The sequence below is a fragment of the Planotetraspora phitsanulokensis genome (assembly GCF_016863295.1).
Classification (GTDB): Bacteria; Actinomycetota; Actinomycetes; order Streptosporangiales; family Streptosporangiaceae; genus Planotetraspora; species Planotetraspora phitsanulokensis.
The window spans coordinates 226,673-339,700 of sequence record NZ_BOOP01000009.1; the positions used below are offsets into that span (position 1 = coordinate 226,673).

At 70.5% G+C, this 113,028-nt stretch carries 108 protein-coding genes, 1 tRNA gene and 1 pseudogene (2 of these 110 only partly in view); 65 read left to right on the forward strand and 45 right to left on the reverse strand.

Annotated elements, in window-relative coordinates:
• A protein-coding gene (locus Pph01_RS12935) for a sensor histidine kinase (RefSeq protein WP_204073301.1) crosses the window boundary here: on the reverse strand, positions 1–800 show its 5' portion. It extends 622 nt beyond the left edge of the window; only the first 800 of its 1,422 coding nucleotides appear in the window; it begins with the start codon at positions 798–800; the stop codon falls past the left edge of the window.
• A 363-nt stretch (positions 801–1,163) separates the two neighbouring features.
• Between Pph01_RS12935 and Pph01_RS12940 the strand changes: the two genes are divergently transcribed.
• The 3 genes from Pph01_RS12940 to Pph01_RS12950 all read left to right on the forward strand — a co-directional run bounded on the left by Pph01_RS12940 (position 1,164) and on the right by Pph01_RS12950 (position 3,894).
• The gene (locus tag Pph01_RS12940) at positions 1,164–1,514 is read left to right on the forward strand and encodes a bifunctional 3-phenylpropionate/cinnamic acid dioxygenase ferredoxin subunit (RefSeq protein WP_204073302.1); all 351 of its coding nucleotides are present in this window, start codon (positions 1,164–1,166) and stop codon (positions 1,512–1,514) included.
• Between the two features lie 7 nt (positions 1,515–1,521).
• Positions 1,522–2,691, forward strand: a complete 1,170-nt coding sequence (locus Pph01_RS12945) for an NAD(P)/FAD-dependent oxidoreductase (protein WP_204073303.1) — start codon at positions 1,522–1,524, stop codon at positions 2,689–2,691.
• 72 nt (positions 2,692–2,763) lie between these two features.
• A complete protein-coding gene (locus tag Pph01_RS12950) occupies positions 2,764–3,894 on the forward strand; it encodes an aromatic ring-hydroxylating oxygenase subunit alpha (protein WP_204073304.1) in 1,131 nt (376 codons plus the stop codon).
• Positions 3,895–3,928: 34 nt separating this feature from the next.
• Here Pph01_RS12950 and Pph01_RS12955 read toward each other — a convergent pair whose 3' ends face one another.
• The gene (locus Pph01_RS12955; RefSeq protein ID WP_204073305.1) at positions 3,929–4,717 is read right to left on the reverse strand and encodes an IclR family transcriptional regulator; all 789 of its coding nucleotides are present in this window, start codon (positions 4,715–4,717) and stop codon (positions 3,929–3,931) included.
• Between the two features lie 98 nt (positions 4,718–4,815).
• On the opposite strand from Pph01_RS12955, the gene betA reads away from it, so the two are divergent.
• From betA to Pph01_RS13000, 9 genes are all read left to right on the forward strand, one after another.
• Positions 4,816–6,450, forward strand: coding sequence for a choline dehydrogenase (gene betA / locus Pph01_RS12960; RefSeq protein WP_204073306.1), 1,635 nt, complete (start codon positions 4,816–4,818; stop codon positions 6,448–6,450).
• The gene (locus Pph01_RS12965) at positions 6,447–7,922 is read left to right on the forward strand and encodes an aldehyde dehydrogenase family protein (protein WP_204073307.1); all 1,476 of its coding nucleotides are present in this window, start codon (positions 6,447–6,449) and stop codon (positions 7,920–7,922) included. Before betA ends, Pph01_RS12965 begins: the two co-directional genes overlap by 4 nt.
• 131 nt (positions 7,923–8,053) lie before the next feature.
• A complete protein-coding gene (locus Pph01_RS12970; protein WP_204073308.1) occupies positions 8,054–9,415 on the forward strand; it encodes a dipeptidase in 1,362 nt (453 codons plus the stop codon).
• Positions 9,416–9,672: 257 nt separating this feature from the next.
• Positions 9,673–12,087: a GcvT family protein gene (locus Pph01_RS12975; protein ID WP_204073309.1), complete on the forward strand. Its 2,415-nt coding sequence runs from the start codon at positions 9,673–9,675 to the stop codon at positions 12,085–12,087.
• Positions 12,088–12,108: 21 nt separating this feature from the next.
• A complete protein-coding gene (glyA, locus tag Pph01_RS12980; RefSeq protein WP_239116648.1) occupies positions 12,109–13,395 on the forward strand; it encodes a serine hydroxymethyltransferase in 1,287 nt (428 codons plus the stop codon).
• Positions 13,392–14,609: a sarcosine oxidase subunit beta family protein gene (locus tag Pph01_RS12985; protein WP_239116649.1), complete on the forward strand. Its 1,218-nt coding sequence runs from the start codon at positions 13,392–13,394 to the stop codon at positions 14,607–14,609. The genes glyA and Pph01_RS12985 overlap by 4 nt, the downstream gene beginning before the upstream one ends.
• A gap of 12 nt (positions 14,610–14,621) precedes the next feature.
• Positions 14,622–14,879: a sarcosine oxidase subunit delta gene (locus Pph01_RS12990; RefSeq protein ID WP_204073311.1), complete on the forward strand. Its 258-nt coding sequence runs from the start codon at positions 14,622–14,624 to the stop codon at positions 14,877–14,879.
• Complete coding sequence (locus Pph01_RS12995; protein WP_373315652.1) at positions 14,876–17,653, forward strand: 2Fe-2S iron-sulfur cluster-binding protein; 2,778 nt, start codon at positions 14,876–14,878, stop codon at positions 17,651–17,653. The genes Pph01_RS12990 and Pph01_RS12995 overlap by 4 nt, the downstream gene beginning before the upstream one ends.
• Positions 17,646–18,209: a sarcosine oxidase subunit gamma gene (locus tag Pph01_RS13000; RefSeq protein WP_204073312.1), complete on the forward strand. Its 564-nt coding sequence runs from the start codon at positions 17,646–17,648 to the stop codon at positions 18,207–18,209. Before Pph01_RS12995 ends, Pph01_RS13000 begins: the two co-directional genes overlap by 8 nt.
• Here the strand turns inward: Pph01_RS13000 and Pph01_RS13005 are convergent.
• Together Pph01_RS13005 and Pph01_RS13010 are read right to left on the reverse strand one after the other, a co-directional pair.
• On the reverse strand, positions 18,196–18,627 hold the full coding sequence (locus Pph01_RS13005) for an SRPBCC family protein (protein ID WP_204073313.1): 432 nt from the start codon (positions 18,625–18,627) through the stop codon (positions 18,196–18,198). The two genes, Pph01_RS13000 and Pph01_RS13005, sit on opposite strands and share 14 nt — an antisense overlap.
• Complete coding sequence (locus tag Pph01_RS13010) at positions 18,617–18,958, reverse strand: ArsR/SmtB family transcription factor (RefSeq protein WP_239116650.1); 342 nt, start codon at positions 18,956–18,958, stop codon at positions 18,617–18,619. The genes Pph01_RS13005 and Pph01_RS13010 overlap by 11 nt, the downstream gene beginning before the upstream one ends.
• 116 nt (positions 18,959–19,074) lie before the next feature.
• Between Pph01_RS13010 and Pph01_RS13015 the strand changes: the two genes are divergently transcribed.
• On the forward strand, positions 19,075–19,785 hold the full coding sequence (locus Pph01_RS13015; RefSeq protein ID WP_204073314.1) for a Mut7-C RNAse domain-containing protein: 711 nt from the start codon (positions 19,075–19,077) through the stop codon (positions 19,783–19,785).
• A gap of 9 nt (positions 19,786–19,794) precedes the next feature.
• Here Pph01_RS13015 and Pph01_RS13020 read toward each other — a convergent pair whose 3' ends face one another.
• Together Pph01_RS13020 and Pph01_RS13025 are read right to left on the reverse strand one after the other, a co-directional pair.
• Positions 19,795–20,808, reverse strand: coding sequence for a cytochrome d ubiquinol oxidase subunit II (locus Pph01_RS13020; RefSeq protein WP_204073315.1), 1,014 nt, complete (start codon positions 20,806–20,808; stop codon positions 19,795–19,797).
• On the reverse strand, positions 20,808–22,154 hold the full coding sequence (locus Pph01_RS13025; RefSeq protein WP_204073316.1) for a cytochrome ubiquinol oxidase subunit I: 1,347 nt from the start codon (positions 22,152–22,154) through the stop codon (positions 20,808–20,810). The genes Pph01_RS13020 and Pph01_RS13025 overlap by 1 nt, the downstream gene beginning before the upstream one ends.
• A 169-nt stretch (positions 22,155–22,323) precedes the next feature.
• On the opposite strand from Pph01_RS13025, the gene Pph01_RS13030 reads away from it, so the two are divergent.
• The 3 genes from Pph01_RS13030 to Pph01_RS13045 all read left to right on the forward strand — a co-directional run bounded on the left by Pph01_RS13030 (position 22,324) and on the right by Pph01_RS13045 (position 24,517).
• Positions 22,324–22,842 (forward strand): DUF6789 family protein, encoded by a 519-nt coding sequence (locus Pph01_RS13030; RefSeq protein ID WP_204073317.1) that lies wholly within the window; start codon positions 22,324–22,326, stop codon positions 22,840–22,842.
• A 54-nt stretch (positions 22,843–22,896) separates the two neighbouring features.
• On the forward strand, positions 22,897–23,295 hold the full coding sequence (locus Pph01_RS13035) for an SRPBCC family protein (RefSeq protein WP_204073318.1): 399 nt from the start codon (positions 22,897–22,899) through the stop codon (positions 23,293–23,295).
• A gap of 223 nt (positions 23,296–23,518) precedes the next feature.
• Complete coding sequence (locus Pph01_RS13045) at positions 23,519–24,517, forward strand: alpha/beta hydrolase (protein WP_204073319.1); 999 nt, start codon at positions 23,519–23,521, stop codon at positions 24,515–24,517.
• A 14-nt stretch (positions 24,518–24,531) separates the two neighbouring features.
• Here Pph01_RS13045 and egtD read toward each other — a convergent pair whose 3' ends face one another.
• Genes egtD through Pph01_RS13065 form a run of 4 tightly spaced genes read right to left on the reverse strand, consistent with a single transcriptional unit; the run spans position 24,532 to position 28,635 of the window.
• Complete coding sequence (gene egtD, locus Pph01_RS13050; protein ID WP_204073320.1) at positions 24,532–25,491, reverse strand: L-histidine N(alpha)-methyltransferase; 960 nt, start codon at positions 25,489–25,491, stop codon at positions 24,532–24,534.
• Positions 25,492–25,501: 10 nt separating this feature from the next.
• A complete protein-coding gene (gene egtC, locus Pph01_RS13055) occupies positions 25,502–26,209 on the reverse strand; it encodes an ergothioneine biosynthesis protein EgtC (RefSeq protein ID WP_204073321.1) in 708 nt (235 codons plus the stop codon).
• On the reverse strand, positions 26,210–27,514 hold the full coding sequence (egtB, locus tag Pph01_RS13060; RefSeq protein ID WP_239116651.1) for an ergothioneine biosynthesis protein EgtB: 1,305 nt from the start codon (positions 27,512–27,514) through the stop codon (positions 26,210–26,212).
• On the reverse strand, positions 27,511–28,635 hold the full coding sequence (locus Pph01_RS13065; RefSeq protein ID WP_204073322.1) for a glutamate-cysteine ligase family protein: 1,125 nt from the start codon (positions 28,633–28,635) through the stop codon (positions 27,511–27,513). Before Pph01_RS13065 ends, egtB begins: the two co-directional genes overlap by 4 nt.
• Before the next feature lie 221 nt (positions 28,636–28,856).
• Here Pph01_RS13065 and dapD point away from each other — a divergent pair, with 221 nt between their 5' ends.
• From dapD to Pph01_RS13095, 6 genes are all read left to right on the forward strand, one after another.
• The gene (gene dapD, locus Pph01_RS13070; protein WP_275412828.1) at positions 28,857–29,816 is read left to right on the forward strand and encodes a 2,3,4,5-tetrahydropyridine-2,6-dicarboxylate N-succinyltransferase; all 960 of its coding nucleotides are present in this window, start codon (positions 28,857–28,859) and stop codon (positions 29,814–29,816) included.
• 81 nt (positions 29,817–29,897) lie between these two features.
• Positions 29,898–30,077, forward strand: a complete 180-nt coding sequence (locus tag Pph01_RS13075) for a hypothetical protein (protein WP_204073324.1) — start codon at positions 29,898–29,900, stop codon at positions 30,075–30,077.
• Positions 30,078–30,188: 111 nt separating this feature from the next.
• Entirely contained in the window at positions 30,189–30,560 is a 372-nt protein-coding gene (locus Pph01_RS13080; RefSeq protein ID WP_204073325.1) for an ArsR/SmtB family transcription factor, read from the forward strand.
• Positions 30,553–31,641, forward strand: a complete 1,089-nt coding sequence (locus Pph01_RS13085; protein WP_239116652.1) for a cation diffusion facilitator family transporter — start codon at positions 30,553–30,555, stop codon at positions 31,639–31,641. The genes Pph01_RS13080 and Pph01_RS13085 overlap by 8 nt, the downstream gene beginning before the upstream one ends.
• Before the next feature lie 197 nt (positions 31,642–31,838).
• Entirely contained in the window at positions 31,839–32,597 is a 759-nt protein-coding gene (locus Pph01_RS13090; RefSeq protein ID WP_204073327.1) for a hypothetical protein, read from the forward strand.
• Positions 32,598–32,886: 289 nt separating this feature from the next.
• Positions 32,887–33,864 (forward strand): malate dehydrogenase, encoded by a 978-nt coding sequence (locus Pph01_RS13095; RefSeq protein ID WP_204073328.1) that lies wholly within the window; start codon positions 32,887–32,889, stop codon positions 33,862–33,864.
• 93 nt (positions 33,865–33,957) lie between these two features.
• Here Pph01_RS13095 and Pph01_RS43680 read toward each other — a convergent pair.
• From Pph01_RS43680 to Pph01_RS13120, 5 genes and pseudogenes are all read right to left on the reverse strand, one after another.
• Positions 33,958–34,530, reverse strand: a pseudogene (locus Pph01_RS43680) (DUF998 domain-containing protein); the annotation flags it as partial.
• 72 nt (positions 34,531–34,602) lie between these two features.
• The gene (locus Pph01_RS13105; RefSeq protein WP_204073329.1) at positions 34,603–36,291 is read right to left on the reverse strand and encodes an alpha-amylase family protein; all 1,689 of its coding nucleotides are present in this window, start codon (positions 36,289–36,291) and stop codon (positions 34,603–34,605) included.
• Positions 36,292–36,425: 134 nt separating this feature from the next.
• Positions 36,426–36,629: a cold-shock protein gene (locus tag Pph01_RS13110; protein ID WP_203881548.1), complete on the reverse strand. Its 204-nt coding sequence runs from the start codon at positions 36,627–36,629 to the stop codon at positions 36,426–36,428.
• A gap of 217 nt (positions 36,630–36,846) precedes the next feature.
• Positions 36,847–37,758: a phosphotransferase enzyme family protein gene (locus tag Pph01_RS13115; RefSeq protein ID WP_204073330.1), complete on the reverse strand. Its 912-nt coding sequence runs from the start codon at positions 37,756–37,758 to the stop codon at positions 36,847–36,849.
• A gap of 7 nt (positions 37,759–37,765) precedes the next feature.
• On the reverse strand, positions 37,766–39,208 hold the full coding sequence (locus tag Pph01_RS13120; RefSeq protein ID WP_204073331.1) for an NsdA family TPR-like regulatory protein: 1,443 nt from the start codon (positions 39,206–39,208) through the stop codon (positions 37,766–37,768).
• Between the two features lie 240 nt (positions 39,209–39,448).
• Here Pph01_RS13120 and Pph01_RS13125 point away from each other — a divergent pair, with 240 nt between their 5' ends.
• Positions 39,449–39,733, forward strand: coding sequence for a hypothetical protein (locus Pph01_RS13125; protein ID WP_204073332.1), 285 nt, complete (start codon positions 39,449–39,451; stop codon positions 39,731–39,733).
• 12 nt (positions 39,734–39,745) lie between these two features.
• Here Pph01_RS13125 and Pph01_RS13130 read toward each other — a convergent pair whose 3' ends face one another.
• Complete coding sequence (locus Pph01_RS13130) at positions 39,746–40,462, reverse strand: DUF427 domain-containing protein (RefSeq protein ID WP_204073333.1); 717 nt, start codon at positions 40,460–40,462, stop codon at positions 39,746–39,748.
• A 134-nt stretch (positions 40,463–40,596) separates the two neighbouring features.
• Between Pph01_RS13130 and cysS the strand changes: the two genes are divergently transcribed.
• A complete protein-coding gene (gene cysS / locus Pph01_RS13135) occupies positions 40,597–41,949 on the forward strand; it encodes a cysteine--tRNA ligase (RefSeq protein ID WP_239116654.1) in 1,353 nt (450 codons plus the stop codon).
• Between the two features lie 54 nt (positions 41,950–42,003).
• Positions 42,004–42,930, forward strand: a complete 927-nt coding sequence (locus tag Pph01_RS13140; RefSeq protein ID WP_204073334.1) for a nucleoside hydrolase — start codon at positions 42,004–42,006, stop codon at positions 42,928–42,930.
• A 98-nt stretch (positions 42,931–43,028) separates the two neighbouring features.
• Here Pph01_RS13140 and Pph01_RS13145 read toward each other — a convergent pair whose 3' ends face one another.
• Positions 43,029–43,646: a TetR/AcrR family transcriptional regulator gene (locus tag Pph01_RS13145; RefSeq protein WP_204073335.1), complete on the reverse strand. Its 618-nt coding sequence runs from the start codon at positions 43,644–43,646 to the stop codon at positions 43,029–43,031.
• A 157-nt stretch (positions 43,647–43,803) separates the two neighbouring features.
• Between Pph01_RS13145 and Pph01_RS13150 the strand changes: the two genes are divergently transcribed.
• The 3 genes from Pph01_RS13150 (at position 43,804) to Pph01_RS13160 (ending at position 46,669) form a co-directional block, all read left to right on the forward strand.
• Positions 43,804–45,354, forward strand: coding sequence for a hypothetical protein (locus Pph01_RS13150; RefSeq protein ID WP_204073336.1), 1,551 nt, complete (start codon positions 43,804–43,806; stop codon positions 45,352–45,354).
• A 10-nt stretch (positions 45,355–45,364) separates the two neighbouring features.
• Positions 45,365–45,925, forward strand: a complete 561-nt coding sequence (locus Pph01_RS13155) for a hypothetical protein (RefSeq protein WP_204073337.1) — start codon at positions 45,365–45,367, stop codon at positions 45,923–45,925.
• A 180-nt stretch (positions 45,926–46,105) separates the two neighbouring features.
• Complete coding sequence (locus tag Pph01_RS13160; protein WP_204073338.1) at positions 46,106–46,669, forward strand: hypothetical protein; 564 nt, start codon at positions 46,106–46,108, stop codon at positions 46,667–46,669.
• A 627-nt stretch (positions 46,670–47,296) separates the two neighbouring features.
• Here Pph01_RS13160 and Pph01_RS13165 read toward each other — a convergent pair.
• A complete protein-coding gene (locus tag Pph01_RS13165; protein ID WP_204073339.1) occupies positions 47,297–48,430 on the reverse strand; it encodes a glycosyltransferase family 4 protein in 1,134 nt (377 codons plus the stop codon).
• A gap of 150 nt (positions 48,431–48,580) precedes the next feature.
• On the opposite strand from Pph01_RS13165, the gene Pph01_RS13170 reads away from it, so the two are divergent.
• The 3 genes from Pph01_RS13170 (at position 48,581) to Pph01_RS13180 (ending at position 54,056) form a co-directional block, all read left to right on the forward strand.
• Positions 48,581–49,378, forward strand: a complete 798-nt coding sequence (locus tag Pph01_RS13170) for a PIG-L deacetylase family protein (RefSeq protein ID WP_239116655.1) — start codon at positions 48,581–48,583, stop codon at positions 49,376–49,378.
• Between the two features lie 85 nt (positions 49,379–49,463).
• Entirely contained in the window at positions 49,464–50,537 is a 1,074-nt protein-coding gene (locus Pph01_RS13175; protein ID WP_204073340.1) for a lysylphosphatidylglycerol synthase domain-containing protein, read from the forward strand.
• Between the two features lie 177 nt (positions 50,538–50,714).
• Positions 50,715–54,056, forward strand: coding sequence for an ATP-binding protein (locus Pph01_RS13180; protein WP_204073341.1), 3,342 nt, complete (start codon positions 50,715–50,717; stop codon positions 54,054–54,056).
• A gap of 62 nt (positions 54,057–54,118) precedes the next feature.
• Here the strand turns inward: Pph01_RS13180 and Pph01_RS13185 are convergent, their stop codons facing one another.
• On the reverse strand, positions 54,119–54,715 hold the full coding sequence (locus Pph01_RS13185; RefSeq protein ID WP_204073342.1) for a hypothetical protein: 597 nt from the start codon (positions 54,713–54,715) through the stop codon (positions 54,119–54,121).
• A 128-nt stretch (positions 54,716–54,843) separates the two neighbouring features.
• Here Pph01_RS13185 and Pph01_RS13190 point away from each other — a divergent pair, with 128 nt between their 5' ends.
• Positions 54,844–55,341, forward strand: coding sequence for a DedA family protein (locus Pph01_RS13190; protein WP_204073343.1), 498 nt, complete (start codon positions 54,844–54,846; stop codon positions 55,339–55,341).
• A gap of 66 nt (positions 55,342–55,407) precedes the next feature.
• On the forward strand, positions 55,408–56,337 hold the full coding sequence (locus Pph01_RS13195; RefSeq protein WP_239116656.1) for a D-alanyl-D-alanine carboxypeptidase family protein: 930 nt from the start codon (positions 55,408–55,410) through the stop codon (positions 56,335–56,337).
• Positions 56,338–56,415: 78 nt separating this feature from the next.
• Here Pph01_RS13195 and Pph01_RS13200 read toward each other — a convergent pair whose 3' ends face one another.
• A complete protein-coding gene (locus tag Pph01_RS13200; protein ID WP_204073344.1) occupies positions 56,416–57,261 on the reverse strand; it encodes a TrmH family RNA methyltransferase in 846 nt (281 codons plus the stop codon).
• A 45-nt stretch (positions 57,262–57,306) separates the two neighbouring features.
• Positions 57,307–57,753 carry a hypothetical protein gene (locus Pph01_RS13205; RefSeq protein ID WP_204073345.1) on the reverse strand — a complete coding sequence of 149 codons (447 nt, stop codon included), beginning with the start codon at positions 57,751–57,753 and terminating at the stop codon, positions 57,307–57,309.
• Between the two features lie 252 nt (positions 57,754–58,005).
• Here Pph01_RS13205 and Pph01_RS13210 point away from each other — a divergent pair, with 252 nt between their 5' ends.
• The 3 genes from Pph01_RS13210 to Pph01_RS13220 all read left to right on the forward strand — a co-directional run bounded on the left by Pph01_RS13210 (position 58,006) and on the right by Pph01_RS13220 (position 62,397).
• A complete protein-coding gene (locus tag Pph01_RS13210; protein WP_204073346.1) occupies positions 58,006–59,796 on the forward strand; it encodes a substrate-binding domain-containing protein in 1,791 nt (596 codons plus the stop codon).
• A 222-nt stretch (positions 59,797–60,018) separates the two neighbouring features.
• Positions 60,019–61,578 carry an RNA polymerase sigma factor gene (locus tag Pph01_RS13215; protein WP_204073347.1) on the forward strand — a complete coding sequence of 520 codons (1,560 nt, stop codon included), beginning with the start codon at positions 60,019–60,021 and terminating at the stop codon, positions 61,576–61,578.
• Positions 61,579–61,980: 402 nt separating this feature from the next.
• The gene (locus tag Pph01_RS13220) at positions 61,981–62,397 is read left to right on the forward strand and encodes a hypothetical protein (protein ID WP_204073348.1); all 417 of its coding nucleotides are present in this window, start codon (positions 61,981–61,983) and stop codon (positions 62,395–62,397) included.
• On the opposite strand, the gene pdxR is transcribed toward Pph01_RS13220, so the two are convergent.
• Positions 62,394–63,791 carry a MocR-like pyridoxine biosynthesis transcription factor PdxR gene (pdxR, locus tag Pph01_RS13225; RefSeq protein ID WP_204073349.1) on the reverse strand — a complete coding sequence of 466 codons (1,398 nt, stop codon included), beginning with the start codon at positions 63,789–63,791 and terminating at the stop codon, positions 62,394–62,396. The genes Pph01_RS13220 and pdxR overlap by 4 nt on opposite strands.
• Before the next feature lie 68 nt (positions 63,792–63,859).
• On the opposite strand from pdxR, the gene Pph01_RS13230 reads away from it, so the two are divergent.
• The 8 genes from Pph01_RS13230 to Pph01_RS13265 all read left to right on the forward strand — a co-directional run bounded on the left by Pph01_RS13230 (position 63,860) and on the right by Pph01_RS13265 (position 71,147).
• Entirely contained in the window at positions 63,860–64,498 is a 639-nt protein-coding gene (locus tag Pph01_RS13230) for a pyridoxamine 5'-phosphate oxidase family protein (RefSeq protein ID WP_204073350.1), read from the forward strand.
• 91 nt (positions 64,499–64,589) lie between these two features.
• Positions 64,590–65,516 (forward strand): serine/threonine-protein kinase, encoded by a 927-nt coding sequence (locus tag Pph01_RS13235; RefSeq protein ID WP_204073351.1) that lies wholly within the window; start codon positions 64,590–64,592, stop codon positions 65,514–65,516.
• Between the two features lie 142 nt (positions 65,517–65,658).
• Positions 65,659–67,431, forward strand: a complete 1,773-nt coding sequence (locus tag Pph01_RS13240) for a protein kinase domain-containing protein (protein ID WP_239116657.1) — start codon at positions 65,659–65,661, stop codon at positions 67,429–67,431.
• A gap of 41 nt (positions 67,432–67,472) precedes the next feature.
• Entirely contained in the window at positions 67,473–68,867 is a 1,395-nt protein-coding gene (locus Pph01_RS13245) for a protein kinase family protein (RefSeq protein WP_204073352.1), read from the forward strand.
• Positions 68,868–68,876: 9 nt separating this feature from the next.
• Positions 68,877–69,947, forward strand: a complete 1,071-nt coding sequence (locus Pph01_RS13250) for a DUF2510 domain-containing protein (RefSeq protein WP_204073353.1) — start codon at positions 68,877–68,879, stop codon at positions 69,945–69,947.
• Positions 69,948–69,968: 21 nt separating this feature from the next.
• Positions 69,969–70,565 carry an oligoribonuclease gene (gene orn / locus Pph01_RS13255; protein WP_204073354.1) on the forward strand — a complete coding sequence of 199 codons (597 nt, stop codon included), beginning with the start codon at positions 69,969–69,971 and terminating at the stop codon, positions 70,563–70,565.
• A 94-nt stretch (positions 70,566–70,659) separates the two neighbouring features.
• Positions 70,660–70,735, forward strand: a tRNA-His gene (locus tag Pph01_RS13260).
• 190 nt (positions 70,736–70,925) lie between these two features.
• Positions 70,926–71,147, forward strand: coding sequence for a helix-turn-helix domain-containing protein (locus Pph01_RS13265; protein WP_203972444.1), 222 nt, complete (start codon positions 70,926–70,928; stop codon positions 71,145–71,147).
• 53 nt (positions 71,148–71,200) lie between these two features.
• On the opposite strand, the gene lat is transcribed toward Pph01_RS13265, so the two are convergent.
• The 3 genes from lat to Pph01_RS13280 all read right to left on the reverse strand — a co-directional run bounded on the left by lat (position 71,201) and on the right by Pph01_RS13280 (position 74,918).
• A complete protein-coding gene (gene lat / locus Pph01_RS13270) occupies positions 71,201–72,487 on the reverse strand; it encodes an L-lysine 6-transaminase (protein ID WP_204073355.1) in 1,287 nt (428 codons plus the stop codon).
• 134 nt (positions 72,488–72,621) lie between these two features.
• On the reverse strand, positions 72,622–73,281 hold the full coding sequence (gene trhA / locus Pph01_RS13275; protein ID WP_239116658.1) for a PAQR family membrane homeostasis protein TrhA: 660 nt from the start codon (positions 73,279–73,281) through the stop codon (positions 72,622–72,624).
• Between the two features lie 47 nt (positions 73,282–73,328).
• Positions 73,329–74,918 carry a penicillin-binding transpeptidase domain-containing protein gene (locus tag Pph01_RS13280; RefSeq protein WP_204073357.1) on the reverse strand — a complete coding sequence of 530 codons (1,590 nt, stop codon included), beginning with the start codon at positions 74,916–74,918 and terminating at the stop codon, positions 73,329–73,331.
• Between the two features lie 45 nt (positions 74,919–74,963).
• On the opposite strand from Pph01_RS13280, the gene Pph01_RS13285 reads away from it, so the two are divergent.
• Positions 74,964–75,836 carry a spermidine synthase gene (locus Pph01_RS13285; RefSeq protein ID WP_239116659.1) on the forward strand — a complete coding sequence of 291 codons (873 nt, stop codon included), beginning with the start codon at positions 74,964–74,966 and terminating at the stop codon, positions 75,834–75,836.
• An 18-nt stretch (positions 75,837–75,854) separates the two neighbouring features.
• Here Pph01_RS13285 and Pph01_RS13290 read toward each other — a convergent pair whose 3' ends face one another.
• Genes Pph01_RS13290 through ngcE form a run of 4 tightly spaced genes read right to left on the reverse strand, consistent with a single transcriptional unit; the run spans position 75,855 to position 79,455 of the window.
• On the reverse strand, positions 75,855–76,112 hold the full coding sequence (locus tag Pph01_RS13290; protein ID WP_204073358.1) for a 4a-hydroxytetrahydrobiopterin dehydratase: 258 nt from the start codon (positions 76,110–76,112) through the stop codon (positions 75,855–75,857).
• Positions 76,113–76,167: 55 nt separating this feature from the next.
• Positions 76,168–77,067, reverse strand: coding sequence for a carbohydrate ABC transporter permease (locus Pph01_RS13295; protein WP_239116660.1), 900 nt, complete (start codon positions 77,065–77,067; stop codon positions 76,168–76,170).
• A 2-nt stretch (positions 77,068–77,069) separates the two neighbouring features.
• Positions 77,070–78,005 carry a carbohydrate ABC transporter permease gene (locus Pph01_RS13300; RefSeq protein WP_204073359.1) on the reverse strand — a complete coding sequence of 312 codons (936 nt, stop codon included), beginning with the start codon at positions 78,003–78,005 and terminating at the stop codon, positions 77,070–77,072.
• 4 nt (positions 78,006–78,009) lie between these two features.
• Positions 78,010–79,455: an N-acetylglucosamine/diacetylchitobiose ABC transporter substrate-binding protein gene (ngcE, locus tag Pph01_RS13305; protein ID WP_204073360.1), complete on the reverse strand. Its 1,446-nt coding sequence runs from the start codon at positions 79,453–79,455 to the stop codon at positions 78,010–78,012.
• A 289-nt stretch (positions 79,456–79,744) separates the two neighbouring features.
• On the opposite strand from ngcE, the gene Pph01_RS13310 reads away from it, so the two are divergent.
• Positions 79,745–80,374 carry a class II aldolase/adducin family protein gene (locus Pph01_RS13310; RefSeq protein WP_204073361.1) on the forward strand — a complete coding sequence of 210 codons (630 nt, stop codon included), beginning with the start codon at positions 79,745–79,747 and terminating at the stop codon, positions 80,372–80,374.
• Between the two features lie 26 nt (positions 80,375–80,400).
• Here the strand turns inward: Pph01_RS13310 and Pph01_RS13315 are convergent, their stop codons facing one another.
• A complete protein-coding gene (locus Pph01_RS13315; protein WP_239116661.1) occupies positions 80,401–81,978 on the reverse strand; it encodes a DUF885 domain-containing protein in 1,578 nt (525 codons plus the stop codon).
• A gap of 55 nt (positions 81,979–82,033) precedes the next feature.
• Between Pph01_RS13315 and Pph01_RS13320 the strand changes: the two genes are divergently transcribed.
• Complete coding sequence (locus Pph01_RS13320; protein ID WP_204073362.1) at positions 82,034–83,278, forward strand: DUF4032 domain-containing protein; 1,245 nt, start codon at positions 82,034–82,036, stop codon at positions 83,276–83,278.
• On the opposite strand, the gene Pph01_RS13325 is transcribed toward Pph01_RS13320, so the two are convergent.
• On the reverse strand, positions 83,250–83,765 hold the full coding sequence (locus Pph01_RS13325) for a 2-thiouracil desulfurase family protein (protein WP_204073363.1): 516 nt from the start codon (positions 83,763–83,765) through the stop codon (positions 83,250–83,252). The two genes, Pph01_RS13320 and Pph01_RS13325, sit on opposite strands and share 29 nt — an antisense overlap.
• Before the next feature lie 287 nt (positions 83,766–84,052).
• Here Pph01_RS13325 and Pph01_RS13330 point away from each other — a divergent pair, with 287 nt between their 5' ends.
• The 7 genes from Pph01_RS13330 (at position 84,053) to Pph01_RS13360 (ending at position 89,952) form a co-directional block, all read left to right on the forward strand.
• Positions 84,053–84,424, forward strand: a complete 372-nt coding sequence (locus Pph01_RS13330; RefSeq protein WP_204073364.1) for a roadblock/LC7 domain-containing protein — start codon at positions 84,053–84,055, stop codon at positions 84,422–84,424.
• A gap of 3 nt (positions 84,425–84,427) precedes the next feature.
• The gene (locus Pph01_RS13335; RefSeq protein ID WP_204073365.1) at positions 84,428–85,240 is read left to right on the forward strand and encodes a hypothetical protein; all 813 of its coding nucleotides are present in this window, start codon (positions 84,428–84,430) and stop codon (positions 85,238–85,240) included.
• Between the two features lie 44 nt (positions 85,241–85,284).
• The gene (locus tag Pph01_RS13340; protein WP_203881589.1) at positions 85,285–85,653 is read left to right on the forward strand and encodes a roadblock/LC7 domain-containing protein; all 369 of its coding nucleotides are present in this window, start codon (positions 85,285–85,287) and stop codon (positions 85,651–85,653) included.
• A 30-nt stretch (positions 85,654–85,683) separates the two neighbouring features.
• Positions 85,684–86,055 (forward strand): hypothetical protein, encoded by a 372-nt coding sequence (locus Pph01_RS13345; protein ID WP_204073366.1) that lies wholly within the window; start codon positions 85,684–85,686, stop codon positions 86,053–86,055.
• A gap of 395 nt (positions 86,056–86,450) precedes the next feature.
• On the forward strand, positions 86,451–87,638 hold the full coding sequence (locus Pph01_RS13350; protein ID WP_204073367.1) for a hypothetical protein: 1,188 nt from the start codon (positions 86,451–86,453) through the stop codon (positions 87,636–87,638).
• An 8-nt stretch (positions 87,639–87,646) separates the two neighbouring features.
• The gene (locus Pph01_RS13355) at positions 87,647–88,456 is read left to right on the forward strand and encodes a hypothetical protein (protein WP_204073368.1); all 810 of its coding nucleotides are present in this window, start codon (positions 87,647–87,649) and stop codon (positions 88,454–88,456) included.
• Positions 88,453–89,952, forward strand: coding sequence for an NADH-quinone oxidoreductase subunit NuoF family protein (locus Pph01_RS13360; protein WP_239116662.1), 1,500 nt, complete (start codon positions 88,453–88,455; stop codon positions 89,950–89,952). The genes Pph01_RS13355 and Pph01_RS13360 overlap by 4 nt, the downstream gene beginning before the upstream one ends.
• 67 nt (positions 89,953–90,019) lie before the next feature.
• Here the strand turns inward: Pph01_RS13360 and Pph01_RS13365 are convergent, their stop codons facing one another.
• Positions 90,020–90,877: an alpha/beta fold hydrolase gene (locus Pph01_RS13365; protein ID WP_204073370.1), complete on the reverse strand. Its 858-nt coding sequence runs from the start codon at positions 90,875–90,877 to the stop codon at positions 90,020–90,022.
• Between the two features lie 92 nt (positions 90,878–90,969).
• On the opposite strand from Pph01_RS13365, the gene Pph01_RS13370 reads away from it, so the two are divergent.
• Positions 90,970–92,388, forward strand: coding sequence for a DHA2 family efflux MFS transporter permease subunit (locus Pph01_RS13370; protein WP_204073371.1), 1,419 nt, complete (start codon positions 90,970–90,972; stop codon positions 92,386–92,388).
• Complete coding sequence (locus Pph01_RS13375; protein WP_204073372.1) at positions 92,385–92,864, forward strand: MarR family winged helix-turn-helix transcriptional regulator; 480 nt, start codon at positions 92,385–92,387, stop codon at positions 92,862–92,864. The genes Pph01_RS13370 and Pph01_RS13375 overlap by 4 nt, the downstream gene beginning before the upstream one ends.
• On the opposite strand, the gene Pph01_RS13380 is transcribed toward Pph01_RS13375, so the two are convergent.
• Together Pph01_RS13380 and Pph01_RS13385 are read right to left on the reverse strand one after the other, a co-directional pair.
• The gene (locus Pph01_RS13380) at positions 92,861–93,331 is read right to left on the reverse strand and encodes a substrate-binding domain-containing protein (RefSeq protein ID WP_204073373.1); all 471 of its coding nucleotides are present in this window, start codon (positions 93,329–93,331) and stop codon (positions 92,861–92,863) included. The two genes, Pph01_RS13375 and Pph01_RS13380, sit on opposite strands and share 4 nt — an antisense overlap.
• A gap of 55 nt (positions 93,332–93,386) precedes the next feature.
• On the reverse strand, positions 93,387–93,815 hold the full coding sequence (locus Pph01_RS13385) for a hypothetical protein (protein WP_204073374.1): 429 nt from the start codon (positions 93,813–93,815) through the stop codon (positions 93,387–93,389).
• A gap of 217 nt (positions 93,816–94,032) precedes the next feature.
• Between Pph01_RS13385 and Pph01_RS13390 the strand changes: the two genes are divergently transcribed.
• On the forward strand, positions 94,033–94,554 hold the full coding sequence (locus Pph01_RS13390) for a Dps family protein (protein WP_204073477.1): 522 nt from the start codon (positions 94,033–94,035) through the stop codon (positions 94,552–94,554).
• A gap of 22 nt (positions 94,555–94,576) precedes the next feature.
• Here the strand turns inward: Pph01_RS13390 and Pph01_RS13395 are convergent, their stop codons facing one another.
• Complete coding sequence (locus Pph01_RS13395) at positions 94,577–95,575, reverse strand: CapA family protein (protein WP_204073375.1); 999 nt, start codon at positions 95,573–95,575, stop codon at positions 94,577–94,579.
• Between the two features lie 64 nt (positions 95,576–95,639).
• The gene (locus Pph01_RS13400; RefSeq protein WP_239116663.1) at positions 95,640–97,649 is read right to left on the reverse strand and encodes a phosphocholine-specific phospholipase C; all 2,010 of its coding nucleotides are present in this window, start codon (positions 97,647–97,649) and stop codon (positions 95,640–95,642) included.
• A gap of 140 nt (positions 97,650–97,789) precedes the next feature.
• Between Pph01_RS13400 and Pph01_RS13405 the strand changes: the two genes are divergently transcribed.
• Positions 97,790–98,227, forward strand: coding sequence for an SRPBCC family protein (locus Pph01_RS13405; RefSeq protein ID WP_204073377.1), 438 nt, complete (start codon positions 97,790–97,792; stop codon positions 98,225–98,227).
• A gap of 32 nt (positions 98,228–98,259) precedes the next feature.
• Here the strand turns inward: Pph01_RS13405 and Pph01_RS13410 are convergent, their stop codons facing one another.
• The 4 genes from Pph01_RS13410 to Pph01_RS13425 all read right to left on the reverse strand — a co-directional run bounded on the left by Pph01_RS13410 (position 98,260) and on the right by Pph01_RS13425 (position 101,427).
• A complete protein-coding gene (locus Pph01_RS13410; RefSeq protein WP_239116664.1) occupies positions 98,260–99,021 on the reverse strand; it encodes a TenA family protein in 762 nt (253 codons plus the stop codon).
• A gap of 212 nt (positions 99,022–99,233) precedes the next feature.
• Positions 99,234–100,172 (reverse strand): NADP-dependent oxidoreductase, encoded by a 939-nt coding sequence (locus Pph01_RS13415; protein WP_308441892.1) that lies wholly within the window; start codon positions 100,170–100,172, stop codon positions 99,234–99,236.
• A 106-nt stretch (positions 100,173–100,278) separates the two neighbouring features.
• Complete coding sequence (locus Pph01_RS13420; RefSeq protein WP_204073379.1) at positions 100,279–100,809, reverse strand: DUF6609 family protein; 531 nt, start codon at positions 100,807–100,809, stop codon at positions 100,279–100,281.
• Between the two features lie 174 nt (positions 100,810–100,983).
• Positions 100,984–101,427, reverse strand: a complete 444-nt coding sequence (locus Pph01_RS13425) for an ATP-binding protein (RefSeq protein ID WP_204073380.1) — start codon at positions 101,425–101,427, stop codon at positions 100,984–100,986.
• Positions 101,428–101,601: 174 nt separating this feature from the next.
• Between Pph01_RS13425 and Pph01_RS13430 the strand changes: the two genes are divergently transcribed.
• A complete protein-coding gene (locus tag Pph01_RS13430) occupies positions 101,602–102,252 on the forward strand; it encodes an SRPBCC family protein (RefSeq protein WP_204073381.1) in 651 nt (216 codons plus the stop codon).
• A 19-nt stretch (positions 102,253–102,271) separates the two neighbouring features.
• Here the strand turns inward: Pph01_RS13430 and Pph01_RS13435 are convergent, their stop codons facing one another.
• Positions 102,272–102,895 (reverse strand): VHL beta domain-containing protein, encoded by a 624-nt coding sequence (locus tag Pph01_RS13435; RefSeq protein ID WP_204073382.1) that lies wholly within the window; start codon positions 102,893–102,895, stop codon positions 102,272–102,274.
• A gap of 171 nt (positions 102,896–103,066) precedes the next feature.
• Between Pph01_RS13435 and Pph01_RS13440 the strand changes: the two genes are divergently transcribed.
• A complete protein-coding gene (locus Pph01_RS13440) occupies positions 103,067–103,549 on the forward strand; it encodes a DnaJ family domain-containing protein (protein ID WP_204073383.1) in 483 nt (160 codons plus the stop codon).
• Positions 103,550–103,824: 275 nt separating this feature from the next.
• Complete coding sequence (locus Pph01_RS13445) at positions 103,825–107,004, forward strand: ATP-binding protein (RefSeq protein ID WP_239116665.1); 3,180 nt, start codon at positions 103,825–103,827, stop codon at positions 107,002–107,004.
• 25 nt (positions 107,005–107,029) lie between these two features.
• On the opposite strand, the gene Pph01_RS13450 is transcribed toward Pph01_RS13445, so the two are convergent.
• From Pph01_RS13450 to Pph01_RS13460, 3 genes are all read right to left on the reverse strand, one after another.
• Entirely contained in the window at positions 107,030–108,184 is a 1,155-nt protein-coding gene (locus Pph01_RS13450; protein WP_204073384.1) for a VanZ family protein, read from the reverse strand.
• A gap of 218 nt (positions 108,185–108,402) precedes the next feature.
• Positions 108,403–109,104 carry a hypothetical protein gene (locus Pph01_RS13455; RefSeq protein WP_204073385.1) on the reverse strand — a complete coding sequence of 234 codons (702 nt, stop codon included), beginning with the start codon at positions 109,102–109,104 and terminating at the stop codon, positions 108,403–108,405.
• A 485-nt stretch (positions 109,105–109,589) separates the two neighbouring features.
• Entirely contained in the window at positions 109,590–110,024 is a 435-nt protein-coding gene (locus tag Pph01_RS13460; RefSeq protein WP_204073386.1) for an ester cyclase, read from the reverse strand.
• A 118-nt stretch (positions 110,025–110,142) separates the two neighbouring features.
• Between Pph01_RS13460 and Pph01_RS13465 the strand changes: the two genes are divergently transcribed.
• From Pph01_RS13465 to Pph01_RS13480, 4 genes are all read left to right on the forward strand, one after another.
• A complete protein-coding gene (locus Pph01_RS13465; RefSeq protein ID WP_204073387.1) occupies positions 110,143–110,880 on the forward strand; it encodes a hypothetical protein in 738 nt (245 codons plus the stop codon).
• Positions 110,881–110,939: 59 nt separating this feature from the next.
• Positions 110,940–111,455 (forward strand): SMI1/KNR4 family protein, encoded by a 516-nt coding sequence (locus tag Pph01_RS13470; protein WP_204073388.1) that lies wholly within the window; start codon positions 110,940–110,942, stop codon positions 111,453–111,455.
• 281 nt (positions 111,456–111,736) lie between these two features.
• Positions 111,737–112,027, forward strand: coding sequence for a hypothetical protein (locus Pph01_RS13475; protein ID WP_204073389.1), 291 nt, complete (start codon positions 111,737–111,739; stop codon positions 112,025–112,027).
• Positions 112,028–112,275: 248 nt separating this feature from the next.
• The gene (locus Pph01_RS13480) at positions 112,276–112,593 is read left to right on the forward strand and encodes a hypothetical protein (protein ID WP_204073390.1); all 318 of its coding nucleotides are present in this window, start codon (positions 112,276–112,278) and stop codon (positions 112,591–112,593) included.
• A 61-nt stretch (positions 112,594–112,654) separates the two neighbouring features.
• On the opposite strand, the gene Pph01_RS13485 is transcribed toward Pph01_RS13480, so the two are convergent.
• Positions 112,655–113,028, reverse strand: partial view of a hypothetical protein gene (locus tag Pph01_RS13485; RefSeq protein WP_204073391.1) — the 3' portion only. Its footprint extends 247 nt past the window's final position; only the last 374 of its 621 coding nucleotides appear in the window; the start codon falls outside the window, past its right edge — the gene reads right to left on this strand; its stop codon occupies positions 112,655–112,657.

The window sequence follows — 113,028 nt, forward strand, 5'->3', positions numbered from 1 at the left end:
CGGGTGCGCAGACCGGTGAGCGGCGTCCTGAGCTCGTGGGAGGTGGTGGAGGCGAACCGGCGTTGCTGTTTCACCGACTCCTCCAGCCGGGCCAGGGTCCGGTTGGCGGTGCGGGCGAGCAGCGCGTACTCGGTGCGGCCGGGCGGCTCGGGCACCCGGAGGCTCAGGTCGCTCGCGGTGATCTCGGCCATGGTCGCGCGGATCGCCGTCACCCGGCCTATGGTGCGCCCCGCCAGCCACCAGTTGCCCCAGCCGATGAGGCCGGCGATCAGCACGATCCCCCCCGCGGTGAGGAACGCCAGGCGGTGCGACGCGAGGATGGCCGGCTCCGCCGTCCCCGCGTAGAGATAGTGCGGCTCACCGTGCCAGATCTCGCGGGTCTCCAGTGGCGCGACCCGCACGGCGGCGAGCATGACACACTCCCCCTGCGCCGAGCACACGATCTGGTTCTGCATCCGGTTGTCGACGGGGGGGCGCGCCGTGCTCAGAGCCGGCCTGCCCGCCGCCGCGGCACTGGCCGCCACGACCCGGCCGTGGGAGTCGACGAGTTGGATCAGGTCGATGCGTGTCTTCGGAACCGGCACCGGCGTGTAGCCGGGCCGTACCGTGCCGAGGTAGTTCCCGGCGGCCCTCTGCGCCTCCTGGAATATCTGGGCCTCGACTCCGTCGACCACCAGGCGGTCGATGCTCGCGCCGATCGCGGTCATGAAGATCAGGGCCAGTCCTGCCACGGCCATGGTGGTGCGGGTGCGGAGCGAATCCGGCAGAAACAGTGCGCGGAGCGAGTCCGGCAGAAGCAATCGTCCGCCTTCCAATGCGGCTCACTCTCTTGGGGCAAATGTCCACGTAAGTCCCAAATAGAAGGTATCTGCGCGGTATCAATGGGCGGCCGATACAAGGGGAAAAGCAGACCGTCCCATTACCTGTGGGGATGGCCACACTTCCGGGGCGCCGTGGCCCCGGGCCGGGACCACGCGAGTGCCGGACGGCCGAGCGCGGGACGAGCCCCGGAGCCGGTCCGAGGCCCCCGCGAACGACTCGCCGTCACCCTGCGCTTACCACGATTTAGCCCGATATGTCGCCTCTTGACATGAGACCTTCGCCCGGTCACGCTGTTGCGCATAGTGCTGCTTGTTCCGTCAGACGAAACTGGGGTTTGCCGCATGATCCCTGCGTGCGCCCTCGCGGCCCTTCCCCGGGGCGAGGCATTCCGGCTCGACACCGTCGAACCGCCGATCGCGGTCTTCCACACCGACGACGGCGAGCTGTACGCCGTCGACGACACGTGCACCCACCAGGACGCCTCACTCGCCGACGGCTGGCTGGAGGGATGCGAGGTGGAATGCCCGCTGCACGCCTCCCGCTTCGACCTCAGGACCGGTGAGGTCGACGCGCCTCCGGCCAAGCTGCCCGTCAGGACGCACGGCGTGGTGGTCGAGGACGGCACCGTCTACGTGGTGCCCTCGGACCTGCCGCCCAACCTGCCGCCAGGGGCCCGCGCGAGGACCGCGTGAGGCCGGAATGAGGTCCGTCGCCGTCGTCGGGGCGTCGCTGGCGGGCCTGTACGCCGCCCGGGCACTGCGTGACCAGGGGTTCGACGGCACGCTCACGATCGTCGGATCCGAGCGTCACCGCCCCTACGACCGGCCTCCGCTGTCCAAGGAGTTCCTCGCGGGCCGGATGACCGAGGCCGACCTCGCCCTCGAGACCGACGACGAGGATCTCGGCGCCGAGTGGCGACTGGGCGTCCGCGCCTCGGGGCTCGACCGCCGCGACCGCCGCGTCCTGCTCGCCGACGGAACCTCGATCACTGCCGACGGCGTCGTCCTGGCGACCGGCGCCACCGCCCGCACCTTGCCTGGCGACTCCCCCGCGCTGGAAGGCGTCCACACCCTCCGCACTCTCGACGACGCGCTGGCGCTGCGCGCGGACCTCGTCCCCGGCCGCCGGCTGGTCGTCATCGGCGCCGGTTTCATCGGGGCCGAGGTCGCCTCGACGGCTCGTGAGCTCGGACTCGGCGTGACCATCGTGGAGACGGCACCCGTACCGCTCGCCCGCGCGCTCGGCGGGGAGATGGGCACCGCGCTCGGCGCGCTCCACGAGGAACGCGGCGTCGGCCTGATCTGCGGCGTCGCCGTACAGGCCCTGACCGGGGGCGACCGCGTCGACGGAGTGCTGCTCGCCGACGGGCGGCGGCTCGACGCGGACGTCGTGCTCGTCGGGATCGGCGCGCGGCCCGAGATCGGATGGCTCGAGGGCAGCGGGGTCGAACTCGGCGACGGCGTGCTGTGCGACTCCGGGGGCGGCACGAGCCTGCCCGGCGTCGTGGCGGTCGGCGACTGCGCGGCCTGGTTCGACCCGGGACTCGGGCACCACCACCGTGTCGAGCACTGGACCGGCGCGGTGCAGCGGCCGGCGGCGACCGCGGCGACGCTCCTGTCCGGCGGGACCGCCCTCGCCCCGGCGCAGCCTCCGCCGTACCTCTGGTCCGACCAGTACGGCAGGCGTATCCAGTTCGCCGGTCACACGCGCCCCGGTGACTCCGTCACCGTCGAGGAGGGCGACGTGGCGGCCCGCAGCTTTCTCGCCGTCTACCGGCGGGAGGACCGGCCCGTCGCGGTGCTCGGGGTGGACCAGGTCCGCCAGTTCACCCGGTGGCGCCGCAGGCTAGGCACCGTCAACACGGGTTGAGGGATAGGGAGTGCAAGTGAACCAGCCATCGGCCACCGCATCCACAGGCACGCGGCCCGTTGAGGAGGCGGCGTGACCACGAGCAGCCTTCCCCAGAGCCTGATCACCACCCTGCCGGGCGGCCACTACACCGACGAGAACGTCTTCGCCCTGGAGCAGGCGCGCGTCTTCGAGTCCATGTGGACGTGCGTCGTGCGGGCGGCCGACCTCGCCAAGCCGGGCGCGTTCAAGACCGTGCAGGTGGGCCGGGAGAGCGTGCTCGTGACGCGGGCGCGCGACAACTCGATCCGCGCGTTCCTCAACGTGTGCCGCCACCGCGGCGCACGGATCAGGACCGAGGAGTCCGGCGAGGTCAAGCGGGCCTTCCAGTGCCCCTACCACGCGTGGACGTACGACCTCGAGGGCAAGCTGATCGCCGCGCCCAACCTCACCAAGATGCCCGACATCGATCGGGTCGAGTACGGCCTGGTCAACGTGCACGTCCGGGAGTGGCTCGGGTACGTCTGGGTGAATCTGTCCGACGAGCCCGTGCCCTTCGAGGAGGAGGTGCAGGGCCAGATCGTGGAGCGGCTCGGCGACCTCGGCTCCATCGAGAACTACGACATCCCGAACCTCGGGCTGGCCCGGCGGACCGTCTACGACGTGAAGTCGAACTGGAAGCTCATCGTCGAGAACTTCATGGAGTGCTACCACTGCGCGACGATCCACCCGGAGCTCACCGAGGTGATCCCGGAGTTCGCCGAAGGACTCGCCACGCAGCTGTCCGTGGGTCACGGGGCCGAGTTCGGCGAAGACGTCGAGGGCTTCACGGTGGACGGCTCGGCCGGCGCCGACCGGATCGACGGAGTGAGCGAGGACCAGGACCGCCGCTACTACGGGCTCACGGTCAGGCCGCTGATGTTCGTCAACCTCGTGCCCGACCACGTGATCCTGCACCGGATGTTCCCGCTCGCGGTGGATCGCACGATCGTCGAGTGCGACTGGCTGTTCCGCAAGGACGTGGTCGACAGCGGCCGCGACCTCGACTCCTCCATCGAGCTCTTCCACCGGGTCAACGTGCAGGACTTCGAGGCCTGTGAGCGGACCCAGCTCGGGATGGGCTCCCGCGCGTACGCCAAGGGCGGGGTGCTCGTGCCGAGCGAGCACCACATCGGCGCCTTCCACGAGTGGGTGCTCGACCGCCTGGGCACGTCGCTCGCCTAGGGAAGTGTCCGGCAACTGTCGCCCGCCGGACGGCTCAGCCGCCGTACCCCATACGGCGGCTGATGTCGTCCGCCCCGGCCATGAGAGTCGGCGCGAGCTCGTGCATCCGCTCCTCGCTGAAGCGGTAGGCCGGGCCCGAGGCGCTGACGGCGGCGACGACCTCGCCGTCATGGGAGCGGATGGGCGCCGCGATGGCGTTCAGCCCGATCTCGTACTCCTCCACGGTCACCGCGTACCCGCGCTCCCTGGCCTCGGCGAGCTCCGCCTTCAGCCTCTCCACCGAGGTGATCGTCCCGTCGGTGTACCTCTCGAGGCCCGCGGCGCCGAGCAGCTCGTCGCGCTGCCGTTCGTCGAGGTGGGCGAGCAGCACCTTGCCGCTGGACGTGGCGTGCAGCGGGGTCAGCTGGCCGACCCAGTTGTGCGCGGTGACAGCGGACGGCCCGCGGACCTGGTCGAGGTTGACCGCGTAGTGGGAGCGGGCGACGGCCAGGTTCACCGTCTCGCCGATCTCGTCGGCGAGACGGCGGCACACCGGACGGCTCTGCTGGGTGAGGTCGAGCCTGCCCGCGACGCCTCCGGCGAGGCGGACGATCCCGAAGCTGAGCCGGTACTTGCCCCGATCCTCGGCCTGCTCGACGAGGCCCCTGGCCTCCAGCGCGCCGAGCAGGCGGAACGCCGTCGACTTGTGGACGTCGATCTCCAGGGCGATCTCGCTCACGCCGGCCTCGCGCCGCCGGGAGAGGATCTCCAGGATGCTGATGGCGCGATCGACGGACTGGACGCCGCCGCCCTCGGCTCGGGCACTGGAAGATTCTTCGGCCATAGCCGGACTGTAGCGCGCGAGCTGGACTCGACAGTCCGCCTGTTGCGAATTACGCACCCCATTGCACAGACCAATATCATCCTGCCCGGGAGGCAGACATGTACGACTTCGTCATAGTCGGCGGCGGATCGGCCGGAAGCGCCTTAGCGAACCGGTTGTCGGCCGACCCGTCGAACCGGGTGCTCGTGCTCGAGGCCGGCAGACCGGACTACCTCTGGGACGTCTTCATCCACATGCCCGCGGCGCTGACGTTCCCCATCGGCAGCCGCTTCTACGACTGGAAGTACGAGTCCGAGCCCGAGCCGCACATGAACGGCCGCCGGATCTACCACGCCAGGGGCAAGGTGCTCGGCGGCTCCAGCAGCATCAACGGGATGATCTTCCAGCGCGGCAACCCGCTCGACTACGAGCGCTGGGCCGCCGACCCCGGCATGGAGACCTGGGACTTCGCCCACTGCCTGCCGTACTTCAAGCGCATGGAGAACTGCCTCGCCGCCGAGCCCGACGACCCGATGCGCGGGCACGACGGCCCGCTGGTGCTCGAGCGCGGGCCGGTGCGCAACCCGCTGTTCTCGGCGTTCTTCGAGGCCGTCCAGGAGGCGGGCTACCCGCTGACCGACGACGTGAACGGCTACCGGCAGGAGGGCTTCGCCCGCTTCGACCGCAACCTCAGGCGAGGACGGCGCCTGTCCGCCGCCCGCGCGTACCTCCACCCGGTGAAGAACCGGCCCAACCTGGAGATCAAGACCAGGGCGTTCGTCACGAAGATCCTCTTCGAGGGGAAGCGGGCGGTCGGCGTCGAGTACAACGGCAAGACCGTCCGGGCCGGCGAGGTGATCCTCTGCGGCGGCGCGATCAACTCGCCCCAGTTGCTCCAACTGTCCGGCGTCGGCAACGCCGCCGAACTGAAGGCGCTCGGCGTGGACGTCGTCCACGACCTGCCGGGCGTCGGGGAGCACCTGCAGGACCACCTGGAGGTCTACATCCAGTACGGCTGCAAGCAGCCCGTCTCGCTGCAGCCGGCGATGAAGCTGCGCAACCGGCCGTGGATCGGGGCGCAGTGGCTGTTCCTGCGCAAGGGCCCGGGGGCGAGCAACCACTTCGAGGCCGGCGGCTTCACCCGGAGCAACGAGGACGTCGACTACCCGAACCTGATGTTCCACTTCCTGCCCGTCGCCGTCCGCTACGACGGCAGCTCTCCCGCGGGCGGTCACGGGTACCAGGTGCACATCGGGCCCATGTACTCCGACGCCCGCGGCTCCGTGAAGATCAAGAGCACCGACCCGCGAGAGCACCCCGCGCTCCGGTTCAACTACCTGTCCACCGACCAGGACCGGCGCGAGTGGATCGAGGCCGTGCGGGTGGCCCGCGACATCCTCAACCAGCCCGCGATGGGCCCCTACAACGCCGGCGAGATCTCCCCCGGCCCCTCAGTCGAGACCGACCAGGAGATCCTCGACTGGGTGGCCAGGGACGGCGAGACCGCCCTTCACCCCTCGTGCACGGCGCGGATGGGTGTCGACGAGCTCTCCGTCGTCGACCCGCTGACCATGCGGGTGCACGGCCTGGAGGGCCTGCGAGTGGTAGACGCCTCGGCCATGCCGTACGTGACGAACGGAAACATCTACGCCCCGGTCATGATGCTGGCCGAGAAGTCGGCCGACCTGATCCTCGGCAACACACCCCTGCCGGCCGAGCCGGTCGAGTTCTACCGCCACCAGAAGGTGAAATGAGCGCGTTGAAGGACCTCTACATCGACGGGACCTGGCGGGAGCCGGTCGCGGGCGGAAGCCGCGAGATCCTGTCGCCGGCCGACGGCGGGCTCGTGACGACGGTCGCGGAGGCGACCCGGGCCGACACCGAGCTGGCCATCGCCGCGGCGCGGGCCGCGTTCGACGAGGGAACGTGGCCGGGGACGCCCGAGCGGGAGCGCGGGGCGCTGCTGCTCCGCGTGGCCGACCTCCTGGAGCGCGACCGCAGGGAGATCGCCACGGCCGAGTCCCTCGACACCGGCAAGCGGCTGGTGGAGAGCGAGTACGACGTCGACGACGTGGTGAAGTGCTTCCGCTACTTCGGCGGCCTCGCCGGGACCGACGCGGGGCGCGTGATCGACACCGGCCGTGACGACGCGATCAGCCAGGTGGTGTACGAGCCGGTCGGCGTGTGCGGGCTCATCACCCCGTGGAACTACCCGCTGCTGCAGACCTCGTGGAAGGTGGCCCCAGCACTGGTCACGGGCAACACCTTCGTCCTGAAGCCGAGCGAGCTCACGCCGTCCACCGCGATCATGCTCATGCGGCTGCTGGAGGAGGCCGGGCTGCCTCCGGGCGTGGCCAACCTCGTGCTCGGCGCGGGCGCCTCGGCGGGCGCGCCGCTGGCCGACCACCCGGACGTCGACATGGTGTCCTTCACCGGCGGGCTGGCCACGGGGCGGACCATCATGGCCTCCGCGGCCACCACGGTGAAGAAGGTCGCCCTCGAGCTCGGCGGCAAGAACCCCAACATCGTCTTCGCCGACGCCGACTTCGAGGCGGCCGTCGACTTCGCGCTCACCGCCGTGTTCCTCCACTCGGGACAGGTCTGCTCGGCGGGCGCGCGCCTGCTCGTCGAGGACTCGCTGCACGACGCGTTCGTCGACGAGGTCGTACGGCGGGCCTCGCGCATCCGTCTCGGCGGGCCGTTCGACCCCGAGGCGGAGACGGGCCCGCTGATCTCCGCCGCCCACCTGGCCAAAGTCGAGGCGTACGTCGCGGCCGGGATCGCCGAGGGCGCGGTGCTGCGGTGCGGAGGGGAGCGGCTGCCCGGGAAGGGCCACTTCTACCCGCCGACCGTGCTGGACGAGTGCCACCGGGAGATGCGGGTGGTCCGGGAGGAGTCGTTCGGGCCGGTCCTGACGGTCGAGCGGTTCAGGGACGAGGACGAGGCGGTCCGGCTGGGCAACGACACCGACTACGGCCTGGCGGGCGCCGTGTGGACCCAGGACGCGGGCAAGGCCGCCCGGGTGGCCCGGCGGCTGCGCCACGGAACCGTGTGGATCAACGACTACCACCCGTACGTGCCGCAGGCGGAATGGGGCGGATTCAAGCAGTCCGGCGTCGGGCGGGAGCTCGGACCGACCGGCCTCAACGAATACCGCGAGCCCAAGCACATCTGGCAGAACATCTCCCCCACCCCCCAGAACTGGTTCACCCCCCCTTCCGCGTGATCATGCACAGGTTCGGCGGCATGCCCGCCGAACCTGTGCAAACGCCGTTCGTGATCAGCACGCGTTCCAAAAGGCCGGCCCGGACCAGGCTCATGCGTCATCGACTCCGGACATGGGCCAAGGTGGTGCCTATGTCTGCTTCCCGCCTTCACGAAACGGTCGCCGCGCTGATGCCCCAGGCCCGCGGCGACCTCGCGGAACTCGTGTCACACCGTTCGATCGCCGAACCGCGGCTGTCCCTGGGGGACGAGTGCGCGGCCGCGGCCCGATGGATCGCCGACGCCCTCACCCGGGACGGCTTCCGTGACGTGGCCCTGCTCGACACGCCGGACGGCACCCAGTCGGTGTACGGCTTCCTGCCGGGTCCCGCGGGGTCGCCGACCGTCCTGCTGTACTCCCACTACGACGTGCAGCCTCCGCTGGAGGAGTCCGCGTGGGTGTCGCCGCCCTTCGAGCTGACCGAACGGGACGGGCGGTGGTACGGCCGCGGCGCCGCCGACTGCAAGGGCGGTCTGATCATGCATCTCACCGCCCTGCGCGCCCTGCGCGACTGCGGCGGCGTACCGGTGAACGTGAAGATCGTCGTAGAGGGATCGGAGGAGCAGGGCACCGGAGGGCTCGAACGCTACGCCGAGGCGCACCCGGAGCTGCTCGCCGCCGACGCCATCCTCGTCGGCGACGCGGGGAACTTCCGCGCGGGGACTCCGACGGTCACCTCGCAGCTTCGCGGCATGACGATGGTGGAGGTCCTGGTCGAGACCCTCAAGGGCGACCTGCACTCCGGCCAGTTCGGCGGCGTGGCGCCCGACGCGCTCGCGGCGCTCATCCGGATGCTCGACTCGTTGTGGGACGGAACCGGCGCGACGGCGATCGAGGGCGTGGGAGCCGACGGCACGTGGGAGGGCATGCAATATCCGGAGGAGCTGTTCCGCGACGACGCCGGGATCCTCGACGGAGTGGGGCTCGTCGGCACCGGCTCGGTCGCCGACAGGCTCTGGGCCCGCCCGTCGGTGGGCGTGATGGGGATCGACTGCCCGCCCGTGGTGGGAGGCTCGCCGACCCTGCACGCCACCGCGCGAGCTCTGCTTGCCCTTCGGATCCCATCGGGAGTCGGCGTCGGGCAGGCCACCGCGGCGCTGACCGCCCACCTCGAGTCCGCCGCCCCCTGGGGTGCCCGGGTCACCGTCACGCCGCGCGGCAACGGCGGGGCGTTCCGCGCCGACACCTCCTCCCCCGCGTACGAGGCCATGGCCGCGGCCATGTTCTCGGCGTACGGCAAGGCGCTGCAGATCGCCGGACATGGAGGCGGCATCCCGTTGTGCAACACCCTCGCCCGGCTGTACCCGAAGGCGGAGATCCTGCTGATCGGGCTCAACGAACCCGAGGCGCGCATTCACGCGGTCAACGAGAGCGTCTCGCCCGACGAGCTGGAGAAGCTCGCTCTCGCCGAAGCGCATTTCCTGGAGAACTACGCCGCCTCGGCCTCGGCTTAGGACGCGCCTCGCCTTCGCATCTCGCGAGCCTCACCACCTGCTTCTCCGGCGTTCTCGCAGTGACAGCGAGTACGCCGGGGAACGCGCCGCACGATGACTGCATGATCACGCACAGGGGGTTGCGCGGGTCATCGGGGCTGCCGCCGAACCTGTGCATGATCCCGCACAGATGTGGTTCTTGACAGGCATATGGGGTGAATAGGACTCTGTTGCGGGACGCGCATGATGTTTCGACATGCGCAACGACGGAGGTGTGTATGGCTGGCCCGCGCGTCGTCATCATCGGAGCCGGAGTCGTCGGGGCCGCTCTCGCCGAAGAGCTCTCCGCCAAGGGATGGACCGAGATCACGGTCGTCGACCAGGGCCCCGTACCCGCGACGGGCGGCTCGTCGTCCCACGCTCCCGGCCTGGTCTTCCAGACGAACTCGTCCAAGACCATGACCGAGATGGCCCGCTACACGGTGGAGAAGCTGAGCGCGCTCGGCTGCTTCCTCCAGGTGGGCGGGCTCGAGGTCGCCACCACGCCCGAGCGCCTCACCGAACTCCATCGCCGCCACGGCTGGGCCACCGCCTGGGGCCTCGACGCACACCTGCTCACCCCCGAGGAGTGCGTGGAACGCCACTCGCTCCTGTCGAAGGACCGGGTGCTCGGCGGGCTGTTCGTCCCCACCGACGGGCTGGCCAAGGCCGTCCGCGCGGTCGAGGTCCAGCTCGAACGGGCCCGTGAGCGCGGCGTCCGCGTCCTCGACCGGCACGAGGTCCTCGACATTCTCAGCGAGGACGGCCGGGTGACCGGCGTCCTGACCGACCAGGGCGAGATCCCCGCCGACATCGCGGTCTGCTGCGCCGGCATCTGGGGGCCCAAGGTGGCCCGCATGGCCGGCATGACGCTCCCCCTCACACCGCTCGCCCACCAGCTCGCCTGGACGGGCCCGGTCAAGGGACTGGACGCGACGCAGGAGGCCGTGCGCCCGATCCTGCGCCACCAGGACGCCGACCTCTACTACCGCGAACGGTTCGACCGGCTGGGCGTCGGCTACTACGGCCACCGTCCCCTGCCGATCACCTCCGACGAGATCCTATCCTTCGACGAGGCGGAGGTCATGCCCTCGGTGCTGACCTTCACCGAGGACGACTTCGCCCCCGCCTGGGACGAGACGCGGTCGCTGCTGCCGGACACCCGCGACGCCCAGGTCGAGGAGGGCATCAACGGGCTGTTCTCCTTCACGACCGACAACATGCCGCTGCTCGGCGAGTCCCCCGACGTCAAGGGCTTCTGGGTGGCCGAGGCCGTGTGGGTGACGCACTCGGCCGGCGTCGGCAGGGCCATGGCCGAGTGGCTGGCCGACGGCCACTGCTCGTCGTTCGACCTGCACGAGTGCGACGTCAACCGGTTCGAGCCCCACCAGCTCGCCCCCGACTACGTCCTGGCCCGCGACTGCCAGAACTACGTCGAGGTCTACGACATCATCCATCCGCTCGAGCCGCCGGCGAACCTCCGGCCGCTGCGGACCAGCCCCTTCCACCCGCGCCAGACAGAGCTCGGCGCGTACTTCCTCGAGGCGACCGGCTGGGAGCGGCCGCAGTGGTACGGCGCCAACGCCGCCCTGGCCGACGGAAGGGACGTCCCCCACCCCGGCGACTGGGCGTCCCGCCACTGGTCGCCGATCGTCGGCGCGGAGGCCCAGGCCTCCCGCGAGACCGTCGCCATGTACGACATGTCGGCGCTCAAGCGCATCGAGGTCAGCGGACCGGGAGCCACGGCCTTCCTCCAGCGGCTGTCGACCGGCGACGTGGACAAGTCCGTCGGCTCGGTGACGTACTGCCTGCTGCTCGACGAGGACGGCGGCATCCGCAGCGACGTCACCATCGCGCGACTGGGGCGCGACCACTACCAGGTGGGCGCCAACGGCAACCTCGACCTGGACTGGTTCCACCGGCACGCCGACCCCACCGTGGTGATCCGCGACATCACGGCGGGCACCTGCTGCATCGGCATCTGGGGTCCCCGCGTCCGCGAGGTGGTCGCCCCGCTCGCCGGACGCGACTTCTCCAAGGACGGCTTCCGCTACTTCCGCGGCAAGAAGGCCTACGTCGGGGCGGTCCCCGTCACGGCCCTGCGGCTGTCCTACATCGGGGAGCTCGGCTGGGAGCTCTACACGACCGCCGACATGGGCGCCAAGCTCTGGGACACCCTGTGGGAGGCCGGGCAGGAGCACGGGATCGTCGCGGGCGGCCGCGGCGCCTTCAACAGCCTCCGGCTGGAGAAGGGCTACCGGTCGTTCGGCACGGACATGACCTACGAGCACGACCCCTACGAGGCCGGCCTGGCGTTCGCCGTCAAGGCCGACAAGGGCGACTTCATCGGCCGCGAGGCCCTGCTCGAACGCCGCCAGGACGTACGGCGGCGCCTGACCTGCCTGACGATCGACGGCCCCGAGGCCGTGGTCATGGGCAAGGAGCCGGTGTACGACGGCGACCGCTGCGTGGGCTACGTCACGAGCGCGGCCTACGGCTACACGATCGGCAAGGGCATCGCCTACGCCTGGCTCCCCGCCGAGCTGGCCACCCCCGGCCAGGTGGTGCACATCGGGTACTTCGACCGGCGGATCGCCGCGGTCGTCGCCGAGGAGCCGCTGTTCGACCCCGCCATGGAACGGCTCCGCGGCTGAATGAACACTGGAGGAGCTGCCGTGAATCCACCCCCGTCGCTGGTCGACGCACCGCTCGCCGAGGCCGACCCCGAGGTCGCGGCGGCGATCGGCGCCGAGTTGCACCGCCAGCAGTCCACGCTCGAGATGATCGCCTCGGAGAACTTCGCCCCGGTGTCGGTCATGCGGGCGCAGGGGTCCGTCCTGACCAACAAGTACGCCGAGGGCTATCCGGGCAGGCGCTACTACGGCGGCTGCGAGAACGTCGACGTCATCGAGACGCTGGCGATCGACCGGGTGAAGTCGCTGTTCGGGGCGGAGGCCGCCAACGTGCAGCCGCACTCGGGCGCTCAGGCGAACGCGGCGGTGATGGCCGCCCTGCTGCAGCCCGGTGACACGATCCTGGGCCTCGACCTCGCGCACGGCGGCCACCTGACGCACGGCATGCGGATCAACTTCTCCGGCCGGCTCTACAACGTGGTCGCCTACCACGTGCGGGAGAGCGACAACCTCGTGGACATGGACGAGGTGGAGCGGCTGGCCAGGGAGCACCGGCCCAAGCTGATCATCGCGGGCTGGTCGGCGTACCCCCGCCACCTCGACTTCGCGGCCTTCCGCCGGATCGCCGACGAGGTCGGGGCGTACCTCATGGTCGACATGGCCCACTTCGCCGGCCTGGTCGCCGCCGGGCTGCACCCCTCCCCCGTGCCGCACGCCCACGTCGTGACGACGACCACGCACAAGACCCTCGGCGGGCCGAGGGGCGGCGTGATCCTGTCCACGGAGGAGCTGGCCAAGAAGATCAACTCGGCGGTGTTCCCCGGCCAGCAGGGCGGCCCGCTCGAGCACGTCATCGCGGCCAAGGCCGTCTCTTTCAAGATCGCGGCGAGCGACTGGTTCGCCGACCGCCAGCGGCGCACCCTCGAAGGGGCGCGCATCCTGGCCGCCCGCCTCCTCGAGCCGGACGCCGCCGCGGCGGGCGTGCGGGTCCTGTCCGGAGGCACGGACGTCCATCTGGTGCTGGTCGACCTGCGCGAGTCCGAGCTGGATGGCAGGCAGGCGGAGGACCGCCTGCACGCGGCCGGGATCACCGTCAACCGCAACGCCGTGCCGTTCGATCCCCGGCCTCCGATGGTCACCTCCGGGCTCAGGATCGGCACCCCCGCGCTGGCGACGCGCGGTTTCCAGACCGCCGACTTCCAGGAGGTCTCGGACGTTATCGCGGCGGCCCTGATCGGCGATGGCGACGAGGCCTCCATCGCCCACCTGCGCGGACGCGTCGAGGTCCTCGCCGCCAAGCACCCGCTCTACGCCGGAGAAGCATCGTGACCCGAGACGTCCCGGAGCACCCCGACTGGTTGTGGAGCAGCCCCGAGCCGAAACGCTCGTACGACGTGGTGATCGTCGGCGGCGGCGGCCACGGGCTGGCGACGGCCTACTACCTGGCCAAGAACCACGGGATCACCGACGTGGCGGTGCTCGAGCGCGGCTGGCTGGCCGGCGGCAACATGGCACGCAACACCACGATCATCAGGTCCAACTACCTGTGGGACGAGAGCGCCGGGATCTACGAGCACGCCCTCAAGCTGTGGGAGGGGCTCGAGGACGACCTCGGATACCCGATCCTGTTCAGCCAGCGCGGCGTGCTCAACCTCGCGCACAGCCTGCAGGACGTCAGGGACAGCGTGCGGCGGGTGCACGCCAACCGCCTCAACGGCGTCGACGCGGAGTGGCTGACGCCTGAGGAGGTCAAGGAGGTCTGCCCGATCGTCAACGTCTCCCCCGACGTGCGCTACCCGGTGCTGGGCGCGACCTACCAGCCGCGCGCGGGCATCGCCAAGCACGACTACGTGGCCTGGGGCTTCGCCCGGGCCGCCGCGGCGATGGGCGTGCACCTGATCGAGAACTGCGAGGTCACCGGGGTCGAGGTGGCCGACGGGCGGGTCCAGGCCGTCCAGACGACCAGGGGGAGGATCGCGGCGGGCACGGTCGCCCTGTCCGCGGCGGGCCACTCCTCCGTCGTCGCGGCGACCGCCGGGGTGGAGCTGCCGGTGCAGACCCATCCGCTCCAGGCGCTCGTGTCGGAACTGCTGGAGCCCGTGCACCCGACGGTGGTCATGTCCAACGCCGTGCACGTCTACGTCAGCCAGGCCCACAAGGGCGAGCTGGTCATGGGCGCGGGCATCGACCCGTACAACTCCTACCGCCAGCGCGGCGCGTTCCACATCATCGAACGGCAGATGTCGGCGGCGCTGGAGCTCTTCCCGATCTTCGCCCGGGCGCACGTCCTGCGCACCTGGGCGGGGATCGTCGACGTCACCCCGGACGCCTCTCCCGTGGTCGGCACGACGCCGGTGGACGGCCTGCTCGTCAACTGCGGCTGGGGAACCGGCGGCTTCAAGGCGACGCCCGGCGTGGGCTGGTGCTACGCGCACACGATCGCCCACGGCGAGCCGCATCCCCTCAACGCCCCCTTCTCGCTCGAACGGTTCACCACCGGCGCGCTCGTGGACGAGCACGGCGCGGCGGCCGTGGCCCACTGAAGGAGATCCCCCATGCTGCTGATCCCCTGTCCGTGGTGCGGCCCGCGCGACGAGGCGGAGTTCCACTACGGCGGGCAGGCGCACGTCGCCTACCCCGAGAACCCCGCGGCGCTCTCCGACGAGGAGTGGGCCCGCTACCTGTTCTTCCGTGACAACCCCAAGGGCCGGTTCGCCGAGCGGTGGAACCACACGGCGGGCTGCCGCCGCTGGTTCAACGCCGTGCGGAACACCGCCACGAACGAGATCGAGGCCCGCGAGGTGACCGCGTGACGTCCCGTCGGATGACCGGGTGGCAGGGGGAGCCGGTCCGGTTCCGCTTCGACGGCCGGGACTACGAGGGGGTCCGCGGCGACACGCTGGCCTCCGCCCTGCTCGCCAACGGAGTGCGCACGGTGGCCGCGAGCCCCGCCCTGGGCCGCCCGCGGGGGATCTACGCCGCCTGGACGGAGGAGCCCAACGCCCTCGTGCGGTACGGCGTGGAGCCGATGGCGCAGGCCACGACGCTCGACCTCGCCGAAGGGCTCGACGCGACGAGCCTGAGGGGCCGGGGACGGCTGAGCGAGGAGCCCGACACGGGCCGCTACGACGCGGTCTACGCGCACTGCGACGTCCTCGTCGTCGGCGCGGGCCCGGCCGGTATCGCGGCGGCGACGGCGGCGGCGGAGACCGGCGCCCGCGTGATCATCGCGGACGACCGGCCGATCGCGGGCGGCAGCCTGCCCGACACCGCCGAGACGGTCGGCGGCGTGCCGGGAGCCGAATGGGCGGCCGCGACGCTCGCGGCGCTCGACGACCGCCCCGACGTCCGGGTGCTGAGCCGCACCAGCGTGTTCGGCTACTACGACGACAACCACCTCGTCGCCGTCGAGCGGCGCGGAGTCGACGCCTACTCGCGCGAGCGCGTGTGGCGCATCAGGGCCCGCCGGGTCGTGCTGGCCACGGGAGCCCACGAACGGCCGATCGCCTTCGCCGGCAACGACCGGCCGGGCGTCATGCTGGCGGCCTCGGCTCGCGCGTACGTCAACCGCCACGGAGTCCTTCCCGGCGAGCGTGCGGTCGTGTTCACCACGAACGACAGCGCCTACGCCGCCGCCCGGGACCTCGCGGCGGCAGGGGTGGAGATCGCCGCGATCGTCGACACCCGGGAGACCGCCGGCCCCGCGCCGGACGGCGCGGAGGTCCTCGCCGGCCACGTGGTCACCGCGGTCGGCGGTGAAGAGGGCGTCACGTCCGTCACCGTCTCGGCCTCGGACCGAGAGGACCGGGACGACCGGGAGATCGAGGCCGACCTGCTGCTCGTCTCGGGCGGCTGGAACCCTCTGGTCCACCTGTTCAGCCAGGCGGGCGGCGAGCTCCGCCACGACGACGGGATCGGCTCGTTCGTGCCCGGGTCCGTACGGCAGGCCGTCGAGGTCGCGGGCGCCGCCCGTGGGGTGTTCACCCTGGCCGGGTGCCTGGAGGACGGCGCCGCCGCCGGAGCGCGGGCCGCCGAGGCCGCCGGGTTCCGCGTGGAGAGCGTCTTCGAGACCCCCGGGACCCCCGCCGAGGAGCCGGCCGCGCCGGCCGGGCACCTGTGGCTCGTGCCCTCCGCGGACTACGGCACGCACTTCGTGGACCTCCAGCGCGACGTCACCGTCGCCGACGTCATGAAGGCGACCGGAGCGGGGCTGCGCTCGGTCGAGCACGTCAAGCGCTACACCACGGCGGGCACGGCGCACGACCAGGGCAAGTTGTCGGGCGTCCTCACCAGTGCGGTCGTCGGGCATGCTCTCGGCCTGCCGCTCGCCGATCTCGGCACCACCACGTTCCGCGCGCCGTACGTGCCGGTCGGCTTCGCCACGCTCGCCGGGCGGGACAGGGGCGCGCTGCACGACCCGGTGCGGACCACGTCGCTGCACGAATGGCACGTGGTCTACGGCGCGCCGTTCGAGAACGTCGGCCAGTGGAAGCGTCCCTGGTACTACCCGCGGGCGGGCGAGGACATGGAGGCCGCCGTCCTGCGCGAGTGCCATGCCGTACGGACGGCCGTGGGCGCGATGGACGCCTCCACCCTCGGCAAGATCGACGTGCAGGGCCCGGACGCGGCGGAGTTCCTCGACCGGATCTACACGAACATGATGAGCACCCTCAAGGTGGGCGCGATCCGCTACGGCGTCATGTGCAGGCCCGACGGGATGGTCTTCGACGACGGCACCGTCATCCGCCTGGCCGACGACCGGTTCCTGGTGACGACGACCACGGGCAACGCGGCGGCCGTGCTCGACTGGATGGAGGAGTGGCTCCAGACCGAATGGCCGCAGCTGCGGGTCTACTGCACGTCGGTCACCGAGCACTGGGCGACCGTGGCCCTCGCGGGTCCCGGCTCCCGTGACGTGCTGGCCGGCCTGGCCCCCGGCCTGGCCGTCGACGCGGCGAGCTTCCCCTTCATGACCTGGCGGGACACCGAGGTGGCCGGGCTGGCCGCGCGGGTCTGCCGGATCAGCTTCTCCGGCGAGCTCGCCTACGAGATCAACGTCAACGCGTGGGACGGCCTCGCCCTGTGGGAGGCGGTCATGGGCACGGGGGTGGTCACGCCGTACGGCACCGAGACCATGCACGTGCTGCGCGCGGAGAAGGGCTACCCGATCGTCGGCCAGGACACCGACGGCACGGTCACCCCGGCCGACCTCGGCATGGACTGGGTGGTGTCGAAGAAGAAGCCCGACTTCATCGGGAAGCGGTCGTTCGCCAGGGCCGACACGAGCCGGCCGGATCGCAAGCACCTGGTCGGCCTGCTCCCCGCGGACGCCGGCCGGCTGCTCCCCGAGGGCGCCCACCTCGTGGAGACGAGCACGCTGCCCGAGCCGCCGGTCCCGACCCTCGGCCACGTGACGTCGAGCTACCGCAGCGCGGTGCTGGACAGCACCTTCGCGCTCGCCCTGGTCAGCGGTGGCCGCGACCGGATGGGCGAGGTGCTCTACGTCCCGCTCGGCGACGAGCAGGTCCCGGTCACCGTCACGTCCCACATCCTCTACGACCCCGAGGGAGCCCGCCGCGATGGCTGAGCGACTGAGCCCGCTGGCCCGGTTCACGCCGGTGTCGAGCGGCGACCTGCGGATCGCCGAGATCCCCTTTCTCACGCAGATCAACCTGAGGGTGGACCCCAAGAGCCGGGCCGCCGCCGACATCGGGCTCGCCCTGGGCGCGCCCCTGCCGACCGAGCCCGGCACCTGCGCGAGCGCGGACGCCGACCTGCTCTGGCTGGGACCCGACGAGTGGCTGGTGGTCGGGGAGCGCGGCCGCGACCTCGAGGGGACGATCCGGGCGGCGGCGGGGACGGCGCACGCGGGGATCACCGACGTGTCGGCCCAGCGCACGGTCGTCGCGGTGGAGGGCCCTCGGTCCCGCGACCTGCTCGCGCACGGCTGCGCGCTCGACCTGCACCCCCGGGTGTTCGGCCCGGGACGCTGCGCGCAGACGATGCTCGCCCGCGCGCAGGTCGTGCTCGCCGCGAGGGACGGCGACGCGTTCCGCGTGTTCGTGCGGTCGTCGTTCGCGGGTTACCTCGCCGACTGGCTCATGGACGCGGCCGGCGAATACCTGGGGGTCACACCGCGCTGAGCGTCTTGAGGAGCGACTGCATCACCGTGGAGCGCCAGCCGCTGCCCATGTTCTTGAACGCGAAGGCCTGATTCGGGTCGTCGAGGTCGAAGCCCGCGTGTTCGACGAACAACCGGGTGCCCTGTCCCTCGGCGACCAGCCTCCAGGTGACCGTGGTGTCCAGCGATCCGCCTCTCCAGCTGATGCGCAGCAGGCGTTCCTCTTCGACGTCGAGCACCTCGCACGAGATCACCCCGTCGAACTCGACCTGCGGGATCGGCCGGGTGGCGAAGGTGAAGCGGTGCCCTGCCACGGGTTTCATGTCACCCGACATCAGCCAGCGCTCCTGCAGAGCGGAATCGGTCAGGGCACGCCACACCTTGGCCGGCGGGTGCGGCAGGAACTCGTCGACCTCGATCGACGCCCGGTCAGTGCTCATGGTCGTCTCCATCCTCATTCAACAGTTCACGCAGCCCGGCGAGCCTGTCCCGCCAGAACCGCTCGTACGGCGAGAGCCACCGCGAGACCTCCATCAGCGGCTCCGCCTCCAGCCGGTAGAGCCGGCGCCGTCCGCTGCGCTCCTCGCTGACCAGCCCGGCGTCGCGCAGCACCCGGAGGTGCTCGGAGACGCTCGGACGGCTCATCTCGAAGTGCGAGGCGAGGTCGTTCACCGACCGCGGCCCGCTCAGCAACAGCGCCGTCAGCTCGCGCCGCACCGGACTGGCGAGAGCGGCGAAGACATCCGCCGTCACGTGCTCGCTTCCCGTCATGAGGCCACAATAGGTAGGAGATCTCCTACGTGTCAACCGTAGGAGATCTCCTACGCGTCATCGGCGCTCGCACCTCGGCCGGGCACCCGTCCTGAGCGTCCCGGCATGATGGAGGCATGGTCAGCGGGGAACTCGACCTGCGCGTCGCGGCGGAACTGTGGCTGTTCCTCCCGCCCCGACGGCGAGGCGCCGTCCTCCGTCTCCCCTACGACGGCACATCGTCGCTCGGGCACGTGGTCGAGTCGGCGGGCATCCCGCTCCCGGAGGTCGGCTCGCTGCTCGCCGGGGGGCGGCCGGTCACGCCGTCGTACCGTCCGGGCCCGGCCGACGTCATCCACGTGCTGGGGGTGCCGCGGCCACAGCGGATCCCGGCTCCCCGGTTCGTCCTCGACGTCCATCTCGGCACTCTCGCCAGACGGCTGCGCCTCGTCGGCGTCGACGTCGCCTACCGCAACGACCTCGGCGACGACGCGTTGATCGCACAGGCGAACGCCGAGTCGAGGGTGCTGCTCACCAAGGATCGCGGGCTGCTTCGCCGCCGGGTCCTGTGGCTCGGCGCCTACGTCCGCGGCGCGCGCCCGGACGATCAGTTCCATGACACGCTCGATCGGTTCGCGCCGCCGCTCGCCCCCTGGACCCGGTGCACGGCGTGCAACGGCCTCCTGTCGCCGGTCGCCAAGGCCGACGTCGAACACGTCCTGCCGCCGGGGACCAGGCGCAGCTACGACGCGTTCGCCCGCTGCCTCGACTGCGGTCACGTCTACTGGCAGGGGGCGCACGGGAACCGGCTGAAGGCGATCGTCGAGGGCGCCTCGCGCGCCGTCTAGCAGACCGCTTCAGTGCGACGCGTCGGCGTCGTACGGCATGCGGCGCTGGAGGAGGAACAGCCAGACGAGGGACGGCAGCACGAGCAGCGCCCCCACCCCGGCCACCACGAGAACGGTCGTGGTCACCACCGGAGCGGCGGCGGCCTCCCGGTAGGTGAGGGCAGGCGGCAACATCGCCGGATACTGGGCCACCGGCCAGCCCCACATGACGGCCGCGACGGCGAGCACGGCCGCCGCCCGTACGAGCAGGTGACGCCGCAGCCAGAGCAGGACGATCGACGCGATCCCGAGCACGGCGCTGAGCACGACCAGGGGCAGCGCCCGGTGAGTGAGGCCGGAGAACAGGCGGGGCGCGTCCCAGTGGAGAACCGCGATGCCGCCGAGCGCGACGGCGCCGGTCACGGCGGCGGCCACGAGGGCCCGCCGGCGAAAGCCCTCCGCCAGTTCCGGCGTCCTGGAGCGCGCGGCGTCGTCGCACAGGTAGATCGCCGCGAGGTAGGCGCAGACCAGGACCGCGAGCACGCCCCCCAGCAGCGAGGTCGGGTTGAGCCAACTCCCCACCACGTCACCGGCCGCGAGTCCCGGCGGGACCCGGGCGGACGCGATTCCCCCGGCGACGGTTCCGAGGAAGAACGGAGTCAGCACGGACGACAGGGCGAAGGCCCCGCCGAACAGGCGTTGCTGCCACAACTCCGTGCTGGCCTTGCGGAAGGCGAAGGCGGCGCCCCTCGCGATGATCCCGAGAGCGGCCAGCGTGAGCGGGATGTAGAGCGTGGACATGACCGAGGCGAAGGCGAGCGGGAAGCCGGTCCACAACACCACGAGAACGAAGATCAGCCAGACGTGGTTGGCCTCCCACACCGGCCCGATCGAGTGCTCGATGAGCCGCCGCTGCGGCATGCCGGACCGGCTGCGCCCGGCGAGCAGGTCCCAGACGCCGCCGCCGAAGTCGGCGCCGCCCAGCAGCGCGTAGACGGTGAGCCCCACCCACATGACGGCCAGGAGGATCTGCGCCGAGTCCATCAGGGCTCCGTTTCCTGCGGGGCGACGTGCCCGGTGCGGGCCACGTGGCGCAGGACGTAGACGACGGCGACGGTGAGGAACGCGTAGACGACGGCGACCACGGCGAAGCCCACCCACAGGCCGGGAGCGGGGTTCACCGCCTCGAAGGTCCGCATCGTGCCGTACACGATCCACGGCTGCCGGCCCACCTCGGTCACGACCCAGCCCATCTCGACCGCGATCACGGCGAGCACTCCCGCGACGGAGGCGATCCGCAGGAACCACGGCGAGGCGGGCAGGTCCCGCCGCCGCCACCAGCTCAGAGCCAGCCAGGCGGACAGGAGCAGCAGCAGCATCCCGATGCCCACCATCGTGTCGAACGCCAGGTGGACGGGACTGATCGGCGGCCGGTCGGCGGGCGCGACCCGGTCCAGCCCCTGGACGACCGTCCCGGGGCTGAAGCCCACGAGCATCGACAGCCCGCTGGGGATCTCGAGCGCGTACCGGAGCCGGCCGTCGATCACCAGCCCGCCGAGATGCAGCGGCGCGTTCGGGCCGGTGGGGAACACCGCCTCGGCGGCGGCGAGCTTGGTGGGCTGGTAGTCCGCGAGGAACCGCGCGGCGTAGTCGCCCGCGAGGACCTGGACCGGCGAGAGCGCCGCCGCCACCGTGAACGGGACCAGGAAGCCGAGCCGGTGGTAGCGGTCACGGCGGCCCCGCAGCAGCGCCACCGCGTAGACCCCGGCGGTGACGAATCCCGACACCATGAAGGCCGCGATGACCATGTGCAGGACCTGCGGGGGCATCGCCGGGTTGAACACCGCCGCCCAGGGGGCGACCCCGGTGACCCGGCCGTTCTCGAGGTCGAAACCACGCGGCTGGTTCATCCACGCGTTGGCGGCCACGACGAACACGGCCGACGCCACTCCCGCGACCATCACGGGAACCCCGCTGAGCAGGTGCGCCCGGGGCGAGAGCCGGTCCCAGGCGTAGAGGTAGACGCCGAGGAAGATCGCCTCGATGAAGAACGCGATGCCCTCCATCGCGAACGGCAGGCCGATCACCTCGCCGTAGACGCCCATCAGGCCCGGCCACAACAGGCCCATCTCGAAGCTCAGGATGGTGCCGGAGACCGCCCCCACCGCGAAGAGCACTCCCACGGCCGTGGCCCATCGCCGGGCGAGACGCATGTACTCCGCGTCGCCGGTCCGATGGGCCCGCCATTCGGTGAACAGCAGCAGCGCCGGCATGCCCACGCCGAGGCACGCGAAGACGATGTGCCACCCGAGCGAGAGCGCCATCTGGGTTCGCGCCGCCACCAGATCGGCCGGGCTCGCCGGGCCTGCCAGGACGGCGAGCGGTGTCATGGCTGGTCCGTGCCCCTGCGCCGCCTCCTCGCAAACCGTGTGCCGGGTATGGAAGCGATCAAGGCCGATTCGGCCGGGCGAGTTCACAGGTGATGCCAGGTGAGGTGTTTACCCGAAGCGGGCCGGTTGTGGAGGAACGCGCCCGCGGGCCGGGGGAATAGGCCCCATCATGACGCGCAACATGGTGAACGGCGCAGTCGGCGGTGCCCTCGCGACCGCCGTTTACAGCGCCATCCTGATGGCGGGGGAACGGGCCGGCCTGCTGGGCCATCCCCCGCCCAAGAGGGTCATGCGCGTCGTCCTTCCCGGCAGCAGGCACCGTCCCAAGCCGGGCGAGGGGGCGCTCGCGACGATCGGCCACTTCGCGTACGGCAGCACCGCGGGAGCCGCGCTCGGCCTGCTGTTCCGCGGGCAGCGCGTCCCGCTCCCGGTCGGCGCGGCGTACGGCCTCGCGGTCTGGTATGCCAGTTTTCAGCACATGATGCCCCGGCTGGGCACGTATCCGCCGGCCTCCCGCGACTCCCCCGGGCGCCAGGCCCTGCTGGCGCTGGGCCACATGGTGTACGGAACGTCTCTCGCGATCTCGATGAACCGGCTGAGGAGCGACAGGACTCCGGGCGCGCGGATCCTGCCGAGCGAGCACCCCGAGCGGTCGAAGTTCCTGACCCCGCCGCAACCGGTGCCCTGACCTTCGGTCTCCTCGAACGACGGCATGTCGGCCGTCTTCGGCATGATGGCGGGCATGGCTTCGCAATCCCGGCACATCAGTGAGCAGATCGACAGGCACGCGGACGACGTCTACGAGTACGCGTCGAACCCGGCGAACCTCCCGGAGTGGGCGCCGGGGCTCGGCAGTTCGGTGGAGAACGTCGGCGGGCGGTGGTTCGTGGAGACCGCCGGGGGCCGTGTCGGCGTCGCCTTCGCGGAGCGCAACGTCTACGGCGTCCTCGACCACGACGTCACGCTGCCCTCGGGCGAGGTCGTCCACAACCCGATGCGGGTCCTCCCCGACGGGGACGGCTGCGAGGTGGTGTTCACCGTGCGCCGCCTTCCCGGCATGAGCGACGAGGACTTCGCCCGCGACGCCGGCCTCGTGCAGGCCGACCTCACCCGGTTGAAGCACGTGCTCGAAGCCGGCTGAACCGGGTCCGCCACGGAGGTCACGGCACTCGTGACCGGTGGAGGAGTCCGCGTCTGCGACGGCTGCGCACGGTTCTGCGACGAGATCATCGCCGCCCAGGCAGGCTGACGCGCACCGTCCCCCGCCCGGCGCTGTCGCGGACTCCGGCCGCGGTGCAGCATGGATCCCACACGGATCGACCACACGGATCGACCACGCTGAGATCGACGCACCAGGAGGTTCGATGACCGTCCCGTCCTCCCCGCCGCACGACGACCGCCTGAGTCCTCCCCCGTTCGACCCCGAGCTGGCCGTCGCCCTTGCGACCATGGCGGACGGAGTCCCCTCCGCTCTGCTGCCGGAGATGATCCCCGCCCTGCAGAGCGGCGCCGCCCTGATGCGCCCGTCGGACGACGCCCTCCGCCGCGGGGGCGCCTTCGAGATCGAGGAGCGCACCGTGCCGGGGCCGGAGGGCGCGCCCGGCATCTCTCTGCTCATCTGCCGGCCCACCGGGGTCTCGGGCCCGATCCCCGCCGTCTACCACATCCACGGCGGCGGAATGATCATGGGAGACAACCGGACCGGGATCGAGCTCGTCCTGGAGATGGCGCAGGAGTTGCGGCTCGCCGTGGTGTCGGTGGAGTACCGCCTGGCACCCCAGCACCCGCATCCGGCCCCGGTGGAGGACTGCTACGCCGGCCTGGTCTGGACGGCGGAGCACGCGGAGGAGATCGGCGTCGACCGGGACCGGATCGTCGTCGGCGGTGAAAGCGCGGGAGGCGGCCTGTCCGCGGCCGTCGTGCTGCTGGCCCGCGACCGCGGCGGCCCGGTGCCGGCCGGGCAGCTGCTGGCCTCACCGATGCTCGACGACCGCAACGACACCGTGTCGAGCCGGCAGATGGCCGGTCTGGGCATTTGGGACAGGACGTCGAACGACACCGGATGGACGGCGTTGCTGGGGGAACGGCGAGGCGGCCCCGACGTCTCCCCCTACGCGGCCCCCGCCCGCGCGGAGGACCTGTCCGGGTTGCCGCCCGCCTTCATCGACGTGGGTTCCGCCGAGACGTTCCGGGACGAGGACGTCGCGTATGCCACCCGCATCTGGCAGGCGGGCGGCCAGGCGGAGCTGCACGTGTGGCCGGGCGGATTCCACGGGTTCGACATGCTGGTGCCCCAGGCGGCGATCTCCCAGGCGGCCCGTGCCGCCCGGGTCGACTGGCTGCGCCGCCTGCTGGCGCGCTGACCACGAGCCGGCCGTCAGCGACCGGCCAGTGTGAGGGCGAAGTCGCCCGCGGGGTCGGTGTAGAAACGCACGACGTCGAACCCCGCGGCGGTCAGTTCACGCCGCACGCCCTCCTCGCGGAACTTGGCGCTGATCTCGGTGCGCATCTCCTCGCCGGGTTCGAAGGCGAGGGACAGCCCCAGGCGGCCCAGCCGTACGGACATGGCCCGGGTCGCCCTGAGCCGCATCTCGATCCAGGCGTTGTCCTCGTCGTAACAGGCGACGTGTTCGAACGCGTCCGGCTCGAAGTCGCCGTCCAGCTCCCGGTTGATGACATGGAGCACGTTGCGGTTGAACGCGGCCGTCACCCCCCGGCCGTCGTCGTAGGCCGCGACCAGCCGCCGGACGTCCTTCACCAGGTCGGTGCCGAGCAGCAGGGTGTCGCCCGGCGTGAGGGTGGCGCGCAGCTCCTTGAGGAACACCTCGCGGGCCGCCGGAGGGAGGTTGCCGATCGTCCCGCCGAGGAAGGCGACCATCCGCCGTCCCGCCCTCGGCAGGAGGGAGAGGTGGTGCTCGAAGTCGGCCCGGACCGGCCGTACGGCGAGGCGGGGGTATCGGATCGCGAGCCGCTCGGCGGCGGCCTCCAGGGTGACCGCGTCGACGTCCACGGGCATGTAGGTCCGCAACGTGCCCGAGGCGGACAACGCGTCGAGCAGCAGGACGGTCTTCTCGCTGGTGCCCGACCCGAGCTCGACCAGCGTGTCCGCCCCGCTGCGCGCGGCCACGTCGGCCGCGTGCCGGCGCAGGATCTCGAGCTCCCTGCGGGTCGGGTAGTACTCGTCGAGCCGGGTGATCCGCGAGAACAGATCGCTGCCGGTCGCGTCGTAGAACCACTTCGGGGGCAGCCACTTGGGCGAGGAGGTCAGCCCGGTGCGCACGTCGTTCTCCAGCGCCTGCCGCAGATAGTCTCCGTCGAGGTGGTCGATCAGCGCCATGTGTCACTCCTCAGTGGATCGGTGTCACGAGCACGCCGTCGGGGGACGCGAGCAGGAGGTTGCGGTCGGGTACGGCCTGCCATCCGGAGCGGTCGTCGAGCGGCTCGCTGGCGATGAGCACGCCCTGCCCCAGATGGGCGAACAGAGTGTCGCCCCAGGTCGTGGCGGCCAGCTCGGCTCCCCCGCAGACGAGGAGGTTGAGCCGGGCGCCGGGGTCCGCCTCCGCGGCGGCCCTGACGACGAGTGGCAGCGCCTGGGCCAGCGGCATCCCTTCACGGAGCCGCGCGAACACGGCGGAGGCGAGCCACGCCGAGTCGCAGGCGCTCTCCGAGCCCGGCGCCATCGGGACGACGGCCTCCCGCCGGACGCGGCCGTTGTGGCTGAGCAGCCAGCTCCCGTCCGCGAACGGGGCGGTGGCCGACTCCTCGACGGGCATGCCCACGGTCGCGGACCGTACGGCGGCCATGAGGCACGAGGAGCGCGCGACGTCGGCGATGGCGCGCAGGTTCGCGTCCGTCCAGATCGGGATCGACCTGCGGTAGCGGACCGGCTCGGGGCGGGACGGGTCGTACCATCCCACCCCGAATCCATCGGCGTTGACGCTCCCGAACCGCTGCATCCGCGGGGCGTACGACTGCGGGAGCAGCCCGTACTCAGGCTCGAAGATCAGCGAGGCCAGGCTCCGCGACGGCCCCAGCCAGGCCGCGTGGCGGCACATCTATTCCTCCGAGCGGGCGCACCGGAACCCGGAGAAGATCTGCCTTCGGATCGGATAGTCCCAGTTGCGGAACGTGCTCCGGACGGCGGAGGGGTGGGTGGCCCAGGAGCCGCCGCGCAGCACCCGGTACTCCTGGCCGAAGAAGACCTCGCTGTACTCCCTGTAGGGGAAGCTCCGGAAGCCCGGGTAGGGCCCGAACCAGGAGTCGGTCCACTCCCAGACGTCCCCGATGAGCTGCTCCACCCCGTACGGGCTCGCGCCCTGGGGGTAGGCGCCGATCGGCGCGGGACGCGCCGCCAGGTGGCCGAGGTTCGCCTGGTCGAGCGTGGGATCGGCGTCACCCCAGGGATAGGTGCGCCCGCCGCAGGCCTTCTCCCACTCGGCCTCGGTCGGAAGCCGCCTGCCCGCCCACCGGGCGTAGGCGTCGGCCTCGTACCAGGACACGTGCTGCACCGGCTCGTCCTGCGGCACCGGCTCCTCGCGTCCGAACCTGATGCGCCACCAGATGTCGCCGTCCCTCGTCCAGAAGAGGGGGGCGCGGACGCCCTTGGTCTCCACCCACTGCCAGCCCGCGGGCGTCCACCAGCGCGGATCCTCGTACCCGCCCGCGGCGACGAACTCCGCGTAGGCGCCGTTGCTCACGGGGAACCGGTCGATCCAGTAGCCCGGCAGGTACAGGCGATGGGCGGGCCGCTCGTTGTCGTACGCCCAGGGCGCGGCGCCGGCGCCCATCGTGAAGATCCCCCCGGGGATGTGGACCTCGCCGGACGCGCCGAGATTCGGGGAGCGGCCGGGCGGCAGGTCGCCCTCGCGCACCAGTCCGGGCTGCCGGGACAGCTGCAGGGTGGCGAGCATGGTCTCGTCGTGCTGGTGCTCGTGCTGCACGACCAGCCCGAAGACGAAGCCTCCCGCCCGCAGCGGATCCGGGTCGTCGAGATCGATCTTGTCCAGCACGTCGAGGACCCGTCCGCGCACTCCGGCGATGTAGCTCCTGGCCTCACCGGGCCCGAGGAGCGGCAGGCCGGGCCGGTCGCCCCGCGTGTGCGTGAAGGCGTCGTAGAGGTCGTCGATCTCCGGCCGGAGCGGGGTGATCCCGCCGACCTCGCGCAGCACCCAGAGCTCCTCGTAGTTGCCGACGTGGGCGAGGTCCCACACGAGAGGGGACATCAGAGGCGAGTGCTGGCGGACGAGCACGGCCTCGTCGATGTCGGTGTAGGTCAGGGAGCGGGCACGCACGGTGGCCAGCTCGGCGGCGATCTTCTCCTTGAGGGCGGTCACGTCAGGGACCTTGATGGAATCGCTCACGCGTACATCTCCTCCATCAGATCGACGGCCGGCGAGCGACCGGGCTCGATGTGCTTGGCGGCGAAGGCGCGGACCCGGGCCGTCAGCCAGGGCTCGGCCCCCAGCCGGGGAAGCGCCTCGGCCGCCGCCAGGAAACACGTCGCGGCCGCCGCGCGCAGAGCGGGGTCGGCCAGACCGAACCGGGCGGCCTGCACCCAGTTGTCCCGCACCGGCGCGGCGGCCTCGAGCGCGACGGCGGCCGCGCGGTCGTCCATGAGCAGGGCGCTCACGACGGCGGCGCAGACCGGCCACTCGTCGGCCCCCTGGGCGTCGAGATAGCGGATCTCGAGCCAGCCTCGTGGCCGTACGGGCGGGAAGAGGGTGGTCGCGTGGTAGGCGACGTCGTCCTCCTCCGGCGGCCGTCCGGCCACGACCTCGAAGTCGCGGAACGCCGATCCGGCCGGCACGGGGCGTAAGCCGTCGCCGTCCTTGATCATCATGAGACCGGCGTCCAGCAGGTAGCCGGCCCAGTCGCCGGCCGGGTCGCCGCCCGCCGCCGCCGAGGCTGTCCTGGTCGGGTCCAGGTTGAACCACACCGCCTGACGGCCGGACATCCACCCGTCGGCGGGCGAGTTGGCGAAGGCCGCGAGCAGGACCGGCCCCAGCACGTGGGCGCGGGCCCACCGCTCCGCGGGGTCGGCGCCGAAGTCCACGTTGACCTGGATCGAGGCCGTCGAGCACATCATCGCGACCCCGTACGGCACGCCGAGATAGGCCGCCATGGCGTCGTAGCGCGGCTCGTGGAGCTGGCGGATCGGCTGCCGCAGCCGGTCGAGGCCCGACGCCCCCAGCGTCAGGCCGGCCCCGGCCAGCGCGAGCCGTACGGCGTCGACGTCGGCGACGAGATCGGCGACGGCCTGGGCGAGCGGACCCGGCGGAGCCGAGAGTTCGAGCTGCCCGCCCGGTTCGAACGTGATCCGGCTGCCGCCCGGCAACGACGGGAGGGCGGCCGTGGTCCGGGCGATGGGGACGTGCTTCGCGGGGACCTCCGCGTCGAAGACGAGGAACTCCAGCTCGACGCCGACCCGGTCGGTGGTGGCGCCGCGGAAGCACTTCCGGGCGTACGCCTGCACGTCGGTCATTCGCCCCTCCATCGGCGTCCACGCGGATCGCCAGACTCCGCGAATGGCGCAGAACCTTCCGGGGAACGAGTTCTCCCCAAGGGCGACGCGAATTAACCTGAAATGCCATAAAACCAGGGGATTTAGCGGGAAAATCGACGGTTCGTCCGCGGTTCGTCTCAGGCGCAGCCACGCACGGCTCTCACCTGGCGATGCCGGTAGCGTTGGGTGCCATGACAGCTATGGACCCCACAACCTCGGGCGCCCACGGAATCGGTGTGGCGACGATCGCGGCGGACGGCACCGTCCTCGACACGTGGTACCCCTCCCCCGCACTGGGCGAGCCGCCCGTCATCGGAACGGAGCGCCTCACGGTCGCCGATCTCGACGAGGACCTGGCCGCGCTTGTCGGGCCGGACCCCGCCCGTGGTGTCGAGGTCGTGGCGGTGCGCACCGGGATCGCCGACCTGTCCGCGCCGCCCGCCGACGCCCACGACGCGTACCTGCGGCTCCATCTGCTGTCCTCCCGCCTCGTGCGCCCCCACGGCCTCAACCTGGACGGGGTCTTCGGCGTGCTGGCCAACGTCGTGTGGACCAATCACGGCCCGTGCGTGGTGGAGGGTTTCGAGGCCGTACGGCTCCGCCTGCGCGCCCGGGGCCCCGTGACCGTCTACGGGGTGGACAAGTTCCCCCGGATGGTCGACTACGTGCTGCCCGCCGGGGTCCGCGTCGCCGACGCCGACCGCGTACGGCTCGGCGCGCATCTGGCGAGCGGCACCACCGTCATGCATGAGGGCTTCGTCAACTTCAACGCCGGAACCCTCGGCGCGTCGATGGTGGAGGGAAGGATCTCGGCCGGGGTCGTCGTCGGCGACGGCTCGGACGTCGGCGGCGGCGCCTCGATCATGGGCACCCTGTCCGGCGGCGGCAAGGAGATCATCTCCGTCGGCGAGCGGTGCCTCCTGGGCGCCAACTCGGGGATCGGCATCTCCCTCGGCGACGACTGCGTGGTCGAGGCCGGCCTCTACGTCACGGCGGGCACCAAGGTCACCCTGCCCGGCGGCGAGGTCGTGAAGGGCAGGGAGCTGTCCGGCAAGAGCGGGCTCCTGCTGCGCCGCAACTCCACGACCGGGGCGGTCGAGGCGGTCTACCGGGCCGGCACGGGCATCGAGCTGAACTCCGCGCTCCACGCCAACGACTGACCCCTGAGATGTCCCTGAGGCGCCCCTGAACTTGGCCGCCCGCCCTGTGATCGCAGGGTGGGCGGCGCTTACGGTGAAGACATGGGACGCATTCTCCTCATCGCAGCGGCGGTCATCGTCGGCTTCTTCCTGCTCGGTTCGGTCATCGGCCTCATCTTCGGGGCGCTGAAGTGGCTACTGATCATCGGCGCCGTCGCGCTGATCGTGTCCGTCGTCGTCAAGCTGACCCGCTCCGGCGGAAGCCGCGATCACTACGCCTGACCCGTTCATCCCGGCGGCCGGCCGTGGGCGCCGCGGCCGGCCGGGCCCTCTGACGGCGGCATCACGGGAGTCGCCGGGCCAAACGCCTATTCGGCGCATACCATCGCTCATATGAGCACCTCTTCACACGCACGGGTGGTCGACGCCGACCGGGTGAGCGCCGTCATGGCGTCGCTCCCCCCTGAGCCGGCGATCGAGGGCCTAGCCCAGGTGTTCGGGCTCCTGTCCGATCCCGGGCGGCTCCGGCTGATGGCCGCGCTCCTCGAAGGCGGGGAGATGTGCGTCTGCGACCTCGCGGCGGCATGCGGCCAGAGCGAGTCGGCCGTCTCCCACGCGCTGCGACTGCTCCGGCTCAACCGCGTGGTGAAGGTGCGGCGGTCCGGCCGGATGGCGTACTACCGGCTGGCCGACTCACATGTCCGGATGCTCTTCGATCTCGGCCTCACCCACGTGACCCATGACGAGGCCGGCTCCCGTGACTGACCAGCGGGCCGCCCGCGGCCGAAGGCACGCACCGGGACCCGGCGGCGAGGGGGGACGCGGCCCCGGAGACGGCCTCGCCTACGACGCGGATCACGACACGGCGGAACACCGGCACGACGCGGAACACGACCATGAGCACGGGCACGGGCATGGGCACGCCGTGCGTGCGGACGCCGACCGGCGGCCTCTCATCGGGGCGCTGCTCCTGATCCTCGGCTTCATGGCGGCCGAGGTGGTGACCGGTCTGGTGGCCGGCTCCCTGGCGCTGCTCTCGGACGCCGGCCACATGCTGACCGACGCGGCCGCGATCGGGCTGGCGCTCGTCGCCATGCGGATCGCCGCCCGTCCCGCCAAGGGCGGCTTCACCTACGGGCTCAAGCGCGTGGAGATCATCAGCGCGCAGATCAACGGCATCACGCTGCTGCTGCTCACGGTCTTCTTCGTCGCCGAAGGCGTGCACCGGCTGGTGTCGCCGCCTGTGGTCGAGGGCGTGCTCGTGACCGTGACCGGTCTCGTGGGCATCGTCGTCAACGTGGTCGCGGCCTGGCTCATCAGCAAGGCCAACCGGTCGAGCCTCAACGTCGAAGGCGCGTTCCAGCACATCCTCAGCGACCTCTACGCCTTCATCGCCACCGCGGCGGCGGGTCTCGTGGTCTGGCTCACCGGGTGGGCCCGGGCGGACGCCATCGCCGCCCTGGTCGTGGCGGCCCTGATGGCCAAGGCGGGCTGGGGCCTGGTCCGCGACTCCGGCCGGGTCTTCCTCGAGGCGGCTCCCCCGGGGATGGCGCCCGACGAGATCGGCGCACGGATGGCGGCGACGGAGCACGTCGTCGAGGTGCACGACCTCCACATCTGGACGGTCACGTCGGGCTACGCCGCGCTCTCCGCGCACGTGCTCGTCGCCCCCGGCTCCGACTGCCACGCCGTACGGCAGGCCACCGAGGCCATGCTGCACGACGCGTACGGCATCGAGCACACGACGCTCCAGGTGGACCACGCCTCTCCCGAACTTCTGATCATCGGCGAGGAGGGCCCGCACTGCCGGGATCCGCACGGCCCCTCCCACCCCGGCGCCGCCTGAACGGCGACATCCGCGAGCGCGGCGGCCTAGAACTCCAGTGAGATCATGGCTGGGATCTGCGCTAGGCCCTCGTCTGCGGTCACCCACGCTGCCTGAACGCCCCCGACGTCGAGTGCCGCGCGGTGTCGGACAAGTCTGGACAGGAACGGACATCCCAGTGCTGGTCTATCCCATCGGCGGCAGCACATACTGCTCGTATGCGAGCCCAGGACGAGCATCCGGCCGGGATGGATTGCGCCGCGCCCAAGGTCATCCGGACCGAGCGGGAATTCATGGATGCGCTGCGCGCGCTGCGGGTCAGGAGCGGGCTGAGCTACCGGGACATCGCCCTGCGGATGTCCCAGGTCGCGCCACGCCACGCGATGGCCAAGAGTACGCTCGCCGCTCTCTTCGCCCAGGACGCGCTACCGCGTCGGCCGGGCCCGTTGACCGCGATCGTCGATGTCCTGACTGCGGAGCTGACCGAACCAGCCGACGTGTCCGCGCGCTACCTGGAGGCGTGGACACGGCTCATGACGGCCCGTTCGGCCCAGCCGGGCACTCCGACTGAGCCGCAGCAGGCGTCGCCCCCCATGCTTCCGACGGCTGCCGTCACGTCGCCGCCAGTCGTGCCGCCGCCACGGCACCCTGAACCGCTGTACTCCCCGCCCGCTTACCAGAAGCCCAGGGACCCGTGCACGATGCCCGACCAGGCCAAGAGCGACTTTGAGCAAGCGGGCGGCCTCAGGCCGCTGCTGTTTTGGGGCACCGTGCTGAGCCTCATCACATGGCTCCCGTTCGCGGACGGCCCAGTGCCGTTCTGGGCGATCTGGCTGGCGTGGTGCGGGCCTCTACTGCTTCTCACTGCCGTCGCCGCCCTGTTCGGTCTGTCACGTGGGTCCAGTTCAGCTGAGTTGCCGGCGGACTACCTCCGCTACGAGCAGCGCACCACCCCACGCCGGCACAGCCTGTACTGACCGCCGTCCAGGCTTCCCGGCAGTCGGCACCACTGATACTCCAGTGACACCATGAGATCACTGTTGGGATCTGCGCTGGTAGTGGCATCGTCTCGCGATGGCTTGATGGCGGCGTCGCCAGTGCCCGCGGCCGGCCTGTTCCGCTCGAAGGACGGACAGCGGGATAGATCATGACGCGACCGCCGGCCGGCCCGAGGAGGCGGGGCGCGCTGGGGACACCTCAGCACCGCCTGCGGGGCTCCGGGCGAGTAGCATCCGTGAGTCACACTTATCGCGAATGGGGATCGTCATGACCGTCAAAGTGACCGTCACCGGCGCGGCCGGCCAGATCGGTTACGCGCTGCTCTTCCGCATCGCCTCAGGCCAGCTCCTGGGCGCCGACACCCCGGTGACGCTGAGCCTGCTGGAGATCCCTCAGGCGGTCAAGGCCGCCGAGGGCACCGCGATGGAGCTCGACGACTGCGCGTTCCCGCTGCTGCGGGGCATCGAGATCTCCGACGACCCGGCCAAGGCCTTCGACGGCGCCAACATCGCGCTGCTCGTCGGCGCCCGGCCGCGTACGGCGGGAATGGAGCGGGGCGACCTCCTCCAGGCCAACGGCGGCATCTTCGGCCCCCAGGGCAAGGCGATCAACGACCACGCGGCCGACGACATCCGCGTCCTGGTCGTCGGCAACCCGGCCAACACCAACGCCCTCATCGCCCAGTCGGCGGCGCCCGACGTCCCCGCCGAGCGGTTCACCGCGATGACGCGCCTCGACCACAACCGGGCGCTCTCGCAGCTGTCCGCCAAGCTGCGCGTCCCGGTCTCCGAGATCAGGAAGATGACGATCTGGGGCAACCACTCCGCCACGCAGTACCCGGACCTCTTCCACGCCGAGGTCGGCGGCAAGATCGCCGCTGAGCAGGTCGAGGAGGACTGGCTGCGCGACACCTTCATCCCGACGGTGGCCAAGCGCGGTGCGGCGATCATCGAGGCCCGCGGCGCCTCCTCCGCTGCGTCGGCGGCCAACGCCGCGATCGACCACGTCCACGACTGGGTCAACGGCACTCCCGAGGGCGACTGGACCTCGGCCGCCATCCCCTCCGACGGCTCGTACGGCGTGGCCGAGGGCATCATCTCCTCGTTCCCCGTCGTGTCGAAGAACGGCCGCTGGGAGATCGTCCAGGGTCTGGAGATCGACGCGTTCTCCCGTACCCGCATCGACGCCTCCGTCCAGGAGCTGATCGACGAGCGCGACGCCGTCAGGGAGCTCGGCCTGATCTGACCGCCGCCGTGGCGCCGCCGCGCAGGCGGGCAGGAGCGCCATCGCGATCAACCCGGTCAGATCGGAGAACACGGTCAGGCGCTGGGTCAGTCCGGCGGGGATCATCCCGAGGTCATGACCCAGCGTCTTGGCGACGTACGGCGCGAGCACCAGGGCGGCCAGCGCCAGCGTGACCACGCTGAGCACCCGGATCAGTCGCGAGCCCGCGACCCGGGCGAGGATCAGCCCCGCGACCGGCACGCTGACGAAGGCGACGGCCGCCGCGTATCGGTGGATCCCCCCGGACATCGACAGGGACAACCCCGGCCTGTCCGTGGGGAATCCGGCCACCAGCAGCAGGCAGCAACTCCACAGCCCGGTCAGCAGCGCCACCCCGCGGTCCAGCCGCGCCAGCCGCAGGGCCACCAGCGCCGAGCCGCACGCGAGCGACACCAGCGAGACGGGCAGCAGCCAGCCGTACGGCGCGAAGACGAACTGGCTGATCACGTCGTGCAGAGGGTCGAGCCCTGACACGAGGTGCAGGAGCACCATGCCGAGGCAGCCCGCGCCGATCAGCGCGTGGGCCGCGACCCGGGTGAGATCCGCCGGCCGCTCGGCGGACACCCGGTCCCTTCCGCGTCGTGCGACGTCATACGGGTTTCCAGCAAAGGTAAAAGACATCCCCATGGCAAATCACTCTGGCCGCGGGGAGGACGCCGGCCCATCGGAGATCCACCGGACCGGCCCCTGAGGCTCCCCCTAGGAAGAACCCGCGGAGTCGGCGGGGGCGGTCTCGGGGGTGGACACGCGGAACCAGCGGCATCCGTACCTGCCGAGGCGGAACCGCGCGCGTCCCTCGTCGGAGATCTCCACGGTCCCGTCCACGAGGAGATCGGTCAGCACCTTGGACGAGTCGAGGCCTTCCAGGACGACCTCGGCCTCCGTCTCCCGCTCGCTGAAGTTGTGCACGGCGAGGACGGTCTCCCCGTCCGCGTCGGCCCGGTGGGCCAGCACGGAGCGGGCCCCGCAGTCGAGCACGGCGTAGTCGCCCCAGGCGAGCTCGGGACAGTCCCGGTAGTGCCGGATGAGCCGGGTGATCCACAGCAGCAGGGAGTCGGAGTCGCGCTGCTGGGCGCTGACGTTGACGCGCTCGGGGCCGTAGTCCCCGGAGGGCACGACGTTGTGGATCTTCGCGGGGTCGGCCGTGCTGAAGCCGCCGTTGCGGTTGGGGGTCCACTGCATCGGCGTGCGTACGGCCTGCCGGCCCTCCAGGTCGAGGTTCTCGCCCATGCCGATCTCCTCCCCGTAGAACAGGACGGGGGTCCCGGGCAGGGAGAACAGCAGGCTGTAGACCATCTTGATCCGCCCCATGTCGCCCCCGAGCATGGTGGGCAGGCGCCGCCGCAGGCCGCGGCCGTAGAGCTGCATGTCCTCGTCCGGGCCGAAGGCCGCGAAGACCTCCTGGCGCTCGGAGTCGCTGAGCTTGTCCAGCGTCAGCTCGTCGTGGTTGCGGACGAAGGTCGCCCAATGGGCGTCCCTGGGCGGTCGGGGACGCTCCCTGAGCGCCGCGGCGAGCGGCCCGGCGTCGCCGCGCGCCAGTGAGAGGTACATGTTCTGCATGCCGATGAAGTCGAAGCACATCGTGATCTGGTTGCCGAGCGAGTCGCCGAAGTACTTCACCAGGTCGTCGTAGGGCAGGTTGACCTCGCCGAGCAGCGCGGCCCCGCCGTTCCTGCGGTTCAGGAAGGCGCGCAGGTCGGCGAAGAACTCGTGCGGGTCGGGGAGCCTGCCGTCGCCGGAGTCGGTGACCTGCTCCACCAGGAACGGCACGGCGTCGACGCGGAACCCGGAGAGGCCGAGTTCCATCCAGAACCCGAGGATCCGCGCGATCTCGTCACGCACCTCGGGGTTGGAGGTGTTGAGATCAGGTTGGAACCGGTAGAACCGGTGGAAGTAGTACTGGCCCGTCTTCTCGTCGAACTCCCACAGGCTGTTCTCCTTGTCGGGGAACACCACGCCCTCGGGGTCGTCGGGCTCGGGTTCGTCGGACCAGATGTACCAGTCGCGATACCGCGAGTCCCGGGCCGATCGGGCGTCCAGGAACCACGGGTGCCGGTCGGACGTGTGGTTGACGACCAGGTCGGCGATCACCCGGATGCCCCGGTCCCTGGCGACGCGCATGAACTCCACGAAGTCACCGAGCGTGCCCAGCCGCGGATCCACGGCGTAGAAATCGGTGATGTCGTAGCCGTCGTCACAGTCGGGGCTGGGAAAGAACGGCATCAGCCAGATGCACGTCACGCCCATCCGGTCGAGGTGGTCGATTCGTTCGACGGCCCCGCGAAAGTCCCCGACTCCGTCGCCGTTTCCGTCGGCATATGTCTCGATATCAAGACAGTAAACGACCGCGTTCTTCCACCACAGATCCGATGTGACGCTCAGCCTCATGGAGAAAGCGACTTCCCGGCAAAAAGCCGGTAAAACATCCGGAAACCCGCGCCGCAAGGTGCGACGCGGGCCCGGATTTTTCGCTATGTCGGGCTCTGGAAGCGAGCCCGAGTGTTCGAACTTCTCTTTTGAGCCTAGAGGGGCGTGACCTGCTCGGCCTGCGGACCCTTGGCGCCCTGAACGGTCACGAAACTGACGCGCTGGTTCTCGTCCAGGCTCCGGTAACCACTCGAGGTGATTGCCGAGTAGTGAACGAACACGTCAGGTGTACCGTCGTCAGGCGCGATGAACCCGAAGCCCTTTTCGGCGTTGAACCACTTGACGGTGCCTTCAGACAACTGCTTCTCCTTTACGGGAGCCTCACCATGTCACCAGGTCGGAGACACGGGGCTGCTCAGCGGACCTTACCCTGCATCCGCGTATGACGCTGGAAAAGCAAGCAAGCACGCCCGCTGCCGGGAGATTCCCCAGCACGCGCTTTGGCTAAACACGTTCTAGGAAATCACCGTTGCAACAACAACAGCCTATCCGGAGAGTACCCGGATCGCCGAGTACCTATGCGGGCGATGCCATGTACCACCTCGCGTGGCCGTCACCACGGGTCAACGAGTCGAGCCTGCGGGGAAGTTCCTGCCGGGAGAACGGGTCTCCCAGGGCGTTGCGGATGTGGATTCCGACCGCGTACATGTCCCTGACCTCCATCAGGGTGCCGTAGCCGGGCCACAGTCGCAGGTCGGCGCCGTACGCCCGGGCGAACTCCTCGACGTCGGCGGCGGACAGGCCGAAGCGACGCTGCCCGTGGTAGGTGTGCACGAGGTCCCATTCCCGGGGGCCGACCGCGACCCCGTCCCAGTCCAGCAGCACGACGTGGCCGTCCTGGCAGCGCAGCAGGTTGTCGATCCACGCGTCGCCGTGCAGCAGGACGGGAGGGCCGGTCTCCAGGTCGCCCCAGCGCCCGGTGAGCTCCTCGATCCGGTCGCCGAGCCAGGCCCGCTGGCCGGCGGTCAGCACCTCCGCCCGGTGCTCGACGGCGTGGCGCACCTCCGCGAGGGGGTCGGTGAGCCGGCGCAGCGGCATGGGCGGGACGGGCTCGCGGTGCAGGTTCCGCAGGATCCGGCCGAGTTCGTGCGTGGTGGGACGGCCCCGGGCCCGCACGTACCGCCAGAAGGTCACCGCCCTGTCGTCGTGGACGATCGGCTGGCCGGGGATCTCATCCACCGGGCGCACGGTCGGGAAACCCCGGTCGGCGAGCCAGCGGGCGACCGCCAGCACCACGGGCAGCCGCGTCAGGGCGTCGGGGGCGGTGGCGATCCGCACGACCATGTCGCCGCGCAGCTTGAACACCGCGTTGCTGCGCAACCGCATGAGCTGGGCGCCCCGGGAGTCCACCCCCAACTGGCCGCACACCTCACGCAGAAGGCCGAACGCCTCCTCGGCGAGCGGCAGGCCGCCGCCCCCGGCCCTCATCGCCGCCTCACAGCACGCGGTCCAGCGCGAGCCGCGGTGAGGACTCCGACAGGACCTGCCGCAGGTGCCGTACGGACGGCAGGGCCGGGTCGGTGTCGGCCAGCAGCGCCTTCGCGCGGGTGACGACGATCGACGTGCGATGCTCGGCCGGCACCTGTCTCAGCGCGTCGGCCGCGATCCTGCACGCCTCCGCGTGCTCCCCGTGCCGGGCCAGCTGGCTGGCCTGGTCGAGCTGGATGAGAGCCGGGTCGATCGTGTGGAAGCCGGAGGACGACCCGTCGAGACCGTCGAAGTCCTCGGCGTCGCCCAGTTCGATCAGCGTCCCGGTCCGGTAGAACTTCATGCGCTTCTCGGTGAAGACGAAGGCCAGGTCGTCCTGGCTCATGCCGCGCATCCTGGCGAAGATCTGCTCGGCCTCGGCCAGGGCGAGCCTGGCGGCCTTGCCGTCCCCCATCCGGGCGAGCGCCCGGGCCTCGGCGGCCGCCGCCAGCGCCGCGGGGGAGCTCGGGGCCGACCCCGCGAGCATCCGGGCCTCCCTCGCCAGCCGCACGGTCTCGTTGAGGTCGCCGTAGTAGTAGAGCAACATCGTCTGCTGCGCGCGGACGAGGGCGCGCAACCTCAGGTCCCCCACGTCGTCGGAGGCGGCACGGGCCGTGCCGTACCAGGAGTGGGCCTGGCGGGTGTCGCCCAGCTTCATCAGCGCGTCCGCCGAGAGCAGGGCGAGCATCGTCGTCGCGGTCAGCAGGCGGCGCTGGACCGAGGACGGCTGGCGGGCCGCGCTCAGCTTCCGCACGTCGGAGATCTCCAGCATCACGCGGCACAACATCGGCATCGGCGGCGTGGTCATGTACTCGCGGCGGTAGCGCAGCACCTGCTCGTCCAGCCGGTCGAGCTGGTCCTCGGTCACGGACCCGGCGGCCAGCGTCCTGTCGAGGTCGTGCCGGGTGCCCTCGACCTCGGCGAAGAACCGGCCGTTGGGAGTGCCGAGGAGCATCGCCTGGTGGAACAGCGCCCGCCGCTCGGCGTCGTCGCCCGCCTCCTCCAGATGCACGGTCTCGTCGGACGCGCCCGGGCCGACGACCACGACCTTCTGCCCGCCCTGGTCCTCGCAGTAGTCGGCGGCGAGGCCGAGCCGTACGGCGTTGGCCCGGTACAGCCGGGCGAGCAGGTCGATCGTCTGCGGGCGGGGCCTCGCCCGGTTGTTCTCCCACGCGTTCAGCAGGTCGATGCTGGCGCGGGGCGACCCGAGCGACTGCTGCTCGCAGAGGAACTCCAGCTCCTCGATCGCCTGCCTGGCCGACCACCCGCGGCCGAGGCGGTGCGCCTTGAGCAGGCTCACACCGCAACATCCGTGGATCGCCTGGACGGTCTGCCAGAGCGTCCACTGGCGGCCTTCCGCCTGCTCACGCCAGCGCCGGGCGCATGCGGGTGAATGCTCTCCACGGGCCATGTGCGCTGCCCTCCGCAGTTGGAGTGTCGCCCTGCACGGATGTTTCCCAAATGTAAAGTGCGGTGCACCCGAGCCTTCGCACCGTTATCCGTTCGTGGCCGCAGACCCGAGGATGTTCCACGGAATATCAATGAAATCCCTGGTTATTGCACGGTTTCTCGGATGGGCGCCGATTGCCGGTCGGACCGGTCGGGTTCAGGCTTCCAGGTGAAAGGTACCGACATCCTCCGGAGGCCGACCATGACGCCAGATCGCAGCGAGGCGATGGACCATCTGGAGCGGCTCGCCGCCCAGTTGGAGGCCCATTCGTTCCAGGTACGCCTGTCGGCGCCGGCCGGGCTGTATCCCCGGCTGCGCGTGGTCAACCCGATGGTCCCCGCCATGGCCGAGGACGTGCTCGCGTCGAACGCCAGCGACGGCGAGTGGTGGTACTGGCTGTCGTGGGCCGGTCGCATCGGGCACGCCTCCGACGTCGTCACCGCCGCCGAGCGCATCGCGAGCGTCCTGCACGTCATCCGCCGCTGAGCCGCCCGCCGCTCACCGCTGCTCGAGGACGCCGTCCACGTAGATGTCCAGCTTCTCGTTGTAGAACGAGACGAGGCCGGCGATCTTCTGGCTCTCGGGCAGGGGCGTCGGATACGACCAGACGAGGTCCTTGCCCTCTCCGATCGACCAGTACTCGGCCGTGCCCTTGTACGGGCAGTGGGTCACCGTGCCGGAACGCGTCAGCAGGTCGAGCCGCACGTCGGTCTTCGGCAGGTAGTAGCGCGGCCGCAGCCCGGTCTCGAACAGGATCCGCGCGTGCCGCGAGTCGGCGACCGTGACCCCGCCGACCTCCACCCGGATGTGCCGGGAGCTCGGGAGGATGTCCACCCGCGTGTACGGATCACGGGCGTGGACGAAGACCTCCTCGTCCTCCTCGAACCAGTTGTCCATGGAATCCCAGTCGAGCCGGACATGCCCGCGGATCTCCGCCAAGGGGGCGTCGTCCCCATAGAGGAGGGCCGCGTCCCTCCGCTCCCCCACGTCGTGGAGGAGGCCGTCACCCCGGCTGGGTGAGTGCTTGGTCCCGCCGGTCGCCTTGAGCGAGTCGGTGTCGACGTCGCCGGCCGGGAAGTAGTAGGTCGGGTAGTGCGGGCTCTCCCAGACCAGGAGGGCGTGGGTGCTGTCGGCCACCGGCCGGCCGTCCACGTAGGCCCGCACACGCTTGGCCGTCGTCTCGACGCGGACGCGGCCCCGATTCGTCGTCTCCATGTCAGCGCGAACCACAGGACTCCGTCCGCTTATTCCCGCTTCCGCACGTCTCACAATCCGTATTCCGTGTTGTGCGCCGCATGCCCGCGTAGCGCTATCGACAGCGAGCGGATTAGTCGCTTACCCTCGGATAGGTGGGTCTTCGCCTTTACGACACGCGTCGTCGCATGCTCCGCGATTTCACCCCTCGAATTCCCGGAAGGGTGTCGATTTACCTGTGCGGTCCCACCGTCGTCGTTCCCCCGCATGTCGGGCAGATCAGGTCACAGGTGAGTTTTGACATTCTTCACCGCTGGTTGAAAAGCACCGGCTACAAAGTCCTGCTATGCCGGAATGTCACGGACATCGAAGACAAGATAATCAGCAGGTCTCTGTCCGAGGGGACGCCGTGGTGGCGGATCACCGGCCCCGTCTACCGGTCCTTCGCCCGCGCCTACTCGACGCTGGGATGCCTTCCGCCCAGCGTGGAGCCCCGGGCGACCGGGCACATCCCCGAGATGATCGAGATGATCGAGCAGCTCGTCGCCACCGGCCACGCCTACGAGTCGGACGGCGACGTCTATTTCGCGGTCGACTCCTATCCCCATTACGGGTCGCTCTCGCGGCAGCAGGCGCAGCACATGCGCGAGGCCGGGGAAAACGAACGGGGAAAGCGGGACCCCCGTGATTTCGCCCTGTGGAAACGCGCGAAGCCCGGCGAGCCCGTCTGGTCGGCGCCCTGGGGCGAAGGGCGGCCGGGATGGCATCTGGAATGTTCGGCGATGGCCCGCAAATATCTCGGCGCGGAATTCGACATCCACGGCGGCGGCGCCAATCTGATATTCCCCCATCATGAGAACGAAATGGCCCAGTCACACGCCGCGGGAGACGCGTTCGCGCGTTTTTGGCTGCACAACGGTCCGGTCACCCACCGCGGCGAGAAAATCCGCAAACACGTGCGCAACCCGCTCGCCGTCCGGGCCGTCCTGGATCGGATTCGGCCGGTGGAACTCCGCTATTACCTGGCCGCCGCCCATTATCGCTCACCGGTCGAATTCTCGGTCGAGGCGGTCGAGGAGGCGGCCACGGCCTACCGCCGGATCGAACGGTTCGTGCTCCGGGTCGGTTCGGCCCTCGGCTCGCTTCCGCCGCAGTTCAGCGCGGCCATGGACAGCGACCTGAACGTGTCGCGGGCCCTGGCCGTCGTCCACTCGGCGGTCGGCGCGGGCAACGCCGAGCTCGACGCGGGAGACCACGAAGGAGCGGCCGCGAAATGCCGTTCCGTGCGGGCGATGATGAATGTCCTCGGGCTCGACCCGATGAGCGAGATCTGGTCGTCGCAATCGCGTCTGCAGGATGTCGCGGAAGCCGTCCTGGCCGTGGTGGCGAATCTCGCCGCGTCCAGCGCCCGCCAGGGAGATCACGAGCGCGCCCGGATCATGGAGCGTCAGATGGAGATCGCCTTGAGAAAGCGCCGCCAAATCAGGCACCACACGCTTATCAGATAGATCAATGGGCGGCCGGAGAGAAGGCGCCGCGCCCCTCCGGTTTACGCTGCCCGGGTGAAGAAGATCCTGATCGACTGCGACCCCGGCATCGACGACGCGCTGGCCATCACCCTCGCCCACGGCAGCTCCGAGGTGGAGATCATCGGGATCACCACGGTCGGGGGCAACGTCTCACTGGCGAAGACGACGGAGAACGCGCTGCGCCTCCGCGAGTTCCTCGGTTTTCCCGAGGTCCCCGTCGTCCCGGGCAGCGCGGGCGCCCTGTTACGGGCCAGGATCGACGCGGCGGAGGTGCACGGGGACTCGGGGCTCGGGCAGGTGCGGCTGCCGGCGCCGGCTCTTCCCCCCGCGGACGGCCACGCGGTCGACTTCATCATCGACACGCTGGCGTCCGCCCCCGGGGAGATCTCGCTCGTCGCCATCGGCCCGCTGACCAACGTGGCGCTGGCCGTCCGCAAGGAGCCCCGGCTCGTGGACTGGGCACGCGAGTTCGTCATCCTCGGCGGCTCCTACACCCGGGGCAACTACAGCCCGGCGGCCGAGTTCAACATCGCCGCCGATCCCGAGGCCGCCGCCATCGTGTTCGCCGCGGGCTGGACGGTCACCATGATCGGCCTGGACGTCAGCCGCACCGCTCTCGCGACGACCGCCGTCGTGGACCGGATGCGGGAGATGGGACGGCTGGGCGCCGACCTGCTCGTCCCGTGCGCCGAGTTCTACGGGGTGGTCACCGCGGAGGGCGGACCCGCCATCCACGACGCCTGCGCGATCGCCTACCTCATCGACCCGACTCTGATCGAGGTCCAGCAGGCCGTGGTCGAGGTCGAGACCGCCGGACGGTTCACCTCGGGGATGACCGTGGTGGACTTCCGCCTCGGCGACAGGACCCCCAACGCGCTCGTCGGCACCGCGATCGACACCGGCCGCTTCTGGGATCTCATGCTGCGCACCTACGAGCAGATCGCCGCGACCATGGCGTGAGCCGTCGGGTGAGTGGCCGGCCATGACGGGTCGGCCCTTCCGCGCCGCCGGGCCCACCGAGATGGAGCCGGCCGAGCCGGTCGGGCCGTCTGATGGCTCTATCCGGGCAGCAGGGCGTGCGACAACTGGTCGGCGGCCCACGTCTCCCATTCCGCCGCCGTCCACCCGCACTCGCGGGTCAGCACGAGGAACAACTCCGGCGACAACAACGCGACGGCGGCGTCGATCGCCCGGCGCTCGCTCAGGCCGTGCCGTACGGCGTGCAGGCCGGTGAGGACGGCGATGAACGCCCCGTGGGCGGCACGGCGCCGGTCGCTGTTCTCCGCCCATTGGGCCGCCATTTCGGGGTCGCTCGGCGCCGCGTCGCGAACCACCGCGAGAACGGGTGCGACCCGGTCGAGGACGGCGCCGCTCTCGCGCACCCAGAGGCGCACCGCCGTGGCGGGATCCGTGGATTCCTTGAGCGCGGTGAACGAAGGCCGGGCGAGCAGCGGGACCGGTTCGCCGTCACCCGCCGAGGCGACCTCGACGACGCGTTTGAGGAGCCTGCTCTTGCTTCCGTAGTGGAAGTAGACGGTCTGGACCGAGACGCCCGCGCCGTCGGCCACGGCCTGGAAGGTGGTCCCGGCGTAACCGTGCTCGATGAACAGCGCGTGCGCCGCCTCGACAATCTTGTTCTTCGTCTGTTCGGAACGTCGTCCCTTGACCCCCTCCATTCGATGAGAGTACGACTCTAGAGTCTTACTCCAAAGAGCATCGGCTCCCCCCGCTGCTCCTCTGACGGAGGTGCCCGATGGCCGCGTCAGGCGGTTTCCATCACTTCGACGACCCCGACGGCATCGAGGTCTCCCCTTTCACCCCGCAGAACCGCACGTGAGACCGCTCCGATCGCTCCGCGGCGGCGTCTGCGGAGCGCTTACAGTCCTGTGCCTCGCGCTGGTCGCCGCGTGCGGCGGCGGCGGTTCGGACACGCCTCAGGCGGACGGCGACCTCACCTACGGTTACGCCCCCCGCTCCGAATCGCCGGTCGAGTACCAGCCGGACGTCGTGATCGTGAAGGGTGGCGGCTCCGTCATCCGCTCGATCAGCGAGGACGGTCTCACCTACACGATCGACGGGGACGCCGACGGCGCCGGCGACGTACGGCCGGGCAAGGTCATGTTCGTCACGGGCGAGGCCGCCGGCCGCGTCGTACGGGTGGAACGTTCGAACGACGACCTCGCGGTGACGCTCGCCCCTGTCGAGCTGACCGACATCGTGCGCAACGGCTCCTTCTCGGTCGACCAGCCGATCGACGTCGCGGCACAACGTTTCCAGCCCCTGCCCGACCTCCTGGGGGAGGTCGATCCCGACACGGCCGGCCCCGACTCGGTCTCCGTCCCCGAGAGCGACTCCTCGTCCGGAGGGACGGCCGCGCCGCCCGCCCCGCTGCCGGGGCAGGCCGCGAGCGGCCCCCGCGTGGTGTCCGCCTTCGCGCCGGCGGCCTCGTCCGGCACGGTGGCCGTGGCCGTTCCCGCCGTCCAACTGGTCGCCCGCGACCGGAGTGCCCCGAGCCCGGGGCCGACGGCGCAGACGTCCAAGGTGGGCGCCTGGGAGATCCAGGCGGCCAAGAGCCCGTCCCAGCTCACGCTGCACGCCGACCATGCCGCGACCGCCAAGAAGGGCCTGAAGGTCGGCTTGGACGTCACCCTGAAGTTCAACGACCTGCGGGTCAGGTCCAGCATGACCGTCGCCAACGGCACCATCGTCAAGCCCCAGTTGCGGTTGCTCGGGATCACGGGCATCGCCATCACCGTGCACGCGGGGGCGGGCGGCGGATACACCGACAACAAGAAGGCGCGCATCGAGCTGCCGGTCGAGCTCAAGCAGCCGATCCTCATCGGCGGGTTCCCCGCGACCCTCAAGCAGACGTTCAAGCTCCTCGTCGAGACGGCGTTCTCGGCGAAGAACGCCACGATCTCCGCCGGCGGCGAGTGGGGGCTCAGCGGCCCGCTCGGGCTCGACGGCGGGACCGTCCTGACGCCTACGTTCTCGGTGCGCAAGAGCATCATGGACTCCCTGCGCGGCGTCTCCATCGGCGTCGAAGGCATCGTCGTGGCCGCGGAGTTCCGTTTCGGGATCATGGTCGGCCTCCCCGTCGCCGGGGCCGGGCCCTACGTGGGTGTCGTCGCCTCGCTCGGGCTGACCAACGGGTCGGCGGCCGGCCGCGTGGGCCTCCCCCTCGCCGGGCCGGCCGTGAAGTGCAAGGGGACGACGCTCGTCCTGACCGTGCGAGGCGGGGCGGGCATCAACCTCTCCGCCCCGCTCGCCAAGGCGATCGAGAAAACGCTGAAGGTCAAGGTCCCGGCGGAGAAGGACATCCGCAAGAAGGACATCGTCAACCGGACCGTCACCCAACCAGACGTTCCACTCTGCAAGAGCTGAGGTCGACTTCATGAACAGCCGATCAGTGCGTGCCCTCGGGTTCCGGTGGGCGACGGCGCTGGCCCTCATCACCGGCGCCCTCGCCGTCGCGGGCTGCGGCGCGTCCGCAACGGACCCCGCGCCGACCGCCACCGTGACCGTCACCGTGACCGAGGAGCCGGCCGCGGCCCCCGCTACAACCGACGCCGCGGCGGCTCCCGCGGGAGCCGTCGTCGCGTGCGAGCTCGTGACGCACGAGGAGGCGGAGAAACTGGCCGGGACTCCACTGGCCGACGGCGTCGCAGGCGACCCCAGCTCCTGCAGATACACCGGGCCGCCCACCGGGCCGACGGCGCAGGTGGAGGTGTACGCGGGCGACGGGGCGAAGAAGATCCTCGACATCGACCGCACCCTCGAGCACAAGTTCACCCCGGTCCCCGGCGTCGGCGACGAGGCGTACTACGAGGACGGCATGATCTTCTTCCTGAAGTCGGGCACCTGGGTGGGGATCCGGCTCGTTCTTCTCACCGACCCGGCGGCGAACAAGAAGCCCATGCTCGAGCTCGCCGCCAAGGCCGCGGACCGGCTCTGAGGCCTCCGGAGCGGCGACCGCGAGCCCGCGCGGCGGGCTGCTCCGGCCAGTAGTCTCCACGGCGAGCACCGACGTGCGACGTCACGTCGAAAACGGCGGTGCCGCCGTTCGCACCCCCGGCCCCGCAAGGGCGCCTCCCCTGAACGAGAAGGATCGGTGTCGCGACCCATGCGGTCCACCATGAGCAGGATATTGATCACCGTCATCGCCGGAACGTTCCTCGCGGGCTGCGGATCGACCGGCACGTCCGGGGACGCCGCGACGTCCGGAGGCTCCGGCACGTCCGCCGCCGGCTCCACCGGCGACTCCGCGGCGAAGCCCACGGACGGCTGCCCGCTGAGCGCCGAAAGCCTCACGAAGGCCACCTCCCTCACCTGGAAGCTGGAGGAGAAGGAGGAGAACCACCCGCTGGAGACCGCCGAATCCATCAAGGCGACCGTCTGCCTGTTCACCAGCCCGGACGCGCTCCAGCAGGGAGGGGACCCGCTGGCCATGCGGGCCGACGTCGTGACCGGAGGCGACGTGGCCACGGTCCGGCAGGCGTTCACCGACTCGTGCACCGGGTTCGGCGGGAAGGAACGTGAATCCGGCAAGGGCGTCGTGTGCGAGCGGAACAAGGTCGTCGTGGAGGGCCTGGTCGAGGGTGGCGGCCGCCTGGTGAACGTCTACCTGGTGAACGCCGACACCGCCACCGCCACCAAGCTCACCCCGGTCTTCGACAAGATCATCGCGTCCGTGAGCTGACCCCGGCGGCCGGGGGCCTGTGAGTACGGGCGAATCAGCGGGACAAGAGTTGAAACATTTCCCCGCATTGGCGGAAACATAGGTTTCCTACGCTCCGGACATGGTGGACATATTCGGCTCTTACGCCTCGGCCGGCGCGCGAGATGTCCGAGCGGCCGGGGCGTCCCCCGGCCCGCCCTGTCAGGCTCCGTCCGCGGCTCCGCGAGGCGCCCGCACGCTGAGGGCCTCGACGACACGTACGGCGGCCGCCAGGTGTTCCACGACGGCGTGGGGCCCTGGCGGCCGCCGCTTTCTTTTCCGCGGTTCCATCGGGGGCCGGCGGCATCCCGAGTGCGTCCGTGTCTCCGGAATCGACATCGTCCGCGACCGGCCCGGCCGATGTGAGGCCGGACGGAGGTTTTACGAGCGCCCGCGCCGTACAAGAACAAGAAGTGAATCGGAAATGGCCTGGCGAGGATAAACCCGATGATTTCGTGGGAATCATGACACCAAGAGTTGGAGAGGAGGGCAGCCCCCGATGAAGAAGCTGCAGATCATTCCCCGTCCCCGGCCACCGAAGCACCCTGAGCCCGTCGACCTGCGCACCCCTTCGGGCAAGGTCCTCCCTTTTTGAGAGGCCCCGACCTCTCAGGAGGGTCCGGACGTACCGGGGAGGCCCCGGCTCGCTGAGGAGGTCTCAGCCGCGAGTTCGTAGCAGCGGCCGAAACCCTCCAGAACCGCAGGCCAGGAGGACTTCACCGGTTCGGTCGCCCGGTTGTGACCGGCGATGGCATGGCGCAGCTCGCTGTCCCGGGCCAGCGTCGCCACCGATGTGACCAGCTCGTCGAAGGTGCGCCCAAGCAGGCCCTCCTTGCCGGGACGGACGAAGTCCGCCACACCGCTCTGCATCCGGGCCACGACGGGGATCCCGGCTGAGCGGGCCTCCAGCGCCGCCAGCCCGAACGACTCCCGGGGCGCCGGGGCGACGAAGACGTCGGCCGAGGCGAGCAGTTCCTTGATCTGATCCCTGCTGAACCGGCCGGGCATCGCCACCCAGTCCATCCCCCTGGCGCGCAGGTACCGCTCCATCCGTCCCCGCGCGGGCCCGTCTCCCACGATGGTCGCCCGCATCGCGATCTCGGCCGGCACTCGGGCGCGTGCCCCCTCCAGCAGCTTGAGCAGCCGCACCGGCTGCTTGCGCGGGGCCAGCCGTCCGACGGCCACCACGTGGACCTCCTCCCCCCGCGCCGGCTCGCCGGTGGGGCGCCACGCGGAGACGTCGAGCCCGTTCGACACCACGAGGACGGGCACGTCCGGCCCGGCCACCGCCCTGATCGGACGGGCCGCCGCCTCGCTCACGGCGGTGGCGACCAGACCCCAGCGACGCCACTGGAACAGGCTCTGCAACGCCCGGTAGGCGCCGCGCGTCACGGGATCCCACATGCTGTGGACGGTCACGACGACCGGCAGTCCCGCGCGCACGGCGGCGCGCACGCCCATCCAGGCGAACGGCGAGGCCGCCCCCGCGTGTACGTGGACCACGTCGGGCCGTTCCGCGGTCATCCTCCGGATCAGGTGCGTGGTGCCGCGGGGATGCACGGGCAGGTCGAAGGGCAGGCGGGCCACCACGCGGTGCACCCCGGGCAGGCTCTCCCCCGGTGTCGCCGTCGCGACCTCGACGTTGTGGCCGGCCTCCCGCTGCACTCTGACGAGGTCGGCGACCTGAACCTCGATTCCCCCGAGCCGTGGGAGGTAGCAGTCACTGACGTGAAGGATCCTCACCCGGCCAGCGTGACAGAGCGCGCGTCGCCCATCAAACCGCCGGAGCGCCCCGGGAGGGTGGACCGTGGGCGTGAACCGGCACGTGGGATCATGGGGCAGGGACCGGGACAACATTTCGTGGAGCACGATGACAACGTTCGGCGGAACGGGATGAAAACGGCGGTGTTCTTCCACGCCCATCCGGATGACGAGGCCCTGCTGACCGCGGGGACCATGGCGATGCTGGCGGACGAGGGGCATCGGGTGGTGCTCGTCGTCGCGACCGCGGGAGAACGCGGCCTCGCGGAGCTCCCCCACGGCGAGGAGCTCGGCCGGGCCCGGATGGACGAGCTGCGCAGCTCGGCGGCCGCGCTGGGATGCGCGCGGGTGGTGCAACTCGGGTACGGCGACTCGGGCCTGGCCATCGACGGCGGCATGGCGGACGACCGGGCGGACAACGCGTTCATCGACGTCGACATCGAGGAGGCGGCGCAACGCCTCGCCGCGATCCTCAAGGAGGAGACGGCCGACCTGGTCACGATCTACGACCCCTCCGGGGGGTACGGGCACCCGGACCACGTCCAGGTGTACCGGGTCGGCAGCCGGGCGGCCGAGATCGCCGGAACGCCGATCGTGCTGGAGGCGACGGTGAACCGCGACTGGCTCGTCAAGGGGGTGCGGCTCGCCGCCCGCTTCTATCCGGCACTCGACGTGAGGAGCTTCGAGAGGGCCTACTCCGCCGGGGAGACCATCACCCATCGGGTGAACGTCCGCAGGCACACCAAGGCCAAGCGCACCGCCATGGCCGCGCACGCCACCCAGGCCAGCGGCGGGAACGGCGACCGGACGCTCGGCGCCATGCTCAGGATCCCGGCGCCGATCTACCGGTACGTGTTCGGCACCGAGTGGTTCGTCCAGCGGGGACTGCCCCCGGGGACCCGCCTCAGGCATCCCTTCGGCAACCCCTAGGGGGCCGATCCTCCGTCAGGAGGATCCCGCTCTTCCGATCTCCCGGCACACTTGAGGCGACCAAGGACGACTGGGGGCATCTCGAGTGAACAACAAGTGGCTACGTGTCGCGCTGTCGGCGCTGTCCCTTGCGCTGGCCGTCGTGCTCGTGGTCTACCTGCCGTGGATCGTGCACACGCTGACCGGCGCCAAGGTCAACTGGCACGAGATCGGGCGTGAGTTCGGCAGGCTGAGCTGGCACACGGTCCTGCTGATGACCGTGTTGTGGCTGGGAAGCCTGTGGGCCTACACCTTCGTGATGACCTCGGCGCTGCCCGGCCTCACCCACCTCCAGGCCCTGACCCTCAACGGGGCGGGAAGCGCGGTCAGCAACCTGCTCCCGTTCGGCGGCGCGGCGGGGGTCGCGCTGACCTTCGGGATGACGCGCGGCTGGGGGTTCGCCAACCGGCCCATCGTGGTCTACACGCTGGTCACCGGCATCTGGAACACCCTGTTCAGGTTCCTGCTGCCCGCCGTCGGCATCGCCGCCCTGCTGATCGCGGGCAAGGCCGCCAACCCGACCATCGCGAACGCCGGATGGGTGGGGGCCGTGTCCATCGTCGCCCTGGTCGCCGTCGTGGCGGCGGCCCTGTACTGGGATCGCGCCGCGGCCGTCCTCGGCCGGGCCCTCGACGGGCTCCTCCGGATCGTCCCCCACCGGGTCCGGCCCGCCGAGCACGCCGCCTCCGCGGCGATCGACCGGCTCCGCCGGGACATCGCGGAGATCGTCCACCGCAAGTGGGCGGGGCTGTCGCTGGGGATGGTCGCCTTCCTCGCCCTCCAGTGCCTGATCATGGCCTGCTGCCTCGTGGCCACCGGCTCGTACCCCGGCCCCGCGGAGACGATCGCCGTGTTCGCGCTGAGCCGGGTGCTGACCTCCGTCGTGGTCACGCCGAGCGGTGCGGGGATCATGGAGGGCGGCGTGGCGACCCTGCTGATCGGCGCCTTCGGACAGCCCGCGAGCGGTGCGACCGCGGCCGCCGTCCTGTTCGGCTTCTGGACCTACACGATCGAGATCCCGTGGGGCGCGCTGGCGCTCGGCGCATGGTCGCTCCTGCGCAGGCGCGAGAAGACGTCGGCGGACGGCCGGCCGACGCTGGCGAGCACGCAGACGACCTGACCTTCCCGCATGAGCGATGAGGCCGGATCCGGAAAGACCTTGTGCCCTCTTCGCGGGCGCGCATACCGTTACGGCTGACATGTGTGTGCGAGTGGCAGCGGACGCGTACGACGCACGGCGATCGCCTGGGCGCGGCCCTCTGGCCATTCGCACGGCTCGGCGCGGGATCACCGTCCGATGAGTCCGGTCACGTTCCGGGTCCTCGGCCCGGTCGAGGCGGACGACGACGCCGGCCACATCGATCTCGGCGGTCTGCGGCAACGCGCGGTCCTCGCCCGCCTGCTCGTCGCCCGGGGGCAGGTCGTCCCCGTGGACACGCTGCTGTTCGACCTGTGGGACGACGACGCGCCCAAGGGAGCGCAGTCAGGACTGCAGGTCTACATCTCGCGCCTGCGCCGCGTCCTCGAGCCGAACCGCCCGCGTGGCGGGCCGAACCGCCTCCTGGTGACGGTGGCCTCCGGCTACGCCCTGCGCGCCGCGCCCGAGCAGGTCGACGCGCTGCGCTTCGAGGCGACCGTCCGCTCCGCCGGGGAGTGGCTGGAGGACGACCCCGCCTCGGCCCGGGCCAGGCTCGAGTCGGTCCTGGGGTTGTGGCAGGGCACGCCGTACTCCGGTTTCGCGGACCAGCCGTGGGCGGAGGCGGAGGTGGCCCGGCTGAGCGAGCTGCGGCTCGTGGCCCGCGAGCGGCACGCCGACGCGGGACTGCGCATGGGCCTGCACGCCGAGACCGTGCCCGACCTCGATGCGATGACGACCGAGCACGCCCTGCGCGAGGAGGGCTGGCGTCTGCTGGCGCTCGGGCTCTACCGGTGCGGGCGGCAGGGAGACGCGCTGGCCGCGATCCGCAGGGCCCGCGCGATCCTGTCGGACGAGCTCGGCATCGACCCGGGCCCGGCGTTGCGGAAGCTGGAGTCCGGCATCCTGTCCCAGGACCCCGCGCTCGACCTCGCCGTCCCCGCGACCCGCCGGGCCGCGGAGGTCGGCGGGAGCTGGCCGCCGCGGTCGCTCGAGGCGGTGGACCTGCCGCCCCTGGAGGCAGAGCCCTTCGTCGGCCGTGACGGCGAGCTCGCCACGCTCAGGGCCGCGGCGCCCCGCGCCGGGGCAGGCCGGTTCACGGTCGCCGTCGTCAGCGGGGACCCCGGCGCCGGCAAGACCACGCTGGTGCGCCAGTTGTCCGGCCTGCTGGAAGAGACGGGCTGGATCGCGGCCGGCGGCGGCTGCCCGGACAGCAGCGCGACGCCCCCGGGCTGGGCGTGGGTCGAGGTGCTGCGCGGGCTCGTCGCGCGACGGGGCCCGGGCGAGTACGCCGCTCTGCTGGCGCCGCTGCTCGACGACGCCGCGCCGGACACGGGAGACGACGAGGCGTCGGGCGGATTCCGCCTGCACCGGGCGGTCGGCGGCTATCTGTCGGCGGTCGCCCGCGAGGCCCCGCTGCTGATCGTCCTGGAGGATCTGCACTGGGCCGACGACCAGACGCTCGCACTGCTGCGCGCGCTGCCCAGCCTGCTGGCCGCCAGCCGGGTGCTGATGGTCGTGACCTGCCGCGACGGCGAGCTGAACGACCAGCAGCAGGACGTGCTCGCGGCTCTGGCCAGGCTCGGCCCCGTGCGGGTCGGCCTCGACGGGCTCGACGACGCGTCGGTGGCCGAACTGGTCAGGGCGACCTGCGTGCACGACGTCGACGACGACGTCGTCACCACGATCGTCGAACGGGCCGGCGGCAACCCCTTCTTCGTCAAGGAGACGGTCCGCCTCTTCGAGGCCGAGGCCGACATCTCCGAGGTGCCCTCCGGGGTACGCGACATCCTGCGCAGGAGGATCGCCCGGCTGCCCGAACGGGCGCAGCAGGTGTTGCTCCAGGCGGCCGTGATCGGACGCGACGTCGACGTGGACGTGCTGGTCGACGTGTCGGGCGACGAGGACGCGGTGGTGGACGCCGTCGAGGCCGCCCTGCTCGCCGGGCTCGTCACCGAGCCGGGCGCCGGTCTGCTCCGCTTCGACCACGACCTGGTCAGGGACACCCTCTACTCCGACGCCTCGCGGTTGCGCAGGTCACGGTTGCACGCCGCCGTGGCGTCCGTGATCGAGCGGCGCAACCCGGGCGACGTGGCCGCGCTGGCCCACCACTACGACGCCGCGGGCACCCTGGACACCGCCGCGAAGGCCGGCTGGTACGGCGGGCTCGCGGCCGAGCAGGCCGAGCGCCGTTTCGCCCACCGCGAGGCGGCGTCGTTGTGGCAGCAGGCCGTCGCCGCCCTCGACCGCGCCCACGGGGGAAACGGACCGGTCAGGGAGCGGCTGGAGCTTCAGCTCAGGCACATCAGGGCGCTGGCCCTGTGCGGCGACATGACCGCCGCGCGCGGCCTGCGGCGTGAGGCCATGAACGTCGCCCTCCCGCTCGGCGACATGGAGCTGACGGCGCGGATCGCGGCCTCCCTCGCCGTACCGCACAAGGGAATCGCCCGCGATTTCACCAGGACCGCCTGGGAGATCGTCGACGTCACCGAGAAGGCCCTCGTCGAACTGCCCGAAGGCGAGCAGTCGTTGCGGGCGAGCCTGCTGGCCACGCTGGCGCTCGAACTGGAGGGCTCCGCCACACAGCGGGGCTACCAGGCGTCGCTGGAGGCGGAGGAACTGGCCAGGTCGAGCGGCGACCCGGCTCTGCTGGCGGTCGCGCTCAGCGGGAGGCTGCGCCAGTCCTACACGATGACGCAGGTCGACGAGCGGGAGACCATCGGCCGTGAACTGCTCCGGGTCGGCGCGGAATCAGGGCAGATCGAGGTCCGGGCGCTGGCCCACCTCGTGCTGCTCGAGTGCGCGGCGGCCCGCGGCGACTTCGCCGAGGCCGACGAGCACCTGGCGGAGGCGGAGTCTCTCGGCCGCCGGTACGACCTGCCGGCTCCGGCCGCCGTCGGCGCCTGGTACGCGGGGCAGCGCCTGATGATCACCGGCGACTACGCCGAAGCCGAGCGCGCCTACCGCAACGCGGCCAGGCTGACGGCCCGGGCGGGCATGCTGGAGGGCCGCCAGGACCTGCCGCTGATCGCCACCTTCTGCCTGCACCTGGTCGACGGGCGCGCCGCCGAGATGGCGGAGCCGCTCGCCGAGGCGCACCAGCGCGGCGCCAAATGGACGCTCGACGCCTACGCCGTGGCGCTCGTCTCCGCCGGGCACCTGAGGGACGCGGAGGTGATCGCGGCGGGGCGGGAGCCGGTGCGCACGGACTTCCTCTACGAACTCGCCCTCATCTGGCGGGCGCTGGCCGGGATGCTGCTCGACGACGCCGACCGGATGAAGGAGGCCTACGAGAAGCTCGTGCCGTTCCGCGACCGCATCGCCGGAGCGGGAACCGGGGTCGTCGCCCTCTGGCCGGTGGCCCGGACCCTCGGCGATCTCGCCGTACGGCTCGGCCTGCCCGCCCGCGAGCACTACGAGACGGCGCTCGGGGTGGCGGAGCGGGTCGGCGTGCCCCGCTGGATCGGCGAAGCCCGTCAGGCGCTCGGCTCTCTCGGCGCCTGACCCGCCTGATCCCGCCGGGAACCGGCGCTCCCGTCGGACGGTGGACGGCGGGTCGCCCGCGGTCAGCAGGCGACCTGGAACGCCGCGCTCTCGTAGGAGCGCGAGCCGACGTCGAGCCGCACGCGGTAGCGACCGGGGTTGCCGTCGATTCGGGGCCGCCACTCGACGGCACGCGGGCCTCCGGTGAAACCGCTCCTGCTGGCGAAGTAGGGCTGCCACTCGCGCGTCGAGGTGTTCCAGCGCACGACCTGCCACGCGTACGAGACGCCGGAGCCGTCGGAGTCGATCACCGTTCGCACCCGGTAGGTGCGCTCGCAGTCCGCGCCGCCGGGCATCGCGGTCACCGTCACCGTGCCGGGGGCGGGAGCCGCCTCCGGCGCCGCGCCCGTCGTCAGGTTTGTCGCCTCGGCCTCGTCGGCGCGGGTGGTCAGGGTCATCACGCGAGTGGGCCGGTCCGCGAAGGCCCCTGTCGTGGATGATCCCGACGACGTGGAACCCGAAGGCGTCACGGACGAGAGCGCCGGCACGTCTCCGGGCTCGGCCTGGGACGCCTGCGCCCCCACGTACGCGCCGGCCACCGCCATGGTGGCGACCAGCAGCTTCGCGATGTTCGCGGCGCCGCCCACCATGATCGGCATCACACTGCTTCGCGGACTCATCGGCCTACCCCTTCCTTTCCACCACCAGATTCGGGTGGGGTGGTTGACCGGCGCTTGACGGCTGCTTGCAGGCGCGGCAGAACCCGGCGGTAAGGTAAGCCTGACCTCAGAAAGGGCGGTGGTGGCCGGTGCGGATCCCCGACCCCCTGGGGGCCTCGATACTCGGCCTGCCCCTGTGGCTCGTCGTCGCGGTCGGCGCGATCGCGCTGTTCGGCGCGTTCCAGGCCTACTACTGGATCGGCCACCGGCTCGGTGAGGCCCTCTACCGGTCCCGCATGGGCAGGAAGATCGGGCAGCAGCGCATCGTCCGGGTCGAGGCCATCGTGCGCCGGTGGGGCGCGCTCGCCGTCTACGGGTGTTTCTGGATCCCCGGCCTTCGCCACACGCTGCCCTGGGTCGCGGGGGCGCTCCGCGTCGACTACCGGTGGTATCTGGTCGCCAGCGGGCTCGGCTGCCTGACCTGGGTGCCCGTGACGACGTTCGGGCTCTACTCGCTCGTCTGGACCTGGGTGCGACTGGTCGCCGCATCGCCGGTTCTGGCCGTCTCGGTGCTCGTGGTGCTCGCCGCGGCCGCGGCGGGGCTGGTCACCTGGCGACGGCGCAGAAAAATGCCAACGACATCCTGACCATTTAGTCCATAACGTCTTTAAATAGCCATCTTTCAAGATTGCCGATCATGCGATCATGTGCGGATGCGTATCAAAGTCATCGGCGCATTGACAGCCGCCATTCTCGCCATGGGATCGGTGGGCACGGCCGCGGCCGCGGCGACCGTGCCCGTGAGCACCACCGCGGCGAACATTTCCGTCGCCGTCCCCGCGACGGCGGTTCCCGCGACGACCGCCGCTGTGGTCGCCGCACCACCCTCGATCACCGCCCGCCGGGCATACGTGGTCGACGTCACCACGGGCAAGGCTCTGATGTCCAAGTCGTCGACCACCCGCGTGCAGATCGCCAGCGTGACCAAGCTCATGACCGCCTATGTCGTGCTGAAGCGGGCCAAGCTGAACGACGTCGTCACGGTCGGCAAGGCCGACATCCAATGGGCCACGTCCCACGGCGCGACCGGGGGCGGCTTCAAGGCGGGTGAGCGGCTCTTCGTCCGCGACCTGCTGTACGCCCTGATGCTCCCCTCCGCGGCCGACGCGGCCAACGCGCTGGCCGTGAAGTACGGCCCGGGCAAGACGAAGTTCGTCGCCAGGATGAACGCCGCCGCCAAGTCGCTCGGGCTGAAGGACACCCGCTACGCCAACGCGGACGGCCTCACCTCCACCAAGTCGTACTCCACGGCACGCGACCAGGCGAAGCTGGCGCAGATCGTGCTGAAGACCCCCACCCTGTCCACGATCATCAAGACCAAGAAGTACACGACTCCGGCGACGAAGATCCACCGGAAGCACACGTGGACCAACTCGAACAAGCTGCTCAGTGAGGGCGCGATCGGGCTGAAGACCGGTTATACGGCGAAGGCCGGCTACTGTCTCGCGTTCGCGCAGGTGAAGAGTGGCCACCTGATCGTCGGCACCGTCCTGGGCGACAAGTCCGACGCGGCCCGCTTCACCTCGGCGCGCAAGCTGCTCAATTGGGCGGGCGCGCAGGTGGCGGCGGCCGCGAAGGCGTAGGCCCCGGGTCCGTACGGCGGCCGCCCGGGAACGGGGAACGTTCCCGGGCGGCCGTGGATCAGCACACCAGGCTGTGGATCAGCGCACCAGGCTGTGACAGGCGATGGCGGCGGCGGCCACGACGTTCAGCGAGTCGACCCCGAGGTCCATCGCCGTCTCGCTCATGGGGATGCGCACGGGGTGGTCGGCCTCGTGCAGCCAATGGGAGGACAGCCCGTCGCCCTCCGAGCCGAGCATGAGCGCGACGCGGTCGCCCAGCACCACGTCGTCCATCGGCACGGCCGCCCGGTCGGGCGTAAGGGCAAGCAACTGGAACCCCTCCGCGCGGATCTCGGCCAGCCCGTCGTGCCAGTCGGTCATCCGGGCGTACGGGATGGCGAACACCGCGCCCATCGACACCTTGACCGACCTCCGGTAGAGCGGGTCGGCGCAACGGGGCGACAGGACCAGGGCGTCGACGCCCAGCGCGGCGGCGCAGCGGAAGATGGCCCCGACGTTCCCGTGATCGACCAGGTCCTCCAGCACGACGATCCGGCGGGGCGTCCTGCGCGGGCCTTCCTGCGGCGCCCCTCCGGCGACGACCCGGCCGGAGATGACGTCGGAGACCGACGGCGGCGTCAGGCGCTCCATCGACGCGAGAGCGCCGCGGTGGACCTGGAAGCCGGTGATCCCCTCCATGACCTCGTCGGAGACCAGGTAGACGGTGACGCCCTCGATCACGTCCGCGAGATGACCGAGCCATTTCGCGGTGGTCAGCACCGAGCGCACCGGATGCCCGGCGGCCACGGCACGCCTGATGACCTTCTCCCCCTCGGCGAGGAACAGCCCCCGCTCGCCCTCGAGGCTCTTGCGCAGGTCGACGTCGCGCAAACGTGTGTAGTCCGCCAGGCGGGGATCGGCGGCGTCTTCGACCGGGATGACCACGCGCCAAGGGTACGGCGTGCGCGGCGCTCGGCCGCCCTCGGCGGACTACTCCCAGGGACGGCTCCCGGCGTCGGGGTTGGTCGCGTCGGGGTCCGCCGTCACGACGATCAGCTTGGTCAGCATGCCGGTGCCCGTACCGGCCGAGCACGTGATCGCGGCGGGGCGGACCGCGGCGGCCGTACACGAGGGGCGTGGAGCCTGTAGCGGGCGGTCCCGCTGCCACTGGAGGGTAACTACGGCGAGATCGAGGCCGAGCGAGCGGAACGCCCGCGCCAGGGCCGGGCCACCGCCGGGATCGGTCCAGGCCCGTCCGGTACGACCGGTCATCACGATCTCCCGCAGACAGGTGAGCTCACGCAGCCTCCGCCGGACCTCGGCCGGACAGCCCGGCTCGGCGAACTCGATGAGAACGAGATCCGCCGGCCACTCTCGAGGCGTCGCGAGGGCCGCCGCGCCGGACGTATCGCCGACCTCGCCGACCTCGCCGTCCATGACCGCCGCCACCTGCGCCCCCTAGCCCTCTGCGCCTCACGATACATCGCGTTTGCCCCAGGTCAAGATGTATCGCAAGTTAGTTTACATGGTGAGTCTTTACCATGACTTTTCGTAATCAGTGCACCAAGACTGGCGTTTTGCCAGAGTTGGCACAACCAGTATCGTTCCGTAAGCATTCAGCTGAATCTCCCTAAATGGTGGCGCGGATACGCGTACCGTCGGGAACCAATCGACTCCGAAGAGGGCACCATGGGCGGACGTCACCGCACTGACGAACTCGATGGCGGCTTCGACTCGTACAACGCTCCGCCACCACGCCGGCGTGCCAGCAGGGGCAGGGCGTTCGTCCCCCTGGCTGGCGCGGTCGCGTTTGCCGTCCTCCTCGGCGTGGCCGCGTACGTGGTCACGAACAAGGACGCCGGCTGCGGCACCGGCGGAGACAAGATCGCACTGTCGGTAGCGGCCTCCCCGGACATCCAGCCGGCGGTGGAGAAGATCGCGAAGAGCTCCCCCCCTTCGGTCGACGGCAAGTGCGTGGCCGTCACCGTCACGGCGGCGAGTTCGGCCGACGTCGCCAACGCGATGTCGGGCACCGGCCCGACCGGCGCCAAGCTGAACCCCGCCGTGTGGATCCCCGACTCCAGCCTGTGGCTCGCCGGGCTCGCCAAGTCGGGCGGGCCGGCCGTGAAGCCGGCCGGCAACGCCGCGGACTCCCCCGTCGTGCTGACGGCGTCGAAGGCCGGGGCCTCGAAGCTCAAGTCGGCCTTCAGCCCGAGCTGGACGGGTCTGATGAGCGCGGCCAACGCCGCGAACCCCGACGGACTCGCCAAGAAGGTCCGCGTGCTCGCGCTCGACCCGACGCAGAACGCGGCCGGTCTCGGCGCACTGCTCGCCGGTGCGAACGTCCTGAAGTCCGCGGGCGGCGACGAGGACGTCCTCGTCGGTGTGCTCCGGCAGTTGTCGGAGTCCACGGTGCCGTCGTCGGACAGCATGTTCGCCACCCTGACGAAGGCGGCGTCCCGCATTCCCGTCGGCATCGCCACCGAGCAGGCGGTCTGGGCGTTCAACACCAACAAGACCCCGAGCAACCCCGCCGTGGCGCTCTACCCGACTGAGGGCACGGTCAGCCTGGACTACCCGATCATCATCACGACCAAGGACGCCGAGCTGCGCAAGGCCGCCGAGGCGTTCTCCGCGAAGGTCACCTCGGCGGACGGCCGCAAGGCCGTGCAGGAATTCGGGTTCCGCACGCCGGACGGCAAGGGCGGCGGCCTGCTCACGGCCGAGCACGGCGTGAACGCGAAGAAGCCGACGGAGCTGCCGCTTCCCAACGCCGCGACCATCACCCAGCTCGCCCAGGCGTGGCAGCAGATCAAGCTCGGGACCAAGATCCTCGCTCTGATCGACATCTCGGGCACGATGGCTCTGCCGGCCGACAAGTCCGGCACGACCCGCATGCAGGCCATCTCGGGCGTCGGCATCGAGGGGCTGAAGCTCTTCCCCGACAAGGCCGAGCTCGGCATCTGGGCCTTCTCCGACAACCTGCGCGGCAAGGGCGTCGACTGGAAGCAGGTCGTGCCGATCGGCCCGCTCGCCCAGCAGAGCAACGGGGTCACCCGGCGCAGCCTCATCGAGCAGGCCCTGCGGGCCTCCCAGGCGATCCCGACCGGCAACACCGGTCTCAACGACACGCTGTGGGCGGCGTACCAGAAGATGTCCAAGGACTACGAGCCGGACAAGGTCAACACGATCCTGCTCTTCACCGACGGCGTCGGGAACGACGACCCGAACGGCGGCATCTCCAACAGCCAGATCCTGCAGAAGCTCAAGCAGGCCTACGACCCGAAGAAGCCGGTCAGCATCCTGATCATCTCGTTCAACACCACGGAGGACGAGAACCGCAGGCAGATGAACTCGATCGCGAAGGCGACCGGCGGGACGGCGTACTTCCCGCAGACCGTCCTCGAGATCCGCAATATCTTCCTGAAGGGCATCGCCCGCAGGCTCTGCGCGCCGACCTGTGGAGACACCGGGAAGTAGCGCGCGACGGCGCGGGAGTAACGCGCAGGAGGCTTCGTCACCGAACGCCGGGTCCCACGAGGACCCGGCGTTCACTTTTACCGCAAGGCTCGCTCTGGGCACAGTTTTCGCAGGTCATGCCCGCTAAGCATGACTTACGGATCAGTAAACGAGGGCCCCGCCGGCGGCGTCCTTCTCGTGTGGGGACTGGCTTGGTTTCCGTCTCGCGGGGAGGAAAGACTGTTGCCCGGATGGCCGGACGTCGGCCGTACCGACGATCATCGACTGCTGGAGGCGCTCCGGCGCGGGGACGCGCACGCGCCCGCCAGTCTCTATGACGCGTACGCCGACCGACTCAACGACTACGCCCACTCTCTTGTGCACGACGAGGATCTCGCGGCGGACGCCGTGCACGACAGCCTGGTGATCGCCTGTGGATGCGTGGACCGGCTGACCGAGCCGGCCCGGCTGCGGGCCTGGCTGTACGCGCTGGCCCGCACGCGGAGCGCGGCCCGCACAGGCGGCCGGACACCGCAGCACGTCCTGGCCCCGCACACGGCTCCGGACGAGGCGCCGGACGACCCGGGACTCGCGGCGGTCGTCCACGAAGCGCTCGCCGAACTCGGGCAGCCCGAACGGGAAGCCCTCGACCTGGCCGTACGGCACGAACTGTCCACCGCGGAGATCGGAGCGGTGCTGGGCGTCACCTCGCGGCAGGCTGCGGGACTCCTGTCCAAGGCACGCGCCCACGTGGAGAACGCCGCCGCGGCGATCGTGCTCGCCCGCACGGGGCGGGCCCACTGCCCCGACCTGTCCGCGCTCGTCGACTCCGGCGTGGGCGCGTCGTGGCGGGACGGCCCGCTGAGCGCGGCGCTCCGCAAGCGGCTGAGCCGGCACATCAGCGGCTGCAAGATCTGCGCGGAGGGCCGCGAGCGGCACGTGTCGGCCGACGGCCTGCTGACCACGATCGCCGTCGCGTACCCGCCCCTGTCCCTGCGGCGCCAGGTCATCGACACGTGCCTCGCCCCAGAGTACGAGCAGGACCGGGCCGCGATCGTCGAGCAGGGGGGCGTATTCGACAGAAGGGGGTTCCCCGTCGCGCCCGCCGGACGGTCCGGCGGGAGACGGGCCAGCCGGCGACGCGTCCCGCGTGACCGGCGCAGGAGCCGGACCACCTTCATCCTGCTGGCCGCGGTCTTCGTGTTCGGCACTGCCGGCGCCGCGACCCTGATCTACGGCCAGACGCCCGAGGGCCGCCTGGAGGCGATGACCCCCCCGTTCTCCGAACCGCCCGACACGCTCGTCCCGCTCCCGGAGGACGATCCGTCCGAGACGGCCGAACCGGAGGAGACCACGCCGGCCCCGGCCACCCCGTCGCCCACACCCTCCGCCTCCCCCCGGGCCCGCGTGACGACCTCACCCGCCGGGACGCGGCCGTCCCGGACTCCTCCCGCCCGCGTCACCCCGCGGCCGCCCCGTCCCGCTCTGGACCTGGGCTGCCCGGGCGACCTCGGCGCCGCCACCAGCGGCGTGATCACCCTGACCGCCCGCAACGTGGCCGTCGACTGGACGGCGACCACCCACGACGGCATGAGCATCACCCCGAACCAGGGCCGGATCAAGGCAGGCGCCTCGAGCCGGGTCACCGTGACGATCGTGGACTCAGCGTCGACGGGCGGCGGGATCATCGCCTTCCGCTCGGCGGGGGGCAACCCCACCTGCCGGCTCTCTTGGAGCGGAACCGGCGCCAGTCCCTCACCCGAAGCCCCGGCCACCCCGTCGCCGGATCCCTCCCTCCTGTAGCCCCGACGACTCCTGTCCCGACGACTCCCGCAGACCCGACGAACCCCCCGGCCGCGCTCATCTGAGGCCTCACGAAACCCATCACCACCAGGGGAAACACCAGCCTTTGGCCGGATCCGGCCAAAGGCTCCCCGCCGGTAACAATCACGATTCACGAGGTGTCAGCCAGAGCGCGAAAGGGGAGGAACCACGCGACCGAGGATCTTAGGGGGCATTGTGGCCCAAGCATGGCTTCCCGGTGCCAGCGTGAATCCCTCCTCCGAGGACTCCGGACCGATGATCGGCGGAGCTCCCCGGGCTGTCTGGTTCATCTGGCCCGCTGACCCTCACGGGGTCTCCGCATGGTCGGTCGCCCAGCGGCTCATTCAGCTCAAACGCCCCCCTCACCTGGTGTGGAACCCGGTGACAGGAGAGACGTCGCAACTCCTGCCGATCACGAGGGCGGCCTGCGGGCTGGCGGGCGACCGTGGACGCAACGGACGGGTCTGCGTGCAGATCCGGGTCATCGGCTCGGCGCACGAGCCGTTCACCGACACCAAGCTGGACGGTCTCGACGAGATCCTGGCGTGGCTCGACTCGTGGGACATCCCCCGCCGCTGGCCGGCAGGCCCGCCCCAGGCGTTCCCGCAGTCACTCGTGAGCGCCCGCAGCGGCCGTATCTGGGCGCGCGGCGGACACTTCGGCCACTCCCAGGTGCCGGGGGCGAGTGAGGGCGACCCGGGCTCGATCGACATCTCCCGGATCATCGGGGAGGAGTCGCCCGAGTTCTCGGTGCCCCGTCCACGCGAGGACTTCCGGGTGCTGGAGCGCGTGATCTAGAGCAGGTCTCTGATCACGGCACAGCCGCGCTTCACGTCGGCGAGGGACGCGTAGCCGTACCCGAGAACGAGGCCGTGGACCCGTGGCGGCCCGTGGTGATGCCGTTCGGTCGTGTCCAGGAGGACCCCGCGCTCCTCCGCCCTCTTGACGAGGTCGGGCACGACCGGCTCGGGCAGCTCGATCATCACATGCAGCCCCGCGGTGTCCCCCTGCACGAGCGGGCCGAGCGCCTCGACGATGGCCGCGCGGCGCCGGGCGTACTCGAGCCGCATCCTGCGCAGGTGCCGGTCGAGGTCCCCGCGCTCGAGCAGGGTCGCGACGGCCTTCTGCACCGGCCCGGGCGTCCGGTCGCCCAGCTCGTCCCTGCGACGGGCGACGGCGGCGAGCAGCTCCTCGGACGCGACCAGCCAGCCGAGCCCGACATCGGGGCTGAGCGACTTGGAGAGCGTCCCGAGGAGGACGACCCGGTCGGGGTCCATGCCGTGGAGCGCGGGCAGCGGGGCGACGTCGTAGCGGAACTCGGCGTCGTAGTCGTCCTCGACGACGACCGCCCCGGTACGGCGGGCCCACGCGAGCAGCCGCTCCCTGCGCGGGATGGACAGGCGCCCGCCCACCGGGTACTGGTGCGCGGGAGTCGTGTAGAGCACCTCCAGGTCGTCGGGCAGCGCTTCGACGATCACCCCCTGGCCGTCCACCGGACACGGCACGATCTCGGCTCCCCGCGCGGCGAACACGTTGCGGGCGACGCGGTAGCCGGGCTCCTCGACACCCGCCCTCGCGCCCGGCCGGATGATCGTGGCCGCGATGAGGTCGAGCCCGTTGCCCGTCCCCCTGGTGACCATGACGTTCCTCGGGCCGGTGGGCACGGCCCGCGCCCGGCGGAGATGGTCGGCCAGCAGTTCGCGCAACTCGGCGTGGCCGTAGGGGTCGGGCCGGCCGGCGGGCGCGAGCTCTCCCGCGCTGCGCCAGGCACGCCGCCACGCCGCCTCGTCGTATCCGAAGACCCATGGCCGCCCCGGCCGCAGGTCGATGATCCCCGCCTGCCGGCCGGGCGCGGGCTCGGTGGGATCGTCCTCGGCTCGCGGGCGTTCTCCCCCGCTCCACCTCCCACCTGCGGCGTCGCGCCCCTGACCGTCCCCCGAGGCGGCCACATAGGTGCCCGATCCGTGCCGCCCGTCGAGCCACCCCTCCGCGTAGAGCTGCTGGAAGGCGTCGGTGACCACGGTCCGGCTCACGCCCAGCAGGGCGGCGAGCGCCCGGCTCGACGGCAGCCGCTCCCCCGCCTTCAACGCACCGTTCCGCATCGCCTCCCGCAACTGGTCGCCGATCTGCACGACGAGCGGCTGCGGCGCGGTCCGGTCCACGACCAGCGGAAGGTCGATGTCGGTACGCAAAGTGGTCTCCCATAAGTCATCGGAAGTGGATGTGTTTCACCAGTCCACTTCCATCTAATTTAACGAGCATGCTCTCCACCACCGCCCGTACGACCCTGAACCGAGCCAAGGACCGCGCCCGGACCGACCGCGCCGACCTCTATGCCGTGCTCGACGCCGGACTGATCTGCCACCTCGGCGTGATCGTCGACGGGGCGCCGATGGTGGTCCCGACCGGCTACGGACGGATCGGCGACACGCTCTACCTACACGGCTCGACCGGCGCCTCCTCCCTGCGGACGGCGACCACCGAGCCGGTGTGCGTCACCGTCACCCATCTCGACGGCATCGTGCTGGCCCGCTCGGCCTTCCACCATTCGGTGAACTACCGCTCCGCGATGATCTACGGCCGGGCCCGCCTCGTCGACGACGCCGACGAGCATCTCGAAGGCCTCCGCGCCGTCACCGAGCAACTCGCCCCCGGCCAGTGGGACGTCGTCCGCCTCCCCACCAGGAAGGAGCTCGCGGCGACCGCCGTCCTCGCCCTGTCCCTGAAGGAGGCCTCCGTGAAGATGCGGCAGGGCCAGCCGGTCGACGACGAGGAGGACTACGACCTGCCGGTGTGGGCGGGCGTGCTGCCGCTGAACGTGTCGTGGGGCGAGCCGCTGCCGGATCCCCGCCTGACTCCCGGCGTGACCGTTCCGCGGCATATCTGTGAGAGGGGATAGCGGGGATCCCCCTAATTCGGCACACTTTGGGCATCCCGATCGATCAGATGGGCCCTGCCCCGATGGGCGCCCACTCACGGCAGGAGCGCGCATGACCATCCCCGGCGAGTGGCGGGTGCCCGGATACGCCGAGGTGCGCCCACTCGGATCGGGGGATGACGGCCGCGTCGTCCTCGCCGTGGAGGAGACGTCGGGCTCCCACGTCGCCATCCGGTACCTGCCGGAAAAGACGCGGAGGGAGCCCGGCTTCGCCGAGCGGCTGCGCGCGAACCTGCGGCTCCTCGCGGATCTCGACGATCCGCACCTGGCCCGGGTGCACGAGTACGCCGACGGGCCGCGTGGCGCGGCGGTCGTCATGGAGCCGGTCAACGGGGCCTCGCTGCGGGCCGTGCTCCGCGAGCAGTCACCGATCGCGCCGCGTGCCGCCCTCGTGCTGTTCAAGGACTCGCTGCTCGGCCTCGCGGCGGCGCACGAGGCCGGCGTCGTCCATGGTGACCACAAGCCCGAGCACGTACTCGTCCAGGGCGACGGGGCGAGCAAGCTCGTCGGCTTCGGCCTGGCCGTACGCACCGGAGCGACCGCTTATACGGCTCCCGAGGTGCGGGCCGGACGGCCGGCGTCGGCCGCCTCCGACATGTACGCCGCGACGGCCGTGCTCCGCGAATGCCTCACCGGCCGGCTCCCGGGCGCACGCGCTTCGCACGCGGCGTCCGGGCAGGTGCCGGTGCCGCTGCGCGACCTGGTCGAGCGCGGGCTGGCCGGGGACCCCGGCCTGCGCCCCCCGAGCGCCGCGATGTTCGTCGCGGAGCTCGACGAGGTCGCGTCCGCGGCGTGCGGAGCGGCCTGGGAGCAGCGGGGCAGACGGGCGGTGGCCGACCTGGCCGCGCCGCTGGCCCCCACCTTCCCGCTGAACCGGCCGCCTCTCGACCGGCCGCCGGGCGTCCTGCGCTCGATGGCGGCGGCCGCCTGGCCGAGCCGCTTCGGACGGGCGGCCGCGCGTCACTCCCGCACCGACTGAACAGATCACACTTTTCGCTGATTACGCACAGTTAAGACCCTTTGACAGCTATGCGTGACTGTTTCATGACTTTCCGACCCACTGACGGTGGCCGTCGTTAAGCTCGACCCCGGCGGGGGGCCCGGGCGATGAGGGAGACCGCATGTACGGCCACACGGGCACCTGGTTCGTCCCCGGATACACCGAGATTCGAGAGCTCGGCACCGGGGCCACCGGAAGGGTCGTGCTCGCACGACATGACGCCAACGACATCCCGGTGGCGATCAAGTATCTGTCCGACGAGCTCCTGACCGACCTCGAGTTCGTCGCCAGATTCCGGCACGAGGCCCGGTTGCTCGCCTCGTTGCCGCCCAACCCGCACGCCGCCCGCTTCTACGAATACCTGGAGACGCCGCAGGGCGCCGCCATCGTCATGGAGCTGATCGACGGCGTCTCGCTGCGCGTCATGCTCCGCTCGCAGGGCCCCACCGGGCCCGAGGCGGCACTGGCCGTGCTGAGGGGCTCCCTGTCCGGGCTGGCCGCCGTGCACGCCGCCGACATGGTCCACCGGGACTACAAGCCCGAGAACATCATGATCGAGTCCGACGGCACGAGCAAACTGGTCGACTTCGGCATCGCCGCACGCGCCGGCGAGGGCATGTCCACGAGCGGCACGCCTCCCTACATGGCGCCCGAGCAGTGGTCGGGCGCGCCGGCGAGCCCGGCGACGGATGTCTACGCCGCCACCATCGTCTTCTTCGAGTGCCTGACCGGGACCCGCCCCTTCCGGGCGCAGAACATGGCCGCCCTCGCCCGGCAGCACCGGGTCACCCCGCCTCCCGTGGAGGAGGTGCCCGCCCCGCTGCGCGGCCTCGTCGAGCGCGGCATGGCCAAGCACGCGACCGATCGACCTCAGAACGCCGAGGCGTTCATCAACGAGCTCGAGGCCGTCGCGCACGAGGCATACGGCTCGGAGTGGGAGGAGAAGGGCCGGCGGCGCCTGGCCGTCCTCGCCGGGCTGCTGCTCCCGTTCTTCCCGCTGACCGACGAGGCCCCCGAGGTCGGCACGTCGCTCGCCGAGACCAGGCTCGGCAAGAGCCTGCTGAGCAGGACCGGCATGAAGGTCGGCCTGTCGCTCGCGGGCGCGGCGGTGGTCGCCGTGGGCGGCGTGGCACTGGTCGGCTCCCTCACCAACGGGACGAAACTCCAGGCGGGCACCGTGGCCGAGTCGCCCGCCGTACCCGGGTCCGGCACCGAGGTCACCGACGACCCCGTCACGCCTGAGGAGACGGCGTCGGACGAGCCGGAGGAGTCGCCGACCCCCGACCCCGCGGTGGCGCCGCCGCCCGCGCCTCCCGGCAATCCGGGCGCCAACCCTCCGGCCAATCCTGGCAACCCCGGAAATCCCCCCGCCAACCCGCCTGCGAACCCACCGGCCAACCCCGGCAACCCACCCGTCGACCCTCCAGGCGGCGGCCCTGCGAACCCGCCCGCCGACCCTCCAGGCGGCGGCCCCGCGAACCCACCCGCCGACCCGGGCACGGATCCAGGCACGGATCCAGGCACAGACCCCGGCACGGACCCAGGCACGGACCCAGGCACAGACCCAGGCACAGACCCAGGCACAGACCCAGGCACAGACCCAGGCACAGACCCCAGCACCGACCCCAGCACCGACCCCAGCACCGACCCCAGCACCGACCCCGGCACAGGCGACCCGTCCGGGGAGCCCACGACCGACGAGCCCACGAAGTCGGCGGACCCGTCTACGACCCCCCCGCGGGGAGGCGTCCCGGAAACGCCCGCCACCGAGGCTTCGCCCAGGGCCGGAGAGTCGCCGGGGAACGACGGGCCGCCTTCGCAGGATCCGCGCGATGCGCCGACGGGAGTTCTCACGGCAGTCCTGATCAGAATCGGCCTGTTTCCGTCACACTGACGGCGAAGAGGATTGCCGGAAGGCATCGGAGGCGGCGGTAAATGCAGGACGGCGCGACCATCTCGGGATACCGGCTCACCGGCCGGACGCGGATCAGCGAGCTCGGCACATGGAACGACGCGATCTCACCTGACGGAGTGCCGTCAGGCGTCCTGAGATTCGATCCCCGGGCGGTGGCCGCGCCGGACGCCAGGGAGCGGCTCGTCTCTGCGGTGAGCGCCGACCGGCGGCTCGTGCGGAGCGGCCTGTCCTCGCTCCTCCCGGTCGCCGATCTCGTCACCGCGCGGGGCGAGGTCTGGCTGATCACCTCCCGCCGGGCGATACCGACGGTCGCCGACCTCCTCGCGGGCGGCGAGGGACCGGACGCGGGCAGCGCGGGAACGATCCTCGTCGAGATCGCCCAGGCCCTGCTGTCCCTGCACGCGGCCGGGCTCACGCACGGCGCCCTGCACCCCGGGACGGTGGTGATCGCCGAGGACGGCTCGGCGATGCTCGCCGAGCGGGGACTGATGGCCGCGGTGCGCGGCGACTCCCCGCCCGTGGAGCGTGACATCGCGGCCTGGTCGGCGCTCGCCCGCGGGTTGTCGGCGAGTTGGGCGGCCGGGGACGCGGCGCGGCTGTTCGACCGCGCCGCCGCGGCGGCCTCCGCCGGCGGGCTGACCGCCGCGCGCGACACCCTCCTGGCCGGCCGCGACGTCCTGCCGCCCGGTTTCACGACGCGCGACCGGCTCGTGCAGACCCTGCACCGGTGGTACGCGGCCGACGTCCCGACCTCGCCCGCGTCCCCGGTGCCCGATCCCGGCGAGATCGTCACGCTGCTGCACGCCGACCGCGCCGGATCCGTCCGTACGGCGCCGCCCACGCCGGACGGCGACGTGATGATGCGCTTCGGGCCGGGTGTGCCCACGGAGGACCCCGACGGCTCCGGGAGCACGGCGGAACGGATCTGGCGCTCCGGGCAGGACCAGTTGGCCACGCTGCATGGGCAGGGATCGCGTGGGACGCCGCGTCGAGGCCGGCGGCGCGCGACGGCATGGGCCGGAACCATCCTGCTCGCGGTCCTGATCGCGGCGGGCATCCTCTGGCTGCGCCAGTCGCCGGGTCTGGCGGTGGCGGTCGAGAAGGTGGACGTCCGCGGCCCGAAGAAGGCCCTGTCGTGCGACGGCACGGCCACCATCGTGGGCGTGGTGACCACGAACGGCGGCGAGGGCTCGATCCGCTACGTCTGGCTCCGCAGCGACGGGCAGAAGCTGGCCGAGCAGGAGTTGCGCGTGCTCTCCGGGTCCACCTCCGTCGAGCTTCCCCTGCACTGGAAGGTCAGCGGGGAGTCTTCCGGATTCAAGGGCACCGCCACCCTGCGCGTCCTGTCCCCCACGACCTCGGGGAAGGCCCTACAGGGTAAAGCCAGCTTTTCGTACAAATGCCAAGTTCACTAATGTGGCCGCATGACCACGACCCCCGCCGGTTGGTATCCCGACCCGTACGGATCTCCCCAACTGCGTTGGTGGGACGGCTCCCAGTGGACGGATGCCACCCATTCCCGGGAGGCCTCCGCACCTGAGGCCACGGCGCCTCCCGAGCAGCCGTCCCAGACCGCGCCCCTGCGGGCGCCGCTGCGGGCGGAGCAACCGGCGTGGGGGCAGCCGGGACAGCCAACCCTGCCGGGACAGCCAACCCTGCCGGGACAACCTCCGCTGCCGGGACAACCTCCCCTGCCGGGGCACCATCCCCTTCCTGCGCCCGCCTTCGGGCAGCGGCCGAAGGCGACCCCGGTCTGGCCGTGGATCGTCGGGGGCGTGGCCGTCATGATCGCGGTCGTGATCGCGTTCACCTCGGTGCTCGTATTCCTGAACAACCGCTCCGACCCGATGGCCTCCCGGCCTGACGAGGTGGTCCCGAGCGCACCGCTGGACTCGATCGTCCCTCCGAGCCCGACCCCGGCGGCGCCGCTCGCGGAACTCCCCCAGCCGTCGGGAGACCGGATCAACGACCCGGCGACGGGGCTGTCCTACGCCTTCCCCGGCGAACCCTGGACGGTGCCCAAGTCCGCCGACATCAACAACCCGGACAATCCGCAGGTCCCGCTCTGGACGAGCGGGTACAGCGCCCTGTCCCAGCAGAACTACGACGGCCAGGGCGGCGACTGGGTCGGCTCGATCTACGCCGCGCAACTGCCCCAGGTCCTGCCGTACGGCGGGCCGCAGGATCTCCGCACCTCGGTCACCGCGATGCTCGTGGGCTATGAGCCCCTGTTCTACGAGCCCCAGCACGAACGGAAGATCCTCCGCAACGAGGCCATGGAGGTCAGCGGGCACAAGGCCTGGGTGACCGAGTTCGAAATGGACTTCTCGAAGGAGTCCGCGGCCAACGGCTGGAAGTGGAAGACGGAGAAGGGGGCGTTCGTCCTGGTCGACCAAGGTCAGGACCGGCGTCCGTCCATGCTCTACGTCTCCGTGCCGGACAATCTCGACCAATCAGTACTCAACCGGGTGCTGGACTCGCTCGAAGCCCGGTGAACGCACTACTACGCTGGTCCCATGACTGACCTGCTGGTCTGGATCGACTGTGAGATGACCGGGCTCGACCTCGGCCGTGACGCGCTCGTCGAGGTGGCCTGTGTGGTGACCGACGGCGAGCTGAACCAGCTGGACGAGGGTGTCGACGTCGTCATCAAGCCGCCGCCGGAGTCGCTGGGGCAGATGTCGGACGTCGTCCGGGAGATGCACACCGCCTCAGGGCTCCTCACCGCGCTCGCGGGCGGCGTGACGCTCGCCGAGGCCGAGTCGATCGTGCTCGACTACATCCGCGGCCACATCGCCGACCCCAAGAAGGCGCCGCTGTGCGGCAACTCCATCGCGACGGACCGTTCGTTCATCGCGCGGGACATGCCGGGCGTGGACTCCTTCCTCCACTACCGGATGATCGACGTCTCCTCGATCAAGGAACTGGCCAGGCGGTGGTACCCCCGGGTCTATTTCGCCTCCCCCGAGAAGCAGGGCGGGCACCGGGCCCTCGCCGACATCATCGAGAGCATCCGCGAGCTGCGCTATTACCGCGCCGCCGTCTTCGTGCCGCAACCCGGGCCCGACTCGGCGACCGCGCGGGAGGTGGCCGAGGCGATCTCCGCGACCTGATCGCGGCCTGATCGCGGCCTGATCGCGGGATGGAGCGCGATGCTCCCGAATGCCGCTACACTTTTCTCGTACGCCGTGCCTAACGGCGGACATGGTGGGTGTAGCTCAGCTGGCAGAGCGCCAGGTTGTGGTCCTGGATGTCGTGGGTTCAAGTCCCATCACTCACCCCAATACGGGAACGGCCGGTCCTCAGGGACCGGCCGTTCCCGTTTGCGCGCTTGCGGCGGATTGTGCGGCTGACGCGAGCAAGTCAGCGAACATTGCCCCCAAAGGTAGATATTGCGAGTTATGCTCACCTGACGACCGCAACGCCGCATGGGCGGGGGGCCTCGGCGATCTTTGACTCTTAACGGAGGCCGGATGAGAGTCGACGACCGCACCGGAATGGGACTGAGCAAACGGGAGACCGAGGTCATGGACCTGATCGCCACCGGTCATTCCAACGGCGAGATCGCCCAGCGCCTGTTCCTCAGCGAGAAGACCGTCAAGAACCACGTCAACCGCATCTACGCCAAGCTCGGCGTCGCATCGCGCGTCACGGCGATCGGCCGCTGGCTCGGCGGAACCGACCCGGAGGCGTGAGACCCCCGGGCGGGCAACGTCACCTCCTCGTCCCGGTGGTCACCGCACCGGGGTCAGGGAGCGGCCGGGACCCGGGTCAGGGCGTTGCGCAGGCCGTCCAGGCCGTACTCCAGCTCCTCCGGCTGGACGGACAGGGCGGGGCGTAGCCGGACGGAGCTCTCCCCACAGGACAACACGAGGATCGCCTCGTCCTCCCGGAGACGCTCGACCAGCCCGCCGGGGTCGGGGACGTCGAAGGCGCACATCAGGCCGCGCCCGCGGGCGTTCGTCACGAGCCCGTCGGCCTCGAGCCCGCGCAGCGCGCCGAGCAGCTTCTCCCCCAGGATCGCCGCCCGCGGGATCAGCCCGTCGCGTTCGATGATCTCCAGCATCCGCCGTGAGCGGACCATGTCCACGAGCCCGCCGCCCCACGTCGAGTTGATCCGCCCGCTCACCGCGAAGACGTTGTCGGGGACGAGATCGACCCTGCGGCCGGCCATGATCCCGCCCACCTGGACCTTCTTGGCGAAGGCCACGATGTCCGGGGCCAGGCCGAGCTGCTGGTAGGCCCACGGCGAGCCGGTGAGGCCGACGCCGGTCTGCACCTCGTCGAGGACGAACAGCGCCTCGTGCTCGTGGCACAGCGCCTGCATGGCCCGCAGGAACTCGGGACGCATGTGGTTGTCCCCGCCCTCGCCCTGGATCGGCTCGGCGATGAAGCAGGCGATGTCATGGCGGAACCGGTCGAACGCCTCACGCGCCTGGGTCAGAGCCCGCTCCTCGGCGCGCTCGACGTCGCCGAAATGGATCGCGGGCACGTCGATCCGGGGCCAGCCGAACTTGGGGAACCTGTCGGTCTTCACCGGGTCGGTGTTGGTCAGCGAGAGCGTGTAGCCGCTGCGCCCGTGGAAGGCGCGGGTCAGGTGGAGGGCCTTGGTGCCAAGACCGGGATGCCGGCCGTTGGCCTCGTTCCACCGGCTCTTCCAGTCGAAGGCGCACTTGAGGGCGTTCTCCACGGCGAGCGCGCCGCCCTCCACGAAGAACAGATGGGGCAGCTCCGGATCGCCCAGTACCCGCTGGAAGGTCTCCACGAACTCGGCGAGATGGGCGGTGTAGAGGTCGGAGTTGGCCGGCTTGTTCGCGGCTACCCGTCCGAGCAGATCGAGGAACTCCGGATCGCCGGAGAAGGGGTTCATCCCCAGGGGAGACGACGCGAAGAACGTGTAGAAGTCCAGATACCGTCTGCCGTCGCGGCCGTCGACCAGCCAGGAGCCCGCGCTCCTGTCGAGGTCGAGCACCAGCCGGTAACCGTCGACGAGCAGGTGCCGGGCGAGACCGTCGTGTACCGCACTGGGATCCATGCCGCCTCCGCATTACGTCGGGACCAACACAATTCCCTCATACAAGGCGATAGTTGTGAACAGTTTCCACAAAAATATCCCGCCAGGAGAACATTTTTCGTTGGTCATGGATCATGCGGAGCCAGACCCGGCGATCAGACGGCGGCGTACACGACCAGGGAGACCGCCACGTACTGGACGACGTAGGCCGCGATCGTGAAGGCGTGGAAGACCTCGTGGAAGCCGAACCACCGGGGTGAGGGGTCCGGCCGGCGCAGGCCGTACACGACCGCCCCCGCCGAGTAGAGCAGGCCTCCCACGAGGACCAGGATCCCGGCGGCGACGCCCGCGCCCGCGAACAACTGCGGCATGACGAACACGGCCGTCCAGCCCAGGCCGATGTAGAGCGCCGTGTAGAGCCAGCGCGGGGCGCGCAGCCACAACACGCGGAACAGCACCCCGACGGTCGCACCCGCCCAGATGACCGACAACACGGCCACCCGGGCGATCCCGTCCAGCGCGAGCACCGCGAAGGGGGTGTAGGTGCCCGCGATCACGAGGTAGATGTTGGCGTGGTCGAACCGGCGCAGCACCTCCGCGACGCGCGGCGAGACCCTTCCCCTGTGGTAGGTCGCGGAGACGCCGAACAGCAGGCCGGACGTGATCGCGTAGACCACCGCGGCCAGCCGCGCCTGGACCGTGGGCCCGAGGGCCACCAGCACGAACCCGCCCACCAGAGTGGCGGGCACGGCGCCCGCGTGCAGCCATCCGCGGAGTCTCGGCTTGGCCGTCCGCTCGAGAGAGATCGTCGTCACGTAACTTACGCTAGCGTAAGTTACGGCACCGTAGGTTGTGACGTACGTCACAACGCCCTGAGGAAGCGGGCCGCGATCGGGACGGCCGCGTCGCGGCCCGTGCCCCCGTGCTCGACGAACACGGCGAACGCCAGATCCCCCCAATATCCGATGAACCAGGCGTGGTCCGCACCGCCCTGCCAGTCCTCGGCGGTGCCGGTCTTGCCCGCCACGCCGTCGGGCAGCCCGGCGCCGGCCGCGGTGCCGTCGGCGGTCACCGCGTTCATCATCGTGCGCAGCCCCGCGGCCACGCCGGAGGGCAGGCGCGCGCTCCCCGGCCGGTCGGCGTCGTCCGCCGAGGGCATCAGCCGCGGCGGCCGCCACTGCCCGCTCTCCACCGTCGCGGCGACCAGCGCCATGCACAGGGGGGTCGCCTCGACCGTCCCCTGACCGAAGGAGTCCTCGGCCAGCGCGTCGTCGTTCTCCGGCTGCCTCAGGCTTCCGCAGGTCCCGCCGACGCCGGCCGGCAGGGGCACGCCGAAGCCGAAGGCCCGCGCCTGCTCCACCAGAACACCGGGGCTCAGCCGCTCGACCGCCATCCGGGCGAACGTGGTGTTGCAGGACAGCGCGTACGCCTCGCGCAGCGTGACCGACCCGTGCGCCTCTCCCCGGAAGTTGGTGATCGAACGCCCTCCGGGGATCGTGTAGGCGGCCGGGCAGTCGACCACGGTCTCCGTGGACATCCCCGCATTGAGCAGGGCCGCCGCCGTGACGGTCTTGAACGTGGAGCCGGGGGCGTACTTCTGCTCGAACGCCTTCCTCCCGCCCAGGCGGTCGGCGACCGCGAGGATCTCCCCCGTCGACGGCCGCACCGCCACGATGGCGGCCGGGTTCTTCACCCCGTCGAGCGCGCGGGCGGCCGACGCCTGCGCCGCCCACTCGATGGTGGTCCTGGTGCCCTTCGGGGCGTCGGGGACGTACTCGACGAGCCGCTCCACCGGCTCTCCCGGGTTGTCCAGCTCGACCCGCCAGCCCACGGGCGTGCCCCCGGGCGGCTCGGGGATCGCCGTGGCGAGTCCCTCGAGGTACGCCTCGGCGTCGCTGTCCGCGGGGAAGTCCCTGCCCTCGTGGGTGACGAGGCGCACGGCGGGGACGCCCGCGGTGGCGGCGGTCCTGCTCAGCCAGCCCCCCGGCTCGAGATCGGGGTGCATGACCGCCGGCGCCCACAGGACCTTCCAGGTCTGGTCCCTGATCCCGAGCCGCATGTCCGACTGATAGATCCACGGGCCGTACCCCGGCAGCTCGCGGGTCTCGGTGATGGGCACCTCGGCGGTGTCCTCGCCGGTCATGACGGTCCGACCGGCCCTCAACCGCAGGGACTCCGCCGCCAGGGCGTCCTCGAAGCTCTCGTGCTGGGCGGCGAAGTCGGACGGCGGGTCGTCGGTCAGCTCCCGCATCGTCGTGTAGTCCGCCGCCTCCCACGCCCGCAGGTAGGCCGCCGCCGTCCGCTCCGGAGTCCCCTCCGTCGGCGGGGTGACCGTCGGCGTCGGCGTGCCGGGCTCGGCCGCCGGCGCCTGCCCGCCGGAGGTGAGCAGTCCCAGCACCCCGATGATCACGATGGCGCCCGCAAGAGTGAAAAGCACGAGCAGCGCTCGCACTCGCGTACGGTTTGACATGCAGGCCGGGCCTCTCGTGGGGGACGAGTGCCTTACATCACGCTGGAGGAGATCGAGGTGGCGAAGGAGAAGCAGCCGCTTCCGGGCCGGTATCCGGTGACCTTCGGCGAGGTGGAGCTCTTACGCGATCTCGACCGCCCCGACGGGTGGATGCTCAGCGTCGGCGGGGTGCCGCAATCCTACGTCGATCTCAGCGACCCTTACTATCTCGAGTTCTCCTACGTGCAGCTGATGGCCACGGTGGTCGACTGCCTGCCTGACGGGCCCCTCGACGCCGTCCACATCGGCGGCGGGGCCTGCACCTTCCCCCGATACGTCGCCGCGTCCCGGCCGGGCTCGCGCCACATCGTGGTGGAACCGGACGACAAGCTCGTCCAGCTGGTCCGCGACCAGCTCCGGCTGAAGTCCGTGCCCCGGCTGAAGGTCCGGGTGCTCGACGGCCGCACGGCCGCCGAGGGGCTCGCCGACGACTTCGCCGACCTGTTCGTGCTCGACGCGTTCTCGGGCGCGACGATGCCGGTGGAACTGGCCACGACCGACTACATGGCGCAGATCTCCCGGATCCTGCGGCCCACGGGAACCCTGGTGATCAACGTGGCCGACGGGAGCGGACTCGCCTTCGCCAAACGGGTGGTCGCGACGGTCGCCGAGGTCTTCCGGCATGTGGCGCTGCTCGGCGAGCCGGGCATCCTGCGGGGCCGCCGCTTCGGCAACCTGGTGATCGCGGCCTCTCCCGTGGAGTTGCCGGTCGGCCCCCTGACGAGGAGGACGGCGGGCGGACTCACCCAGGCGAGGTGCATGTGGGGGGAGGACCTGTCGAAGTTCGTCGCGGGGGCCCGCCCGATCCGCGACGGGGACGCGGTCCTCGCGCCGGTCCCTCCCCCGGCCGTCTTCGGCTGACGACCGGGGAGACCCGGCTCACGCCTGGTGGTCGGCGACGATGCCGTCGATCCTGGCCGCCAGCTTGTAGTCGAGGTCGGTGAGACCGCCCGCGTCATGCGTGGTGAGCGCCAGATGCAGGGTCCGCCACCGGATGTCGATGTCGGGATGGTGGTTCAGCGCCTCGGCCTGCTCGGCGATCTCGTTCACGATCGCGATGGCCGTACGGAAGTCGGGGGCGACGACGGTGCGGCGGATGGTGTCCCCGTCTCGGGCCCACTCGGAATCCTCGTGCATGCCCCCAGGACACCATGAATCACCAGAAGGCGGAACCACGCCACACCGTCGTGGCCTACTTGATCGCCCCTGCGGTCAGGCCCGACTGGATCTGGCGCTGGAAGATGATGTAGACGATCAGTACGGGGATGATCGCCATGCTGAGCGCGGCGAACAGCCCGGCCCAGTCGGCCTCGTAGCCCGCGTTGGTCGAGATGTTGGCGATGCCCTGGGTGATCAGCCACTTGTCCTGGGCGTCGCCGGGCAGCAGCACGATCGGCAGCAGGTACTGGTTCCACTGCCCGATCACGTTGAAGATCGTGATGCTGATCAGGCCGGGCTTGGCCATCGGCAGCATGATCTGGAAGAACGTGCGGGTGTGCGAACAGCCGTCCATCATCGCCGCCTCGCCGACCGTGGTCGGCAGGGTTCTGAAGAATGCGGTGAGGAAGAAGACGGTGAACGGCAGCGAGTACGCCACGTAGACCAGGATCAGGCCGGTGTGCGTGCCCAGCAGCCCGAGGTTCTTCATCGTCAGCCACAGCGGCGCGAGCGCGAGGAACACGGGGAACGACAGGCCGGAGACGAACAGCAGGTAGATGGCCCGGTTGCCGAAGAAGGTGTAGCGCGCCAGCACGTACGCCGCCATCGAGCCGAACAACATCGTGAGGAACGTGGAGACCGCCACGACCTTGATCGTGTTGATCATGTAGAGCCCGATGTGGGCCTTGTCCCACGCGCGTCCCCAGGAGCTCCAGTCGAAGTTCTGGGGCATCGCCAGCGAGTGGTCGCCGAAGAGCTCGGTGTTCGTCTTGAACGACGCCAGGAACGTCCAGACGATCGGGAAGATGACCAGGATCGCCCAGATCACCAGGGCCGCATGGGACAGGCCGGAGAAGACGTTGATCGAGCGCCGGCGGGGCCGGGGGGCGGTCGCGGCCTTGCTCGGGGCCACGGGCATCACATCGGTCGCCACGGCTAGAACTCGATCCTCTCGCGCCGGGTCACCCGGAGGGTGAGCACCGCGAATGTCAGCGTCATGAAGAACAGCGCGACGCCCATGGCGGAGGCCACGCCGTACTTGGAGTAGGTGAAGGCGTTGCGCCAGATCTCCAGCGGGAGCACGGTCGTCGCGTTGTCGGGACCTCCGCGGTCCACCGACAACACCTGCACCAGCGCGAAGCCGTCGAAGGCGGCGATGCCGAGGTAGACCCAGCCGACCTGGAGGGTGTCCCACAACAACGGGATCGTGATCCGGAAGAACAGCGTGATGCGCCCCGCCCCGTCGAGCGCGGCCGCCTCGAAGACGTCCTTGGGGATGGACGCCATGCCGGCGGAGAACAGCACGACGTAGAAGCCGACGGCCTGCCAGACCATGACCCCGATGATCGTCCACAGGGCCAGGCTGGGTGTGATCAGCCAGCCCACGGGGCCGATGCCGACCGCGCCGAGGGCGCTGTTGAACACGCCGGCCTTGTCCGGGCGGAGGATCGCCTGGAACAGCACGCCGACGATGGCGACCGCGAGGACCTGCGGGAAGAAGAAGACAATCTTGTAGAAGGCCGAGCCGGGCACACCGACCATCCGGCCGTTGCGCTGCCCTCCGCCCAGGTTGAGCAGGAAGGAGAAGAAGAGCGCGATCGCGATGGTGATCAGCGGCATGGCAAGCAGAAGCACCACATGGTGACGCACAGCCGCCCAGAAGACCTCGTCGTCGAACAACCGGGTGAAGTTGTCGAAGCCGACGTAGTCGAAGTTGGGCGAGATCCCCCTCGAGTTGGTGAACGAGATCTGGAACGCCTGGATGTACTGCCAGACCACGAAGACCACGTAGAGGAGCACCGGCACCGCGAGGAAGGAGACGACGAAGCCGTACTTCCGCAGCGCAGCCGGTGTCAGCTTGCCATGCCGCATCGGATCACACGCTCCGGGACTGCTTGTTGATGGAGGAGTCGGCCTTGGTCTTGTCCGCGGCCTTCTGCATGTTGGCGCAGAACTCGTCGGCACTGATGCGGCCGAACATGAGCGCGTTGGTCTGCTTGCGCAGCTCGGTCTCGAGCTCCTTGTACCAGGTCTCGAACAGCGAGTACGTGACCACGTTCTGGCCGGCGGCCGTCTGGGCGGCGACGACGCTGGTCAGGCCGGGCGACAGGGTCATGCCCTCGGTGGCGCCGACGACGACCGTGAGGCTCTTGGTCTTCTCGGTGAAGGCCTTGGCCGCCTCCTTCGACAACATGACGCGCAGGTACTCCAGGCCGCCCTGGGGGTTCTTGCCCTTGGCCGGCACGACGTAGCCCTCGGCGGCGGCGGCGCGGATCGCCTCGTAGGGCATCTTGTCGCTCGCGCTCACCGACGGGGTCGGCGACATGGCGTACTCGAAGCCCGCCGGGGTGTCCTTGGCCTGCTCGGACTCCAGCCACGAACCCGAGGGGTAGAGGGCGATCTTGCCCTGGTTCTGCTGGGTCTGGACCTCGGTGTGGATCAGGCCCTCGTAGGACTTGTCCATGTACTTGCCGATCTCGGCCCACGCGGTGGCGGCCTGCTTGACCGCGTCGGCGTTCCACGCGTTGTCGGCGAGGTTGTCGATGTTGAGCAGGACCTCGTTGCCGCCGATCTTCGCGGCCGAGATCAGGATCATCCAGTACGCGTAGTAGGAGGCGTTCTTGCCGGCGTACGCGAACGGGACGATGTTCTTGCCCTTGGCGGCCTCGGCGAAGGTCTTGAACTCCTCGAACGTCTTCGGCGGGGTCCAGCCGTTCTTCTCGAACATCTTCGCGTCGTACCAGAGGCCGTACGCGGTGTAGACGTAGTTCAGCGTGTACGGCTTGGCCGGGTCGCCGCCGAAGCCCGACTCGACGGTGCCGGGGACGATGGTGTCCTTGACCTTCTTGCTCGGGTCGTCGATCGAGGGCGCCTCGAACAGCGGGGTGAGGTCGAGGAGCTGGCCCGCGCCGATCAGCGCGCCGCCGTCGAGCATGTCCGTGCCGGAGTTGTTCACCACGTCGGGGACGTCGCCGCTCGCGAAGCGCGGGGTCAGGGTCTGGCTGATCGTCTGGATGCCCTGGTGCTTGATCTGCGCCTGGGGGAATTCCTTCTTGTACAGCGGCTCGTGCGACTGGGTCGCGTACTCGTCGCTGTAACCACCCTTGAAGATCACGACCTCGAGGGGCGCGTCGGTCTTCACGCCGAACGGGTTGGTGGCCGACGTCGCTGCCGCGCTGGGCGCCGCGGACGGAGCGGCCGAGTCGCCGCCGGAGGTGGCGCACGAGCTCAGCAGGCCGACGGCGGGACCGGCGACGAGGGCGGTGAGGCCCACGCGCTGGATCATCTGACGGCGCGTGATCTCGCGGGGGGTACTAGTCATCAACTCTCCCGTGGCGGGGTCAATTAGGAAAGTTTCCTAAACGTTTGGTGGAACGTACGGCCCGGCCACGACAGCGTCAAGATGTTGTCGTCGGTCTAGACCAACCCGTAACCCGACTGGGATGAATCCGCGCCGACGATCACAGACTATATACACGTTTGTGCAGGTTAAACACTGGTTAAACAAAGGTCGGATGACCCGATCGAATCAAGTAGGCGCATAAGGCCTGATCAAGGACTGGTATAGACCAGGTTGGCGTTATTTCGGGCGATCGTCTAGATTCGCCGCCATGGAGGAGCTTCGCCGGCAGCTGTGCGACTACGGCAGGCGGGCCGCGGAGCTCGGCCTGGTCATCGGAACCTCGGGCAACCTCAGCGCCAGGGACGGCGACCTCGTGGCGGTCACGCCGTCCGGCGTCGCGCTCGACCGGTTGCGCCCCGAGGACTGCCCGATCATCCGGCTCGACGGAACCATAGTGGAGGGCGACCTGCCCCCGTCGTCGGAGACCCCGATGCACCTGGCCGTCTACGCCGCGACGGGGACGACGGCGGTCGTGCACACCCACTCGGTCTTCGGGACCGTGGTGGCGACGACCATGACGGAGTTGCCCCCGATCCACTACAACTCCCTCCTGCTGGGCGGCAGCGTCCGCGTCGCCGAGTACGCGACGTACGGCACGCCCGAACTCGCCGCGAAGGTCCAGGAGGCGCTGACGGGCAAGCAGGCGGCGCTGATGGCCAACCACGGCGGCGTCACGATCGGAGCCGGTCTGGAGAAGGCCTTCGAGGCCACCCGCCTGCTCGAGTGGCTCTGCGAGGTGTACGTCCGCGCCCTCGGCGTCGGCACGCCCACCGTGCTGACCGAGGAGCAACTCGCCGACGTCATCATCCGGGCCTTCACCCCGCCGCCCGCCGCCTGACCCCTCGGCGTGATCATGCACGAGCCTTATGCCGGGATGACCGCCTTCCTGGCCAGCCCGAGCGGCAGGCCTCCCGACCCCGCGATCGCGTCGTGGAACGACCGCAGGTCGCCCCGGTAGTCGTCCCTGATCCGCTCGATCTCCAGAGCGCCCGTCAGGTACGAGGGAGCCTGGGTCGGCCACGCGCAGTACCTGCCGACCTCTCCCACCGCCGTGCCGGGCGAGAGCGACGCCTTGGTGGTCATGAACGTCTCGGCCTCCTCGATCGTCATGTCGCCGCAGTGCAGCGCCGTGTCGACGACGATCCGCGCGGCGCGGAAGATCCGGCAGTCCAGGTGCGCGAGTTCGGTCTGCGGCGTGTCGAAGTACCCCTGCTCGTGCATCACCTTCTCGACGTAGAGCGCCCAGCCCTCGACGAAGTACGGCGTGCGGAAGATCTTGCGCGCCCTCCTCGGGCTGCCGGCCATCCACGCCAGGTGCCAGTGATGGCCGGGATACGCCTCGTGGACGGCGATCGACGGCATCTGCGCCCGGGAGTTGGTGCGCAGGCGCTGCCGTACCTGCTCGTCGGTGTAACCGTCCGGCGTGAACGGGACGAAGAAGACGCCCGCCCTCGACGTCGTGAGCGGCGGCGGCGCGAGGTAGTTGGCCACCGCGATCAGCGGCCGCTGGAACTCGGGGGACGGCAGGACCCGGCAGTCCTCGCCCTCCGGGAAGGTGACCAGGCCCCGGTCGCGGGCGAAGTCGCGGGCGCGGAAGGTCTCGGTCTCGTACTCGGCGCGCATCGCCTCGAGCGTGGGCGGGTGGTCGTCCATGAGCGTCTCCATGGCGGCCCGCCAGTCGGAGGTGCCGAGTCGCCCGGCGACCTCGCGCATCCGCCCGTCGAGCTCGTCCCAGGCCTTGAGACCCTTCTCGTGCAGTTCGGAGGCGCCGTACCCGAGCAGCTCCCGCTCTCGCAGCAGGGTCGAGTAGAGCTCCTCGCCCATCCGCCAGGTCCCGCCGGCCTCGAAACCCGCCAGGAACGTGACGAAGTCGTCGAACGCCCGGGCGGCCGGTTCGGCGGCCTGGACCAGCCGCGCGCGCAGCTTCTCGTCCGCCACTCCCGCAGGCAGGGTCGCGGTGAGGAAGTGCCGTGCCGTACGGGCCTGATCTAGACCGCGGCGGACGAGCAGGTCGGACGCGAGGCCGGGATCGAGGTTCTCCCGGCAGGCGGCCAGCACGCCGGGGACGTCGGCGAGCCGTGCGACGGCCGCGTCGACGAGGTCGGCCTCCGGGGCCAGCCGCTGCTGGAACGGGGTGAACATCGACGCGAAGATCGCGTTGAGGTACGGCGCGGGATCGCGCCGCCACTCCGGCCGGCGGGCCTGGGCGACGGCGCCGCGCAGGTGCGAGAGCACGAGGTCGCGGTCGATCTCGTCGTCGAGGGAGGCGGGGGCGTACTCCGCCAGCCGCCGCAGCCACTCCTCCTCGGCACGTTCCCTGGCCGTGAATCCCGCCTCGGTGAAGTCACCCAGAGTGCGGTCGTGGCCACCGGCGCCGAGAAGCGTCGCGCTGATCGGATGCTCGGCCAGATACCAGTCGAGAAAGTCGTCCACCAGTGTCATACCGCCCGACTCTATCCGGGACACTGGTGATGAAGACCCCGAAAAAGGAGCAGTCGTGCCCCTGCAGATGATCGGCGCTCCCAGCGATCCCGAGCTGATCCGGCTGCCCTGGGACCTCCCCCTCGAAGAATGGCCCGCCCACCACCTGGTGTCGCTGCCGCGCGGCATCTCCCGGCACGTCGTGCGCTTCGCGCGGCTCGCCGGGCGGGTCTACGCGATCAAGGAGATCAGCGCCAGGTACGCCAAGCGGGAGTACAAGCTGCTGTGGGACCTGGCCCGGCTGGACACCCCCGCGGTCGAACCGGTCGCCGTGGTGACGGGCAGGACCGCGCAGGACGGCTCCGAGCTGGACTCCGCCCTGATCACCCGGCACCTGCAGTTCTCGCTCCCCTACCGCGCGGTGTTGTCGGGCTCGATCCGGCCGGACACGCTGACCCGCCTGCTCGACGCGCTCGCCGTCCTGCTCGTACGGCTTCACCTGAACGGCTTCTACTGGGGGGACTGCTCGCTGTCGAACGCCCTGTTCCGGAGGGACGCGGGGGCGTTCGCCGCCTACCTGGTCGACGCCGAGACCGGCGAGCTCCACCCCACCCTCACCGAGGGTCAGCGGTCGCACGACATCGAGGTCGCGCACGTCAACATCTTCGGCGAGATGCTCGACCTGGAGGCGGGCGGCCTGCTGCACCCCACGATCGACCCGCTGGCGTTCTCCGAGCAGCTCGTCGAACGCTACGAGCGGCTCTGGGACGAGCTGACCCAGGACGAGATCATCGAAGAGGTCGACTGGCACCGCGTCGACCAGCGGATCCGCCGGCTCAACTCGCTCGGCTTCGACGTCGCCGAGATGATGGTCCGCCGCAAGGCCGGCACGTCGCGGCTGATCGTGCGGCCCAAGGTCGTGGACGCCGGGCACCACCAGCGGCGCCTGCTCCGGCTGACCGGCCTGGACGTCGAGGAGAACCAGGCCAGAAGGCTGCTCAACGACCTCGACTCGTTCCGCGTATCGAACGGGCTGCGGCACGAGGACGAGGCCATCGTCGCCCACCGGTGGCTGGCCGAGGTCTTCCAGCCGGTGGTCAACGCCGTCCCCGCCGACCTGCGGCGCAAGCTGGAGCCCGCGCAGCTCTTCCACGAGGTGCTCGACCACCGCTGGTTCATGTCCGAGGCCGCAGGCAAGGACGTGGGGCTCGAGGCCGCGGTGCGGTCCTACGTCGACAACGTGCTGGTGTTCAAGCCGGACGAGAAGGCCGTCATCACGCCCCCCGACCTGCTCACCGCTCCCGACCCGCTGTCTCCCTGAGCAGATCGGCCAGGTGCAGGGCGGCCTCAGGGAGGCGGTCCTCGCCGAAGACGCGGATGCCGTTCAGCTCCAGGAGCGCCGCGGTCACGCCCTGACCGGGGGTCACCCTGCCGCGGAAGGTGCCGTCGTGGATCCGCAGGGAGCCGCACGACGGGCTGCCCTCCTTGAGGATCGCCATCCGGACGCCGAACGAGAGCGCGACCGCCAGCGCCTGCTGCGCGCCGGACAGGAACGCGTTCGTCACGTCGTCGCCGCCCGGCGTCAGGATCCGGGCCGCCCCGGCCAGGACGGCGGCGCCGCCCACGCCGCCCTCGATCTCGGCGGGCGGACGGGGCACGGACAGCCCGCCCTCGACCTCCGGGCAGAACGGCACGAGCCGCCCCTCGGCCCTCCAGGAGGCGAGCAGCTCGTCGTCGCTGGTCTTCGCGCCGCCGTCGAACCGCACGCGGCTGCCGAGCAGGCACGCGCTGACCAGGATCCGCTCCATGCCTCCATTCTGTACGGCGTGCGCCACTGCTCGAGCGGCCAGGGGCGGAACATGTCGGCCGCAGAGGAATGTAGCTAGATGCCGGGATATTTCCCTGATGTCGCAAGTGCACAAAATGAATAAACTTCACGAAAAATCGATGTTTCCCACCTAGGTGGACAATCCTTATTCGATGTCGCTAAATCGTTTATCTCATCTCTTGATGACTCACCCACGGCACCGGAGTGACGCCCACCGGCTTCTCTAATGTTGGCCGCGCTGTATCGGCTGACAGGCGAGGAGTCGACGTGATCGGGATTGAGGACTGCCTCTCGGAGGTCATGTCGATTCCCGGCGCGCTCGACGCGGTCCTGGTGGAACCCGTCAGCGGCATGGCGGTCATGGGGAGCGGGCTACCCGATCCCGCGAGGTCGGCGGCCGGGCTCACCGAGACCTTCCGCGCGGCGCTCGAAGGGATCGCGCTGGCGTCTCCGGAGGGGACCGTGCGGATCGACAACATGATCATCACGACGGAGACGAGCCACCACCTCATCAAGACGATCGAGATGGTCTTCGACGGGCCACTCCTGATCTGCCTCCGGCTGGATCTGGAACGGTCGAACCTCGCACTCGCGCAGTGGCGGCTGGGCACCATCACGGACCAGCTGATGGCCCATTGAGCCATGACCCCTCCCACCCTCGACACAGTCCTGACCCGGCTCGCGGCCGACAACGCCACCGGCTCCCTGCGCGTGGGCAAGGACGGGACCGTCTACCTCACCGGCGGACGGGTGTCGTACGTCGAGTGCGCGACCACCCCGGGAGTCGAGGAACTGCTCACGGCCTCCGGCCGGATCAGCGCCTCCGGGGTGCGAGGGATACGGCAGGCGTCGGGGCCCGAGGCCGACGGGGGCGACCTCCTGGTCCAGAAGGGCGTGCTCAGCCGGGGAGAGCTGGAGTTCTGCGTGCTGGGGGCGACCCTGGACGCGTCGTTCTTCCTGCTGCGGCCGGCGGGGACGCCCAGGTCCAGGTTCAAGGAGGGGGACACCCACTGGCTCGGCACGCACTGGTACTTCGACGTCCCCGGGCTGTTCCGCGAGTGCGAACGGAGGAGGGCCAGGCTGGAGCAGGCCTGGCCGTCCGGGGAGCTCGACGGCCAGGCCGTCGTCCCCGTGGGGCGCCTCAACGGCGGGCACGTGCTCCTCACCGCATCCCAGTGGGAGCTGGTGCTCGCCGCGGACTCCACGGCCACCCCGCTCGACCTGGCCCGCCGCCTCGGGCGTCCGGCCTACTCGACCCTGCTCGCCGTACGGGAGCTCGCCGCGGCGGGGCTGCTCGCCACGTCGGCGGAGGACGAGCCGGGAGCGCCGGCGCTGCCGAAGCGGACCCCCGCGAAGCCGTCGGGGGACGCGGCGGAGCGGCGGCCCCCACCGCTGGCGGACGCCACCGATGTGAACCTGCTCATCAGGCTGCGTGACGCCCTGGAGGCGCTGTAGTGATCACGCGCTCGTGGCTCAAGCGGGCCGGAAAGGGGGTCCCGATGGATCTGCGCCGCGACATATACGAGGAGATCGTCCTGCTCAGGAGCCGCGCGCCGGAGATCACCGGGGCGCTCACCTGCACGGTCGACGGCATGCTCGTGACGACGGACCTGCCCGCCGACACCGAGCAGACGGCTGCGCTCACCTCGGCGCTGCTGTCGCTCAGCCGCCGGATGACCGACCTCGCGAAGGTCGGCCGGCTCGAGGAGACCCTGGTGTCCGGAACGGATGGCCACGCCGCGTGCTACGCCGCGGGGGCGAAGCTCGTCCTCACCGTTCTCGTGGGCCCCGGGGCCAATCTCGGCCTGCTCCGGAGGGAGGGCCGCAAAACGGCGGGGAGACTCGCCGCCATCGTCGAACGCGAATGAATTCCCCGAATATCAAATAGGAGCAAAAGCATGGCGAACATGGACATTTCACTCAAGGAAATGATGGCCATCGACGGAGCGATCGGAGGAGCGGTCGTCGACTACGGGAGCGGCATGGCGCTCGGCACCATCGGCGGCTCCAAGGAACTCGACCTCCAGGTCGCCGCGGCGGCCAACACCGAGGTCGTCAAGGCGAAGCTGCGGGCGATGGAGGCCCTCCAGCTCCAGGACTCCATCGAGGACATCCTCATCACCCTGGGCGGGCAGTACCACATCATCCGCCCGCTCGCGGGCCGGGGCGGCAAGGGCCTGTTCCTCTACCTCGCCCTCGACCGCAACCGCGCCAACCTCGCGATGGCCCGTCACCAACTGCGCACGATCGAGGACAAGCTCGACGTGTGACCACGCCACGAACCCGGGAGGCCGCAGGCCCGGCGGTCTCCCGGCCCGTCACGCCCCGCCCGCCAGTACCCGTCAGCCCGGCGACCGCTTCGACGAATACCGGCCACGACACCGGGAGACCCCGGATCAGCCGGCGAGGGTGACGCGTCCTCACGCAGGCAACCGTCCGACTTCGTGCCGCCGCCGTCGCGCGTTGGCGTAGCCTAACCAGCCAACCCCCACTTATCGCCATAAAGTGGGGTCTTGCTACTGGCCGGTATGACCGATGGCGTCGAGACGTGGTCAGCCCCGGTGCGGATTCGGAGGGCGATCAGACAGGTGATGCGGCATTTGACATGGGCGTTCCCCCGCGTTGAGGTCCTCTCCCCGCGGATCCGGACCGACCGGGTGCGTTGATGCCCAGATCCTCGCCCGGACACCGCTCGATACTGCCGCTGGCCAACGGCGTCGCGCGGATCGGCGGGCTCGTCGCCGTCCTTGTCGGCCTGGCGTTGTGCGCCATCGTCGAGCAGGAGATCATCGCCCGGGTGGGGCCCCACCGCGCGGTGAAGGCCCAGGTTTCGAGCGCCACGCCGAGCGGTCGCCGGCCGCATCCGACCCCGAAGGCCACCCGGACGGACCTGGCGGCGCCGCTCGGCCAGGTACGGACGACGGTGCTGAGGCAGCGAGGCGCGTCGGCGCGCGCGGCCTTCGGCGTCGAGGACCTCCCTCAGCCAGACGTGCACCTGACCCGAATCGACGATGCCAAAGGCTGGGCCTTCGGGACCGCGGCCATCCCGCCGCCCCCGGGCGTGGCGGCCGTGCCCGACCCGTCCGTGTTCGTCGCCCGGAGGTCCGGGAAGACGTGGCAGGTCGCCGTGGCCGGCGTCGAGGACTTCGTCCGATTGGTACGGCAGGCGCCCACAACGGTGATCCCGGCGGACGAGCGCCCGATCCTGGAGCAGTACGGCGAGGCCGTGTCGGCCAAGGAAGGCGTCGCCACCGGGATGACGCTTCCATGGAGCGCGGGTCAGTCGTGGACGATGCACTCCGTCGCCGGAAACGACGCTCTGCAGTTCAGCGGCGGCGACGGCCGTGTCCTCGCCCCCGCACCGGGCAGGCTGTACCGCTTCTGCACACGCTCGGCGAGCCAGAGCATGCTTCTGCTGATCCACGCCGACGGCCTGGCCTCCGAGTACTACCAGATGGCCGACGTCCCCGACGTCAAGGAGGGCGCCCTCGTACAGGAGGGCGACTATCTCGGGCATACGGGCACCGCACGGCCCTGCGGCGGCGCGGCGCCGGCATCGGGGCCCCCGACGGTGGACTTCACCCTCTTCAGCGGTGCGAGCCCGATGCCCCTGGAGGGCACGCAGATCGGCGGCTGGACCCTGCACGCCGCCGGGGACCAGGTCTGGGCCGATCGTTCCGGTCTGCGGGTGGACGCGGGCAACCCGTTGCTCAACTTCGGGCCCGTCGACGCCTCTCCTTCACCGGCCCCGCGGCCTCCCTCCGCCACGCCGTCCCCCCGATCTCACTCGGCCACGCCGTCCCCCCGTTCTCCTTCGGCCAGGCCGTCCCCCCGGTCGACTCATTCGCGCTGAGGACGCCCATGGAGCAACATCACGCACTCGCCAGGCAGGCAGCCCGTACCTCTGGGATCAGGAAGGCCATGCGGGCCCTCCTGATCTGTGCGGCCCTCGCCGGGATCGTGGCCGCCGGATCCACAGAACAGGGCGCCGGTGTCGTCATCCGCATCCGCGCCTTCCTGGAGTTCTATTCCGGCGTCTTCGCACTCGTCGCGCTGAGCGCGGCCGTGGTGGCGGGCCTGGCGGCCTCCGAGCGCTTCATGCCGATCAGGCTCCGCGTCCTCGCCCAGTCCGCGCACCGGGCCACAGCCGTCATGTCGATGAGCTTCCTGGTCGCGCATGTGCTCCTCAAGATCCTCCAGGGGCACGCGTCGGTCCTGGACGTCGCCGTGCCGTTCGACGGCGGGCAGGAACGCGCCGTCTGGATCGGCCTGGGGACGATCGCGAGCGACATGATGATCATCGTCTTCGCCACCGGGGTGGCCCGCGGCAGATTCATCGGTCAAGGGCGACCGTGGACGTGGCGGGTCCTCCACATCACCGCCTACCTCTGCTGGCCGATCGCCATCGCGCACGGGCTGAACGCCGGCCGTGCGGCGAAGGACTGGGTGACCCTCAGTTACACGGCCTGTTTTCTGCTGGTCGTCGTCATGGCTGTCGCCAGGCTCGCCTCCTGGATGTGGCGGCGCGGAAGGACACGCCGGCGAGAGGTCCACGTGCCGAACCGCGCCGCCCGGGACTCGCTGGTCACGGAGGTGCAGGGCATCCCCGACGAGCAGTTCTGGGCCGAGCTCAAGGCTGAGGCGGCGCAATGGACAGGGAGTCACAAGTGAGCGGCGCTCAGGAGATCCTCACCATCGGCCCGGCGCGGCTGTTCCACGGCCTCGACCGCCTGCAACGGCTGAACCTCGCCGCCCACCGCGAGCGTCACCGGCCGCTGTCCCGCCTCTCCCTGCGCGACCTCGTCGCGCTGTCCGGAGAGGTCGACCTCCGCGGCCGCGGCGGCGCAGGCTTCCCCTTCGCCCGCAAGCTCACGGCGGTCGGCCAGGCGGCCGAGCGCCGGGATGTGCGGCCTGTGGTGCTCGTCAACGCGACAGAGGGCGAGCCGGCGAGTGCCAAGGACAAGGCGCTTCTCGCCCGGACACCGCATCTCGTCCTGGACGGGGCCGTACTCGCCGCACGGGCGCTGAGCGCGCGCGAGATCGTCATAGGCGTCACGGACGGCGGGGTCCCCGGGCGCTCCATCTCGACCGCGATACAGGACGCCGGGCTGTCCGGTTCCGTCAGGGTCGTCCACCTGCCGGAACGGTTCATCACCGGAGAGGGGGGCGCTCTCGTCAGAGGGGTGAACGGCGAGACGCCCATCCCGCCTGGCCGGAAGGTCCGGGCGGCAGAAAGCGGCGTCGACGGCCTGCCGACGCTGTTGTCCAACGCGGAGACCTTCGCCCAGCTGGCCGTTCTCGCGGAGCTCGGGCCGGAGGGTTACCGGGCGACGGGCACGGGAACCGAGCCGGGCACGGTCCTGCTCACCGTGACCGTCCCGGACCGTGGCCGGGTCGTGGTGGAGACCCCGACCGGCGTCCCGCTCTCCGAGGTGCTCCGCCAGTGCGGGGTGTCCGCGGGCCAGGGCGTCATGGTCGGCGGCTACCACGGCGCGTGGCTCTCCCCCGCCAAGGCCGCCACGGTGGCGGTGTCACGGGAGTCCATGGCCGAGGCCGGAGCCGCTCTGGGCGCCGGCATCATCGTGCCCCTGGAGCAGGGGACGTGCCCGCTGGGCGAGGTCGCCCGAGTCGCGGACTATCTCGGGGCCGAGTCGGCGGGTCAGTGCGGGCCGTGCAGACTCGGCCTGCCCGCCATCGCCCGGTCCTTCTCCTCGTTGGCCGCGGGCAGCGACGGCGCCGAGGCGCTTTCGGCCGTCAGGCAGGCGAGCGGGGTGGTCCGCGGACGGGGGGCCTGCCACCATCCGGACGGCGCGACCAGATTCCTGCTCTCCGCCCTCGACGTCTTCTCCGACGATGTCGCCACGCACGTCGCCGGAGGCGGATGCGGCCGGCCTGTGCGCGGACTGCTGCCGGTCCCCGGCGAGGAGGTCCCGGAGACGACCGGACTGCGGCTGACCGTCGACTGGTCTCGCTGCGCAGGCCACGGTCTGTGCGGCCATATCGCTCCCGACCTCGTGCAGCTGGACGGCTTCGGTTATCCGGTGCTCACCGATGCCGCGGTGCCCGCACGGCACCTCCGGGGCGCTCTGCAGGCGGCCGACATGTGTCCCGCCCTCGCCCTCGGGCTCAGCAGGGCGCCCTCCACGGCGGGACACGGCCGCGCCTGATCCTCCGGCGGGCCGAGCTCACCGGCTGAGCATCCTGCGCGAAGTCTTCAGCCGGACTCCCGGCTCGTCAGGGCCGGCTCGTCAGTTCGGTGACTGCCTCGACGAACACCGGCCACAACTCGCGGGGCATGTCGTGCCCCATGCCCGGGAACGTCAGCAGCTTGGCCCCCGGGATCGCGTCGGCGGTGGCGACTCCGCCGGGGGGCGTCACCAGCGGATCGTCCTCACCATGGATCACCAGCGCGGGGATCGTGAGCCCACGCAGCCCCTCCGTCCTGTCGGGAGAGGCGAGGATCGCCGTGAGCTGGCGGGCCACCCCCTGCGGGTCGTACGCCCGGTCGTAACTCTCCCGCGCCACCCTGGCGACGCGCTCGGCGTCCATCGCGTAGCCCGGTGAGCCGATCACCCCCCACGACGCGAGGGCGCGCTCCGCGGCGGCCTCCCGGTCCGGTGAAGGCGGCGTGAGCAGCGCCGCCATGGCCGCCTCGGTCGGCGGCCCGACTCGCGGGCCCGTCGTCGACATCATGGACGTCAGCGTGCGGACGCGGCCCGGGTGCCCGATGGCGAGGGACTGGGCGATCATTCCGCCCATCGACACGCCGACCACGTGGGCGCTCGTCCAGCCGAGGACGTCCAGCAGTCCGGCGGCGTCGCCGGCCATGTCCGCCAGCAGATACGGCGCGCCCGACGTGTCACCACCGAACGCCGCCGCGAGATCGGCCGGCTCCGAGAGATGGGAGGACAGGCCGACGTCGCGGTTGTCGAACCTGACGACGTGATGGCCGGTGTCGACCAGCAGACCGATGAACTCCTCGTCCCACCCGATCATCTGCATTCCGAGCCCCATGATCAGCAGCAGGGGCCGTCCCTCGGGGTCGCCGAAGGACTCGTAGCAGATCTCGATCCCGTTGGCCGTCGCACGCATGCGAACAGAATTCCATTCTGTTCACCCTCCGGCAAGCACATTCAGCGGTACGGGTAATGTTGTGTTAGTACAACTAATTGAGGAGTAATCGCATGTCCCGCCGTAGGCGGATTCTCGTACTGCTGATCTGCTGCATGAGCCTGCTCATCGTCGCACTGGACAACACGATCGTGAACGTGGCCCTGCCCTCGCTCGGGCACGAGTTGCACGCCCCGGTCTCCGGTCTCCAGTGGACGATCGACGCGTACACGCTCACGCTCGCGAGCCTCCTCATGTTGTCGGGGTCGACGGCGGACCGGATCGGCCGCCGGCGGACCTTCCAGACCGGTCTGGTCGCCTTCACGGTCGGCTCGCTGCTGTGCAGCCTCGCGCCGAGCCTCACCTGGCTCGTCGTCTTCCGCATCGTGCAGGCGGTGGGCGGCTCGATGCTCAACCCCGTCGCGATGTCGATCATCACCAACACCTTCACCGACCGCCGCGAGCGGGCGCAGGCCATCGGCGTGTGGGGCGGCGTCGTGGGGATCAGCATGGCGCTGGGGCCCGTCATCGGCGGCCTGCTCACCGACACCGTCGGCTGGCGGGCCATCTTCTGGATCAATGTGCCGATCGGCGTGCTCGCCTTCCTGCTGACGTGGAAGTTCGTGCCCGAGTCCAAGGCGAAGAAGGCACGCCGCATCGACCCCGTCGGGCAGGGGCTCGTGATCGCCCTGCTGGCGTCCCTGACCTACGGGATCATCGAGGGGCCCGGCACCGGCTGGACCTCCCCGCGGATCCTCGCCTGCTTCGCCGTCACGGTGCTCGCCCTCGCGGGCCTGATCGTCTACGAGTACCGCAGGGTGGAGCCGCTCATCGACGTGCGGTTCTTCCGGAGCGCGCCGTTCTCCGGGGCGGCGGCCATCGCGGTGTGCGGATTCGCCTGCCTCGGCTCCTTCCTGTTCCTCAACACGCTCTATCTGCAGAGCCATCGAGGGTTCTCCGCGCTCGAGGCCGGGCTCTGCACGCTGCCGATCGCGCTGATGGCGATGGTCTTCGGGCCGCTGTCGGGCCGTCTCGTGGGCATCCGCGGGCCGAGGCCGTCGCTGCTCATCTCCGGCGCCTGCATCACCGTGACGGGGGTGCTGCTCGCGCAGGTCGCACTGGACACGCCACTCGTCCTGCTGCTCGCCGTCTTCGCGGTGTTCGGCCTCGGGTTCGGCATGCTGAACCCGCCGATCACCAACACCGCCGTCTCGGGGATGCCCCTCGAGCAGGCCGGAGTGGCCGCCGCCGTCGCCTCGACCAGCCGTCAGATCGGCCAGTCCCTCGGCGTGGCGATCACAGGGTCCGTCGTGGCCGCGGCCGGTCGTGGTGACGAGTTCATGCCCGCGGCCCACCTCGCCTGGTGGATCATTGCGGGGTACGGCGCGCTCATCCTGAGCCTCGCCCTCCTGACCACCGGCCGCTGGGCGGAAGGCACCGCGGCCCGAACAGCGGAGCGCCTCAAGACCATGGAAGCGGTGACGATCCCATGAGCGGCGACGTGGAGACGGCGGCGAGGGTCTGGCAGGGCATCCGCGCCCTGGTCCTGGACGCGCACGACCGGCGCAAGGAGGTCTGCGAGGCCCTCGGCATGAGCTTCGTCCGGGCCAAGGCCCTGCGGCGCCTCCTCCGCGGCCCGCTGACGCTGCGCGACCTGGCCGAGCACCTCGCCACCGACGCTCCGTACACCAGCGTGGTGGTCGCCGACCTGGAGCGGCGCGGGCTGGTGGAACGGGCGACGCATCCCGAAGACCGGCGGGCGAAGATCGTGACGGTCACTCGCGCGGGAGCGAAGGCCGCGGCGCTGGCCGAACGGATCCTGGGCGAGCCGCCCGCTCCCCTGCTGTCTCTCGACCCCGGCGACCTGGCCGCCCTCGACCGGATCGTGGCGGCGATCCACCGGGAGAGCGAAGCCGGGCCCGACGGCCCCCCGGCTCGCGTCACCGCGGGAGCCGGGCACGGGAGCTAGACGGGGGTGAACCCCGCAGCGGCCAGGACCCGGCGGCCCTCGTCGGACAGGACGAGATCGATGAACTCCCGCGCGAGGACCAGATGGGCGGTCTCGGGCGCGGATCCGATCAGGTAGTCGCCGCGCCCGTCGCGGGCGAAGACCCGCGACGCCGGCGCACCCGACCGTCGCATCGCAGACGCGCTCGCGGCCGCGAACACGTCGACGCCCGCGCCCCGGGCGACCTGCTGGGCCAGGGCGTCGCTGTCCCCGAAGGTGAACCGCACGGAATCCTGAGGATGCAACGCCTCGAAGGTCCGGCCGAGAGAGGTGAAGGGACCGGTCAGCGACGCCGCCGCGAACACCGTCAGCGTCTGCCTCTCCTTCCCGCCGCACGCGGAGGCGACGAGAACGAGGGCGAGGACCACGGCGAACGTGCGAGCGAGCGAGGACGGGCGTCCGGCTCGGTGTCCTGACCTGTGTCCCACGTTCGACCTCCTGCAGCGGCTTCGCCGGGCGCGGGATGTCGAGCGTACCCGTTCGCTATCCCGCCGGAGTGGGACTCTTCCTGTGGTCCATCAGGTGGAGGTCCCCGCCGATCTGCCGGCGGAGCTTGTCGAGCACGGCCCGGGGCGCCAGCGCGGTCCACAGGTTCCCGACCAGGTGGGGACTGTACTCGGGCGCCTGGTCCATCCACTCGTCCTTCCCCTTCTGGGTCGCGAACGTCGTGATGAAGAACGTGCCGATGGAGGTCGTGCAGTAGCCCTGGCGCAACTCCTTGGCGTCGATCTGGATCTTCGGGGTGCATCCGGCCTTGGCGGCGAGCAGTTCCACCGTGGGCGGAGGGGCCTGAGCCGCGGGCGGGGGCGCCTGCTCGGCCGTGCACGCGACGGCGAGCAGCAGGGCGGGGACGAGCAGCAGGGCGGGGGTGGCGCGCCGTCCGGCACGCGCCCCTGGGCGTGAAATTCTCATCACCTTCGAGGTACGCGGGATCCGCGACCCCGGTTCAACGGTCACCTCTTTACTCAATAAGGGGAAATTTCGGGATATCGCACAAGGGTCCTCATACGTGGCAGCCGGAACACTTTGTAAGAAGCCCCTGAATGGGAGGAGAACGACCTTGAGTGTCAAGTCTTCCGCCAAGGCCCGCTCCGGTGGCGGCAGCCAGCCCTGGCTGCATCAGAAGGGTATGGAGATCCAGGAGTTCGGGACCGTGCGGCAGTTCCCCGTCGGTCTCTCCATGGAGACCCGGATGCACTCGTGCCAGCGCCTCAACCAGATCCTGGCCGACACGCAGATCCTCTACAGCCTCTACAAGAAGCATCACTGGCTGATGCGCGGACCGACCTTCTACCAGCTCCACCTGCTCCTCGACAAACACGCCGAGGAGCAGCTCGAACTGGTCGACAAGCTCGCCGAGCGGGTCCAGACCCTCGGCGGAGTCGCCGTGGGCGATCCCCGGCACGTCGCGGAGATCACGGTGATCAAACGGCCGCCGGACGGCGTGGAAGAGGTCCCCGCGATGTTGTCGCGTCTGCTGGAGGCGCACGAGATGATCCTCGTCGCCGCGCACGACGCGGCCGCGACCGCCGACGAGAAGGGCGACGACGGGACCAACGACCTGCTGGTCTCCGACGTCATCCGGACAGGTGAGCTGCAGGCCTGGTTCCTGGCGGAGCACCTCGTCGACACCCCGCTCGTCCACGCCTGATCCGTTCCGGAGCCTGCGGGGCTCACCTCATGTCGACCACGAGCCGGCCGTCCTCCTCGGTGACCGTGCCACCCTGATCGGGTGCGCCCGGCCCGGTGGGGGCGAGTCCGGCGCACACGGCGGCGAACCTGTCGCGGATCCACCGCCATTCGTCGCCATGCGCGAGCCGCGTACGGCAGTACAGCAGTTCGATCGGAACGCCGTGCAGCCGCACCGGCCCCTGCTCGTCCACCGTGACGAGGAAGAGCAGGCCCAGGTCGTTGCGGAGCTCCGCGTCCACGATGTAGTCGTCGATGAAGTCTCCGAGGTCGTAGAGGACGGGCGGGGCGACGCCGTGGAACACGTGCGCCGAGTGCCCGGCGACGAGCCCCGCCCCCGCCGAGACGAGGGACTGGGCGGCCGAACGGACGTACGGCCTCGGCCGCCCGATCATGTTCGGCCCCCAGTGCGGGGTCACGACCACCACGTCGGCCTTCGTACCCAGGTCCTCCACGTCCGCGACGAGCCACGGCGGCGCGCCGGTCATCAGGTCGGCGTAGTTGACGCCCGGCCGCACGGCGGTGGCCGCGAAGTCGGCCGGGTGGTCGGTCACGCCGAGCACCCCGACGCGAAGGCCTCCCACGGTGACGACCTCCGGTCGCCTGGCCTCCTCCTGGGAGGCCCCCGCCCCCACGTACCGGATTCCGGACCGGTCAAGCCAGTCCCGCGTGTCGAGCAGCGCGTCGGGGCCGTAGTCGAGCGCGTGGTTGTTGGCCAGCGTCACGCATCCGACGCCCAGCCGGGCGAGCAGTTCGGCGGCCTGGGGAGGCGCGCGGAAGTGGAACGGCTTGCCCGGGGCGTCCCACATCCGGCCTCGGTCGGAGACGCAACACTCGAGGTTGAGCACGAAGAGGTCCGCCTCCCCGAGCACCTCGAGGAGATCCTCCGAGAAGAATGCGGCGGGATCCACCGACCGGGCGACGCGTTCGGCCACGCCGCGCCCGAGCATCGTGTCCCCCGCCAGCGCGATGGTCGCCGGCATCACGGGTCACCTGCCTACCGGGCTCCCCTACCCGGTGTCCCGCGGGTGAACCCGACCCCGCTGGTCAGCCCGTGACGCTCGGCCTGCCGTTCTCGATGTGGCCCATCAGGCGGCGCAGCCAGCCGTCGTCCCCCTCCACGGTCACCAGCAGGTCGTACCACCCGGACGCGGCCTGCCACTCCACCCGCTCGACGCCGCCGGCGGGCAGTCGAAGGGACCGCGGTTCCCCTCCGTAGGCGAGCGGGGCGATGCGGACGTCGGCCGGCGAGCCTCCGGTGTTGACGAGGTCGATGAGGACGGTACGCGAGCCGGGGTCGATCTCGCTCGTGACCTCGACCTGGTCGGCCAGCCCGCCGCGGAAGTGCCTGCGGAAGCCGTTCGGCCCGGTCAGGAGCAGGTCGTAGGAGTCGGTCGGGAAGTAGACCGCCTCCCGCAGGTCGTCGACGACGTCGAAGTGCTGGGGCCGGACGAGCTCGCCCATGTAGCCGTAGAGGGCGAGGTGCGCGCTCGCGACGCCGCGGTTGGCCATGGTGATCTCCACGGCGCGCCCGCGGGCCCTGGCGTGGGCGTCCGGTTGGTACGGCAGAGCCCGCGCGGGCTTGGTCCCCGGCTCCTGGACGGGCATCCGCTGCTCGTCGGGCACCACCGGGTACCAGCGGGCGGCGTTCTCCCCACGAGCCGGCGCCGGGTCGGCGGCACCCGGCGAGGTGACGGTTGAGGCCGTGGAGACGGCCGGCGCCGATGGGGCGGCGAAGTCGAAGGCAGAGGTCAGGTCACCCACGACCTGGCGGCGCCACGCGCTGATGTCGGGCGCCTTGATCCCCAGCCAGGTCTCCAGAAACCGCACGGTCGAGCTGTGGTCGAACGTCTCGGAGCAGACGTGGCCGCCCACGGTCCAGGGCGACACCACGAGCATCGGGACCCGCACGCCGAGGCCGATGGGCCGCCCGTTGACGAACTCCCCCGGCGTGCCGTCCGGCGGCACCGGCGGCGGGACGTGGTCGAAGAAGCCGTCGTTCTCGTCGTAGGTGATGAAGACGGCCGTGTGCGCCCACACGTCGGGACGTGAGGCGAGCGCGTCGAGGACCTGGTAGATCACCTTCCCGCTCTCGACAGCCGACGAGCCCTCCGGATGTTCCGAGTCGGCGAGGGACGTCACGATGTAGGACACGGCGGGCAGGCGCCCGGCGGCCACGTCCGCGGAGAACCACTCCCCGAGGGCGCCCGTCCGGGTACGGCGCAACGCCCGCTCGTACAGGTCCCGGTCGTCGGGGCCGAGCGCGGCCACCCGCTCCTCAAGCTCGGCGAGCAGCGGCGCCGGGTCGTCGACCGCGCGGACCGCCTGGTAGAAGGAGTGCATGCTGGTCTGGCCGAGCTTGGCCATGACGGCCTTGAACGTGGCGTAGAACTCCAGGTTGTTGCACTGGTAGTTGTCCCATTCCTGGTACACCTGCCAGGAGTGGCCTGCCTGCGTCAGCAGCTCGGGCACGGTGATCCACGAGTAGCCGGCGTGGCCGTCCTCCTCGCACGCGTCGTTGTCGACAGCCCGCTGCTGCGTGCCCGGCTCGAAGCCCGTGTGGCCGGAGACGTGGTAGTTGCGGTTGGGCGTCGTGGAGGTGAGCGCCGAGCTGTGATACGCGTCGCAGATCGTGAAGGTGTCGGCGAGCTCGTAGTAGAAGGGCAGATCATCCCGGTCGTAGTAGGACAGCGACGAAGGCCCCTTGTTGGGGGTCCAGGCGTCGTTCCAGCCCATCGCCCAGGCGTTGTGGGTGCCGAGCCAGCTGTGGTCGTGGCTGTCGAGCAGCATGGGGTCGGCGCCCGCGAGCCTGGCCGCCTCCCGGACGGAGAAGGGCAGCACGCCGTCCTGCTCGAACACCGACCGCAGGGTCCGGCCGGGCACCGCGTTGCGGTCGCCGTAGCCCCGCACGCCGCGCAGGTGCCCGTAGTAGTGGTCGAACGACCTGTTCTCCTGCATGACGAACACCACGTGCCTGATGTCCGACAGGTCGCCGGGCGCGACCGGCCAGGCCAGCGCGCGGGACAGGGCAGGAGGAAGTGTGGAACCGGCCGGCATCGTGCTGCGTCCCTCCGGAGACGTATCGGTGCGACGGCTGCCAACGCTAACAGTGGCCCGCGGAACGCCGGCGTCCGCGTCCACCTCCTGGAACGCCGGATCCGGCATCCGGATCCGGCCTGCGGCACGAAGGGACAGACATGACGCATCTCGCGGTGGCCGTCGACGCCGAGGCGAGCCCGGAGCGGGTCTTCGGCGTGCTGACCGACTGGGGCCGGCACCACGAGTGGATGTCGCTGACCAGCGCACGGGTGATCGCCGGCGACGGTCACAGCGCGGGCAGCGCCCTGACCGCCTTCACCGGGGTCGGCCCGATCGGCTTCACCGACACGATGGAGATCACCGACTGGGATCCGCCCCACACGGTCGCGGTCCGCCACACCGGCCGGCCGGTGCGCGGCACAGGGCTCTTCCGCGTCCTGCCCCGGCCGGGAGGGGGCAGCACGATCGTCTGGGAGGAGGACCTGGAGCCGCCCTTCGGCGCGGCGGGACGGCTCGGCTGGAACCTGGCCAAGCCGGTCGGCGCCGCCTTCCTCAGAAGGTCGCTGCGCCGCCTGGCCCGGCTCAGCGCAGTCTGACCAGGGCGCTCAGCGCCGCCTGCCCAGGGCGTTCAGCCCTCCGCCATGTCGAAGAAGCCCCGCTCCAACCTGGCCGCCTCCCGGAAGAAGCCCAGCACCCGGGCCTGGCCGTCCTCTCCGAGGGAGGGACCGATCCGGTCGAGCTCTCCGCGGAGGAACCCCACCCACGCCTCGAACTCGGGCCCGCTGTGCAGGTCGATCCACTCTCGGTAGAGGAACCGCTCAGGCAGCGGCTCGGCGGCTCGGCTCGCCCAGCCGAGATAGATCCACTCAGCCAGGCACAACACGGCGAGGATCACCGGGTACTCCTGGCTCACGCGGGCCTCGTCCATGAGCGCCCGGAAGCGTACGGTGACCGGCTCCAGCTCCGGCGAGATGACGTCGTCCGCGCCGGCGCCGAGCTCCGCGAGCGCCCGGTGGAAGTAGCTTCTCTCGGTGTCGGTGACGATCTGCCCGAGGAACCGGCCGAACGGCACCCGCGACTCGAACCGGTCGGCCGCGGCGACCGCGGCGCCGAGCAGCGCCGTGAAGGCGTCGACGAACTGGAAGTCCTGGACGAGGTAGCGGCGCATGTCCGCCTCGCCGCTGATGATCGCGGCCGCGAACGGGTGGGTGACCACGGCGGTCCAGTCCGGCTCGCTCGCCGAGCGCAACCACTCGCTGAAGGCGGGGTCGGCGGCGGTGGACCGCCACACCGCGTACGTCGGCGGGTCGTGCGGGCCGTTCCCGTGCGCGTCCGCCGACGCGTGCGGGCCGTTCGCGTGCGCGTCCGCCGCGCCGTTTTCGATCTCCACGCGGCGAGCATAGCTCCGAGCTCCGCCTGCCCCAGGGCGCGCCCCTCCACCCCGTGAACGCAATTTGAAGATCATTGATACGGACGGCGGACGCATCGTTGCCGGTCAGCGGGGTTGAGAGTCGTCCGTGAACAATCGGGGCCCGTCTCCCTGCCGGGGAGGCGGACCCTTCTCCTCCCCGATCTCGAGAGACGATGCCGGGCGAGTGCGGGTCATACAGTGAGGATGATCTTGCCGATCGAGTGGTCGTGCTCGGCGGCCTCGTGCGCGGCGGCCGCCTCGGAGAGCGGGAACCGCTTGCTGACGAGCACCTTCAACCGCCCGCTCTCGTAGAGACCGACGAGACCCGCGAGGCCTTCCGCGTCGGGTTCGACGAGGAACCCGGTGGCGCGCACGCCCTCCTTCTCCGCCGCCGCGAGCACCTCCGCGCTCGCGCCGGAGGGCACTTCGATGAGCAGCCCGCCCGGACGCAGCACCGTCAGCGACCTGAGCCCGGTGTCACCGCCGATCAGGTCGAAGACGACGTCCACGTCGCGTACGGCGTCTTCGAAACGAGTCGCGCGATAGTCGATGAGCTCGTCGGCGCCCAGTTCCGTGAGCGTCTCGTGGTTGCGCGGACTCGCGGTCCCGATGACATGGGCGCCGCGAGCCTTGGCGATCTGCACGGCGAGGTGTCCTACTCCACCGGCCGCCGCGTGGATCAACACCCGCTGGCCCTCCTCGACGCCGGCCGTGTCGACGAGCGCCTGCCAGGCGGTGAGCCCGGCCAGCGGCAGCGCCGCCGCCTCGGCGACGCTCATCCCCGCCGGCTTGCGGACGAACTGCCGGGACGGCGCGGTGACGTACTCGGCGTAGGCGGCGGCCTCGCGCGGGAACCACGGCATGCCCAGCACCTCGTCACCCACCGCGAAGCGCGTGACGCCGCCGCCGAGCTCGTCGACCACACCGGCCACGTCCCAGCCGACCGTGAACGGCAGGGTGCGCAGCGGACCACGGCCCGACCTGGTCTTGAAGTCCACCGGGTTGACGCCCGCGGCCTGGACCCGGACGCGTACCTCGGTTCCGATCGGCTCGGGACGAGGCACGTCCTCGAACCGCAGGACGCCGGGCCCGCCGAACTCGTGCTGCCGGATCGCCTTCATCGTCGCCATGGCATTCCCCCAGTGCCTCGCCGGCCAGGTACCTCCTCGCCGGATTCGACCCTAGTCCGGCGGATTTCCGTCACCCGCACCGAGATCCCTGTGCCCGCGCGGCAGGTCAGGTATAGGTGAGGGCCGGATAAAGGAGCAGCATCACCATCCCGAATCCGAACTTGAGCAGCGCGTCGACCAGGCCGAAGGTTCGCAGCGGCAAGGCGGTGACCCGCATGCCCAGCAGGGCGTTGGCGACGCTCACCACCCCCAGGAGCGCCATCAGCGGGCCGTGGGCGGGGCCCATGATGATGAAGTGCAGGCCCACCACGAGCAGGATCGCGAGGATCTGCGTCCGCTGGTCGGCCTCCTTGAACCTGTTGAGGACGAAGGCGATCAGCCCCAGCTCCACGAGGAAGGAGAAGACGAGGGCCGAGATCTGGACGACCGACGGTTTGCCCAGCGAAGGCAGCAGCGCGCTCAGACCGCTGGCGGTGAGCCCGACGGCTCCGCCCGCGATGGCGGACGGGATCCAGATCTTCGGAACGATCCACCCCAGGAGGAAGCCGAGCCCCACGAAGATCAGAAACAGCCCACCCCCGCGGATCAGCGGATACGGGTGCGGTTCAGCCGCCGTGACGATCGATAAGGTGATCACTCGCCCAGAGTGTCAGGGATCACCCTCTGGCGACAGTGGGTGATCAAACCGTCATATTTCACGATCATTCACCCCTGTCGAGCCGGGCCGGCGCACCGGAAACCAGTCAACGCCGAGAGACGTCTCAGCGCTGAGACGGCTCAACACCGAGAGAGCTCAACACCGAGAGACGGCTCAGCACACCGAGGCGAGGCAGTCGGCGCCCAGGGTCGCCCGACCCGATGAGGCTCCGTCACCGGCCACGAACCAGACGATCTTTCCTCCGCGCTGCGGGCGGGTGACGCCCCAGTCGTCGGCCAGCGCCGCCACGATCATCAACCCCCGGCCGCTGGTGGCGTCGGCACCGGACTCGCGCATGCGCGGCACGCCGTCCCCCGGGTCGTAGATCTCGCCGTACACCCAGCCGGCGCCGCCGACGAGCCTGAGCGCGAGGGCGGTGCCGCCGTGCCGTACGGCATTGGTCACGAGCTCGCTGACGATGAGCGCACAGTCGTCGATCAGGGACGGGATCCCCCAGCGGTCCAGTTCCCGGCGCACCAGGGCGCGGGCCTGGGGGACGCTCGCGCCGACCGCGGGCAGCAGGCACTCCGCGGTGCGCGGATCCGGTTGGGGGGTCACGGCTTCACTCCATTCGATGGGAGCGCTCCCACATCCACGATAGGGCACGCGTTCCGGCGTGTGAACCTGTCGTTTCAATTCTGTTGCCCGATGCCCCCGAATGGAGGTTCATTAGTGTGATCAAGTGCGATATAAGGGCATTCGCCACTTTCGCTTGTCACTTGATGAGGTTCCGTGAAGAAGCTCCTTCGACTTTTCGCGATCCAGCTGTTCACGGCCGCGGTCGTGCTCGGCGCGTTCTCGAATCCCGTCCACGCGGAGACTTTCGAGACCGACGCTCAACTCGCCGCCGAATGGCAGGCCGCATGGGACTTCTACAAGTTCTACGAATGCGCGACCGCTCCGCTGCCGCTGACGGGACGGAGCCAGGTGAAACGCGACATCTCCATCGATATCGACGCGCCGATCGAGCACGTTTTCACGGCGTACTCGAACGTCGGCAATCACGTCGGCCTTCACTCGTTCCTGAAGCGCGTGGTCACCCACGGGGACCGGACGGAGGGCGGCACGCGCTACATCGACTTCACGGCCATCGAGGACATACCCGTCGTCGCCGGGATCCCCGTCACGAGCAAGACCCACGCGCAGCAGCGGATCCACGCCGGCGAGTTCTTCTACGAGACCGACAGCTGGTCGCTGCCCAACGTGGTCACCCACCAGAAGATCGTCTTCGAGGACCTGGGCGCCGGCCGGACCCGTGTCACCGAGCACCTCACCTTCGAGGCGAGCGTCGTGCTCATCGACTTCACGGTGAGGAACGGCGTCTCCTCCCATCAGGAGACGCAGGAGGGCCTCAAAGAGGCGATCGAGGGCGGCGCGCTCTGACCCTCGGGCACGCCCGGGCTCAGGTCACGATGACGTACGCTCCCCCGGCCGCCATGCCGAAGATCTTGACGCACTCGTCCCGACGGTCGGCGATCAGCCACGCGTGGTTGCTGTAGGAGTCGACCCGGTAGTACCGGCCCGGCTGCAGAGTGCTGTACTGCTGCCGGTTTCCCGCCATGTCCAGCCAGAAGATCTGGATCGGCTCCGGGCTGTTGTTGGTGACCGTCAGCGGCGAGGCGTAGCCGTACGCGGAGTGCAGCCTCCCCTCGGCCGAACAGGGGTACGCGCTGGACCCGCTGTAGGAGAAGGCGAACTCGTGCGCGGTCGGCTCCGGTGACGGTTCGTACGTCGGCTCTTCCGTGGGTTCGTCGCTCGGCTCGTCGGAGGGTTCCTCCGTCGGGTCCTCGGTCGGCGGCGGAGACGATGACGGCCACGACGACGGCGACGGCGGGAGCGGCGACGCGGGAGACGACGGGGAGAGCGATTCCGCGGTCGGCGAGTGCGACGGCTCAGGGCTCGGCTCGGTGCCCGAGGCGAGCCCAGGAACGATGGTGACGACGAACGTGACGACGGCGAGGACTCCTCCCACCACCGTCCAGAACGCCACCGCCCGTTGCCCGAACATTCCACGCTGAGAATTCACGGCGCCCGTTCCTCTGATTCGTTCCTCTGATTCGTCAAAGTGCGCTCGCCGTGATGACGCGCCTTTCCCGCCCGAGGTTGGCACGCGCAGGGCCGGACCCCGTTCCCGTCTGCCGTCGGGGCGCCCGGTTATGCTCGCGGTGTCTGCTGTCGGTGCGCGGGAGGCGAGCCAGTGACGGAGCGCAAACCACCCGGAATGGGCTTCGAGACATGGATCGACCGGCAGATCCGCGAAGCCGCCGAGCGCGGCGCGTTCGACGATCTGCCCGGTACGGGCAAGCCCCTCCCCGACCAGGGCAAGCCGTACGACGAGATGTGGTGGATCAAGCAGAAACTCCGCGAGGAGAACCTCTCGTTCCCGCTGCCGGGCACCCTCGCCCTGCGCAAGGAGGCCGAGGAGGCCCTGGCCTCGGCGTCGCGGGCGAGAACGGAGAACGAGGTCCGGGCGATCATTACGGAGATCAACGAGAAGATCGCCGAGGGCACCAGGAAGGCCCTGTCCGGTCCGCCCCTCAATCTGGTGCCGTTCGACGTGGACGAGGTCGTCCGCGACTGGCGTGAGCGGCACCCCTCCCCCGGCGCCCCCGTCGGACCCCCGCCGCCACCGCGGGCCAGGAGGCGCTCGCCGTTCGGGTGGCTCCGCGGAACACGATGAGAACACGGTGAGATCCCGATGACATGCGCCACTGGCGGCATTTGTCGCTATTAAGCGGCATATATTCGCGAATGCGTGGCGTTCTGCTTGGCCTGCGCACGGCCGGGTGCGTCGATCGCGCACCGGAGCAAACGGATCGGCCCGCGCGAGGAATCGACGGAAATCTTAATATGGCATTCCCGGCGAGCGTCACGGAGCGTGCCGAATTACTTGCTTCACGTTAAGCATTCAAGGAGTAAGGGATCCATGAGCGAGGAACGGACGACCACCTTCCCATGGAGATGCGAATCGACGGCGTGACCCACGGGCTGATCGGCAGGGACCATCCCGCCGCGATGTTGCGCGCCGAGATCGGCCGGGCCGCCGACAGCCACGGCGGCCTGGTGCTGGTCACCGGCGAGGCGGGCATCGGAAAGACGACGCTCGTCACCGACGCGGCGGACACGGCCAGACGGCTGGGCGCCCTGGTCCTCGGCGGTTCGTGCTGGGACTCCGACAACGCGCCCGGCTACTGGCCGTGGGTGCAGGTCCTGCGGGGTGTACGGCGGAGCGTCACGCCCGGTGAGTGGTCGGCGGCCGAGGACGCCGCGCGGGGCGGTCTGGCCGCCCTGCTCGGCGAGTCGCCGAGTCCCGACGTGGTCGACGGATTCCACCTGTACGACGCGGTGACGAGCGCGCTGGTGTCGATCTCGCAGAGCCGTCCCGTCGTGGTCGTCCTCGACGACCTGCACTGGGCGGACGCCGCGTCGCTGAAACTGCTCGAGTTCGCGGCCCAGCACACCTGGTTCGAACGGCTGCTGCTCGTGGGCACCTATCGGGACGTCGAAGTGGAGCACGCCGACCACCCGCTCCGGCCGTTCCTGCTGCCGCTGGCGTCGAGGGCGACGACGATCACGCTCACCGGGCTCGACCGCGACGGGGTCGGGGCGCTGATGGCGCGGACGACCGGCCACGAGCCCGCGGCCGACCTGGTCGCGGAGGTGCACCGGCGCACCGGGGGAAATCCCTTCTTCGTTGAGCAGACAGCACGGCTGTGGCGCAGCGGCGGGTCGGTCACCGCCATCGCCCCCGGTGTCCGCGACACGTTGCTGCGCAGGCTGTCCCTGCTCCCCCGGCCGGTCGTCGAACTACTCACCACGGCCGCCGTCCTCGGCCGCGAATTCCACCGCCAGGTGCTGGCCGCCACGGCCGCGGCGCCGGTCGCGCACGTGGACCGGCTGCTCGGCCAGGCGGTGACGGCTCGGCTCGTCGCGGCCAGAGGGGGAGCGTCGTTCGCGTTCGCGCACGACCTGGTCCGCGAGACGCTGTACGAGTCTCTCGGCGAGGAGGAGGCGTCCCTGCGGCACGCCGCGGTCATCCGGGCCGTCGACCGGACGCCGGACCTCGCCGACCGGACGGTCCCCGCCGACCTCGCCCGGCACGCCCACCTCGCGGGCGGCCACGTCGAGACCGCCCGCACGGTGGAGCTCCTGGTCGGCGCGGCCCATCACGCCGTACGTCGCCTGGCGACGGAGGAGGCGGCCGGCCACTACCGCAGGGCGCTCGACCTGGCCGTGGACGGCAGCCCACGACAGCGGGTGATGATCGCGATCGACTTCGGCCGCGAGCTTTGTCACTCGGGCGACAGCGAGGTCGGCCGGCGCGCCTTCGAAGAGGCCGCCGTGGTGGCTCGGGAGGCGGACGACCCCGAACTGCTGGCCCGTGTGGCGCTGTCCATCCATGGCGCCCGCGGCCGCCACGACCCCGGACAGATGGGCGCCGACCTGCTGCGACAGGCGCACCGCAGGCTCGTCCGCCGCGGTTCTCCCGACGACCTGCCGCTCGACCGCGTCGCCCAGGACCTGGCCGTGCAGATCGCCGTGCTGGCCCGGCGCGACGACGATGACGAGGCTCTGGCCTTCGGCCTGTGGGCCCGGCACGACAGCATCTGGGGTCCCGGCACGGCGCCGGAGCGGGCGGCGCTCACCGAGGAACTCCTGACCCTGGCGCGCCGCACCTCGGACGTGGAGATGGAGAGCTACGCCGCCGCCCTGCGCTGGGTGGCCCTGCTGGAGCAGGGCGACCCCCGCTATCTCGACCAGTTCGACGCGTACATCGAATTGGGCCGGCGAGATGAGACGCCTCTCCTCGGCCTGTCCACGTCGACCGACCTCAGCATCATCTGCGCGCTGATGGGCCGCTTCGACGAGGCCCAGACCCACTTGAACGAGGTGGCGGAGGTCAACGGACGCCTCGGGCACGATCATTTCGCGTTCATGCTCGACCATCACCGCTGGGCGGTGCGGCTGCTCCAGGGACGGTTCGACGATCTCGAGGAGCTCCACCGCGTCCTCCTCCGTAGCCGGCACCCCTGTCCCGGCCTTCTGCAGGCCATGACCGAACTGCGCCGGGGCGATGTCGAGCCGGCCCTGCGCTACCTGGCTGAGGCGAACGCCAGGGGCGAGTCCCGTGAGCGCCTGATTCAGCCCCTGTGGCTGCGCTTCCAGGCCATGGTCGCCGCGGCCTCACGTGACCCCGAGCTCTGCGAGAAGGCCCGGGCCGACCTCGAGCCGCACATCGGCACGTGGGCGGTGGCCATGTACGGCTGGGACATCGGCGGCCCGATGGTCCTGTGGCTGGCGCTCGTCGACGCGGCCCAGGAGCGCTGGGACGAGGCGGTCGACGGCTTCACCCAGGCGTGGCACTCCGCCGACCGTCTCCGGGCGCGCCCCTGGTCGATCGAGGCGAGGACCCATCTCGCCGAGGCGTTGCTCGCACGGAGGCGGGCCGGGGACGCGGAGACGGCCGGCGGGCTTCTCGACGACGTCGAGACCGAGGCGGCTCAAATCGGCATGCCGCACATCGTCGAGACCGTTCAGCGGCTGCGCGCCGCGCCGCGCCCGGCGAAGGTCGTGCATGCGCCGTCGCAGGGCGACACGTTCGCCCGGGACGGCGAGGTCTGGACGCTCGGATTCGCGGGCCGCACCGTCCACCTGCCCGACGCCAAGGGCCTGCGGGACCTCCAGCACCTGCTCAGCCGTCCCGGGACGGACGTGTCCGCCGTCGAACTCCTCGACCCCGAAGGCGGCGCGCTCGTCGTCGCGGCCCGGCGGATGGGCGGCGACCCGATCCTCGACGAGGAGGCCAAGGCCCGATACCGGCGCCGCCTCGCCCAACTCGACGAGGAGATCGACCGGGCGGCCGGGCTCGGCGACGACCGAAGGGCGGCGGACTTCGACAGGGAGCGGGAGGCGCTGCTCGACGAACTGCGGGCCGCCGCCGGGCTGGGCGGACGTGACCGGCGGCTCGGTGACGAGGCCGAGCGGGCACGCAAGACGGTCACCGCCCGGATCCGCGACGTCCTGAGGAAACTCGACCGGCTTCATCCCGAGCTCGCCGAACATCTCCGCGCGGCCGTCTCCACCGGCGCGACCTGCAGGTACCAGCCCGACAGGGAGATCAGCTGGCGTTCCTGACGCCGCGTGTGATCGGGGGGCGCGGTCAGGCGCTCACCCGCCGGTCGCGCGACCCGGCGGGCCGTCCGGACCTGACCGGCGTGTTCCCACGGCGGCGTGAGTCCGTGACGGTCAGCCCGGCGACCAGCCCGGACAGTCCTCGGTGTGACCACGGCAGGGCGAGCACCGGGCAGGCGACCAGCAGCAGATTCGCCCAGGCGCCCGCCGATGGGACGAAGGGGTCGAGCCCGACGAGAAGGCAGTAGCCGAAACCTCCGAACAGCAGCGCGGGGACGATCCGGATGCCGGGCCGGGTGCCGTCCAGGCGGGTCCGGCGCAGCCGTACGGCATGCTGCCCCAGCGTGGCGCCCTCCGCGCCGAATGCGGGGACGGCGAGCAGGAGCGCCGCCGGCAACCAGGGGTTCAGCACGGAGTTCGCCAGATCGCCCCACGGCTGCTCCGCCACCCGGAGGCCGAAGCCGTACCGGACGACGAGATTGAGCGCGGTGGCGAGGACTCCCCCGAGCAGGAAGACCGCGACCAGGTCCACCAGCATCCCCAGCAGCCGCCGTCCGGCGGTGACCGGACGGGCGACGTTCGCGGGGAGGAGATGCCGTCCGTAGACCAGATGAAGCAGCGGCGAGAACATGACGCCGACCGCCGCGCCGAGGCTGTTGGCGAGCAGGTCGTCCACGTCGAACAGCCGGTAGGGGCACGGGAAGAGGAACCAGTTCCCGGTCAGCTGGGTGACCTCGATCAGCAGCGACACCACGGCCCCGATCAGCACCGTGGTGACCACGCTCCGCCGGAAGTAGTGGCGAATGTACGCGCCGAGCGGGACGAACAACGCCACGTTGAACACGACCTGCTGCACCGCCGGATTGGCCGGCAGTTCCCGCAGGCCCGGCGTCCGCTGCTCTCGTGCGATGTCGTCGAGGAAGCGCAGCGGGTCGAGCTGCGCGTGGCTCATCGCCGTGTTCGCCGCGCACCAGTTGCCGTCGATCTGCGGCACGGGGAACAGCGTGTAGGCGACGAGCGCGAGCCCGTAGATCAGGAGGCCGAACGCGAGCAGCGCCGGACCGAGCCCCACCTCGCCGCGCCGCCGGTAGCTGTGGAAGACGAACGGCACGAACAGGACGACGGCGAGCATCGTCCCGCCGAGCAACGCCGGCACGGCAGGCAACAGCCGGTCGGAGAGCAACGATCGACTCCGTTCAGATTCGTTTGATCTGCCCGAACAGAACTGATCGCCTGCCCGTGTCGACGTTGGAATCTAGTTCATCCGGTTTCGTCGCCTCCTGCGAGGTTCCGCACTCCTGTCGCGGTACGCCGACATCCTGGTCGGAGCGGACGGCATCCGGATCGCCCGTCCAGTGGGCCGAGGGGATCTACGACAAGGCGGAGAGCCACTAGGGCTGGTCAGTCGCGGCGCTCGATCTCACCACGCAGCTTCACGAATTCGGCCGCGGCCTGCTCACCAGACTTGAGGTAGGTGAAGATCATCCCCATGGTGTCGTTGTCGGCCCAGGTGCACACGCCGCCCTGAAAGCCGGCGACTGTGGTGTCGCCGCATTTGGCGATGCCACCGAGCGGGCCCGGATCGACCGACTTCATGTCGGTGATCTTCAGGCCGTCGGACGCCATGCTGGTGATGAGCTGTCTGGCTTTCGCATCCTGGTCGGTGATGTGAGCCGACACGCCGACTACCGAGATCAGGCTCGTCAGGTCGCCGTAGAAGGCACTGAACACGCCGGTCGCTTCCGGTATCTCCTTCTTCAGATCGACGGCCCATTGGTCCGCCAACGCACGGAAATCCTCGTTCTCAATCTTGGTCCGACCGTCAAGCGTCTTCGGTTCGACGACATGCGTCCGCACACTGCCCTGGATGCGGTCCTTGACGACTACGGCGACGCCGACGACCACAGCCAGCCCGGCAAGAACAATGAGGACGATCCTGCTGAAGTCGTGCCGTTTCGATGGAGACGTGGAATCCCGGGGATAGCCGAAATCGGGCGGCTGACTGCTGTCCAGCAATTCGGACCGGCCGAACTCCGCGTACGACGGGCGAGATCGGTCGTCGACGTTCGGGTATACCGGCACGTCGCGTGAGGCTTGGGACACTGGTGCTCCACGGGTCAGCCCAGGTGTGCGGGCGCGGTGATCTTAGCCTCGATCGACAAGTCACCACGAACAGGACGAGCCGGCACCGTCGCAGGCTATTCGCCGCGGGGCGTGCCTCCATATGATCCGGGACGGGCCAGTGGGCGAGGTACGAGTGAGGGGCGGCCGAAAGGTGCTGAGCCGCGCATTGCTCATTGTCATGAGTTCGCTCCTCCTGGGTTTTCTCGTGTGCCTCTTCCTTCATTGGGTGTGGCCGTACGACTTCGGATGGGACCACGTGGTGGCCTTCCCGCTCATCAGTGGTGGGGTCGCGGCCGCGCGTGAGGTGCGTGACGGGTTGACCCGCAGGAAGGCGGCAAGACCCGGGCTTGATCACGAGGTGGATCACAGGAAGCAGGACACGGCGGGCCGGGATGACCTGTAACCGCCGTCCCGGTGGTTCTCGGCGTTTCGCGGCTCGAGGCGAGGCCCGGCACGGCCGGTGATCAGCGGCTTTGGCGAACGAGTTCGGCGCCGAGCTGGGCGTACAGTTCGAGCTGGTCGTAGAAGACGCAGTGGACGGCTATGTGATCGCCGTCCATGGTGCGTAAGGAGCACCCGCGTACGCTGACGCATCGGCCGGTGGCCTCGATGATCTCACCGTTAGGCATCAGGAACGGGCCGCCGTGAGTCCCGGTGAGGGCCCACTGCGTGATCACGAGGTTGCCGCAGACGACGACCGTGCTCCAAGGCGTCCAGCGAATGTCGGGGAAGCCTGTGAGGAACGCCCCCAGGAACGAGGCGATCTCGTCGCGGCCCTCACCCACGCCGGCCGGCGACACGTAGACGGCTTCGTCGGTGTAGCACTCAAGGGCGGATTCCAAATCGTGCGCGTTCAGCGCATTGATCAGGTCGTCCGTCACGTTGGTCACGTTCGACATGCGCGAGTCCCCTTCCTCGCGGTCTGGGGCCATCCACAGATCAGGCTATCGAGACGCGAGGAATCGCTTCAGCCCGAGGTGCGCCCGCGGTCCGCGATCTCTGGTTCGGATAGCCGACATGACGGATTGGTCCCGGCTTACGCATGCCTATGGCTCGGCGGAGAACGTTCCCGAACTGCTCGATCAGCTCGTACCGGATTCCCGCGCCAAGGTGTGGGACGAGCTGTGGTCGTGCATCTGCCACCAGATGACGGTCTACCCGGCGAGCTTCGCCGCGCTTCCACGTCTGACCGAGATCGCCCGAAGCTGGGCTCCTGCCGACCGCACGATGATCCTCTCCCTGTGCGGCTCGATCGTGGCCGGGGCGACACAGCCACACGGAGCCGGGGACGTGCGCGCAATCCATGCTGCGGAGATCGAGGAACTGCTGCGTCTGACCAACGAGACCATGCGTGCCGCGATCGACGAGGACTCTTTCACCTACATGCTGCAGGCGGTGCTCGCCTTCGAGAACGTGCCGGTGTGGGACGAAATGCTGGAGCAGTTGCAGCAAGGGGAGTACGAGCTGGAGAACTGCCCCGGCTGCGGGGTTCATCTCTTCGTCGCGATCGGCGCGGACGGCTATTTCGCCACCTCGGGCGACTACGCGATCGAGGACGACCCTCCGAAGGGCGAGCTGGCTCCTGCGGTTCCCTCCGACCTCGACCTTGTGGCGCGCCGAATGTACGACACGGCCCAGAGCCTCGGCCGGGAGAAACTGGCGACGAAACTGCTCTACCTCTTCGGAGACGCGACCTGCCCCGACTGCCGTACGACGTTCCAGGTGGCCGACCAAGTGATCGAGCAGTACAGCTAGGGGCGCGGATGTGCCCTGCCTCTGATGCGATCTTGATGCCGACCAACTACCGTCGGCCTGTGCTCGACTCCTCAACGGTCTTCGACCACTCCGGCCCGTTCGAGGCCCCTCTCACAGACGAGGTCCTGCGAGCGGTGGAGGCACAGCTTGGGCACCGACTACCCACCGCCTACGTCGACCTGGCCCGTCGACACAACGGAGGTACTTTCGCCCGTGACGCCCACCCCGCGCCCAGTCGAACCACCTGGGCCGAAGACCACGTCGGCGTGGTCTCGCTGGCTGCGATCGGCCGGACTGCGGACTTCAGTCTGTGCGGCGAGCTTGGGAGTGCGTTCTGGGTGGCGGAATGGGGCTACCCCGACATCGGTCTCTACATCGCGGATTGTCCTTCGGCCGGCCACGACCTGATCGCCCTCGACTACCGGTCACCTGGCGAGCCGACTGTCGTCCACGTCGACCAGGAGCGGGGTTACCGAATCACGATCCTCGCCCCCGACTTCGAAACCTTCGTTGCAGGGCTCGTCCACGAGTCCGAGTACGACCTGAACGAGGCGGCGCCGGATCCGCAACGTTGAAGCGGGATCGGTTCAGACGTCGAAACGGAACTTCGACCGCCACTGCGACCACCCGAGTCTTGGAGCTGGTCGCGCGGTCTTCTGGCCTTACCGTCGGCGGGTGCGTTGCCGCACGTTCACGGTGTCTTGTGCCCCGTACGTGCCCCAGGGCATGGTTCGGTCACGGTTGATGGCTATGGTCACGGTCCATGAAACCCCCCATGCTTATGATCCCTGTCCTATTCGCGCTTGTAATGCTGTCCGCGTGTGGCTCTGATGAGACAGGACCGCCACCCGCTCCCGTGATCGACATGCCGAGCATTCGGCCGGACCCGGATTCGATCGCGCATGCGAAGTACTCCGAAGCGTTGAATGCGATCGATCCGGAGATTGTGGGCGATATGCCGGTTGACGAGGGCTTGAATCGCGGCCGTGCACTGTGCACTGCGATGAAAGGCTCGGCCGATTACGCCGAGCTGCTGGAGTTGACCCGTAAGCAGTTCACGGATCCGGGGCATCCGAACGGCTTCGGGCCGGCGAAGAACATGCTGATCCTGCACGCCGTGCGGCAATACCTTTGCCCAGCGTCCTGAGCCGCGCGGAGTGGTAGCAGGCCAGGCGGCGGAGGTGCTATCAGCTTGGGAAGTCTTTCAACATGATGCGGTCTGAGCCGCGGAAACGCTGACCTGGGCATATGCGGGTCGAGTGACCATGAGTCCCGTGATTCCCTGCGGGCCGCCGACCGTACGGGCACGCAGCGGGCACGCGCATGATCCCCGCCGGAGGCGTGTTCTTTCCTACGAGTACGCTCGACACGAGCGAGATGCGAGAGGTTCGGATCATGCCCGCAAAAGAGCAAGTCACGCTTGGCCGCATCATCGGGATGACGCTCTTAACGGGGCTCAGTGTTCTGCTGTGCTACGCGGTGTTCGTCTGGGCGATGTCCGGGGCCTCCGCCGTTGAAGACACCGGGGGGCCCTTCAGTACTAGGGCAAGCCTTTACCGTGCGGCCGCGGTGGTGCCCATCGCTATGGCTGGATTGGCTGCGTTGGTGGGCTGGTGGCGCACGCGCCATCCGTTGAAGTGGGCGGCTATCACGAGCATGCTCACGGCGATCGTCCTGCTGCTGTGGCTAGGTGTCTCGGCCGGCGGATTCTGAGCGGGCCGACGCACGCTTCGGCGACGTAGCCTGACCTCGAGCAGTCCGGAGGCGTACCTGATCAGTAGTGAGCGAGGACCTGCGTAACGGGGTGGCCGACAATGCCGGCCATGTCGGCGAGTTCCTGGGCGTCGAGTTCATATTCGGCGCGAGTCGGGTTCATGGCGCTCACCTCGAATCGCGCGAAGCCGACTGGCCAGTCGTAGTGGAGCATATCCAGCGAGGCGACTTCACCGCAGCACGGCACCGTGACGTCCAGGTCGATGAAGCTCTGGCCGTTCTCCTCGATCAGGTCGTAGAGCCACCCCAGCTCTATGTCACCGTCGCAGCGCGAGCACGTGATCTGGCTGGTGTTCTCGCCGGCGTCTATCAGGGTGACCTGGTCGTAGAACTCATAGTCGACAGACTCCACGGCGTCGTCGGGACCGGAGAAGA

What these genes read in the sequence shown, in the direction of transcription:
- Pph01_RS13155 (WP_204073337.1), top strand. Translation starts at nt 45,365, where the DNA reads ATGAACAGCCGATCAGTGCGTGCCCTCGGGTTCCGGTGGGCGACGGCG.
- Pph01_RS13145 (WP_204073335.1), bottom strand. Translation starts at nt 43,646, where the DNA reads ATGGAGGGGGTCAAGGGACGACGTTCCGAACAGACGAAGAACAAGATT.
- Pph01_RS13300 (WP_204073359.1), bottom strand. Translation starts at nt 78,005, where the DNA reads ATGCGGCATGGCAAGCTGACACCGGCTGCGCTGCGGAAGTACGGCTTC.
- Pph01_RS13265 (WP_203972444.1), top strand. Translation starts at nt 70,926, where the DNA reads ATGAGAGTCGACGACCGCACCGGAATGGGACTGAGCAAACGGGAGACC.
- Pph01_RS13310 (WP_204073361.1), top strand. Translation starts at nt 79,745, where the DNA reads ATGGAGGAGCTTCGCCGGCAGCTGTGCGACTACGGCAGGCGGGCCGCG.
- Pph01_RS13170 (WP_239116655.1), top strand. Translation starts at nt 48,581, where the DNA reads ATGAAAACGGCGGTGTTCTTCCACGCCCATCCGGATGACGAGGCCCTG.
- Pph01_RS13115 (WP_204073330.1), bottom strand. Translation starts at nt 37,758, where the DNA reads ATGAGGGCCGGGGGCGGCGGCCTGCCGCTCGCCGAGGAGGCGTTCGGC.
- Pph01_RS13130 (WP_204073333.1), bottom strand. Translation starts at nt 40,462, where the DNA reads ATGGAGACGACGAATCGGGGCCGCGTCCGCGTCGAGACGACGGCCAAG.
- Pph01_RS13080 (WP_204073325.1), top strand. Translation starts at nt 30,189, where the DNA reads ATGAGCACCTCTTCACACGCACGGGTGGTCGACGCCGACCGGGTGAGC.
- Pph01_RS13325 (WP_204073363.1), bottom strand. Translation starts at nt 83,765, where the DNA reads ATGGAGCGGATCCTGGTCAGCGCGTGCCTGCTCGGCAGCCGCGTGCGG.
- Pph01_RS13120 (WP_204073331.1), bottom strand. Translation starts at nt 39,208, where the DNA reads ATGGCCCGTGGAGAGCATTCACCCGCATGCGCCCGGCGCTGGCGTGAG.
- Pph01_RS12975 (WP_204073309.1), top strand. Translation starts at nt 9,673, where the DNA reads ATGGCTGGCCCGCGCGTCGTCATCATCGGAGCCGGAGTCGTCGGGGCC.
- Pph01_RS13065 (WP_204073322.1), bottom strand. Translation starts at nt 28,635, where the DNA reads ATGACCGACGTGCAGGCGTACGCCCGGAAGTGCTTCCGCGGCGCCACC.
- Pph01_RS13445 (WP_239116665.1), top strand. Translation starts at nt 103,825, where the DNA reads ATGGAGATGCGAATCGACGGCGTGACCCACGGGCTGATCGGCAGGGAC.
- Pph01_RS13005 (WP_204073313.1), bottom strand. Translation starts at nt 18,627, where the DNA reads ATGAGCACTGACCGGGCGTCGATCGAGGTCGACGAGTTCCTGCCGCAC.
- Pph01_RS13235 (WP_204073351.1), top strand. Translation starts at nt 64,590, where the DNA reads ATGACCATCCCCGGCGAGTGGCGGGTGCCCGGATACGCCGAGGTGCGC.
- ngcE (WP_204073360.1), bottom strand. Translation starts at nt 79,455, where the DNA reads ATGACTAGTACCCCCCGCGAGATCACGCGCCGTCAGATGATCCAGCGC.
- Pph01_RS13395 (WP_204073375.1), bottom strand. Translation starts at nt 95,575, where the DNA reads ATGCCGGCGACCATCGCGCTGGCGGGGGACACGATGCTCGGGCGCGGC.
- Pph01_RS13010 (WP_239116650.1), bottom strand. Translation starts at nt 18,958, where the DNA reads ATGACGGGAAGCGAGCACGTGACGGCGGATGTCTTCGCCGCTCTCGCC.
- egtC (WP_204073321.1), bottom strand. Translation starts at nt 26,209, where the DNA reads ATGTGCCGCCACGCGGCCTGGCTGGGGCCGTCGCGGAGCCTGGCCTCG.
- Pph01_RS13415 (WP_308441892.1), bottom strand. Translation starts at nt 100,172, where the DNA reads ATGGCGACGATGAAGGCGATCCGGCAGCACGAGTTCGGCGGGCCCGGC.
- Pph01_RS12990 (WP_204073311.1), top strand. Translation starts at nt 14,622, where the DNA reads ATGCTGCTGATCCCCTGTCCGTGGTGCGGCCCGCGCGACGAGGCGGAG.
- Pph01_RS13345 (WP_204073366.1), top strand. Translation starts at nt 85,684, where the DNA reads ATGGCGAACATGGACATTTCACTCAAGGAAATGATGGCCATCGACGGA.
- Pph01_RS13230 (WP_204073350.1), top strand. Translation starts at nt 63,860, where the DNA reads ATGCTCTCCACCACCGCCCGTACGACCCTGAACCGAGCCAAGGACCGC.
- Pph01_RS13015 (WP_204073314.1), top strand. Translation starts at nt 19,075, where the DNA reads ATGGTCAGCGGGGAACTCGACCTGCGCGTCGCGGCGGAACTGTGGCTG.
- Pph01_RS13020 (WP_204073315.1), bottom strand. Translation starts at nt 20,808, where the DNA reads ATGGACTCGGCGCAGATCCTCCTGGCCGTCATGTGGGTGGGGCTCACC.
- Pph01_RS13095 (WP_204073328.1), top strand. Translation starts at nt 32,887, where the DNA reads ATGACCGTCAAAGTGACCGTCACCGGCGCGGCCGGCCAGATCGGTTAC.
- Pph01_RS13125 (WP_204073332.1), top strand. Translation starts at nt 39,449, where the DNA reads ATGACGCCAGATCGCAGCGAGGCGATGGACCATCTGGAGCGGCTCGCC.
- Pph01_RS13365 (WP_204073370.1), bottom strand. Translation starts at nt 90,877, where the DNA reads ATGCGTGCGACGGCCAACGGGATCGAGATCTGCTACGAGTCCTTCGGC.
- Pph01_RS13375 (WP_204073372.1), top strand. Translation starts at nt 92,385, where the DNA reads ATGAGCGGCGACGTGGAGACGGCGGCGAGGGTCTGGCAGGGCATCCGC.
- Pph01_RS13180 (WP_204073341.1), top strand. Translation starts at nt 50,715, where the DNA reads ATGAGTCCGGTCACGTTCCGGGTCCTCGGCCCGGTCGAGGCGGACGAC.
- Pph01_RS13400 (WP_239116663.1), bottom strand. Translation starts at nt 97,649, where the DNA reads ATGCCGGCCGGTTCCACACTTCCTCCTGCCCTGTCCCGCGCGCTGGCC.
- Pph01_RS13000 (WP_204073312.1), top strand. Translation starts at nt 17,646, where the DNA reads ATGGCTGAGCGACTGAGCCCGCTGGCCCGGTTCACGCCGGTGTCGAGC.
- Pph01_RS13035 (WP_204073318.1), top strand. Translation starts at nt 22,897, where the DNA reads ATGGCTTCGCAATCCCGGCACATCAGTGAGCAGATCGACAGGCACGCG.
- Pph01_RS13405 (WP_204073377.1), top strand. Translation starts at nt 97,790, where the DNA reads ATGACGCATCTCGCGGTGGCCGTCGACGCCGAGGCGAGCCCGGAGCGG.
- Pph01_RS13385 (WP_204073374.1), bottom strand. Translation starts at nt 93,815, where the DNA reads ATGAGAATTTCACGCCCAGGGGCGCGTGCCGGACGGCGCGCCACCCCC.
- Pph01_RS13160 (WP_204073338.1), top strand. Translation starts at nt 46,106, where the DNA reads ATGAGCAGGATATTGATCACCGTCATCGCCGGAACGTTCCTCGCGGGC.
- Pph01_RS13335 (WP_204073365.1), top strand. Translation starts at nt 84,428, where the DNA reads ATGACCCCTCCCACCCTCGACACAGTCCTGACCCGGCTCGCGGCCGAC.
- Pph01_RS13250 (WP_204073353.1), top strand. Translation starts at nt 68,877, where the DNA reads ATGACCACGACCCCCGCCGGTTGGTATCCCGACCCGTACGGATCTCCC.
- Pph01_RS13390 (WP_204073477.1), top strand. Translation starts at nt 94,033, where the DNA reads ATGGAGATCCAGGAGTTCGGGACCGTGCGGCAGTTCCCCGTCGGTCTC.
- Pph01_RS13210 (WP_204073346.1), top strand. Translation starts at nt 58,006, where the DNA reads ATGGGCGGACGTCACCGCACTGACGAACTCGATGGCGGCTTCGACTCG.
- Pph01_RS13460 (WP_204073386.1), bottom strand. Translation starts at nt 110,024, where the DNA reads ATGTCGAACGTGACCAACGTGACGGACGACCTGATCAATGCGCTGAAC.
- dapD (WP_275412828.1), top strand. Translation starts at nt 28,857, where the DNA reads ATGGACCCCACAACCTCGGGCGCCCACGGAATCGGTGTGGCGACGATC.
- Pph01_RS13045 (WP_204073319.1), top strand. Translation starts at nt 23,519, where the DNA reads ATGACCGTCCCGTCCTCCCCGCCGCACGACGACCGCCTGAGTCCTCCC.
- Pph01_RS13195 (WP_239116656.1), top strand. Translation starts at nt 55,408, where the DNA reads ATGCGTATCAAAGTCATCGGCGCATTGACAGCCGCCATTCTCGCCATG.
- orn (WP_204073354.1), top strand. Translation starts at nt 69,969, where the DNA reads ATGACTGACCTGCTGGTCTGGATCGACTGTGAGATGACCGGGCTCGAC.
- Pph01_RS13205 (WP_204073345.1), bottom strand. Translation starts at nt 57,753, where the DNA reads ATGGACGGCGAGGTCGGCGAGGTCGGCGATACGTCCGGCGCGGCGGCC.
- Pph01_RS13290 (WP_204073358.1), bottom strand. Translation starts at nt 76,112, where the DNA reads ATGCACGAGGATTCCGAGTGGGCCCGAGACGGGGACACCATCCGCCGC.
- Pph01_RS13075 (WP_204073324.1), top strand. Translation starts at nt 29,898, where the DNA reads ATGGGACGCATTCTCCTCATCGCAGCGGCGGTCATCGTCGGCTTCTTC.
- Pph01_RS13350 (WP_204073367.1), top strand. Translation starts at nt 86,451, where the DNA reads ATGCCCAGATCCTCGCCCGGACACCGCTCGATACTGCCGCTGGCCAAC.
- Pph01_RS13370 (WP_204073371.1), top strand. Translation starts at nt 90,970, where the DNA reads ATGTCCCGCCGTAGGCGGATTCTCGTACTGCTGATCTGCTGCATGAGC.
- betA (WP_204073306.1), top strand. Translation starts at nt 4,816, where the DNA reads ATGTACGACTTCGTCATAGTCGGCGGCGGATCGGCCGGAAGCGCCTTA.
- Pph01_RS12965 (WP_204073307.1), top strand. Translation starts at nt 6,447, where the DNA reads ATGAGCGCGTTGAAGGACCTCTACATCGACGGGACCTGGCGGGAGCCG.
- Pph01_RS13465 (WP_204073387.1), top strand. Translation starts at nt 110,143, where the DNA reads ATGACGGATTGGTCCCGGCTTACGCATGCCTATGGCTCGGCGGAGAAC.
- lat (WP_204073355.1), bottom strand. Translation starts at nt 72,487, where the DNA reads ATGGATCCCAGTGCGGTACACGACGGTCTCGCCCGGCACCTGCTCGTC.
- Pph01_RS12955 (WP_204073305.1), bottom strand. Translation starts at nt 4,717, where the DNA reads ATGGCCGAAGAATCTTCCAGTGCCCGAGCCGAGGGCGGCGGCGTCCAG.
- Pph01_RS13355 (WP_204073368.1), top strand. Translation starts at nt 87,647, where the DNA reads ATGGAGCAACATCACGCACTCGCCAGGCAGGCAGCCCGTACCTCTGGG.
- Pph01_RS12945 (WP_204073303.1), top strand. Translation starts at nt 1,522, where the DNA reads ATGAGGTCCGTCGCCGTCGTCGGGGCGTCGCTGGCGGGCCTGTACGCC.
- Pph01_RS13240 (WP_239116657.1), top strand. Translation starts at nt 65,659, where the DNA reads ATGTACGGCCACACGGGCACCTGGTTCGTCCCCGGATACACCGAGATT.
- Pph01_RS13340 (WP_203881589.1), top strand. Translation starts at nt 85,285, where the DNA reads ATGGATCTGCGCCGCGACATATACGAGGAGATCGTCCTGCTCAGGAGC.
- Pph01_RS12970 (WP_204073308.1), top strand. Translation starts at nt 8,054, where the DNA reads ATGTCTGCTTCCCGCCTTCACGAAACGGTCGCCGCGCTGATGCCCCAG.
- Pph01_RS13105 (WP_204073329.1), bottom strand. Translation starts at nt 36,291, where the DNA reads ATGAGGCTGAGCGTCACATCGGATCTGTGGTGGAAGAACGCGGTCGTT.
- Pph01_RS13090 (WP_204073327.1), top strand. Translation starts at nt 31,839, where the DNA reads ATGCGAGCCCAGGACGAGCATCCGGCCGGGATGGATTGCGCCGCGCCC.
- Pph01_RS13025 (WP_204073316.1), bottom strand. Translation starts at nt 22,154, where the DNA reads ATGACACCGCTCGCCGTCCTGGCAGGCCCGGCGAGCCCGGCCGATCTG.
- Pph01_RS13030 (WP_204073317.1), top strand. Translation starts at nt 22,324, where the DNA reads ATGACGCGCAACATGGTGAACGGCGCAGTCGGCGGTGCCCTCGCGACC.
- Pph01_RS13185 (WP_204073342.1), bottom strand. Translation starts at nt 54,715, where the DNA reads ATGAGTCCGCGAAGCAGTGTGATGCCGATCATGGTGGGCGGCGCCGCG.
- Pph01_RS13245 (WP_204073352.1), top strand. Translation starts at nt 67,473, where the DNA reads ATGCAGGACGGCGCGACCATCTCGGGATACCGGCTCACCGGCCGGACG.
- egtD (WP_204073320.1), bottom strand. Translation starts at nt 25,491, where the DNA reads ATGGCGCTGATCGACCACCTCGACGGAGACTATCTGCGGCAGGCGCTG.
- Pph01_RS12940 (WP_204073302.1), top strand. Translation starts at nt 1,164, where the DNA reads ATGATCCCTGCGTGCGCCCTCGCGGCCCTTCCCCGGGGCGAGGCATTC.
- Pph01_RS13315 (WP_239116661.1), bottom strand. Translation starts at nt 81,978, where the DNA reads ATGACACTGGTGGACGACTTTCTCGACTGGTATCTGGCCGAGCATCCG.
- Pph01_RS13480 (WP_204073390.1), top strand. Translation starts at nt 112,276, where the DNA reads ATGCCCGCAAAAGAGCAAGTCACGCTTGGCCGCATCATCGGGATGACG.